The sequence below is a fragment of the Streptomyces sp. NRRL WC-3626 genome (assembly GCF_000718785.1).
Classification (GTDB): Bacteria; Actinomycetota; Actinomycetes; order Streptomycetales; family Streptomycetaceae; genus Streptomyces; species Streptomyces edwardsiae.
Window position 1 is genome coordinate 57,672 of record NZ_JOCA01000001.1, and the last position, 113,411, is coordinate 171,082.

Sequence of the window (113,411 nt, forward strand, 5' to 3'; positions counted from 1 at the left end):
GCGCCGCTCCGCCGCCGCGAGGGTGGCCGTCGCCGTGGCCGTGGGCGTGGGCGTGGGCAGGCCTACAGATCCGCGGCGACGTCCTCGCGGCCCGGTGGGGTCCCGGTGGTCTCCGCGGCGCGGCGGCGGGCGTCCTCGTCGGTGCGGGCGTCGTAGCTGACGAGTTTCGGGAGCGCGGCGGTGAGCAGGCCCACGGCGGCGACGCAGGCGAGACCGCCGCTCCAGATCGCGGGGCGGGCACCGGTCCAGCCGGCCATCGCGCCCGCGCGGACCTGGCCGAGCTGGGGGCCGACGCTGTAGGAGAGGACCTCGATACCGGCGAGCCGGCCGCGCAGCCGGTCGGGGATGGTCTGGTTCCAGATGGTGGAGCGGCCGAGTCCGCTCAGCATGTCCCCCGCGCCCGCCAGGCCGAGGAAGACCAGCACGAGCCAGATGTCCGACGCCCAGCCGGCCGCCGCCATGGCCAGTCCCCAGCCGGTGGCGCCGAACACCACGAACAGGCCGTGCCGCTGGGTACGCGAGACCCAGCCGCTGGTCAGGCTGAGCAGCAGCGAGCCGACGGCGCCCGCCGAGTACATCAGGCCCAGCGCCCAGTCGGCGTCGAGCTCGTCGGCGAGGAAGGGGAAGATCGTGTTGGGGAAGGCGAAGAACATGGCGGCGAGGTCCACCGCGTAGGTGCCCAGCAGCACCGGTCGGGACCAGGCGTACCGGGCGCCTTCGGCGATGCCGCGCAGCGACGGCTTCTCGGCGTGCTCGACGGGCGGTACGGGGGTGAGCCGGCGGCACATCAGGACCGAGCCGCAGAAGCAGACCACGGTGGTGGCGTACGCGGGGACGTTGCCGGCGTACGCGACGACGAGGCCGGCCAGCGCGGGTCCGCCGATGGCGCCCGCCTGCCAGCGCAGGGCGTTGAGGGCGGCCGCGGCGGCAAGCTGGTCGTGGGGGACGATGCGGGCCAGCAGTGAGTCCAGGGCGGGGCGCTGGAGCCCGGCGAGTGCCGCCACTCCGGCGGCGACCACGTACAGCGGCCACAGCATGGGGTGCGGCAGCAGCGCGTTCAGCAGCAGGACGACGGCGAGGAGTCCCAGTCCGGCCTCGGTGAGGACGATGACCTTGCGCCGGTCGACCGCGTCCGCGAGGGCACCGCCGTACAGGCCGAAGACCACGAGCGGCACGAGTTCCACGGCGCCCATCGCGCCGACCGCGAGGGGTGATCCGGTGAGTTCCTTGATCTGGAGCGGCAGCGCGATCAGCGCCATCACGCTGCCGAGGTAGGTGACCAGGCCCTGCACCCACAGGAGGCGGAAGTCGCGGGAGGAGCGCCAGGGGGTGAGGTCGGGCAGGACGGAGGCGAGCTTCTTCCTCATGGTTCAGCGACTCCCGGCCGCCGCGATGCCGGAGCCCGCCACCCTCGAGTGGTGGCGTCCGATGGGCAGGACGAGGGGTTCGCCGGATCCGGGGCACTCGACGACGCGGCTGTCCATCATGACGACCGTGGTGCCGCGGGTGCGGTGGAGGCCGGTGGTGTGGGTGGCCTTCAGGGCGGCGGCGACCGGGGCGTCGTCCTGCGCGGTCGAATTGCCGCGGGCGTCGGCACCGACGATCACCGTGATCCGCCCGGCCGCGAGGGTCGGGTCCAGGCCCTCGACGACGGCACGGCCGCCGTGGCCGAGCGTGAGGTCCTCGGTGGCGAGGGTGTGGGACGCGGTCACGGTGAGCCTCCGGCTCGGTCGGTGCGGACGATCGGACGAACAAGGCAGGGGGCGCCCGGGACGCCGGTGACGACGCCTACCGGGTAACGGGTGCCGGGCACCGCACCCACCGGGCAAGTTAGGTAAGGCTTGCCTCAATAGCGTAGGGAGTGGCGGCTCGCTGATCAATCGAGCCTTCTCGACAGCCCTTGTAGCGATCGGGACAGGGGGTCCTCCAGCTCTTCAGCGCGCCCGGAACCTGCCGGGGGTCATGCCGGTCGTACGGCGGAAGGCCGCCCCGAAGGCGCTGGCCGAGCGGTAGCCGACCGCGTCGGCCACCACGTCCACCTCGAAGCCGAGGGCCAGCAGCCGCACCGCGTGCTGGGCGCGCACCGAGGCGACCCAGCGGGCGAAGCTCGTGCCCGTCTCGTTCTGGAACGCCCGGGTGATCGTGCGGGCGCTGCACCCGAGGGCGGCCGCCCAGCCGGTCAGCGTGCGCTGGTCGGCGGGGTCGGCCCGTACGACGTCCACGATCGGCCGCAGCAGGGCGGAGGCGGGCAGCTGTACCAGCAGGGCCCGCGGGGAGGGACGCAGCACGTCGAGCACCATCGCCTCGGCGACGGCCCGGGAGTGCGGTGTCAGACCGGGCTCCCCGAGCCGTTCCAGGAGCAGCCGGAGCAGCGGGGTGATCTCCACGGCCACCGGCGCGTCGGGCAGTGCGGACCGGGTGCCGTGCCGGAAGAAGTGGGCGCGGTAGGAGGTTCCGGCGAGCGCGGAGGCGGAGTGCAGCTGTCCGGCCGGCATCCACAGTCCGAGGGTGGGCGTGACGCACCACACCTGGGAGCCGGTGACGGCGGTGGAGGTGCCGTACTCGTTCCAGAGGAGTTCGTGCCAGGCGTGCGCGTGCTCGTTCCACGTCGTGTCGGCGGCGACGACCTCCTCGTACCCCTGGATGACGAAGGGCACGTCCCCCTCACCCGCGGCGAGCGCCGGCAGGTCCCTGATGACACGCATGAGGTCAGGCTAACCGGGGCGGGAACAGGGGGGCCGCCGCCGGTGTTGGCCCGGGTGTCAGCAGTGAAAGGCGGAGCCGTGCACGGTGAGTACAAGGTTCCCGGCGGCAAGCTGGTCGTCGTGGACGTGGACGTGGAGGACGGCGCGCTGCGCCGGGTGCGCGTGGCGGGCGACTTCTTCCTCGAACCCGACGAGGCGCTGGACGCCGTGAACCGCGCCCTGGAGGGCGCGCCCGCCGACACCGACGCCACGGGTCTGGCCGCGCGGATCGACGCGGCCCTCCCCGAGGGGACCGTGATGTACGGGCTCACCTCGGAGGGTGTCGGCATCGCGGTGCGCCGCGCGCTCGCGCACGCCACCGACTGGACCGACTACGACTGGCAGCTGATCCACGAGGGCCCGCAGCCCCCCGCGCTGCACATGGCGCTGGACGAGGTGCTGACCACGGAGGTCGCCGGGGGGCGGCGTCCGCCGACGCTGCGGGTGTGGGAGTGGGGCGCCCCCGCGGTGATCATCGGCAGCTTCCAGTCGCTGCGCAACGAGGTGGACCCGGAGGGCGCCGGACGGCACGGCATCGAGGTGGTGCGCCGGATCTCCGGCGGCGGCGCGATGTTCGTGGAACCCGGCAACACCATCACGTACTCGCTGTCGGTGCCGGAGGCGCTGGTGCAGGGGCTGTCGTTCCAGGACAGCTACGCCTACCTCGACGACTGGGTGCTGGGCGCGCTGGGCGAGATGGGCATTCGGGCCTGGTACCAGCCGCTCAACGACATCGCCACCGACCAGGGCAAGATCGCGGGCGCGGCGCAGAAGCGGGTGGTGGGACCGGACGGCGGCCCCGGCGCGGTGCTGCACCATGTGACGATGGCGTACGACATCGACGCCGACAAGATGCTCGATGTGCTGCGTATCGGACGCGAGAAGCTGTCCGACAAGGGTACGAAGAGCGCGAAGAAGCGGGTGGACCCGCTGCGCCGGCAGACCGGCCTACCGCGCGAGGCGGTCATCGACCGGATGATCGACTCGTTCCGCGCCCGCTACGGTCTGACGGACGGCAAGGTGACGGACGAGGAGCTGGCGCTCGCGGAGGAGTTCGCCCGGACGAAGTTCACTTCACCCGAGTGGACCGCCCGCGTGCCCTGACACGCAAATCACCTCTTCACGGGGGTAATTGCGGCAAGACGGCGCCCCGGACGGTACGTCCGTGTCACCGCCTCCCTACGGAGCGAGTTGACCCTTCCCGCACCATGGGAACCCGTGTGACACTGGCGTCCCGTCCGCTGTGCGGACTTCCCTCCGCACCGTCCCCCACGAAGAGTGCGCCGTGCGTTCCTTTCCTCTGCCGATCGCTCTGACCGCTCGCCTGTCCCCGGTGGTCGTCCTGGCCGCGGCCGGCTGGGCACTGTCCTCGGGCCCGATGGCCACGTCGTCGGACGCCGCGGACGAGCCGACCGAGAAGACGAAGCCCCAGTCCGCCTCCGCGCCTTCGCGGACCCAGGCGGTGAAGACGTACACCGCGGCGCCCGCGCCCTGCGGCAGCATCGCCGAGAAGACCGTCAACTCCCTTGTGCCGAAGGCCAAGACGGCCGGCAAGGAGATCGACTCCACGGACTCGAAGCTGCGTCGCACCTGTTCCTGGAACGCGCTCAAGGGCTACGAGTACCGCTGGCTCGACGTGTCCTTCGAGGTGCTGGAGTCGGACGAGGCGGCGGAGCGGTCGTACCAGGGGCGGCTGGAGGACAAGAGCGGCGGGGGCGCGGTCCCGGGGCTCGGGAACGCGGGGTACTCGGTCGTGAACCTCACCACCGAGGACAAGCAGCAGACGCGCGAGGGCGTGGTGGTGGCCCGCGCCGCCAACGCGCTGGTGATCGTCACGTACAACGGCAGCGACTTCGAGTCGAAGAAGGCGCCGGGCGCGGACGAGATCAACAAGGGCGCCATCAAGGCCGCCAAGGAGGCGGTGGCGGCCCTGGAGAAGAACCGGAATTGATGGTTCCGTGACATCCGTCACAGGCTCCCGGCGATCTGTGCGGGTCGCTTAGTAGACACCACCCCGGCGACATAGGTGACTTGTCCGTCTTGCCGTGAATGCGGAACGGGGCGGGGCGAAGGGTGTGCGAGTGCGAAGCCGATGCCCGCCGCCTCGTCGCCGTACGAGGGTTTCTGACGGGCTGTCCGACGGGCCGCAGTGTCTGCCGTGGAAGGGTCGGCACGCTCTCCCGCCCGTCGCAAGCCCCTCACCGATCTACGAGGGCCGGTAGTACGAGGACCCTTTGCGCCCGGTACGGAGGCATCCCAAGAATGACCAGCCTCCGGACAGCAGGGTGAGGTCACGCATGGGAAAGCATCGTCATCAGCAGCGGTACCGGCGCACGGTCGTCACGGCGGTCGCCGTCGGGGTCATAGGCATCCCCTCGGTCGCCATGGCCTGTACGGACTGGCCCGGCGACGAACAGCGGCAGGACCACCGCACGGCGGCGGGGGCCGCCGGGGACCGGTGGGACGGCCCGGACTGGTACAGCAGGTGGAGCAGTCAGCAGCACGGTGAGCCGTCGGCCGTACCGTCGGACACGCCGGCCGCGAGCCCGTCGAAGCCCGGCACGGCGAAGGGCGAGGGCGCCAAGCCCTCCCACAAGCCGAAGCCACCCACGGCATCGGCCGCGAAGCCCACGACGGCGGCTCCGAAGCCGACCACGGCCGCGCCGAAACCGAAGCCGACGCCCACGACCGCGGCTCCGAAGCCCACCACGGCCGCGCCCAAGCCGACGCCCACGACGGCGGCTCCGAAGCCGACCACCGCCGCCCCCGGGCCCACGGCCACCGCTCCGGCCCCCTCCACAGCCGTCGCCCAGGTGGTGGAACTCGTCAACGCCGAGCGAGGCAAGGTGGGTTGCTCCCCGGTGAAGGTGAACTCCACCCTCACCAAGGCGGCCCAGGACCACAGCGAGGACATGGCGGCCACCGGCACCATGTCGCACTCCGGCTCCGACGGCTCCTCCCCCGGCGACCGCATCACCCGCGCCGGCTACGCCTGGAGCACCTACGGCGAGAACGTCGCCTACGGCTACTCCACCCCGGAGCAGGTGATGGACGGCTGGATGAACAGCCCCGGCCACAAGGCGAACATCCTGAACTGCGCGTTCAAGGAGATCGGCGTCGGCCTCGCCCAGCCCGGCGGCTACTGGACCCAGGACTTCGGCACCGCCCGCTAGGGCCTGTCTGACCATTCCCGTCCGCCGCGCCGCCGGCCCGCCATCAGCGCGACGTACACGGCGAGCGACGCCGCCAGGCCCACCGCCCAGCCGTAGTCCGCGAGGGGCTTCAGGAAGGGGATCAGCCCGTCCTTCGGGAAGGGCCCCTTTCCGGGGGCCGAGTGGGAGCCGCCCACCGCGAGCACGCCGCCGGTCAGGAAGGCGGCGACGGCGCGCAGGTTCCAGCCGGAGGTGTACCAGTAGCGCCCGCCGGGCGTGTACAGGGCGGGCAGGTCCAGGGCGGTGCGGCGGACGATCCAGTAGTCGGCGATGAGGATCCCGGCGACGGTGCCGAGCAGCCCGCCGACCAGCCCGAGCCAGGTGAAGATGTACAGCTCGGGTGTCTCGGTGAGCTTCCACGGCATGATCAGCACCCCGACGACACCCGTGACCAGGGCGCCGGTACGGAAGGTGATCAGCCGCGGGGCCAGGTTCGCCAGGTCGTACGCCGGTGACACCACGTTCGCCGCGATGTTCACCGAGATGGTGGCGATCAGCACGGTCACCAGGGCGAAGAGCAGTCCGAAGACGTTGTCGGTCTTACCGGCGAGTGCGACGGGGTCCCACACCGGGGCCCCGTACACCGCCTGGCTGCCGGACGTCACGAACACCGACAGCAGCGCGAACAGGGTCATGGTGGTGGGCAGTCCGAGGGTCTGGCCCCACACCTGGGCGCGCTGGCCCGCGCCGAAGCGGGTGAAGTCGGGGATGTTCAGGCTCAGCGTCGACCAGAACGCGATCATGCCCATCAGGGCCGGGAAGAACACCGGCCAGAAGTCGGCGCCCCAGCCGAGCCGCGAGGGCTGGTCGAGCAACGGGCCGAGTCCGCCCGCCTTGTTCGCGATCCAGACCAGCAGCACCAGCGCGCCCACGATGACGAACGGCGCGGCCCAGTTCTCGAAGCGGCGCAGGGTCTCCATCCCCCGGTAGATGATGGCCAGTTCGAGGATCCAGAAGAGTACGAAGCACACCCACAGCGTCCACGGCTGACCGCCGACCTCGGACGCCTTGGCCCAGCCGCCGAACAGCTTGCCGAGCAGGACGAAGATGCCCTGGCCGCCGATCCAGGTCTGGATGCCGAACCAGGCGCACGCCACCCCGGCCCTGATCAGCGCCGGCAGATTGGCGCCGCGCAGTCCGAAGGAGGCGCGGGCCAGCACCGGGAACGGGATGCCGTACTTGGGCCCCGCGTGACCGGTCAGCAGCATCGGCGCGAGCACGATGACGTTGGCGAGCGCGATGGTGAACACCGCCTGCTTCCAGTCCATGCCGAGCGCGACGAGCCCGGAGGCGAGCAGCCACGAGGGGATGTTGTGCGCCATCCCCACCCACAGGGCGGTGAAGTTGTACGTCGTCCAGCGGCGGCGTGCCAGTGGTACGGGCAGCAGGTCGTCGTTGACGAAGCGGCTGTCGGTGAGGACGGTGCCGGGCGGGAGTTCGACGCGTCCCGCCGGGTCGGGTATGGGCGGGTCGGAGGGCGTGGGCGGGACGGTCGCGGTCATGGGCGTGCCCCTTCGGCCGGGGTTACGGTTGGAGTGCCGGGATGATCTCCGCGCCGTACGCGTCGATCGTCGTCTCCTGCGCGTCGTGCATGTCGTACACGGCGAACTGGTCCACGCCCAGCTCCCGCAGTGCCCGCAGCTTCTCGATGTGCGCCTCGGGCGGGCCGAGCAGACAGAACCGGTCGACGATCTCGTCGGGGACGAAGTCCGTGGACGGGTTGCCGGCCCGCCCGTGGTGGCTGTAGTCGTAGCCGTGCCGGTCCTTGATGTACGAGGTCAGCGCCTCGGGGACGAGGTCCGAGTGCTCGCCGTAGCGGGCGACGAGGTCGGCGACATGGTTGCCGACCATTCCGCCGAACCAGCGGCACTGCTCACGGGCGTGCGCCAGGTCGTCGCCGACGTACGCGGGGGCGGCGACGCAGACGGTGACGGAGTCGGGGTCGCGTCCCGCCTCCACGGCCGCGGCGCGTACGGCCTTCACCATCACCCCGGTCAGATACGGGTCGGCGAGCTGGAGGATGAACCCGTCGGCCTTCCGCCCGGCGAGGGCGAGCGCCTTCGGCCCGTACGCGGCCATCCAGACGGGAAGCCGGCTGTCCCGTACCCAGGAGATCCGCATCAGCTGCCCGTCGACCTCGGCCTCACGCCCCTCGGCGAGGTCGCGGATCGCGTCGATGGCCTCGCCGAGCCGGGCCAGGGTGTTGGGCCTGCGTCCGGCGACGCGCATCGCGGAGTCGCCCCGGCCGATGCCGCAGACGGTGCGGTTGCCGTACATGTCGTTGAGGGTGGCGAAGGTGGAGGCGGTGACCTCCCAGGTGCGGGTGCCCGGGTTGGTGACCATCGGGCCGACCTTCAGTTTCGTGGTGCCGGCCAGGATCTGGCTGTAGATCACAAAGGGTTCCTGCCAGAGCACGGCGGAGTCGAAGGTCCAGCCGTGGGTGAAGCCGTTGCGCTCGGCGCGTTGCATGAGGCTGACGACCCGCGAGGCGGGCGGGTCGGTCTGCAGGACGAGTCCGAAGTCCATGCGCGACTCTCCTAGGTGAGGTACTGACAGGTGGACCGCGGGGTGTAGACACCGTGCCCGGCCCGCCCGGTGTACTCCCGGTCGGTGATGACGGGGACACCACGCGAGAGGACGGTCTCGACGCGTCCGGTGACCCGTCTGCCCTCGTACGCCGAGTAGTCGACGTTCATGTGGTGGGTGCCGGCGGACATGACCTGTTCGGCGGCCGGGTCGTAGACGACGACGTCGGCGTCCGCGCCGGGCGCGATGGTGCCCTTCTTCGGGTACAGGCCGAACATCCGGGCCGGGGTGGCGCAGGCGACCTCGATCCAGCGGCGGCGGGAGATGTGCCCGTCGACGACGGCCTGGTGGAGCAGGTCCATGCGGTTCTCGACGCCCGGGAGACCGTTGGGGATCTTGGAGAAGTCGCCCCGGCCGAGGTCCTTCTGGCCCGTGAAGCAGAACGGGCAGTGGTCGGTGGAGACCACTTGGAGGTCGTTGGTGCGCAGCCCCCGCCACAGCGCGGCCTGGTGCTCCTTCGGCCTGAGCGGGGTGCTGCACACGTACTTGGCGCCCTCGAAGTCCGGCTCGGCGAGGTTGTCGGTGGACAGGAACAGGTACTGCGGGCAGGTCTCGCCGAAGACGTTCAGGCCCTCGTCGCGGGCCCGGGTCAGCTCGGCGACCGCCTCCGTCGCGGAGACGTGCACGACGTACAGCGGGGCGCCGGCGACCTGGGCGAGCCGGATGGCACGGTGGGTGGCCTCGGCCTCCAGAAGGGCCTTGCGGACCTCGCCGTGGAAGCGGGGGTCGGTCTCGCCGCGGGCGAGGGCCTGTTCGACGAGCACGTCGATGGCGATGCCGTTCTCGGCGTGCATCATGATCAGCCCGCCGTTCTCGGCGGAACGCTGCATGGCGCGCAGGATCTGGCCGTCGTCGGAGTAGAAGACACCGGGGTAGGCCATGAACTGCTTGAAGGAGGTGACGCCTTCCTCCACCAGCAGGTCCATCTCCTTGAGCGTCTCCTGGTTCACGTCCGAGACGATCATGTGGAAGCCGTAGTCGATGGCGCAGGTGCCCTCGGCCTTGGCGTGCCAGGTGTCCAGTCCCTGGCGCAGGGACTGTCCGACGGTCTGTACGGCGAAGTCGACGACGGTCGTGGTGCCGCCCCAGGCGGCGGCCCGGGTGCCGGTCTCGAAGGTGTCGGAGGCGAAGGTGCCGCCGAACGGCAGCTCCATGTGGGTGTGGGCGTCGACCCCGCCCGGGATGACGTACTTGCCGGTGGCGTCGATGGTCCGGTCGGCGGTGAAGGCGTCGGCGGCCGGGGTGGCGGAGGCGGCGAGGGCGGCGATACGGCCGTCCTCGATCAGGACGTCGGCGTGGATCTCGTCGGAGGCGGTGATGACCAGGCCACCACGGATGACGGTACGGCTGCTCATGGTGCTCCCTCTCTACGAGCTTGATGAGCGCGGCGAGCCGGGTGCTGCGGCACGCTCCGCGGGGCGGGCCGGAGCGGCTGCTAGGACGGGCCGCGCAAGGCGCGTTCGAGGATCGCGGCGCCTTCCTCGGCCTCCGCGACGCTGAGGGACAGCGGCGGGGCGACGCGCAGGGCGCTGGTGTCGTGGCCGCCGCCCTTGCCGATGAGCAGGCCGCCCTCGCGGGCCGCTTCGAGGACGGCGGACGCGGCCGCCGGGTCGGCCTCGTCGGTGCCCGGCCTGGCGAGTTCGATACCGATCATCAGTCCGCGCCCGCGCACCTCGCGTACGGCGGGGACCTGGGCGGCGGCGGCCCGCAGCCGCTCGATGAGCAGGCCGCCGACCCGGCGGGCGTTGCCCTGGAGGTCGTGTTCCAGCAGGTAGTTGAGGTTGGCGAGGCCCGCAGCCATGGTGATCTGGGTGCCGCCGAACGTCGAAATGCTGTTGGCGTCCAGGCAGTTCATGACCTCGGCGCGGGCGACGACCCCGCCGATGGACATGCCGTTGCCGATGCCCTTGGCGAAGGTGAGCATGTCGGGCGGCCCGCTGCGGCTGTGCGCCTGCCAGCCCCAGAAGTGCTCGCCGGTGCGGCCCCAGCCGGTCTGCACCTCGTCGGCGATCCACAGGACGCCGTGTTCCCGCAGCACCTCGCGGAAGGCCGCGTACAGTCCGTCCGGCGGCGAGGTGAAGCCGCCGACGCCCTGGATCGGTTCGGCGATCAGCGCGGCGGGCGGGCGGGTGTGGCCGAGGAGGTCCTTCAGGTCGTCGACGCAGGCCGCGACGAAGTCGTAGTCGTCGAGCGCGGCGAACGGGCCCCGGGTGCGCACACCGCCGTGGACGTAGAGCGTCTGGAGCGGGGAGAGCGAGGTCGGGGACCAGCCGCGGTTGCCGGTGATGCCGACGGAGCTGAAGGAGCGGCCGTGGTAGCTGTTGCGCATCGCCAGGACCGTGTTGCTGCGCCGGTAGCTGGTGGCGAGCATCAGCGCGGTGTCGTTGGCCTCGGTGCCGGAGGTGGTGAAGAACACCCGGGCGTCCGGGATGCCGCTCAACTTCGCGATGCGCTCGGCGAGTTCCACCATCGGCCGGTTGAGGTAGAGGGTGGAGGAGTGGACGATCCGCCCGGCCTGTTCGCTCACCGCCTTGGTGACCTCGGGCAGGGCGTGGGCGGTCATCGTGGTGAGGATCCCGCCGAAGAAGTCCAGGTAGCGGTTGCCGTCGGAGTCCCAGACATGGCGGCCCTCGCCGTGGGTGATCTCCAGCGGCTTGTCGTAGTAGAGGGCGAGCCAGTCGGGGAGCACGGAGCGGTGGCGGCCCAGCAGGTCGTCGGTCACGGCCGCACCAGTCCCTCGTAGGCGTCGGGGCGGCGGTCGCGGTAGAACGCCCACTGCTGCCGCACCTCTTCGATGAGGCCGAAGTCCAGGTCGCGGACCACGAGTTCCTCCTTGCTGTCGCTGGCGACGTCGCCGACGAACTGACCGCGCGGGTCGACGAAGTACGAGGTGCCGTAGAAGTCGTTGTCGCCGTACTCCTCCTGGCCCACCCGGTTGATCGCCGCGATGAAGTACTCGTTGGCGACGGCCGCCGCCGGCTGTTCCAGCCGCCACAGGTGGGACGAGAGGCCGCGGTGGGTGGCGGACGGGTTGTACACCAACTGGGCGCCATTGATGCCGAGTTGGCGCCAGCCCTCGGGGAAGTGGCGGTCGTAGCAGATGTAGACGCCGACCTTGCCAACGGCGGTCTCGAAGACCGGCCAGCCGAGGTTGCCGGGCCGGAAGTAGAACTTCTCCCAGAAGCCCTCGACCTGGGGGATGTGATGCTTGCGGTACTTGCCGAGGACGGTGCCGTCGGCGTCGATCACGGCGGCGGTGTTGTAGTAGAAGCCGGACTGCTCGACCTCGAACACCGGTACGACGATCACCATGCCGGTCTCGCGGGCCAGCTCCCGCATCCGGCGGACGGTCGGCCCGTCGGGCACGGGCTCGGCCCAGCGGTAGTGCTCGGGGTCCTGGACCTGGCAGAAGTAGGGGGCGTTGAACACCTCCTGGAACCCGATGACCTTGGCGCCCCGGCGGGCCGCCTCCCGGGCGTGCTCCTCGTGTTTCGCCAGCATGGACTCGGTGTCACCGGTCCAGGTGGCCTGAACCAGAGCGGCGCGTACGACGTTGGCCATGAGCTGCTCCTTCGACACGACGTCAGAGCCTCTACGCCCGTAGAAACGGCCGTAGAGGGACGAACGTAAGCCTCCGGGGCGGACTTGCCAAGACCATCGCCGTGAACCCGCTGAAGCGAACGGCTTTCAGCACTCCGGTGGGTGAGCCCGCCGGACTCAGGCCGCGGCCCGCTCCGCCGGGGCCGCCTCCGCGCAGCGTCCCACGAGGTCGTCCATGGACAGGCCGAGCGCGCCGGCCAGCGCGGCGACCGTGAAGAAGGCGGGGGTCGGGGCCCGCCCCGTCTCGATCTTGCGGAGGGTCTCGGCGGAGATGCCGGCGTCCGCCGCGATCTCGGTCATGCTGCGGCCGCCGCGCGCCTCGCGCAGCAGTCTGCCGAGCCGCTCGCCGCGTTCGCGCTCTTCGGGGGTCAGGGGGGTGCGCACCATGGCACCCATTCTAATACCGGTATAGTAATTGGCATGGTGGAGCTGAAGACCGACACATCGATCGATGCCATGTACGAGGCGGGGCAGGTCGTCGCGAGCGCGCTGACGGCCGTGCGGGACGCCGCCGACGTGGGCGTTTCCCTGCTGGAGCTGGACGAGGTGGCGCGGGGCGTGCTGCGGGGGGCGGGCGCGACCTCGCCCTTCCTGAACTACCGGCCCTCGTTCGCGTCGACGCCGTTTCCGGCGGTGATCTGCGCCTCCGTGAACGACGCGATCGTGCACGGCATCCCGGACGGCTACCGGCTGCGCGACGGGGACCTGGTCTCCATCGACTGCGGTGCCCAACTGGGCGGCTGGGCCGGGGACTCGGCGATCAGTTTCATCGTGGGTACGCCGCATCCGGCCGACGTACGGCTGATCGAGACGGCCGAGCGGGCGCTCGCGGCGGGCATCGAGGCGGCCGTCGTCGGCAACCGCATCGGCGACATCGCGCACGCGATCGGCACGGTGTGCCGCAGCGGGGGCTACGGCATCATGGAGGACTTCGGCGGCCACGGCATCGGCCGCCGCATGCACGAGGACCCGGGCGTCCCGAACGAGGGCCGCCCCGGCCGGGGCATGCCGCTGCGCCACGGCATGTGCCTGGCGATCGAGCCCATGCTCATCTCGGGCGGCACGGACACCTACCACACGGCCCCGGACGGCTGGACCCTCCGCACCAACGACGCGACCCGGGCGGCCCACGTGGAACACACGGTGGCGATCACGGACTCAGGCCCCCGAATCCTCACGGCCCGCCCCTGACCAACACGCCGGGTCCCGACCCTCCCCAAGCAATCGCCCCGCCAGGGGCGTCGCCCCCACCCCACGCTTCCGCCGCCGCGGGCAGTCGTGCCGCTGGGGCGGCACGGGTGGGCGCGACGGCACCCCGCGAGCGCCGGGCCGCGCGAACACCCCCCGCCCAACGCTTCCGCCGCCGCGGGCAGTCGTGCCGCTGGGGCGGCACGGGTGGGCGCGACGGCACCCGGCAGGCGCCGGGCCGCGCGAACACCCCCCGCCCCACACCGACGCGCGGCGCCCCGCAAGCGCCGGACGCGCCCCTGCCGGAGCGAACCCGGCCCCCGGTGCCGAAGGGCCCCGGGGGCCCAGCCGCACAAGAAGGCGCGCCCCCCCAACCTGGACATGCCCGCCCAAAAAGTTCGTGTCATCGTGGGCATGAGCCCGCCCCCACCGGTTACCCGCCCCCGGCACGCCGACCCAGCGAAGGAACGGATGACGATGACGAGCGACTTCGTCGGCCCGGAGGGCGACCCCTTCGCAGAATTCCTCGCCCGATTCTTCGGCGGCCAACGCCCCCGCCAGATCGACATTGGCCGACTCCTCAGCCAGCCCGCCCGGGAACTGGTCCGCGGCGCCGCCCAGTACGCCGCCGAACACGGCAGCCGCGACCTCGACACCCAGCACCTCCTGCGCGCCGCCCTCTCCGCCGAACCCACCCGGAGCCTGCTCACCCGCTCCGGCGCGGACCCCGACTCCCTGGCGTCCCAGATCGACGACCGCTCCGGCCCCGTACAGCACGGCCCCGGCGAGGCCCCTCCCCCGACCTCGCTCTCCCTCACCCCGGCCGTCAAGCGCGCCCTGCTGGACGCGCACGAGATGGCCAGGGCGTCCGGCGCGGGCTACATCGGCCCCGAGCACGTGCTCACCGCCCTCGCCGCCAACCCCGACTCGGCCGCGGGACACATCCTCAACGCGGCCCGCTTCGCCCCCACCGGCCCCCCGGAGGCCCCCGAGTCGGCCCAGCAGACCCGCACCGAACGCCCCCGCCCCGCGACCAACACCCCCACCCTCGACAAGTACGGCCGCGACCTCACCGCGCTCGCCCGCGAGGGCCGTATCGACCCGGTGATCGGACGCGACGACGAGATCGAGCAGACCGTCGAGGTGCTCTCCCGGCGCGGCAAGAACAACCCCGTGCTGATCGGCGACGCCGGCGTCGGCAAGACCGCCGTCGTGGAGGGGCTCGCCCAGCGGATCGCGGAGGGCGACGTACCCGACATACTGCTCGGACGGCGCGTGATCGCCCTCGACCTGACGGCCGTGGTCGCCGGCACCCGCTACCGGGGCGACTTCGAGGAGCGGATGACCAACATCGTCGAGGAGATCCGCACCCATTCCGACCAGCTGATCATCTTCATCGACGAGCTGCACACCGTCGTCGGCGCCGGAGGCGGAGGCGAGGGCGGCTCGATGGACGCCGGCAACATCCTCAAGCCGGCCCTGGCCCGCGGCGAACTGCACATCGTGGGCGCGACCACCCTCGAGGAGTACCGCCGGATCGAGAAGGACGCCGCGCTGGCCCGCCGCTTCCAGCCGATCATGGTGCCGGAGCCGACACCCGCCGACGCGGTCGAGATCCTGCGCGGCCTGCGGGACCGCTACGAGGCGCACCACCAGGTCCGCTACACCGACGAGGCCCTGCTCGCGGCCGTGGAGCTGTCCGACCGCTATCTCAGCGACCGCCGCCTGCCGGACAAGGCCATCGACCTGATCGACCAGGCCGGCGCCCGGGTACGGCTGCGGGCCAGGACCAAGGGCACGGACGTACGGGCCCTGGAGCGCGAGGTCGAGCAGCTGACCTGCGACAAGGACCAGGCGGTCGCCGACGAGCAGTACGAGCAGGCCACCCAGCTGCGGGACCGCATCGTGGAGCTGAGGCAGCGGATCGCCCAGACCGGTGGCGAGGACGAGGTCGACGAGGGCCAGAGCCTGTGGGTGGACTCCGAGTCGATCGCCGAGGTGGTGGCCCGGCAGACGGGCATCCCCGTCAGCCGCCTCACCGAGGAGGAGAAGGACCGGCTGCTGGGCCTGGAGCAGCATCTGCACCAGCGTGTCGTCGGCCAGGACGAGGCCGTACGGGTCGTATCGGACGCCGTACTGCGCTCCCGCGCGGGGCTCGCCAGCCCCGACCGGCCGATCGGCAGCTTCCTGTTCCTCGGCCCGACGGGCGTCGGCAAGACGGAGCTGGCGCGGGCGCTCGCCGAGGTGCTGTTCGGCAGCGAGGACCGGATGGTGCGCCTCGACATGAGCGAGTACCAGGAGCGGCACACGGTCAGCCGGCTCGTCGGCGCCCCGCCCGGCTATGTGGGGCACGAGGAGGCCGGGCAGCTGACCGAGGTGGTGCGCCGGCATCCGTACTCGCTGCTGCTCCTCGACGAGGTGGAGAAGGCGCACCCGGACGTCTTCAACATCCTGCTCCAGGTCCTCGACGACGGCCGGCTGACCGACTCGCAAGGCCGGACGGTGGACTTCACCAACGCCGTGATCGTGATGACCAGCAACCTCGGCTCCGAGGCGATCACGCGGCGCGGCGCGACCCTGGGGTTCGCGTCCGGCGGCGCGGACGCGGACGAGGAGGCACGCCGGGAGCAGATCCTGCGGCCGCTGCGGGAGCACTTCCGGCCCGAGTTCCTGAACCGGATCGACGAGATCGTGGTGTTCCGCCAGCTGACCGCCGAGGAGCTGCGGCGGATCACCGACCTGCTGCTGGAGAGCACCCGGCGCGGCCTGAAGGGCCGGGGCATCGCGGTCGACTTCACCGACGCGGCCGTGGACTGGCTCGCCGAGCGCGGCCACCAGCCCGAGTACGGCGCCCGGCCGCTGCGCCGCACCATCCAGCGGGAGGTGGACAACCAGCTGTCCCGGCTGCTGCTGGACGGCCGCATCCAGGAGGGCGACCGGGTGACGGTGGACACGGAGAACGGGCGCCTGGCGTTCCTCACCCGGGAGACACCGGCGCCCGCGTCCGATTAGGGCCGGACGACCATCGCGGAGCCGCCGCCCCGGCGGACCTTCTCCGCCGCCGCGAGCCATCTTCCGTCCGGCAGCCGCTGGACGGCCGTGGCCGCGCCGATCTCCGGGTTCTCCCGGAACGAGTGCCCGATGGCCTCGAGGCGCTGCCGCAACTCGCTGTCGTACAGCCCGGGTTCGAGGTCGGTCTGCGCGGTGTTGCGCTGGCTGGCGCGCGGTGCGGCGATCGCGTCGACCAGGGGCAGTCCGCGGTCGAGGAACCCGGTGAGGGTCTGCAGGACGGTGGTGATGATGGTGGAGCCGCCGGGCGAGCCGAGCGCCACCACGGGCCGGTCGTGCCGGTCGAGCACGATCGTCGGTGCGATCGACGACCGGGGCCGCTTGCCGGGGCCGGGCAGGTTCGGGTCGTGCACGGCCGGGTTCGCGGGGGCGAAGGAGAAGTCGGTCAGCTCGTTGTTGAGCAGGAATCCGCGGCCGGGCACGGTGATGCCGCTGCCGCCGGTCTGCTCGATGGTGAGCGTGTAGGCGACGACGTTGCCCCACCGGTCGGCGGTGGTGAGATGGGTGGTGTTCTCCCCCTCGTACGTCGTCGGGGCGGCCTTGCCGTCCGTGGCGCAGGGGCGGGGGTGGCGCGGGTCACCGGGGGCGAGGGGGCTGGTCAGGACGGCGTCGTCCTGGATGAGGCACGCGCGCGAGTCGGCGAACCGCTGTGAGAGCAGTTCCCCCGTCGGTACGTCCTCGAAGGCGGGGTCGCCGACCCAGCGCCCCCGGTCCGCGAACGCGATCCGGCTGGCCTCGATGGAGCGGTGCAGGTACTGGACGTCGCTCGCCTTCGAGAGGCCGGTGCGCTCCAGGATGTTGAGGGCCTCGCCGACCGTGGTGCCGCCGGAGGAGGAGGGTGCGATGGAGTAGACGTCCAGGCCGCGGTACGAAGTCCTGGTGGGTGGTTGCGTCTTGGCGCGGTATGCGGCGAGATCACGCGCGGACAGTTCGCCGGGCCGGGCGGTCCAGCCGGAATCCGGGTCCACGGGTGGCCTGTTGACGGTCCGTACGATCTCCCGGCCGATGTCGCCCCGGTACACGGCGTCGACGCCCTCGCGGCGCAGCTCCTTGTAGGTGCGGGCCAGATCGGGGTTCTTGAAGGTGGAGCCCACGGCGGGGAGTTCGCCGCCCGGGAGGAACAGCTCGGCGGTGTCGGGGAAGTAGCGGAAGCGGGTCTCGTTGGCGGCGGTCTGCGCGCGGAAGGTCTCGTCGACGGTGAAGCCGTCGCGGGCGAGGCGTTCGGCGGGCTCGAGGACCGTCGCCAGGTCGCGCCTGCCCCAACTGTCGAGCGCGCGCTGCCAGGTGGCGGGGGTACCGGGGGTGCCGACGCCGAGTCCGCTGCTGACGGCCTCGGCGAACGGGAGCGGTGCGCCGTTCTCGAGGAAGAGTCCGGAGTCGGCGGTCAGCGGGGCCGTCTCGCGGCCGTCGATGGTGTGCACGGTGCGGGACCGGGCGTCGTAGTGGACGAAGTAGCCGCCTCCACCGACACCGGCCGAATACGGCTCGGTGACGCCGAGCGCGGCGGCCGTGGCGACGGCGGCGTCGACGGCGTTGCCGCCCTTTCGCAGCACCTCGATGCCAGCGGCGGACGCGTCGGCGTCGACGCTGGAGACCGCGCCGCCGTGGCCGACCGCCACGGGCACCTTCGGGGTGTACCGGGAGCGTTCGTCGTGCTGGGCGGGCGGGGCCGCGGCTCCCACCGACAGGACGGCGGCACCGACCGCCAGGACCGCGAGATTCCGTGCTACTGGGCGACGCATCCGCACCTCCGGTAAACGGCTGTCCGCGCAGCCTAGTTCGTCGCCCCGCCCGCGTCAGGGAGGCCGGAGGGTGTGCCGTACGGCCGTTCCGGGCGCCCTTCGCGGGCTGCCTCTCGAACACGGGTTTGCGGGGGACCGCTAGCATGCGCGCCCATGAGTGACGACGTGCGCAACATCGTTCTGGGCGTGGTGGCCGCCGGCATCAGTGCCGCGCTGGGCTGGATCGCCCGTACCTACCTGTGGAAGCGCAAGCTCCGCCGCAAGCAGACGTTCTTCGGGATGCCCGAGAACTCCGAGTCCCTGCTCGTCGTCAACCGCGATCCGGCGACGGCGGAACCGGCCGTGCACCGTTTCGACGTGTTCGCGCTGCTCGAGCTCTCCGCGCTGATCAAGGACTGCGGGGCGCACGCCCAGGTGGTCACCCAGGACGCGGCCCACCAGGGATTCGGCGAACGGACCGAGTTCTGTGTGGGCGGGCCGGGGTCGAACCGGCGGATGGTGGCCCATATGGCGGCCATGCTGCCGGGGGTGCGGGTCAACGTCGATCCGGAACCGGGCCCGGACCGGGGCGCCTTCCAGATAGGTCCCGAGCGCTACCGCATGGATCCGGGTGTCACCGAGTACGTCCTGCTGGCCCGGCTGACCGCCGGTGAACGGCGCGAGACCCGGCCGGTGTTCCTGTTCTGCGGCCAGCGGGCGATCACCAACCAGGCCGCGACCCGCTATCTCGCCCGCAACCACGAGCGGCTCGCCCGCAAGCACGGCTCGAACTCCTTCGTACTGCTGCTGAAGGTGATCAACTCGCAGGCCTACGGCCCCGATGTGGTCGAGCTGGTCGGGGATGTGACGAGGGCGGCGCAGACGCCGCTGCCGGCTCCGGCGGCGCGGGGCAGTCACCGGGCGGACTGACCCCGTTCAGCACCACCCGCCCGGCGCGCAGCTGACCTTCTCCTCACCGGCGGACGGCCCGTGGTCCGGGTCGCACCGCCGCGCGAGCAGTGATCTGCGGCTGCCGCCGGACGGGACTGGCCGATGTGATCCGCCGCCCCGTGGACTCGGAGCGGTGGGCCCCTCCCGGTGGCGGTGTCCCCGCTCCTGGAACGAGGTCCCCTCCCCCGCCGGGAAGAAGGGACCATCCTAGTCGAGGTCGGGGCGGGCACGTCTACGGGCGTCACCCCGGTCAGTGCTTGAGGATCTTGGACAGGAAGTCCTTGGCCCGGTCGCTGCTGGGGTTGCCGAAGAACTCGTCGGGTGCGCGGTCCTCGACGATCCGGCCGTCGGCCATGAAGACCACCCGGTGGGCGGCGGAGCGGGCGAAGCCCATCTCGTGCGTGACCACGATCATGGTCATGCCCTCCTCGGCCAGTTGCCGCATGACCTCCAGGACCTCGTTGATCATCTCCGGGTCCAGTGCGGAGGTCGGCTCGTCGAAGAGCATCGCCTTGGGCTCCATCGCCAGCGCCCGCGCGATCGCCACCCGCTGCTGCTGGCCGCCCGAGAGCTGCGCCGGGTACTTGTCGGCCTGGTCGGCGACGCCGACGCGGTCGAGGAGTTCCCGGGAGCGCCGGTCGGCGTCCTCCTTCTTGCGTCCGCGGACCTTGACCTGGCCCAGCGAGACGTTCTGCAGCACGGTCCGGTGCGCGAAGAGGTTGAACGACTGGAAGACCATGCCGACATCGGCGCGCAGCCGCGCCAGCGCCTTGCCCTCGTCCGGGAGCGGCTGTCCGTCGAGCAGGATCGTGCCGGACTGGACGGTCTCCAGGCGGTTGATCGCCCGGCACAGCGTCGACTTCCCCGACCCCGACGGGCCGATGACCACGACCACCTCGCCCCGGCCCACGGTGAGCCCGATGTCCTGGAGGACATGGAGGTCCCCGAAGTACTTGTTGACGTCACGCAGTTCGATCAGCGGTTCGCCGGCCATACCCACCCCTACTCGTTCTCGGCCGTGTGGTGGTCGCCGCAAGGTATCCAGGCAAGATCACCGCATTGGCGCGACACGCACTCTTCGGTCATTAGCCGTATTAACACCGAGCCGTGGGCCAGGACTTCACGCCGGCCGGGGCTTCACGCCTCCGCGACCTCCGCGTACAGCTGCGACAGTTCGGGCACTCCGTTGGCCGCCCATTCGTGTCCGGCGTCCACGACGTCGAACTCCCGGCCGGAGGTGAGCCGTACGACCGGCTGGCCGTCGGCCCGGATCTCCCACGCCGCCCCCGCGACGGTACGCACGATGACGGTGCCGAGGTACAGTCCCGCGTCGTTGCCCAGCCAGTTCGAGGTCTCCTCGTCGTCCCGCCAGCGTGGCACCAGCTGGTCCAGCGCCTCCAACGAGGCCTGGGAGTCGTCGAGTCGGACACCCTCCCGGTATGCCTGGGAGCGCAGGAGTTCGCACTCGGCGAGGAGTTCCGCGATGCCCTCGGGGTCGGGAACCCCCGCTTTCCGGCGCCGGTTGCCCAGGAAGGGGATGTTCATCCCACCAGCCTGTCATTCGTACCGCCATGTGCACCACAGGCGCGCAGGGTCGGCGGGCGGCTACACCTCGAGGTCGACGACGACCGGCGCGTGGTCGGAGGCGCCCTTGCCCTTGCGCTCCTCGCGGTCCACGTAGGAGTCCTTGACGGCCTTCGCGAAGGGCTCGTTGCCGTACACCAGGTCGATGCGCATGCCCCGGTTCTTGGGGAAGCAGAGCTGGCGGTAGTCCCAGTACGTGTACGGGTGGTCGTACTTGAGGGGGCGCGGGACGACGTCGGAGAGGCCGGACTCGCGCAGCGAGGCGAGGGCGGCGCGCTCGGCGGGCGTGACATGCGTGGCGCCCTCGAAGGCGGCCCGGTCGTAGACGTCGTCGTCGGCCGGCGCGATGTTGTAGTCCCCGAGGACCGCGAACGGGCGGCCGCCCGCGGCGTCACCGGCGACGGCGGCCTTCAGGGCCTCCAGCCACTGGAGCTTGTACGCGTAGTGCGGGTGGTCCACCTCGCGGCCGTTCGGCACGTACACCGACCAGACGCGCACGGATCCGCAGGTCGCGGCGACGGCGCGGGGCTCCACGGAGCCGTCGTAGCCGGGATCGCCCGGCAGGCCCTTGACGACGTCCGCGAGGCCGACGCGGGAGAGCACCGCCACGCCGTTCCACCGGCCGGTGGCGTGCACGGCCGACTCATAGCCCAGCTCGCGCAGCTGTTCGACCGGGAACTGCTCCTCGGCGACCTTGGCCTCCTGGAGGCACAGTACGTCCGTGCCGCTGCTCTCCAGCCAGGCCAGGAGCCTCGGCAGGCGGGCGGTGATCGAGTTCACGTTCCAGGTCGCGATGCGCATGTTCCCCAACCTACCCGGCACCTCTGACAACGCCCGCCCGCCGGCTCACAGCTCGGCGGAGCCGCCCGGTGCGAGCCGCAGGTGCTCGGCGCCGCCGAGGGTGCCGATCTGGCGGTCGTAGACCGGGCGGGCGAGGTCGGTGAGGAGGGCGTCGTGGATGTCGTAGGCGCGCCGCGGCTTCAGCTCGCGGACGTAGTCGATGACCTCGGAGATCTTGTTCCAGGGGGCCATGACGGGCAGCATCAGCGTCTCGACCGGCCGGTCGGGGACGGTGAGCGCGTCGCCGGGGTGGAAGAGCTTGCCGTCGTCGACGAGGTAGCCGACGTTGGTGACGCGCGGGATGTCCGGGTGGATCACCGCGTGGAGTTCGCCGTGGACCTGGACGTCGAAGCCGGCGGCGGTGAAGGTGTCGCCGTGGCCGACGGTGTGCACCCGGCCCGGGAAGGCCGCGGAGAGCTGTTCCGCGACCGACCTCAGGGTCCAGATCTCGGCGGCCGGGTTGGCCTCCAGGGCGGCCCGCAGCCGGTTCTCGTCGAAGTGGTCGGGGTGCTCGTGCGTGATCAGGACGGCGTCCGCGCCGAGGGCCGCGTCCTGTTCGCTGAACATCCCGGGGTCGAGGACGAGGACGCGGCCGTCCTTCTCGAGACGGACGCAGGCGTGCGACTTCTTCGTGAGCTTCATGCTTCCATCCTGCCTCGCACGCCTGTGCGCCCGCGCGGGACGCGGCCCGCTCCTCGTGCCCGGCCTACTCCTGGGGCGTGGTCTCCTCGCGGACGACCCGCTGGGCCACCCGGAACGCGGCGTTCGCCGCCGGGATGCCGCAGTAGACGGCGGCCTGGAGCAGCACCTCCTTGATCTCGTCCGGGGTGAGACCGTTGCGCAGCGCGGCCCGGGTGTGGAGGGCGAGGTCGTCCAGATGACCGCCGGCGACGAGGGCGGTGAGGGTGACACAGCTGCGGGTGCGCCGGTCGAGTCCGGGCCGGTCCCAGACCTCGCCCCAGGCGTAGCGGGTGACGAGCTCCTGGAAGTCGCCCGAGAAGTCGTCGGCCTCGGCCAGGATCCGGTCGACGTGCGCGTCCCCCAGCACCTCACGGCGGACCTTGAGCCCGGTGTCGTACGGGTCGGACGCGGTGTGTGTCCCCTGCGCCGGGACGGCCGGGGCGATCTCGGCGACGGGCGCGGGCTGCGGCGGGGCGGCGAGCACCGGCTGCACCATCGCGGCGGGCAGCGCGGTCTGGCCGGTGGCGGTGTCGTAGGCGGGCTGCCAGGCCGTCGAGAAGTGCCGTACCAGCAGGTCGGTGACGGCGGCCGGCTGCTCCACCGGCACCAGGTGGGAGGCTCCGGGTACGACGGCGAGCCGCGCGTCCGGGATCCCGGCGACCAGCGTACGGGCCTCGGCGGGGCCGGTGACCTGGTCCTCGGAGCCGACCAGCACCAGCGTCGGCACCCCGACGCTGCCGAGCCCGGCCCGCGCGTCGAACGAGGCCAGTGCCTCACAGGCGGCGATGTAGCAGCCGGGGTCGGTGGTACGCACCATCTGCACGGCCCACTCGGTGATCGCGGGCTGCGCGGCGGCGAAGCCGCCGGTGAACCAGCGCTCGGGCGCGGAGCGGGCGATGGGGTCGAGTCCGTTGGTCCGTACGACCACCCCGCGCCGGCGGAACTCGTCCGCCGTACCGAAGCGGGGCGAGGCGGCGAGCAGCGCCAATGACGCGAGGCGCTCGGGGTGACGCAGCGCCAGCTCGATCCCGACGGCACCCCCGAGCGCACACCCGGCATACCCGAACCGCTGTACGCCGAGCCCCTCGAGCGTGGCGAGCAGCCGCCCGGTCAGCTCGCCGACCGAGCCGGCGGGATGCGCGGGGGCGCCTCCGTGCCCCGGCAGATCGAACCGGAACACACGCCACTGTCTGGTCAGCTCGGGGACCTGCCGGTCCCACATGTGCCATGTGGTACCCAGTGAGGGACCCAGGATCAGCACCGGAGCGTCTTCCGGCCCGTCAAAGCGGTATTGCAGGGTGTTGGGTGGTGTCTCGCTCACGCCCCAGACCCTCTCACGTCTCACGGACGCTTCTATAACGCGGGGCGCGGGAAACCGGTCCGACCAGGTTGAAGACCTCGCGGGCGGCATATCGCTCGAGGCATCGGACGATCTCGCGTCGGGCCTTGCCCTCCTGGGCGCGGCGTTCGTAGTACGCCCGGGTGCGCGGGTCGTGGCGTAGCCGTTTCCAGCAGTCTGTGACTGGCCGTCACCGGACCACAAGAAGTGGCTGTTGATCATGTGAGTTTCGGCTTGATCGCTCGTTGGTTCCGTGGTGGCGAAGCGTGAGTCGCGGCCGTGGATCGTGTCGGATGAACTGTGGTCGCTGATCGAGCCGTTGCTGCCCGAGCCAGGTCCGAAGCCGGTGGAGGGCAGACCTCGGGGGCCGGACCGGCAGGCGCTGTGCGGGATCCTGTTCGTGCTGCGCACCGGCATCCAGTGGGAGTACCTGCCCCAGGAGCCGGGCTTCGGCTCGGGCATGACGTGCTGGCGGCACCTTGCCGCGTGGAACGAGGCCGGGGTGTGGGAGCAACTGCATCTGGTGCTGCTGCAGAAGCTGCGGGCCGCGAAGTAGCCGGACTGGTCGCGGGCGGTGATCGACTCCTCCCACGCAGGGCGGCCCGGCGGGGCCCAGATGTGGGCCCCGCCCGGTCGACCGCGCACGGCCGGGCAGCAAGCACCACGTCCTCACCGACGCCCAGGGCATTCCACTCGCGGTGTCGCTGACCGGCGAAGCCTTCCTCGGCCTCGCCTCCTGCCTCATCACCCACCGCCACGTCCAACGCCTTTGTCAGGACCTCTTGGCGCCGGTTCTCGTTCCGTTGGAATTCCTATTCCGCGGCGGGGGCCCGTTCGCCCCTCCCGCCCGGACCATGCCCGTCTGGTACGCGATGACGACGAGCTGTGCCCGGTCGCGGGCGTTGAGCTTCGTCATCGCGCGGTGGATGTGCGTCCGTGCCGTCAGCGGGCTGACCACCAGCAGCTCGGCGATCTCCGCGTTGGACCTGCCCTCGGCCGCCAGCGCCATCACTTGCCGTTCCCGTCCGGTGAGGTAGGCGAGCCGTTCCGGGGGCACCAGGTGGGTGCCGGGGGCCGGGGAGGTGAGGAAGCGGGTGATCAGGGTGCGGGTGGCGCCGGGGGAGAGCAGCGCCTCCCCGGAGGCCACCGTGCGGATGCCGGCCAGCAGGGCGTCCGCGGTGACGTCCTTGCCGAGGAAGCCGCTGGCCCCGGCTCTCAGCGCCTGGGCGACGTAGTCCTCGGTCTCGAAGGTGGTAAGGATCAGCACGCGGGTGGTCGCCAGCTCCGGATCGGCGCAGATCGCCGCGGTGCCGGACAGGCCGTCCGTCCCGGGCATGCGGATGTCCATGAGCAACACGTCCGGGTGGTGGGTACGGGCCAGCTCCAGCGCCTCCGCCCCGTCGGACGCCTCCCCGACGACCTCCATGTCCGGACAGGAGTTGATCAGGATGCGGAACGTGGCCCGCAGCAGGGCCTGGTCGTCCGCGAGCAGCACCTTCACGGTCATGGAGACTCTCCTTCGACGGCGGCGGCCGGTTGCAGCGGCAGCGCGGTGGTGACCTCGAAGCCACCCTCGGGGCGGGGGCCCGCGCACAGGTCGCCACCGATGGACTGGGCGCGCTCCCGCATGCCCCGCAGCCCGAAGCCGCCGGACGTCCCGTTGACGGCGGTGGCGGTGGCCGGACCGTCGTTGCTGACGGTGATGAGCAGCCGGGAGTCGGCGTAGGTGAAGCTGACGTGGGCGGCGCGTTCGAGGGCGTGCTTGGCGACGTTGGTGAGGGCTTCCTGCACGATCCGGTACGCGGTCAGGTCCACGCCCGGCGTCAGCGGGCGGCGCACGCCCTCCTGGTGGACGACGACTTCCAGGCCCGCCGTGCGGTAGGAGTCGATCAGCTCGGGAAGGCGGGCGAGCCCCGGCGCCGGTTCCAGGCCCTCGCCCTTGGGCCGGTCGTCCTGGCGCAGCAGGCCCAGGGTGGCCTTGAGCTCGCGCAGCGCCGAGGAGGTGGTGCCGGTGAGGTCGTCGAGGATCTTCCGGCTCTGCTCGGGGTCGCTGCGCGAGAGGTGGGCGGCGGTGCCGGCCTGGGCGTTGGCGAGGGCCAGGTGGTGGGCTACGACGTCGTGCAGCTCGCGGGCGATGCGCATGCGCTCCTCGGTGACCCGCAGCCGGGCCTCCTCCTCCCGGGTGCGTTCGGCGTGCTCGGCGCGGGCCTTGACCGCTTCCAGGTAGTCGCCGCGCAGCCGGGCCAGGCTGCCGCCGACGAGCGGCAGGGCCATCCAGAACACCGGGCCGACCACGGTCAGGACCGGGGAGAGGTCGCGCATGCCGTCGGAGAACAGGTTCACGGTCAGCAGGGCCACCGTGACGGCGAGCGCGTACAGGTGCACGGTCCGGCGGTCGCACAGGACGGCCAGCCAGTACATCGCGGCGAGCAGCGGGGCCAGCAGCATCGGGGTGAGCAGGTAGCCGCGCGCGATCGCGGCGATGGTGACCCCGGCGACCACGACCACGACCGTGCGGGTGTGGGTGCGGCACTTCAGCAGGACGAAGCAGGACAGGCCGAGCATGATCTCCAGCGACTTCCCCGTGTCCGGGCTGTTGACGCCGGGGAGGCTGAGCTGGGTGCCGAAGGAGGCGCAGCCGATGAGGGCCAGCACCACCATCACGTCCAGGAAGCGCGGGAAGCGCGACGCGTACTGCTCCACGCGCTCGGTGTAGCGCTCCAGGCTGCTGCTCATGGTCGGCTCTCTCGATGAGGGGACTGGCATCCATGGTGGACGATGCGAAGCCGCCCGGGTCGCTGGGACGACCTCGGGCGGCTCCTGCGCACCCGGTCAGGCGCGGGCGAGGTCCTTCTCGGCCGGTTCCGCCTCGGGCTCGGTCGGGCGGGTCAGCGCCTCGCCCTCCACATCGACCCGGGGCAGGATCCGGTCCAGCCACTTCGGCAGCCACCAGGCCCGCTCGCCGAGCAGGGCGAGGACGGCCGGGACGATCGCCATCCGGACCACGAAGGCGTCGAGCAGGACGGCCGAGGCGAGACCGAAGCCGATCATCTTGATCATGGCGTCGCTCTCCCCGATGAACCCGGAGAACACCGCGATCATGATCAGCGCGGCGGCCACGACGACCCGGGCGCTGTGCTGGAACCCGGAGGTCACGGCCTGGGCGGGCCGCTCGCCGTGGACGTACGCCTCGCGCATCCGCGAGACCAGGAAGACCTCGTAGTCCATGGCGAGGCCGAAGACGATGCCCACCAGGAAGATCGGCATCAGGCTCATGATGGGGCCGGTGGTCTCCACGCCCAGCAGGTCGGCGCCGTGGCCCTGCTGGAAGACCACGACCACCGCGCCGAGCGAGGCGAGCACCGAGAGCAGGAAGCCGGCGGCCGCCTTCAACGGGACCAGGATCGAGCGGAAGACCACCAGCAGCAGGATCACGGCGAGCCCGACCACCACGAGCAGGTACGGCACCAGCGCGGACTGCACCTTCTCGGAGATGTCGATGTTCATCGCGGTGGTGCCGGTGACCTCGAAGGTCGCCCCGGCCTCGGACTCGATGCCGGGCCGGTCGCCGCGGACGGTGTTGACCAGATCCTTGGTCTCCTGGTCGGTCGGCGCGGTGGTGGGGACGACGGAGAAGACGGCCGTGTCACCGGATTCGTTGAACTGGGCCGGGGACACCGACACCACGCCCTCGGTGCCGCCGATTCGCTCGGAGACGGTCTCGGCCGCGGCCTTCGGATCGTCGGCGTCCTTGGCGTCCACGACCACGGTCAGTGGTCCGTTGAAGCCGGGCCCGAAGCCCTCGGCGAGCGCATCGTAGGCCCGCCGCTGGGTGGTCTCCGTGGACTTGGCCTCGTCGCCGGGCATACCGAGCTGGAGGTCGGTCATCGGCAGCGCCAGGGCGCCGAGGCCGGCGACGGCGGCGAGCAGCACGGGCAGCGGGCGGCGCAGTACGAAACTCGCCCAGCGGGTGCCGCCGTTGACCTTGCGCGTCTCCCGCGGCGTACCGCCCGCTCGGCGGGCCTTGCGGTCCTTGCGGGTCAGTACGGCGTTGGGCCAGAAGCCGAGCACGGCCGGGACCAGGGTCAGCGCGATGAGGACGCCGACGACGACCGCGCCCGCCGCGCCCAGGCCCATCTCGGTGAGCATCGGGATGCCGACGACGGAGAGACCGGCGAGCGCGATGACGACGGTGAGCCCGGCGAAGACCACGGCGGAGCCCGCGGTGCCGGTGGCGAGGGCGACGGCCTCCTGGGGCGTCCGCCCCTTGGTGCGCTCCTCGCGGTAGCGGGAGACGATGAACAGGGCGTAGTCGATGCCGACGGCCAGGCCCAGCATGATCGCCAGGGTGCTGGTGGTGTCGGTCAAACCCAGCGGACCGGCCAGGGCCGTGATGGCGAACAGGCTGATGCCGACGCCGATGAGCGCGGTGAGCAGCGGGAGTCCGGCGGCGGCCAGTGAGCCGAAGGTGATCAGCAGGACGACGGCGGCGACGGAGATGCCGATCGCCTCGGCGGCGCCGCTGGGTCCGCCCGTGTCCTCCATGGCGTCGCCGCCCGCCTCGACGGTGAGCCCGGAGTCACGGGCGTGCTCGAGCGACTCGTCCAGGTGGCTGCGGCTGGCGTCGGTGAGTCCGGAGGCGTCGACCTCGTAGGTCACGGTCGTGTACGCGGTGGAGCCGTCCTCGCTGACCGCGCCGGACTCGTACGGGTCGACGGTGCTCGCGACCTGCGTGCCGTCCCCGAGTTCGGCTATCGCGGCCTCGACGGCCTTCTTGTTCTCGGTGGCGGTGACCTTCTCGCCGTTCGGCGAGACGAAGACGACGCGGGCGGTCGCGCCGTCGGCGGCGGCGCCGGGGAACCGCTCCTCCATCAGGTCGAAGGCTTCCTGCGATTCGATCCCCGGCATGGAGAAGGGTTCCTCCTCCGCCTCCGGCGCGGTCATGCCGGCGAGTCCTACGGCGGCCAGCACGGCGGCCCAGACAAGGGCGACGGTCCAGCGTCGCCTGAAGGCCAAGCGGCCCATTCGATACAGAAAAGCAGCCACGGGGAGGTCTCCACATCCGGGTTTCGAAGGTGCCTCCAGACTGCTGAAGAGGGGGGTGTCCTGTCGTCGTCCGGCTGCCGACACTGCGCGGTACTGAATCCGCAGTACTACGCCCTCCGCGGGTCCCACCCGGGGACGAGAGCGGGTCGGCCTCAGGTCGCGGGGTTGAGTTCCTCAACCCTGAGATCGGCACCGGCGGTCATCCCGCCGCAGCGTCCGGACGGCAAGGGTCGCGCGTCTCCGTCCGCCGGTGCCGCCTTCCCCCGTCTCTCTGTCCTTCCGGGAGTACACCCATGCCGGCGCGCGGCAGCGACCGCGTCGGGAACCACGGTGACGGGCACGACGTCCTGAGCCGGGACCGTGCCCGCCCGGAGATCTCCCGGGAGGGCACGGCGCTCAGCCGCAGGCGCTGCCGTGCAGGGTGCGGGTGCTCGGCGGGGAGGTGTTGCCGGTGTGGGTGGCCGGCCTGGACGCCGATGTACCGACGCCCCGGGTCCCGCCGCAGCCGGAGCCGGGGGCGGCCGTGCCGGCGGATGCGGCAGCCGTGCGGGAGGCCGTGGCCGGGGTGTTGTCGCTCCGGCCATGACCCAGCGCCGTGTCGCTCACGCGCGGGTCCACTTCTGGTTGGCCTGGCCGTTGCAGGTCCACAGCACCAGCGGGGTCCCGTTGGCGGTGCCAGCCCCGTTGGCGTCGAGGCACAGTCCGGAGCGGACGTTGCGGATCGAGCCGTCGGAGCCGACGGTCCACTTCTGGTTGTTCTGGCCGTTGCAGGGCCAGGTGATGACACGGGTGCCGTTCGTGGTGCCCTGGTTGTAGGCGTCCAGGCACTTGTCGCCGTAGACGCGGATCTCGCCGCCCGCCCATGTGGTCCACAGCTGGTTGGCGGCCGTGTGGCAGTCCCACAGCAGAGTCGCGGCGCCGGCGGCCGTGGAGGCGTTGTCCACGTCCACGCAGCGGCCGGAGGCGTTGCCCCGCAGGCGTGAGGTGGTGGCGGCCAGCGGGCTGCCGCCGCTCACCCGGTACGCGGCGACGCCGTGCGCGGGGACGCTCGCCGAGATCTGCCCGGACGTGCTCGACGTGCCGCCGGTCCACAGGTCGGTGAGGGTGAACGATCCTCCGCTCAGGCCGATCTGGGCGGCCGTCGTGGTGACCGTCGCCGCGCTCTCGCCCCGGTTGAACAGCCCCACCGCGACCGAACCGTCCGCCAGGGGCTTGGCGAACACCTCGATGGTGCCGTCGTCGCGCACCCTGCGTCCGCCCGCGCCCTGGGAGTCCTGGTTCACCGCCAGCAGGCGCGGGTTGCGCAGGATCGCGCTGACGTCGGCGGACATCGTGCGGATGTCGTTGCCGGCCATCAGCGGGGCACTCATCAGCGCCCACAGGGCGAAGTGGGAGCGGGACTCGGTCAGCGGCAGGCCGGGGCGGCCGACGACCAGCATGTCGGGGTCGTTCCAGTGCCCCGGGCCGGACTGTGCGGCCAGCGGCGCATTGACGTCCAGGACGTTGCCGACGCCCATCGGGTAGCTGTTGGTGTTGCCGTTCTGCCAGATGTCGAGCAGGTCCTCGGTCGTCCGCCACAGGTCGGCGACCTCGCCCCAGTTGTACGTGGACCCCGTGATGGCGTGGAAGCTGTTGGGGTTGATGCTGTAGACGATCGGCCGACCGGTGGCGCGCAGGGCATCACGCATCAGCTTGAACCGCGCGACCTGCTCGTCACGCGTGCCGCTCGAGGAACACCAGTCGTACTTGAGGTAGTCGACCCCCCATGTGGCGAACGTGGCGGCGTCCTGGACCTCGTGGCCCCTGCTGCCCGTGGCGCCCGGGTAAGTGCCCACGGTCTGCGCGCAGGTGCGCTCGCCCGGCACCTGGTAGATGCCGAACTTCAGGCCCTTGCTGTGGATGTAGTCCCCGAGGGCCTTCATCCCGCTCGGGAACTTCGTCGGGTTGGCCCGCAGGTTGCCCTGCGCGTCACGCTGCGGGTCGAACCAGCAGTCGTCGACCACCACGTACCGGTAGCCGGCGTCCCGCATGCCCGAGGACACCATCGCGTCGGCGGCCTGGCGGACCTGGGCCTCGGTGATTCCGCACCCGAAGCTGTTCCAGCTGTTCCACCCCAGCGGTGGGGTGAGCGCCGGACTGCCCGGCGCGGCCGTGGCGGTGGACTGCGCTGAGGCCGTCACGGACGCGGTCACCGTCAGCACGGCGGCCGTGAGGAGGCGGAACAGTCGTCCGCCTGATCGTCTGGGCACCCGGAACTCCTTCGGCAGGAAAGAGAGAGGAGAGGAGAAGTTCGAAATTTCGATTAGCGTTCGGAAACTTCAGATGCCCCACGGATACTAGAGAGGCGTCCGGTCATGTCAACACCTCCTGAAGGAACAGGATGTGTCGCGTGATCAGCAAGGGAGCAAGGCTGAGGCGCACCGACTCCGCACCAGCCGCTTCGAACATTTCGAAGCGGCGCACGACTTGTGCGAGAAGGGAGACTGCGGTCAGGACCACCACACCGGTGACGAGCAGGTGGAACAGGCCCTTCGCCACCAATCCTCGGAGGTGGGGGAAGTTGGAGGAAGTATCAGCGGCGAGCGCGCAGTATTCGTCGCCGCGCCCTCAGTAGGTGGCCAGGGAGATGGCGATGTAGTGCGCGGTGAAGGCTGCCACGGTCAGGGCGTGGAAGACCTCGTGGTAGCCGAACCAGCGGGGTGAGGGGTCGGGCCGCTGCAGGGCGTAGACGACCGCGCCCGCGCTGTAGAGGAGACCGCCGACAACGATCAGGACGACTACGGCTGCTCCGCCGGTGTGCAGGAAGTCGGGCAGGTAGCGCACCGGCGCCCACCCCAGGGCCAGGTAACACGGGGTGTACAGCCATCGCGGAGCTCCGACCCACAGGACCCGGAACACGATGCCGGCCAATGCCCCGGTCCATACGATCCACAGCAGCATGGAACGCTGTTCGGGCCGCAGGAGGAACACGGCCAGGGGGGTGCAGGTGCCGGCGATGATCAGGAAGATGTTGGCGTGGTCGAGTCGTCGTAGAAGAGCCTCGCCCAGTGGTCCCCAGGTGCCACGGTGGTAGACGGCGCTCGTTGCGAACAGCAACAAGGCGGTGACCGAATACACGGCGCAGGCCAGGACTGCCTGCGGAGTAGGGGCCAGGCAGACGAGTACGACGCCCGCGATCAGTGCGGCGGGGACCATTCCGGCATGGAGCCAGCCACGCAATTTGGGCTTGATCGGGTCGGCGAGGTCTGCCGCCCACTCCGCCAGGGCGGAGACCGAGTGAGCCTTCTCCCCTGCGTGTCCGCCTTGCGATCCGTCGGGTAGCCCGCCTTCACGGCGCTCTCCACGCGCTGAGGCGGCGTGACCGTATTCGACTTCAGCGGCATCACGGGACACTGCTTCTCGTTCTCCCTAGGGCGACTGGGCGTCACTGGCAGCAATGCGGTAATGCTAAAAGACCTCACTCCGGCAGGCATTCATGGGAGGTCGGTCCAGAACCCCAGAGCCTCGCCGGGGCCGGCCGACTCTCCACCGCGTGAACTCCGGTCCCGTTGACCCTCCCGCCGATCGGGCCTGCCGAAGCCGAGCAAAACGGCCGGCCATGGGAAAGATCAGGGCTTCCGAACGGACATCTCGCTCGCCTACGCGCAAGGATCGCCGATGCTTCCTGAGGTCCGCCCCCACGTATCCACCGCCCTCGCAGACCAGTTGTTGGAACACCAACTGCACCTGGCTCCGCATCTCGAGGCCGGCCGGCTCGATGTGGAGGGCGTCGCCGGCATCGCAGCCGTCGCAGCCGCCCATCCGATGGTTACGCGGCCACCGGCCATCTCCTCGGGCTGCTGGCAGCGCTGCCAGCCCCTACCGAGGCAGGAGAACGCTTCTGGTCGGACCTGTGGAGGTCGTCGGGCACCGCGTACCTGCTACCCGTCAACATGAAGGCTCAGGTGCTGCGTTCTCTACTGCTCCGAGCCGCGCGCGCAGAGGCACAGGGCATGGCGCCCGCACCGGACGACGCTCGAAGCAGGTCAGGAAGTTCGGCCGAGGTCACACCCGCCTCAACAGATCAGGGGCCGCGCAGCGATGGCTGCGCGGCCCCTGATCCTGTGCACGCCCTGCACGAGAGCGGGCGTTTCGCCCGGTGGGCGGCAAAGCCCACCGGGCGGCGCTCACCGGACGCAGTGTGCGTGATCCCTCGAGCGGCTCCGTGAGGTCAGGCCGGGGTGATGTTCTCGGCCTGCGGACCCTTCTGGCCCTGGGTGACGTCGAACGTCACGGCCTGGCCCTCCTGGAGCTCACGAAATCCCGTGGAGTTGATCGCGGAGTAGTGCGCGAAGACATCCGGGCCGCCGCCGTCCTGGGCGATGAAACCGAAACCCTTCTCCGCGTTGAACCACTTCACAGTTCCCGTTGCCATGTCTGATGCCTTCCAGTCGATGAACGCCTCCCACTCCATGTGGAAGGCCGAGGTGATCGCCCTGGTCCCTGCGGCACAGCACAGCAAAACGCCCACACCGAAGGCGTGGGCAAGGGGAGTTCCGAACCATGACAGCTGACGCAGACGCTACACGCCCACACGCCGCGTCACCACAGGAAACGATCACCCCGCACGGCAGACCATGCGTGCGGTACCCGCCGACGCGGACGGGCACGCTCATCTCACGCTGCTGCGGTCGGGTTCGCTGATTCGGTGGCGCGGTGGTATGGGGCGTTGAGGCGCTGGGCTTCCTCGAGCTGGTCTTCGAGGATGATGACGCGGCAGGCGGCCTCGATGGGGGTGCCGTGGTCGACGAGTTCCCGGGCACGGGCGGCGATGCGCAGCTGGTAGCGGGAGTAGCGGCGGTGTCCGCCCGCGGAGCGCAGCGGGGTGATGAGGCGGGCTTCGCCGATGGCGCGCAGGAAGCCCTGTGTGGTGCCGGGCATCTCGGCGGCCCGGCCCATGGTGTAGGCGGGGTAGTCGTCGTCATCGAGACGGCCGAACGTGTCGTCTGCTGTCATTGCACCTCTCTGTGGAACGCGTGGAGGGGCCCTGGCGCCGTACTGCCGCCAGGGCCCCGAAGGAACTGCTACACCATCTGCCGGCCCTGATACTGCACCGGCCCTGTGTTTCCGCAGACCCGACCGAGATGCTGTCGGGTGCGCGGGGATCGCGGTTGCTTGACCGGAGACCACCTCACTATCGATGTCCTGCGGTACCCGGGTCCAAGACTTCCGCCCGGGCGATCCTGATGGCGCTCGGCTCCTCCGTTCTTCCCTCTTGATCAACTACTCACTAACGGGAACTGCGTACTACTGGTACTGCGAACTGCTGGTGGCCTCGAACAGCGCCACTCTTCGGCAGCCAGCCCCGTCGCCCATCCTGCGTCTGCCCTGGCTTGGAACCCCACTGCCGAACCTCCCGATGCGCGCGCCCGCAGCCGGCGCCTTCACCGAGGTACTGCCACTGACTTCACTGCTGGGTACTGCGAACCTTCACTTACTGATACTGCGGTACTGCTCATGGCGGCCCCTCCTGCGGGCCACCCGGTCCGGTCGTCAGTCCCGTCGCCGTCCTCGACCACTCTGGCTTCGGAACTCCACCACCGCACCGTCATGCCAACTGCAACTGCACACTACTGCCCGACAGTTCATCTCTGCCGGGCCTCTCTTGATCTCGGCTACGACAGAAACCTTAACCACATCGCCGCCCCATGTCTACTCCAGCGAGTACAGATTTCCGCGCGCTGGAAGATGAGGCACTCTGCCTCGACCGGTCCCCATGGATGGCTCAAGCAGCCGCGAGGCTCTGGCCGGCGCTCACAGTGACCCACCACCGCGTGGCATGTCGGGTTGGGCGTGACGTCGCCGCCTGCGCCGCGGCTGCCGTCGGCGGCACCGGCCGACACTGCGTCCAGTGAGGACACCACCGACCGGCACGGATGTTTCCAGCCGTGACGCCCCCAGGTCGGCCGTTGACGAGCGCGGCAAAAGGCCCTGCGCCGCCTTCAACGATCCCGGGATGATCGAGCAGCTGGTGGCGAACCAGCACGGCCCCTGACTCGAGCAGTCCGCGGGCTGCGGAGACACGGAGGCTCACGGCAGCGGGTGCCGTCATTTGTCGGCTGTGGTCCTCCGCCTCTTTCAGGCAAGCACTGGGGCTCTGCGGGGTCAGGGATCAGGGTGACCCTGATGATCACGATGATTGCCCGGCGCCGCAGCCGACCGTGGCTCCTGACGCGGCGGACACTGTGGTCCTGGTCGTCTCCGAGCTCGTCACCAATGCCCTGCGCCACGGTGGGGCCGCTGCACACTGGAACCGACTGCGCACCCCGACACCGTCAGGTAGCCGTTCACGATCCCAGCCGGCCTGTGCCGCGCATGCGCACCCCTGACCTGAACGGCGGTACCGGGGCTTCGGCTGGCCCGTGGTCACCGGCCTCGCCCACGCCACGGCGCCCACCCGCCGGGCCTCCGGCGGCAAGATCGTGAGCGCCCTCCTTGCCCAGTAGCGTCACCCTCAAGCAGCCGGGTGGCCGACGAACATGCTCCGCCTCATACCGCAGCCCGACGAGTTGCTGGGGACGTTCCGCCCTGGTGGAGTCCGGCCAGAGCCACCAGAAGTCCCTGGCCGCGGCCACCGGTGGCGCTGCCGTCACCGGTCGGCCGACTGCCGAAGCGCTGTGGAGGCAGAGGGTGTCGGCTGTGCTGGGAGATTGCGCTCACTTGGGCGAGTTCGCCCGCCGTCTTCGACGCCCCCGTGAGGGAGGACGGGCCGCCCACGCGTCTGCGGTTCCATGTCGCCCGGCTCCTGCGGGGCAACGGTGACGGGAACCCGCCGCACGCGGTGTGGGCCCGACCGGCGTACCGGTCGGGCCCACACTGCTGGGTGTCGGCTCGTGTCTGTTGACCCGGTCAGGCCGTGACGGGGGTGCCGAGCATCGCGGAAGCGTGCTGCATCGTGCTGAGAATGCCCACGGGCGCTGCCTTGGGAACGGCGCGGCAGGTGAAGCCGAGCCGGGCCATGGCCCGCAGGACTTCGGCGGCGCTGAAGTCACGGCGGTCCTGGCGCGTGATGACCTGGCCGACCTGCTTGACGGGGTAGTGGCGGCGGCCGATGATCACCGATTCGCCGGTGACCGGTTCGGGCTTGATGCCCTTCATCGATTCCAGCACGCCGCCCTTGGTGAGCTCGAAGGGGAAGCGGGCGATGACGCAGCGCATGTGGCCTCACAAAGAGAAGGGAAGAACGGTCCGACCAGGGGCCAGGTGTTTCAGCGGGAGAGGGCGAGGACACCCAGGGCGCTGCCTTGCTCGTCGACCACCGGCAGGACACCCAGTCGACGGGTGCGCATCGCGTGCTCGGCTTCGGCCATCGTGGTCACGGGTGAGGGGAACGAACCGTGGTCGCCGAGGATGTCGCGCAGGCGGACACGGTCCGTGTAGTCGGAGCTGTCACGGACGGCGGCGAGTTCGGCGTGGGTGACCAGGCCGGTGCACTGGGCGTCCTGGTCGCAGACGACCAGCCGGACCGTGCGTGCGGCGGCCATGACGGCCAGCGCCACCTCGACGCTCATGTCGTCACAGACCTGCGGTCCGGCCGCGTCCATGACCTCCACCGCCGTCCTGTGCGCGGGGTCGGCGTCCGCCGGGCGGGACTCTGTCTGAACCAGCGTCAAAGGGTGCCTCCTGCAGAGATGGGCGGACTTCCTGATCACTAAAGGTCTAGGCCACCGCGCCGAAGCCGGACTGGCGTCCGGGGGTGCGCCTGGTCACCGAGGCGGGGCGGCGGCGACCTCGGGAGGTGGCGCTGCGCTTGGGGCGTTCGACCACCGGTGCGGTGATGACGACCGGGATGCCGGACGGTGCCTGGGCGCCGGTGATCCGGCTCAGGGCCTCGTCGCCCGAGCGGACCTGGGTGGTCTGCGGCCGGATTCCGGCGTCCGACATCAGACGGACCATGCCACGGCGCTGGTTCGGCGTGACCAGGGTGACGACGCTGCCGGACTCGCCGGCGCGGGCGGTACGGCCGCCGCGGTGGAGGTAGTCCTTGTGGCCGGTCGGCGGATCGACGTTGACGACCAGGTCAAGGTTGTCGACGTGGATTCCGCGCGCCGCGACGTTGGTCGCCACCAGCACGGTGACGTGCCCCGTCTTGAACTGCGCCAGCGTGCGGGTGCGCTGGGGCTGCGACTTGCCGCCGTGCAGCGCGGCGGCCCGCACCCCGCTGTTCAGCAGGTCCTGGGTCAGCCGGTCGACGGCGTGCTTGGTGTCCAGGAACATGATCACGCGGCCGTCGCGGGCGGCGATCTCGGTCGTGGCGGCGTGCTTGTCGGCGCCGTGGACGTGCAGGACGTGGTGCTCCATCGTCGTGACCGCACCGGCCGACGGGTCGACGGAGTGCACGACGGGGTCGGTGAGGTAGCGGCGTACCAGCAGGTCGACGTTGCGGTCCAGGGTGGCGGAGAACAGCATCCGCTGCCCCTCCGGGCGCACCTGGTCGAGCAGGGCGGTGACCTGGGGCATGAAGCCCATGTCGGCCATCTGGTCGGCCTCGTCCAGCACGGTGATGCCCACGTGGTTCAGCCGGCAGTCGCCGCGGTCGATGAGGTCCTTGAGCCGTCCCGGTGTCGCGACGACGACCTCGGCTCCGCCGCGCAGCGCGCCGGCCTGCCTGCCGACTGACATGCCGCCCACGACCGTGGCCAGCCGCAGCCGCACGGAGCGGGCGTACGGGGTCAGGGCGTCGGTCACCTGCTGTGCCAGCTCACGCGTCGGTACAAGGATCAGCCCCAGCGGCTGGCGGGGCTCAGCACGCTGCCCAGCGGTACGCGCGAGCAGGGCGAGGCCGAAGGCCAGGGTCTTGCCGGAACCGGTGCGGCCGCGGCCGAGGACGTCACGGCCCGCAAGGGAGTTCGGCAGCGTCGCTCCCTGAATCGGGAACGGCGCGGTCACACCCTGCCTGCCGAGTTCGGCCAGCAGCTGCTCGGGCATGTCGAGATCGGCGAAGCCCTCAACGGCGGGCAGCGCGGGGGTGATCGTCCTGGGCAGCGCGAACTCACCTTGCTCTGCGGCGGGCCGACGGCCGTAACCGCCGGAGCGCGCGGGCCCGCCGGTACGACGCGGTGCCCGCGAGCCATGGCCGCTGGCGCCCCCTCCGGCGTCGGAACGGCCGTCACGGGCGCGGGCGGGGCGGTCGTTCGTGTACGTGCGGTTCATGCGGAACCTTCCTCGATGTGGCACATATCAAGGAATTCCCGCCGCGATGAATGGCATGGAGAATTACAAGTATGGACCGGGAAAAAAGAAAGCAGATCTGGCCGGCGGAAACATCCGTGGGCACAGGTGCTGAAATGGGTGACGCGATGGGGACCTTGCGATCCGGGCGCCCGCTGCGAGGCAGCGCTTCAGGACGCGCCTGCGCCCTGGGGGAGGAACCGCTTGTGGTGGTACTGCGGGTTCCTCCGGGTCGTCCCACGGGTGAAAGCCGCTGCGGGATACGCGTGTAGCTGGGGCCCGCACCCCGAGGGATGCGGGCCCCAGCTACGGATTACGCGTGAGCGTCAGGCCGGAACGATGTTCTCGGCCGTCGGGCCCTTCTGGCCCTGCGCGATGTCGAAGTTCACCTTCTGGCCCTCGAGCAGCTCGCGGAAGCCCTGCGTGGCGATGTTCGAGTAGTGGGCGAACACGTCGGCGCCGCCACCGTCCTGCTCGATGAAGCCGAAGCCCTTTTCCGCATTGAACCACTTCACGGTACCAGCAGCCATGTCATCTCTCCTTTGGGGCAGTGCATCGGCGTCCGCACTGCGCGGACGCCGTGTCGCCGCGATGATTACCCCGCCCGGAAATGACCGGAAATACAAAGACCTCCCGCCCGGCAGAAGCCTGGCGGAGGCACTTGAAGTTTTGGGAACCACAACTGCAACTGAGATGGACAGTAGCACGCCGGAGCCGCCCGTGTGCGTTGGATAATTCCACTCCGCTCTTCGCGGCAAAAACTCCAGTTGCGTGGCCCTCCAAAAACTGACCTCTCGGGAACAGATATTGATGCACTCGGCGTTCAACGCCTCAGATCGGAGACCTCGCAGATCAGACTTGATCCCGAATCAGCCGCAGGCCCACTGGGGCGCCGCCGGAGCGGGCGGCGTTGGTGACCAGTTCGCCGACGATCAGCTCTGTGGGGAACACCGGATGTTCCAGCCCTCCAAGGGCTCCTGCAAGAGTTCTTCCAGACTGCGGCCACCGATTTCCGTTACCGGGCGGCCGCCTTCAGCGCCTCCAGCCGTGCCTTCCCGCACCACGGCCACTCCGCGGGCGTGGAACGGATCGTGCGCCAGTGCGCCGGTGGGGAAGGGCTGAACATCAACAGGCTCAGTTGCAGCTCGGCGGCTCCGCAAGACTCAGCGCCTTCGCTCAGGGGCAGCCTCGGACACACGGACACACGGACGCCGCGTCGGCTTCGGCGCCGCGCCGTCTCAAGGACAGGAGGGCCTCGCTGAGCATGTCCCGCTTCGCGGCGAAGCCGCCGAACGCGGACGCCAGGACGAGGCGGAAGCGGCACGCCAGAAGCGCATCCGCTGGGAAGCCGCCATGGAACAAGCCCGCATCCGGTACGCGGAGGCGTACCGCGTCAGGCACCTAGAAGCCCAGGAAGCGGCATGGCGCCACGCCACCCGAATGACCCCATGGGTAAGCGCGGTACGCACGCGAGTCGAGGACATGCCTCCGGGCCAGGCCAGAACCGACGCCGAGGAATGGATCAGCTGGGCAGCGGCCACCGTTGAGCGCCTCGACCCGTTGAACACACCGCCCCGGCTGCCCGACATTCCCAAGTCACACGCCGACGACCTGAAACCCTTCCTCGGGCACGGGAGCCCTCACGATCCCACCTACTCGCCCGCACCGCACATTGTGCGCTGGGACACCGAGCACGATGCCGGGATCCGGGATCCGCCGGGAGTTCGTGGATGGTCGAAGTACGCGTCAACCGGCCCGGAGACCGACCGCCAGCGTCAGTTCAAGGACCCGGTGCGGCGATGCGAGATCCGGAAACAGCTCCCGCAGCTGCGACATCCGGTACCGGACCGTCTGCGGATGGACGAACAAAGCCGCCGCCACCTCGTTCCGCCTGCCCTGGTGCAGCAGCCACGCCCGCAATGTCTCTTCCAGCCGGCGTGCGGTCGCGACAGGCAAGGTGCGCAACGGTGCGAGGGCTCGGGCACGCAGGTCTGCGAAAGCGTCCACGTCGGCGCTCAGCACCAGCTCGGGCAGGTGGTCCTCGGTGTCGCGAATATCAGAGGAGAGGGAGCGCACGCGTACGGCTCGTGCGTACGAGGCCGACGCACGAGTCCATGGCCGGGCCGGGCCGACCACTGCGGTGCGGTCGGTCAACTGCCGCAAGAGATGTGATCGGTCGGCATCGGGGACGAGCAGCACACCGGTGGCGTCCGGCAGATCGTCGAGGACGAGGGTGCTCGGGTCGAGCGCGCGGTAGGCAGGCCGGGCCTGGGCGGCGGGCAGCAGGACCGCCGTCAGCGAATCCGGAGGCTGCCATCCGGCCCGCTGAGCAGAGGCCAGCAGCACGTCCGGGCTCGCGCCGGCGAGGAGGTCGCGGGCCAGGTGTTCCAGGTGGCGCTCGTGGGCCCTGCCCCGGGCGGCCAGTTCGTCTGCGTGGCCCGCGGCGCTCGCGGCGGAGAGCTCGTCGATGTAGGCGAAGGTCAGCTCGGCGAACTTGGCGACCTCGGCGGCGGGCAGACCTGCGGACACGGCGCCCGCTGCCAGGCATCGCCAAGCCACGCGTGCGCCGACGCGGTAGGCGCTGAGCAGGGCGTCCATCGAACGGCCGTCGCGCACCTCGCCGCGGCCCAGCTCGTAGGCCGCGTCACCGCCGTCGCCGCCCGCGGCGTTCCCGCTCGCGAGGTCCAGGTAGTTCCCCAGGGCGGTGCGAACGGCTCGGCGGATGGTGCCGCCCATGCGGCCCGAAAGGGCGTTGGCGTAGGGAGGGACCTCGTCGATGATCGCCTGGACGACCTCGTCGGCGGTGGTCTTCAGTGCGGCCCGAAGTGCGGTGACCGTCGTCTCATCCAGGGCCAGTTCGCTGGCCCTCTGGGTTACACGATTCACGTTTTTATTCCCTGCGAACAATTCCACCTACCAGATTCACGTCCTACGGTCAGGACTTTACGCCCTGAGACGCAGCAAGCTGGACTCATGACGAGCGCAGCCCTCCGCAGCAGGGCGTGGAAACTGCTGGAGATGGTCACGACGCCGCTGCTTCCGTCGGACTACCTCGACCTGGTCAGCCCACTGCGTGCGGGCGCCGACCTGCGTGGGCGCATCGAGTCCGTGCGACCCGAGACGGCTGACGCCGCGACTGTCGTGATCAGGCCCGGACGGAGCTGGCGCGGCCACACAGCCGGTCAGTACGTGCGGATCGGGGTCGACGTCGACGGGGTGCGCCTGTGGCGTGCCTACTCCATCACCTCGCCGACAGACCGCCACGACGGCCGCGTCACGATCACCGTGAAGGCGATCCCGGACGGCAAGGTCAGCAACCACCTGGTCCGCAGGGCGAAACCGGGCACGCTGGTCCAGCTCGACCAGGCGACCGGTGACTTCGTGCTGCCGCAGGTCAAGCCCGACAAGGTGCTCTACCTGACGGCCGGCAGCGGCATCACGCCCGTGATGGGCATGCTGCGCGACGTCGAGTTCGACGACGTCGTCATGGTCCATTGCGCGCCACGGCCGCAAGACGTGATCTTCCGCAGCGAACTGCGCGATCTGGTCTCGGACAAGAAGCTGCGGCTCGCCGAGGTGCACACCGACACAGACGGCATGCTCGACATCGCCCGTCTCGGCGAACTCGTACCCGACTGGGCCGAGCGCGAGACCTGGGCCTGCGGGCCCGCGGGCCTGCTCGACGCCGCCGAAGAGCACTGGACCGAGCACGGCATCCCCGAGCGCCTGCACACCGAACGGTTCCGCCCCAGCGTCATCGTCGCCGGCGACGGCGGCGAGGTCACGTTCAGCGTCACCGGCAAGGCCGTCGACGCGGATGGCGCCACGCCGCTGCTGGACGTCGGCGAGGAGGCCGGCGTGCTCATGCCCTCCGGGTGCCGCATGGGCATCTGCTTCGGCTGCCTCACGCCGCTCAAGGCGGGCGCCGTCCGCGACCTGCGTACCGGCGACATCACCGAGGCCGAGCCGGGCGTCCTCATCCAGACCTGTGTGTCCGCCGCGGCGGGCCCCTGCGACATCGAACGGTAGGAGCACCTTGACCGCCATCGACCCCACCGCCCACCTGACCGCGGAGCAGATCGAGGAGCTCGGCCGCGAGTTGGACGCGATCCGCGACGAGGTGATCGCCGACCGCGGCGAGAAGGACGCCGCCTACATCCGCAAGGTCATCTCGGCGCAGCGCAAGCTCGAGCTGGTCAGCAGGGGCGTGCTGCTGTTCTCACTCTTCCCGCCCGCGTGGGTGATCGGCACCGCCGGTCTGTCCGTGGCGAAGATCATGGACAACATGGAGATCGGCCACAACGTCCTGCACGGCCAGTGGGACTGGATGCGAGACCCTAAGATTCACTCCACCACCTGGGAATGGGATCACGTCTCGCCGGCCGACCAGTGGAAGCACTCGCACAACGAGCTGCACCACACGTATACCAACGTGATCGGCAAGGACAACGACCTCGGCTACGGCATCATGCGCGTCGACGAGGACCAGAAGTGGCACCCGTTCCACCTTGGCCAGCCGCTGTGGAACTTCATCAACGCCTGCTTCTTCGAGTACGGCATCGCCGCGTACGACCTGGAGCTCGGCAAGAACCTGCACAAGCGCCGCCGCAAGAACCCGGAGTTCCGCGCGCGGGCCAAGGCAGTGGGCCGCAAGATCCGCAAGCAGGTGCTCAAGGACTACGTGATCCACCCGCTGCTGTCGGGCCCGTCGTTCCTTCCCACGCTCGCCGCCACGTTCACCGCCAACCTGGTCCGCAACATCTGGTCCCACTCGGTGATCATGTGCGGACACTTCCCCGAAGGCGTGCAGGTCTTCGAGCGCCGGTCGATCAAGGGCGAGACGCGCGGCCAGTGGTACCTGCGCCAGATGATGGGCTCGGCGAACATCAGCGGCAGCAGGGCCATGCACTTCATGACCGGCAACCTGTCGCATCAGATCGAGCACCACCTGTTCCCGGACCTGCCGAGCAACCGGTACGCCGAGGTCGCGGTGAAGGTGCGCGCGCTGTTCGAGAAGTACGAGCTGGAGTACGTCACCGGACCGCTGCCCAAACAGGTGTTCTCCGCGTGGCGCAAGGTCTTCCGGCTCTCGCTGCCGAACAAGAAGCCCGAGGTCAAGACGCCGGACCGTGAGCAGGAGCTCGTCGCCGCCTGATTGTTCAAGCGCCTGGCTCACGAACCCGAGTCAGGCGCCCTTGTCCGCAGGCTCCAGCATCGCCCCGCACTCGACGTGATGCGTCATCGCACGGGCTCAGTCGTCGAAGACGATGTCCTCGATGTCGTGGGTCCAGCGGACCTTGCTGTCGTTGACCTCGATGATGAGGTCGAGGCCGGTGCTGGTGTGCCCGGTGGAAAGGATGGTGAACGTGTCGGCCTTGCGACGCAGGAACACCACGAAACCGCCGAGGTCGGGGTCTCCGTCGTTCAGCAGCACGTACTCGCCGAGCCGCCGGTAGAACTTGGGCAGGATGACGTCCTTGCTGACCTCCGGAGGGCCCACGACCACCGTGGGCTTCTGAGTCTTGTCGAGCGGCCACAGACCCTCGCCGTCGGCCTGGGCCTTGTGCGCGGTCGCGGTCATGTCGTTGCGCAGGTCGGGGAAGAGGGACCGGTAGAAGGTCGGATAGACGAAGCCCTTGGCGAGCAGCTTGTGGTTGACGGTCTCGTGCAGCATGGCCGGCGTGAAGAAGACGTTGCCGTCGGCATCGGCGTCGGGTCCTGCTCCGGGCCCGGTGAAGGCGATGCAGCGGCCGAGCGGGTCACCGCCGCGGGTCAGGACGTATCCGCGGACGGCGGCGGGGTTGGTGGGGGCCTTGACCTTCCCGCTCGGAGTGCGCTGTACGGGGTCGAACCCGAGGAGGCGCAGCAGTTCGGCGGCCGCCCCTTCGGCCTGCGCCTTGGGCTGGTGAAGCACGCCCCCGCCGACGAAGGGGGGATCGAAGTGCGTCTCCAGGGCGTCGATGCCCTCCAGGCGCAGATTGGCTCCGCCGGGGCCGTGGATCTGAAGGGGAACCGGGCCGGGGATCGTGTCCCATACCGCCGGGTCGTCCGGGTAGAACCGGACCGTGTCCCCGTCGGGGCTCGTCCCCACGATCCGGAATTCGCCTTGGATGCGGGTGTACGGCATGAGGGGGCCTCCTCACGGACGCCTGGTAGCGGCCGGAAATGCGCGGACGGACGCCGCACGGCCACTCCTCACTATGCGCCCGCGGCGCCCGGGGGTCCTGTTGGCGGTTCAACGTCTGCGAAGGGAGACGTTGGTATCGGCCTCCACTGTGTCATCCACTGGTCCGGGTGGCGGCCCTGACGGTTGTTCATGAGCTCGGCGGACGCGCGGACATGGTGGGCTGTGTGGCCGAGGGCGGGGCAGCGGGCCAGGATCTCCTTGAGCTGCGGTGCCTGGTCGTCGGTGAGACGGTCGGCATGGCGGGTGAGCCAGTGATGCTGCTGGCCCCGGCCGGCGGGAACCGGGTGCCGCTGATCGCCCAGCTGGTGCAGGCCGACGAGGACACCGTCCGGGGCGTCATCCACCGGTTCAACGAGATCTGCCCGGCCTGCCTGGACCTTCGGTGGGCGGGAGGCCGTCCCCGCCTGCTCAGCACCGACGACGAGGACTTCGTCATCCAGGCGGCCACCGCCCGACCCGCCGGTCACCGCGCACACTGGTCAGCCCGCGGCGTCCAGCGACCCCTGCAAGCCGGCCACCGGTGCCCCGCCAACCGGCACACCACGTCGTCCCGGAAGAATGCGGAACTCGAATGCGGGACGGTCCCACGGCACAGCGGGCGGGTTCGCGAACGCGGTCCCGGTCCGCACCGCACCCACGCGGTGGTAGAAGTCCTCGGCGGGAACATGCGACACGACCTTGACACGTTCGAGCCCGGCGGAACGGGCCTCGGACTGCATATGCGCCACGAGCAGCCGTCCGATACCCCGCCCTTGCACGTCGTCGGCAACGAACAGCAGGTCGAGCTCCGGTGGAGCGAGGACGAGCGAGTAGAACCCGAGGACCCGGCCTCCATGCTCGTCGGCACCGACGGCCACAAAGACCCGGTGGGCCTCGATGTAATCAGAACCGACCCGGTAGCCCGCAACCGCGGCTCCGTACTTGCCCTCATAGGCGCCTGAGCCACGCACGAGCCGCGTGAGCCGTTTGGCATCCCGCGCGACGGCCCTCCGTATCGTGATCGGCCGACCGATCGGGGAAGTGCGTGAACTCATCGGGAGAGTATCTCGCACCGGGGAGTGCCTTCCTGCGGCGGGTCTGTCCTTCGCCTGGTACCGCGGTGCTGCGTCCTGCCCGGCCTGAGCCCGTTGGAACACGGAAAGGGCCTCGCCGCCGGGCACCTCCACATCTCCTGGTGCTTCGAGCATCCTTGGGATCGGGAGGCGATCCCAAGGGCTGTCCGGGGGCGGAGTGGGGGCCGGCCGGCCCGAGGTTGCGGCAGCCGTTCGTTCCCGCGGTCCCGGAAACGTAGGATCGTCGGGTCATCGCCGCGACGGGAGACAGGAAGCCGGTGTGAGTCCGGCACGGTCCCGCCACTGTGACCGGGGAGCGCTCCTCCGACATGCCACTGCGCGTCGCGCGGGAAGGCGGAGGGAACGCGGATCCGGGAGTCAGGACACTGGTCCGTCGCGGGCCCGATCCGAGGAGCGCGGACTCCAGGAGGCCTCACGTGTCCCTGTTCACCCCTGCCCGCATACGCGGGTTCCTTCGTGCCACGGCCGTTTCGGTCGTGCTGCTGACGGTCGGCTGCGGTTCGGCCGACACGGGCGGCGGCGACGCGAAGAGCACCGCCGCCGCCCCCGCCGGCTTCCCCGTCACCGTCGACAACTGCGGTGTGAGGACGACGTACGACAGGCCGCCGTCACGGGTGGTCACCATCCATCAGCACCCGGCCGAACTCCTGCTCGCTCTCGAGCTCGAGGACCGTATGGTCGGTACGGCCTTTCCCGACTCCGCCGTTCTGCCCGAGCTGCGCGAGAAGTACGAGGCGGTCCCCGAACTCGCCGAGCGGGAACCGTCGTTCGAGAAGATCCTGGACGCCGGGCCCGATCTCGTCTACGGCGGTTACGGCAGCGCCTTCGCCGAGACCGAGGGACGTTCCCGCGAGGCGTTCGCCGGCGCGGGCATCGACACCTACCTCAACCGTGAGTACTGCGGGAAGAAGCGGGTGACGATGAAGGACACGTACGACGAGATCCGCACCATCGGCAGGATCTTCGGCGTCCAGGAGCGCGCCGACCGGCTGGTCGACGACCTCGAGGGGCGTGTCGGGGCGGCCACCGGCAAGGTCGCGGGCGAGCCCGGGGTGTCCGTCTTCGTCTACGACAGCGGCGACAAGAGCGCCTTCACCGCGGGCGGCAAGAGCCTGGGCACCGAGCTGATCCGGCTGGCCGGCGGTGAGAACGTCTTCGCCGGCCTCGACGACGTCTTCGGCGACGTCTCCTGGGAGCAGGTCGTCGAGCGCAGGCCCGAGGTCATCGCCATCTACGACTACGCCGGTGCCGGAAGCGTCGAGGAGAAGAAGGAGTTCCTGCTCTCCCAGCCCGCGCTCGCCGACGTACCCGCCGTCAGGAACAAGCGGTTCGTCGTACTGCCGCTGACCGCCACCCTCGTCGGCATCCGCTCCGCCTACGCCGTCGAGGACCTGGCGCGCGGGCTGCACCCCGAGAGCTTCCGGTGAGCCCAGCCCCCGTCGTGCGGGCCGGCCGTACGCGGTCGGCCGCCACGCTGCTCGTCCTCACCGTCCTGCTGCTCGTCTCCGTCACGGCGGGGCTCGCGATCGGTTCCGTCCGGGTGCCGCCCGGCCAGGTGTGGGGCATCGTCACGCACGCGCTGGGAGCCGGCTGGCAGGAGCCGGACTGGTCGCGGGCGCGGGAGACCATCGTGCTGGACGTACGGGCGCCGCGGGTGCTGCTCGGCGCGGTCACCGGGGCCGGTCTGGCGGTGATCGGTACCGCGTTGCAGGCCCTGGTCCGCAATCCGCTCGCCGAGCCCTATCTGCTGGGCGTCTCCTCGGGGGCGTCCCTCGGCGCGGTCTCCGTGATCGTGTTCGGGGTCACCCTCTTCGGGCCGGTGTCGCTGTCGGTGGCCGCGTTCGTGGGCGCCCTGGGCGCGCTGCTGCTCGTGTACGCCACCGCCCGTACCGGCGGACGCATCACCTCGTCACGGCTCGTGCTGTCGGGGGTGGCGGTCGCCGCGGTGCTCACCGCCGTACTCGACCTGCTGCTGCTCACCACCGACCGGGGCAACGAGGCCCGCGCGGTCCTCGCCTGGACCCTCGGCGGCCTCGGCGGAGTCGCGTGGGGCATGCTGTGGCTGCCGGGCCTGGCGCTGCTGTTCGGCATCGGTGTGCTGACCGCGCAGGCCCGCAATCTCAATCTGCTGCTGGCCGGTGAGGAGGCGGCCACCACGATGGGGCTGGACGTGGCCCGGTTCCGCGCCCGGCTGTTCGTCGTGGTCTCCCTCGTCACGGGCGTGCTGGTCGCGGCGGCCGGACCGATCGGCTTCGTCGGCCTGATGATGCCGCACATCGTGCGCCTGTTCGTCGGCGGCGACCACCGCCGGGTCCTGCCGACGGCGGCACTCGGCGGCGCGGTGTTCCTCGTCTGGGCCGACATCGCCGCACGGACGGTCGCCGCGCCGACGGAGATACCCGTCGGCGTTCTCACGGCCCTGTGCGGCGGGCCGTTCTTCCTGTGGCTGATGCGCCGGGACGCCCGGCGCGGCACCGACCGAGGAGTGGCATGACCGCGACCGAACTGAGCGTCGAAGCGGTCACGCTCACCGCCGGGACCCGTCATCTGGTGCGCGAGGTCTCGCTGACCGCCCGCGCGGGCGAGACCATCGGGCTCGTGGGCCCCAACGGCAGTGGCAAGTCCAGCCTTCTGCGTGCCGTCTACCGCGTTCTGCGACCTGATGCCGGTCGGGTCCGGGTCGACGGGGGCGACGCCTGGGCGCTGCCGGTGCGGCAACTGGCCCGTACCGTGGCGGCGGTGGTGCAGGACTCGGCTGCCGACTTCGACCTCGCCGTGCGCGAGGTCGTCGCGATGGGCCGCACCCCCCACAAGCGGTTCCTCGCCGGTGACACCCCCGAGGACGGCGACATCGTCGACTCCGCGCTGCTGGCGGTCGACGCCGTGCAGCTGGCCGACCGCCCGTTCGACCGGCTCTCCGGCGGCGAGCGCCAGCGCGTCCTCATCGCGCGCGCCCTCGCCCAGCAGCCGGCCCTCCTCGTCCTCGACGAGCCCACGAACCATCTCGACATCCGGCATCAGCTGTCGGTGCTCGACACCCTGCGCCGGCTGCCCGCCACGGTGCTGCTCGCCCTGCACGACCTCAACCTGGCCGCCTACTACTGCGACCGCCTCTACGTCCTGCACGGCGGCGAGATCATGGCGTCGGGACCGCCCGCCGAGGTGCTGACGCCCCGCTTGCTGGCGGAGGTCTACGGGGTGGCGGCGGAGGTCGCCACCCATCCGCGTACGGGCGCCCCGCAGGTGACGTTCCTCCCGGACGGCTGAGGGATCCGCTCCCGGGGCTCACAGGTCGCCCGGGGCGTCCAGGCCGGTCAGGGCGCCGACGGGGTCGGGGTCGGGGGTGCCCCGGGGCCACCAGTCGTCGTGGCCGGGTTCGGACTCGTAGGCGTACCAGAGGTGGTCGCGGCCCAGGCGGAGCTGGACGTGGCCGCGGGGGTGGGTGAGGTGGTTGCGCCAGGGGCGGAAGGCGGGGAGGTCGGCGGCGAGGAGGAGGGGGCGGGCGCGGTCGAAGCGGCCGGCCGGCGGGTCCCAGGGTTCCTCCAGGACGGCCAGACCGGTCGGGCCGCCCTGGCGCCAGGCGGCGACCGCGCGGGCCAGCTCGGCGGGGGTACGGCCGGCTGCCCGGGCGAGGGAGGAGTACAGCGCGCGGGTGGCGGCGGTCAGGCCGGAGCCGGGGCGGGCGGCGGCGACGCGCACCGCGTCCTGCCACAGGGTGATCCCGCCGACCGGGTCGCGGCCGGTGGTGAGCAGGGCGTGGGCGCGGGCGGCGGCGTCGGTGGCGAGCTGGTCCAGCGCGAACGGGTCCGGCCCGCCCGGCGCGGCCGGGTACACGGGCGGCTGTTCGGGGTGCGGCGGCGGGGGCAGCGGGGGCGGGAGGGGGACGCGGCCGGGCCGGGTGAGGGCCTCGGTCGCCCGGATGCCGGGGAGGGGTTCGGGTTCGCGTTCCTGGGCGGCGCGGGCCGCGCGGGTGGCGCTGAGCCGGGACAACGCGTCGACGACCTGGCGTTCACCCCGGCCGCGCAGCAGGAGCAGTACGAACGGGTCGGCGTCGAGGAGCCGGGCCGTCTGGTAGCAGAGGGCGGCGGCGTGCTTGCAGGGGTGTCCGGAGTCGGGGCAGCTGCAGCGCGGGCCGAGGTCGCCGGGACCGGGCAGCAGCGGGACTCCGCAGTCGGCGAGGGACTGGGGCATCTCCTTGTCGAGCAGCGCCGCGATATGGCCGGGGCGGTCGGCGGCGGCGTCCAGGAACCGCTCCCAGTCGGTGTCCGCGAACGTCCGCAGCCGCAGCTGCACCCGGTACGGGCGCGGGCGGCTGCCCTGCACATACGCGAGCACGAGTCCCGGCGTGACGGTGATGGCGTCCACGTGCCCCTGCTCGGCGTACCCTCGTCCGCGCGCGAGCCGGGCGGTGTCCAGCGCGCCCTCCTCCAGCGCCGTGACCCAGGCGCCACCCCACCAGGTCTCGGCGAAACCCCGTCCGTCGGCGGGGCGGGGCGGCAGCGCCGGGAAGGTACGGCGCAGGTCGCCGTCGCGGGCGGGAACGGCCATGGATCGGGGGGTGGCGGACGCGGGAGGTGTGCTTTCGCGCGGGGTGCCGGATGGGCGGGGCGCGGCCGCGACGTACCGGGCGGGGGTGGACGGGACGTCGTGTGGACGCACCTCGTCTGCCGTCCCGGGGGCAGACTCCGGGCCGGGAGTGGCCGGACGGCGCGCGTGGCCGGGTGTTGCGGGGGCCGGGCCCGGGCCGGATGTGGCCGGACGGCCGCCGTGTGAGCGCACCTCGTCTGCCGTCCCGGGGGCAGACTCCCGGCCGGGTGTGGCCGGACGGCCGTCGTGTGAGCGCGCGTCGGCGGCGGTGTCCGGGGCCGGTTCGGGCAGACGGAAGGCGTCCGTGAGTGCTTCCCGTACCTCGCGGGCGCGGGCGTCGGCGGCCCGGTCGCCGCGGGTCGTGCGCGGCACTCGGGGGGACGGGGCGCGTCGCTCGGGGGGCTCGGCGTCCGGCGCGCGGTCGCCGGGTGCCGGGCGCTCCCGCAGTCCCTCCTCGCGGGCCGAACGCAACGCCTCCCGGGCGATGTCCCCCGGGCGCCGGGCGGTCGCGGTCTCGGGCGCCGGCTTCTCCGACGGCCCCTCGTCAGCGACCACCGCGTCGTCCGGAGCGAGGCTCGCCGGTACGGTGTCCTCCCGGTCCGGGTCGGCGGCGTCGGCACATGTCCCCGCGCCGCGCCGGTCCCGTACCGCCTGCCGCAGTGCCTCGCGGGCCACGTCGCCCGGGCGGGCGCCGGGGCCGGGGGCGGACGGCCGGTCCGTAGGGGGCGCGTGCTCGTCCGTGGCCGCCGGTTCGCCGGTCGTGCGGGCGCGGGCCGCGCGCAGGGCCTCGCGGGCCTCGTCGGAGGGGCGGGGGGTCATGCCGTCCTCCGCAGGGACACCAGGTCGGACAGATCGCGGTCGGACAGCTCGGTGAGGGCCGACTCCCCGGAGCCGAGGATCGCGTCGGCGAGGGCGCGCTTGGACTCCAGCATCTCGGCGATACGGTCCTCTACGGTGCCCTCGGTGACCAGCCGGTGGACCTGGACGGGCTGGGTCTGTCCGATGCGGTACGCGCGGTCGGTGGCCTGCTCCTCCACCGCCGGGTTCCACCAGCGGTCGAAGTGGACGACATGGCCCGCGCGGGTGAGGTTGAGGCCGGTGCCGGCGGCCTTGAGGGAGAGCACCAGGACGGGAGTGGCGCCGCTCTGGAAGCGGTCGACCATGCGCTCGCGCTCCGGCACCGGCGTACCCCCGTGGAGGAGCTCGACGGGGACGGCGCGCTCGGCGAGGTGGGCGGTGATCAGGCGGGCCATGCCGACGTACTGCGTGAAGACGAGGGCGGAGCCGTCCTCGGCGAGCACCGTGTCCAGGAGCTCGTCCAGCAGGGCGAGTTTGCCGGAACGGGCGGCGAGCCGGTCGCTTCCGGCGGCGCGCGGCCGCTCCTCCTTCAGGAAGAGCGCCGGGTGGTCGCAGATCTGCTTCAGGGAGGTCAGCAGCTTCAGGACCAGTCCGCGCCGGCCCATGCCCTGCGCGGCCTCGATGGCGTGCATCGACTCGCGCACCACCGCCTCGTAGAGCGCGGCCTGTTCGCGGGTGAGCGGGACGGGGTGGTCCGTCTCCGTCTTGGGCGGCAGTTCGGGGACGATGCCGGGGTCGGACTTCTTGCGCCGCAGCAGGAAGGGGCGGACCAGCCGGGCGAGCCGCTCGGCCGCCTCCTCGTCCTCGCCGGTCTCCACCGCGCGCGCGTGCCGGGCGCGGAAGGACTTCAGGGGGCCGAGGAGTCCGGGGGTCGTCCAGTCGAGGAGGGCCCACAGCTCGGAGAGGTTGTTCTCCACGGGGGTGCCGGTGAGCGCCACCCGCGCGGGGGCCGGGATCGTGCGCAGGGCCTTCGCGGTCGCGGAGTGGGGGTTCTTGACGTGCTGTGCCTCGTCGGCGACGACCATGCCCCAGGTCCGCGCGGCGAGGTCGGACGCGGTGGAGCGCATGGTGCCGTAGGTGGTGAGGACGAAGCCGCCGTCGAGACCGTCCAGGGTGCGGTCGGGGCCGTGGAAGCGGCGGACGGGGACACCGGGGGCGAACCGGGTGATCTCCCGCTGCCAGTTGCCGAGCAGCGAGGCGGGGCAGACCACCAGGGTCGGCTCGGGGCGGGCCCGTTTGAGATGCAGTGCGATGAGGGTGATGGTCTTGCCCAGACCCATGTCGTCGGCGAGGCAGCCGCCGAGGCCGAGGGAGGTCATGAGGTCGAGCCAGGCCAGGCCGCGCAGCTGGTAGTCGCGCAGCGTGGCGTCGAGACCGGGTGGCGGGCCGGCGGGCCGCACCCCGGTGGTGAGGCGGTCGCGGAGGACGGCGAGGGCGCCGGCCGGCACCGCCTCGACGGTCTCCCCGTCGACCTCCGCGTGGCCGGTGAGGGCGACGGAGAGCGCGTCGACCGGGTCGAGCAGCCCCAGGTCCCGCTTGCGGGCCTTGCGGACGAGGGCGGGGTCGACGAGCACCCACTGGTCGCGCAGCCGTACGACGGGACGGTGGGCCTCGGCCAGGGTGTCCATCTCGGCCTCGGTGAGCGGGTCGCCGCGCAGGGCGAGCTGCCAGCCGAATCGCAGCAGGTCCTCGCTCTCGAAGAAGCCGGTGCCGTCGGTGGCCGAGCCGGGAGCGGAGCGGACGACGGCCGTGGCGGTCAGGTCCTGGGCGAGGTCGCGGGGCCAGTGCACGGCGACCCCGGCCGCGGCGAGCCGGGTGGCCGCCACCCCGAGCAGGTCGTTCAGCTCGTCCTCGGTGAGTGCCAGGACGTCCGGTGCGTCCTGGTCGGAGAGCCGGTCCAGGGGCGGCCAGACACGGGCCGCGCGGCGCACCGCGAGGGCGGTGTCCACGCGCGCGCGGGGGCCGAAGGAGCTGTCGGCCTCGCCCGCCCACAGGGCGGCCGCGTCGGCCACCAGGGTGGGGTCGGCGAGGCTGTGCACCTGCACGATCGCGGCGCCGGCGCTCCGCGCGGCGCCCGCGTCCCCGCCGGCCCCCTCACTGTCGAAGAGGTCGTAGGCGGACAGGTCGAGGCGGAGCGAGATCCGTACGCCGGCGTCCATGCCGGCGGCGACCTCGGCGGCCCAGTCCTGCGCGCCGGGCAGCCGCTGCGGCTTCCGGGCGGCGAACGGCAGCCCCGAGGCGTACGGCGCGGCGGGGGTGCGGGGCAGGGTGTCGGCGACGGCGTCGAGGAAGGCGCGCACCAGCGCCTCGGGGCGGGGCAGCCTGAGGGGTCCGGGGCCGGGCAGCGGGACGGCGTGGCCCTCGTACGGCAGGGCGGCGGCGACCGCGCGCAGGTGCGCCGCGTCGTCGGGGTCGAGCGGGCCGGCCCGCCAGGCGTCGTGGCCGGTGGGGGTGAGGCCGGGCAGCAGGCGGCCGCGCGCGGTGAGCCGCAGGGCGTGCAGGGCGGCGGCGCCCCAGCAGGCGGTGGCGGGATGGGCCGCGGGGTCGTGCCGGGCGCGGACCAGCAGCGGGAGGGCCTCGTCGACGGGGAGGGTGAGCGCGGGGACCGTCCGGCGGCGCACCCCCGCGCCGTGCGGCCGGACGACGGTGAGGTCCGTGCGCGGCCCGGGGACGCCGTCCGGCGGTCCCTCGCCGTCGGGGGCGCCCTCGGGGTCGTAGAAGGCGATACGGCCCTCGCGCGGGAGGGGCGCCGGGAGGAAGACGGCCGCGAGCCGGACGGGAACGTCCGCACCGGCCGTCCCGCCCGTGCCGTCCGGCCCGGTGGTTTCCCGTTGGCTCATACGTCCTGTCACCTCCCGCCCGCGTGTCGTACCCAGTCGTCTTCGACTCTACGGGCGGGGTCTGACAATCGGCCCCGGCGGCCTGGGGGCGGGCCGGCTCAGGGCACCGTGCGGGAGACGACGTACACCCTCGGATAGCCCGGCTTGTCATGGTTGACGACGATGTCGTGCGTGGGCGCCGGGTCCTTCTGCTGGTGGACGAGGCCGGACCAGGTGCCGGGTCCGGCCAGCGTCCAGCCGGAGACGTCGCGGTCGCGCTCGCTGATGGTGATGTCGTCGCGCCTCAGTTCGCTCTGCTGCACGCCGAGGCTGGTGAGGAAGGCGCTCAGGCCCGCGTCGGTGGTCTCGAACTCGACGTAGAGGCGGCTGGTCTTCCAGTTGTTGGTCTCGTACGAGGCCACCCACCACGCGGGGTGCGGTACGGGTACCTGGTAGAGGCGGCGCTGCACCTTCGACGGCCAGCCCTCGGTGAGGCCGGTCGCGGAGTACTTGGCCTCCTTGTCCTTGCCGCTGGCCCGGCTCTGGTTCGCGGAGATCATCAGATACCCGGCCGGGACACCGATGAGCAGCACGATGATCAGCAGGGTGAGCGCCCTGCGGCGGATCATGTGCCGCCGGTCCTCGGCCGGGCGGGGCTCGCCCGGAAGGCCCGGCTGCCGGGGGGACTCGCCGCTCACAGCGACTCCGGGGTGCCGCGGCGGGCCTCCGCGAACCGTTCGTAGCGCTCGTAGCGCTCGACCCGGCGGCGCTTGGCGCGGCGGAAGCGGCGGGCGACCAGCCGGGCGAGGTCGGCGGCGCCGACCATGCCGGCCTCGGGGCCGAGCTGGGCCCGGACGATATGGGCCTCCGGGCGGTAGCCGCGGCCGGTGAGATGCCGTTTGAAGGCGTCCCGCGCGGGGCCGATCAGCAGGTCGTCGGCGGCGGAGACGCCACCGCCGATGACGAAGCAGGAGGGGTCGAGGGCGGCGGCGAGGTTGGCGATGCCGACGCCGAGCCACTGGCCGATGTCCTGGAGCAGCTCGATGCACATGGCGTCGCCCTCGCGGGCCAGCTCGGTGATCATCGGGCCGCTGATGTCGGCGATGTTGCCTTTGACGTGCTCGATGATGCCGTAGGCGACCGGTGAGTCGGCGGCGGCCAGCTCGCGTGCCTCGCGGACCAGCGCGTTGCCGGAGCTGTACTGCTCCCAGCAGCCGCGGTTGCCGCAGGGGCAGCGGTGGCCGCCCGGGACGACCTGCATATGGCCGAACTCGCCGGCCACCCCGTACTTGCCGCGCTTGACCTGCCCGTCCTCCAGGATCGCGCCGCCGATGCCGGTGCCGAGCGTGATCATGACGAGGTGGTCCTCGCCGCGCCCGGCACCGAAGCGCCACTCGGCCCAGGCGGCGGAATTGGCGTCGTTGTCCACGAGGACGGGGACGGCGAGACGGCCGGCGAGGCGGTCGCGGAGCGGCTCGTTGCGCCAGGACAGGTGGGGGGCGAACAGGACGCGGTTGCGGTCCGCGTCGACCCAGCCGGCCGCGCCGATGCCGACGGCGTGCACGTCGTGGCGGTCGGAGAGGTCCAGTACCAGTTCGACGATGGTGTCCTCGACGACTTTGGGGCTCTTGGACTTGTCCGGGGTCTCCGTGCGCAGCCGTTCCAGGATGTTGCCGTCGGCGTCGACGACGCCCGCCATCACCTTGGTGCCGCCGATGTCGATGCCGACCGTCGGGACGCGGGGCGCCGTCAGGTGGGAGCGGCGCTCCCGGGTTCCGACGGTTCTCAGGACCGGGGCGCGCCGGGAGCCGATGGGGGCGGTGAAGTCGCGGTAGGTGCTCATCGTGTGCGATTGTGCCGCACCGGTGCGGTGGTTGTGGTGCGGGGCAGGTGGGGGGTGGTGCGGATCATTGCCGGATGCGGGTGGGTTCGGGGTGTCGCGCAGTTCCCCGCGCCCCTGGGGTGGCGGCGGCGCGCTGTCCGGTGCGGGTGCGTGGGGGTTGACCGCGCAGTTCCCCGCGCCCCTCGGGCCGGTGCGGGTGGGTGGAGTTCCCCGCGCCCTGGGGGCGCGGGGAACTGCGCGACGGGGGTCTGGGGGCGGAGCCCCCGGGGTCGGGACGGGAAGGGGCGGCGGGGGCGAGGAAACGTCCGGACCCTGCCCCCGGATACAGGGGTTTCTCATATTGTCCGGACATTACGGCTTCAGGGACGTACCAAGAGTTGGAACTCGAAGGAATACCGCGTGGGCCGGTAGGTGTGGGTGCCGAATTCGACGGCCCGGCCCGTGTCGTCGAAGGTGACGCGTTGCATGGTGAGCAGGGGGGCGCCGGGTTCCTCGCCGAGGCGTGCGGCCTCGTCGGCCGTGGCCGCGCGGGCGCCGATCGTCTGGCGGGCGCTGTGCAGGGTGATCCCGGCGGCCCGCATCAGCCGGTACAGGCCGGTGGCCTCCAGCTGGGCGGTGTCGAGGTCGAGCAGGCCGGGCGGCAGGTAGTTGCACAGGTACGCCATCGGCTCGCCGTGGGTGAGCCGTAGTCGTTCGATCCGGTGCAGTTCGCTGTTCTCGGCCACCCCGAGCGCGGCCGCGACCTCGGCGGACGCGGTGACGACGGTGTTGACGAGGACCTGCGTGGCGGGACGCTGCCCGGCCGTCTCCAGGTCGTCGTAGAGGCTGCTGAGCTCCAGGGGACGCTTCACCTTGCTGTGCACCACCTGGGTGCCGACCCCGCGGCGGCGCACCAGCAGCCCCTTGTCGACCAGGGACTGGATGGCCTGACGGACGGTCGGCCGGGACAGACCGAGCCGCGCGGCGAGCTCGATCTCGTTGCCCAGCAGGGTGCCCGGGGTCAGCGCGCCGTGCTCGATGGCGGACTCCAGCTGTTGGGACAGCTGGTAGTACAACGGCACGGGGGAACCCCGGTCGACGCTCAGCTCCAGCTGTACGGTCGGGTCCACTTCTGGTTTCGGCACGCGCCGAGCGTAGCCCCGCGCGGTGTTGACGGGAAGTTGTGTCGTTCGATTGTCCGGACATACGGATTGACAGGGAGCGGCGCGGGCCCCACTTTGATTCCATGCGCATCGGGGTCATCGGTACGGGCCGTATCGGCACCATTCACGCCCACACACTCAGCAGGCACCGCGACGTCGGGTCCCTGATCGTCACGGACGTCGATCCGGCGCGGGCCCAGGCCCTGGCGCTGCGGCTCGGCGAGACGGCGGCACCCGGGGTGGACGAGATCTACACCTGGGGTGTGGACGCCGTGGTGATCACGGCGGCCACGTCCGCCCACGCCGATCTGATCGGCCGGGCGGCACGCGCGGGGCTGCCGGTGTTCTGCGAGAAGCCCATCGCCCTCGACCTCACGGGGACGTTACAGGCGATCACGGAGGTGGAGACGGCCGGGACCGTTCTGCAGATGGGGTTCCAGCGGCGCTTCGACGCCGGGTACAAGGGCGCGCGGGACGCGGTGCGCTCGGGCAGGCTGGGGCGGCTGCACACCGTACGGGCGATGAGCAGTGACGCGGAGCCGCCGCCGGCCGGGTACCTGGCGCAGTCCGGCGGGCTGTACCGGGACACCCTGATCCATGACTTCGACATCCTGCGCTGGGTGACCGGCCGGGAGATCACCGAGGTGTACGCGGCCGGGTCCGACGCCGGTCCGGCGATGTTCCGCGAGCTGGGCGACGTGGACACCGGCGCGGCGCTCCTCACCCTCGACGACGGCACGCTCGCCACGGTGACGGCGACCCGGCTGAACGGTGCCGGCTACGACGTCCGTATGGAGCTCGCCGGGGAGCGGGACCAGATCGTCGTGGGCCTGGACGACCGTACGCCGATCGCGTCCACCGAGCCGACCGGGCCGCCGGCCGCGGACAAGCCGTGGACGGGGTTCCTGGAGCGGTTCGGGCCCGCGTACGAGGCCGAACTGATCGAGTTCGTGGAGGTGGTGCGGGGCGAGCGGGCCAACCCGTGTGACGGGCGGGAGGCCCTTCAGGCGCTGCTGGTCGCGGAGGCCTGCGAGCTGTCCCGGCGGGAGCGCAGGCCGGTCCGGCCGACGGAACTGATGAGCGGGGCGACGGCGGCGTACACCTGAGATCAGTGGTCGCCGGGCTCCTCCAGGAGGCCCGCGTCGTGGGCGAGCAGGGCGATCTGGACGCGGTTGTTGAGATCGAGCTTGGCCAGGATGCGGGACACGTGGGTCTTGACGGTGGCGACGCTCATGTACAGCTCGGCCGCGATGTCGGCGTTGGCCAGGCCCCGGCCGACCGCGACGGCGACCTCGCGTTCGCGCTCGTTGAGGCCGGCGACGCGGGCACGCGCGCGGGAGCGGCGCGTGTCGGCGGAGGTGCCGGCCGCGTGCGCCATCAACTGCCGGGTGACCGTCGGCGACAGCACCGGGTCACCGGCCGCGACCCGGCGCACCGCGGCGACGATCTCGGCGGGCGGGGTGTCCTTGAGGACGAATCCGGCGGCCCCCGCGCGGAGCGCGCGCAGCACCTGCTCGTCTGCGTGGAAGGTGGTCAGCACCACGACCTGCGGGGCGTCCTCGCGCGAGCGCAGCGCCTCGGTGGCGGTGAGGCCGTCCACCGTCGGCATCCGGATGTCCATGAGGACGACGTCCGGGCGGGTGCGGTCGACGAGCGTCGCGACCTCACCGCCGTCGGCGGCCTCACCGACGATCTCGATGTCGTCCGCGCCGCCCAGCATGAAGGACAGCCCGGCCCGCACCAGCGGGTCGTCGTCGACGAGGAGCACTCTGATCGCAGTCATGGCCCGTACGTAATCACGGCCGGGCGGGACGGCGACAGACGGAACGGCCGATCCCGGTTCACCTCCACGGCAGCCGCGCCCGTACCTCGAACCCGCCGTCGGACGCGGGCCCGTGCTCCAGGGTCCCGCCCGCCAGGGTCGCGCGTTCGGTGAGCCCGATCAGGCCCTGTCCGGCACCGGGCACATGCGGTACGTCCCCCTCCGGGGCGGGGTTGCGCACGCTCACGGTGAGGCCCTGCCCCGGTCCGCCGGTGACCGACACGGTGACCTCGGTGCCCGGCGCGTGCTTACGGGCGTTGGTCAGACCCTCCTGGGCGATCCGGTAGGCCGTGCGGCCCACGGAGGCGGGGACACCGGCCGGGTCGGTGACGCACTGGTCCAGGGTGACCTTCATACCGGCCTGCCGGGACTCGGCGACCAGGGTGTCGAGCGCCGCGAGCGTCGGCTGCGGGCGGCCGGCCTCGTCGGACTCGCCGGCCCGCAGTACGCCGATGATCTCCCGCAGGTCCTGCAGCGCCTCGTGCGCGCTCTCCCGGATGACACCGGCCGCCCGCGCGACCTCCTCGCGCGGGGCGTCGGGCCGGAACTCGAGGGCGCCCGCGTGCACGCTCAACAGCGTCAGCCGGTGCGCGAGCACGTCGTGCATCTCCCGCGCGATGGCCTCCCGCGCGAGCCGCTGCGCCTGCTCGGCCCGCAGCCGCGCCTCGGTCTCGGCCCGCCGCGCCCGGTCCCGCAGGCTCAGCATCAGCTGCCGCTTGGACCGTACGAACATGCCCCAGCCGACGGTCGCGGCCGTCAGCACGACGAACAGGACGAGCACGGCGAGGTACGGCAGATCCGGGTCCGGGCGCCACCAGAAGTAGAGCGGCACCAGAACCGTCTGCGCGCCGCCCACCCAGGCCACGTACCGGAACGGCCGGTGCACGGCGAGCGTGAACAGGGCGATGATCGCCACGCCGCCGGAGGTCTCCGAGACGAAACTGACCGGCACCATCACGGCGGCCAGGGCGAACGGCCAGCGGCGGCGCAGCCAGACCGCGGCGCAGGACAGCGCGCCGAGCACCTGGTCGGTGACGGCCAGCGCGTGCGGGATGCTCTGGCTGTCGTTCAGCGTCTCGGCGCCCAGCAGGCCCAGCAGGACGGCGAACAGGAAGCAGGCGAAGTCGACGACCCAGTCGCGCACGGTGCGCCGGGGCCTGCGCCCGGAGCGGGTCGAGTCGGGGTCGAGTTCGTGGATGAGGGCGGACGGGAAGAACCATCGGCGCCCCGTGAACACCGGGGCGGTCTGTTCCGCCTTGTCACCAGTCACGGTCGACAAATCTACGCACGGGGCGGGCGCCGGGACCGCCTCGCGGCCGGGATCCCCTACCAAAGTCGGCGTACCGCAGACTTTCGGCGTGCGGCCCGCGCGGGAGCGCCCTCTTTCGTCGGGAGGGGCTCGCCCCGCGGCCGATGCGGGTGGGGGGTCCGCGGGGCGAGAGTCGGTGGCATGAAGCAACTGCTGGAGGTTCTGGGGTTCCTCGCCCTGGTGCAGGGGGTGGCGGGTCTGGTGACCGAGTTCACCGACTGGGACTGGGGGTTCGTGCAACGGCTCGGATTCCTCGACGGCTACGAGGTGTACGCGAGCATCGCCCTGCTGGTGCTGAGCGGTGCCCTGTTCGCCGCCGCGGAGAGCCGGAAGTCCGGCTGACCGCCGGCCCCCGGCGTCAGCAGGTGTGGTCGACCAGGTCGAACGACGCGTAGTGGTCGGCGGTGTAGTAGTCCTCCTGGTTCCGCTCACCGGTCACGATGCGGCGGGCGCCACGGGTGGGGGAACCGGGCGTGATCACCGTGTACTCGTGGTAGTAGCCGGCGGACCGGCCGGGGAGGATGCCCTCACGGTTCTGGAAGACGGTCCCGTCCTGTTCGAACGGGTAGGGGCCGCCCTGCTCGATCAGGTCGAGGGTGTCGTGCGCCTCGGCGGGCAGGTCGCCGTAGCAGACGTCGCCGACCGCGAGGACGGCCGACGCGGAGGCGACGGGGGTGACGGGGGCGGCGTGGGCCGTCGTCGCGGTGACGGTGCCGCCCAGGAGGAGGGTGGACAGGAGCGCGGCTGCGGCGCCGGTCCGGGCCGCGCGCGAAGAGATTCGTGGGGGGAATCGCATGGCCCCATGATGACGCGCGTAGACCATGGCATGTCAATGTCAAGCGTGGGGATGTTGCCGTCGGGTCCGGTGGGTGTCCCGTGACGGCGTCCGTCTCCTAGAGCTCGTACTCGCCGTACGTGGGGCGGCCCGCGAAGTCGTACGACTGGACGGAGACGCCCTTGCTCGTGGTCTCGCCGCCGGTGTGCCGGAAGGCGGTCGGCGTCGACCCCTCGGGGAACAGCCGGCGTCCGGCGCCGAGGACGACGGGGTACGTCAGCAGGTGGAGGGTGTCCACCAGGTCGAGCGCGAACAGGGACCGGGCGAGGTCGCCGCTGCCGTGCACCTGGAGTTCGCCGTCGGTGCGCTCCTTGAGGGCGGTGACCTCCTTGGCCAGGTTGCTGCCGATGACGGTGGTGTTGGCCCACGCGGGATTGTCGAGGGTGGTGGAGGCGACGTACTTCGGCAGTGTGTTGAGTTTGCCGGCGACGGGGTCGGCGGGGTCGGTCGCCTTCGGCCAGGACGCGGCGAAGATGTCGTACGTACGACGGCCGAGGAGGAAGGCGTCCACACGGGAGAACACCCCGTCCACGAACCGGCCGAAGTCGTCGTCGAGGTAGGGAACGCTCCAGCCTCCTTGGTCGAAACCGTCCCGGGTGTCCTCCTGGGGACCGCCGGGGCCTTGGTAGACGCCGTCGAGACTGACGAAGGTGAGGACCACGAGCTTGCCCATCGGGGGGCCTGCCTTTCGGTGTGCGGGGTGATGTGACGTCATGAGTTCAGACGCCGGCGGGGGCCGCAACTCATCGGTGGGCGTCAGGTCGACGTCCGTTCGCCGCCAGCGTGCGGGGCGGGCGGGCGCTGGGATGGGGACATGACGAACGTTGAGAAGAGCACCCTGTCCGGCAAGGTGGCGCTGGTGACCGGCGGCAGCCGCGGTATCGGCGCGGCGACGGCGCTGCGGCTCGCGCGGGAGGGCGCGGATGTCGCGGTGACCTATGTGAACGGCAAGGACGCGGCCGAGGAGGTCGTCCGCGCGGTGGAGGCGACGGGGCGCCGCGCGGTGGCCCTGCGGGCGGACTCCGGTGACGCGGAGGAGGCGGCGGGGGCGGTGGACGCCGCCGTACGGACGCTGGGCGGGCTCGATGTGCTGGTGAACAACGCGGGTGTGGGTGTGCTGGGGCCTCTGGAGTCGCTGTCCCCGGCAGATGTCGACCGGGTGCTCGCGGTGAATGTGCGCGGGGTGTTCCTGGCGTCGCGGGCGGCGGCCGCGCGGATGTCCGACGGGGGCCGGATCATCACGATCGGTACGTGCATGACACAGCGGGTGCCGGGGCCGGGCGGGACGCTGTACGCGATGAGCAAGTCGGCGCTGGTGGGGCTGACGAAGGCGCTGGCGCGGGAGCTGGGCGGGCGGGGGATCACGGCGAACATCGTGCATCCGGGGCCGATCGACACGGACATGAATCCCGCGGACGGGCCGTACGCGGCGGGACAGACGGCACTGACGGCGCTGGGGCGCTTCGGGACGGCGGAGGAGGTGGCGGAGACGGTCACCCACCTGGCGGGCGCGGCGTATGTGACGGGGGCGGAGGTCTCGGTGGACGGGGGGCACGCGGCGTGAGCGTGGCACGTCGGCGGTTCCGCCGCCCGAGCGGGCAGTGACCCCCGCAGCCCGCCTAGCTGCGGGCAGTCGTGCCGCTGGGGCGGCACGGGTGGGCGCAGCGGCACCCCCTCCAGCGGGGCGAGCGCACCCCCACCCCCGCCCAGCAACTGCCCGGGGTGACGGCTGAGCGGGGGGACATCGCGCGGCCCGGCGCTCACGGGGTGCCGTCGCGCCCACCCGTGCCGCCCTGCGGCACGACTGCCCGCGGACCGGCGGGAGCGGCGGACCGGCGGGGTGGGGGGCGTGGCCGGGGCTACTGGCTCGTCAACGTGCCGAAGAGGTGGAGGCGGGTGATTCCGCCGTCGGGGTGGATGTCCACGCGGGCGTGGGTGGCCACCGCCGGGGCCGGGAGGACGAAGCGGTGGTTCGTGTCGGGCTGCAGGCGAGTGAGCGGGAGGATGTCCCGCCACTCCGCCGCATCTCCGTCCTTCACCGACACCGACGCCCACCCCGCGCTGTTGCCCTTCAGGTACGCCGTGTCGATCTCCAGGGCGACGATGCGCGACCGCCCGGCCAGCCGGTACCGGATCCAGTCATGGCCCCGGTCCCGGCGCCGCCGGGTCTCCCACCCGTCGTCCATCTTCTGGGCACGGCCCGGCCGGATCGTGTTCACGGCCGGTGAGTAGAACCGGTCGGAGGCATCCTCCACCCGGCCCCCGTTCTCCAGGGCCACCACATCGAAGGTTCCGAGCGCCCTCAGCCAGGCCAGGTCCGGGACGACCTCGCCGTACACCCGCAACCGGGCGATACCCCCGTCCGGATACTGCCTCAGCCGCAGATGGGTGAAGCGCTCCTCGCACGTGACGGCGAAGCCGTTGGCCGCGTGGCCCCCGACCGCCGTGCGCGGAACGAGCGTCGTCCACTTCACCTCGTCCGAGAGCAGCTCCTCCGGGGACGGGACGGCGTCCACCGACGTGCCCTCGACGGAGACTGCCTGCGGGTGATTGCCACGGAAGTGCGCGGTGTCCACGACGATCCCCCGCACCACCCCGGCCGCACCGAGCCGGATCAGCGCCCAGTCGTGGTCCCCGTCCGCCGGCCACGGGTGCTCCGCGGACGCACCGCGCCGCCGCCGTGTCTCCCAGCCGTCCATGATCTTGCCCTTGTGGCCGAAGCGCCCGGGTTCGAACTCGGCGCGCTCCGGCAGCAGGAGGTTCTCGCGCTGGGCGAAGAACTCGTCGTCGGCGGCGACGACCCCGGCGCCGAGCCGCCGGTCGGCGAGGTCGGCAAGGCCGCTGAAGGGAAAGTCGGCGGTGCGGTAATCCGCGTACGGGTCACCGCCGTTGTAGGGGCGCGCGTCGCCGGTGAAGCTCTCGATCGCCGTCACGGTGATCCGGTCCTGCCTTTCGGGTGTCACGGGGAGCGGGTGAGAATTCGGCCCTTCGGTTCGGTGAACTCGCCGCCGTGGAAGACGCGTTCGCCGCGCAGCCAGGTGGACTTGACGACGCCGTACAGGGTCCGCCCCGCGTACGCCGTCACATGGTTGCGGTGCTGGAGGGCCGCCGGGTCGACGGTGAAGGCCGCGTCGGGGGCGAGGACGGCGAAGTCGGCGTCACGGCCGGGCGCGATGGCGCCCTTACGGTCGTCGAGTCCGGCGAGTCCGGCCGTGCGCGTCGCCATCCAGCGCACCACGTCCTCCAGGCCGTACCCCCGTCCGCGGGCCTCGGTCCAGACGGCCGGCAGGCTGAGCTGGAGGCCGGAGATGCCGCCCCAGGCGGTCGCGAAGTCACCCGTCTTGAGGTCGGCGGTGCACGGGGAGTGGTCGGTGACGACGCAGTCGATGGTGCCGTCCGCCAGCGCCTGCCAGAGGAGGTCCTGGTTGGCGGCCTCGCGGATCGGCGGGCAGCACTTGAACTCACAGGCGCCGTCCGGGACCTCCTCCGCGGTGAGGGTGAGGTAGTGGGGACAGGTCTCGGCCGTGACGCGTACGCCCTCCGCCCTGGCCGCCGCGATCAGGGGCAGCGCGTCGCAGGACGAGAGGTGCAGGACGTGCACGCGCGCCCCCAGTCGTCCCGCCCGGGCGACCAGGTGCGCGACGGCCGTGTCCTCGGCGTCGCGCGGCCGGGAGGCGAGGAAGTCGGCGTATTTGGGGCCGCCCTGCCGCGGGGCGGCGGCGAGACGGTGCGGGTCCTCGGCGTGCACGACGAGCAGCCCGTCGAAGGCGGCGATCTCCGCGAGGGACCGGGCCAGTTGCTCCTGGTCGAGCGGCGGGAACTCGTCCACGCCCGACGGTGACAGGAACGCCTTGAAGCCGAAGACGCCCGCCTCGTGCAGCGGACGCAGGTCCTTGACGTTGCCGGGCAGGGCTCCGCCCCAGAAGCCGACGTCGATATGCGCCTGGCCCGCGGCGACCCGCCGCTTGGTGTGCAGGTGGTCGACGGTGGTGGCGGGCGGGAGGGAGTTGAGCGGCATGTCGATCAGCGTGGTGATGCCGCCGGCCGCCGCCGCGCGGGTGGCGCTCCAGAAGCCCTCCCATTCGGTGCGGCCGGGGTCGTTGACGTGCACGTGGGTGTCGACCAGGCCGGGCAGCAGGACGTCGTCGCCGAGGTCCTCCAGGCGGGTCCCGTCGGGGACGGGGGCGTCGTACGGCAGTACGGCGGTGATGACGCCGTCGGCGACCGTGACGGACGCGGCGCGCGTTCCCCCGGGGGTGACGACGCGCGCCGAGCGCAGGACCAGTTCGGCCACCCGGAGCCTCCTGACTTCCGCAGGATGGAATTCAACGTTCTGTTGAAGGAGTCTTCACCGGCACTTCCGGCCCGTCAAGGGAGGGTTCCCCCGCGGCACGGATCGACGAACCCTCTGGACTGTTCCACAAAGCGGAATTATGATTCCGACAGGCAGAATCAAGCCACCCGCGACCGGGCGGCCGCCCACAACCGCCGGGTAGGCTTCTGCCCTCCCGCCAGGCCTCGAAAGGAACGCGCCGTGCCGACGTCCAGCGCCAGCACCACCGACTCCGCCCGTTCCGCCGCCGGCGGCGGTGTGCAGTCCCTCGAGCGGGCCTTCGATCTGCTGGAGCGGATGGCGGACGCGGGCGGCGAGGTCGGGCTGAGCGAGTTGTCCGCGAGCAGCGGGCTGCCGCTGCCGACCATCCACCGTCTGATGCGCACGCTCGTCTCCTGCGGCTATGTACGCCAGCAGCCCAACCGCCGCTACGCGCTGGGCCCCCGGCTGATCCGGCTCGGCGAGTCCGCCTCCCGGCTGCTCGGCACCTGGGCGCGGCCGTATCTGGCCCGCCTGGTGGAGGAGACCGGCGAGACGGCGAACATGGCGCTGCTCGACGGGGACGAGGTCGTGTACGTGGCGCAGGTGCCGTCGAAGCACTCCATGCGGATGTTCACCGAGGTCGGCCGGCGCGTCCTGCCGCACTCCACGGGCGTGGGCAAGGCCCTCCTCGCCGGTTTCCCGCCGGAGGAGGTACGGGCCCTGCTCGGCCGTACCGGCATGCCCGCCGCGACGGAGAAGACCATCACCACGCCGGACGGCTTCCTCGCCGCGCTGGAGGACGTACGCCGTCTCGGCTATGCGATGGACGACAACGAGCAGGAGATCGGCGTCCGTTGTCTCGCCGTGCCGGTGCCGGACTCCCCCACGGCGGCCGCGATCTCCATCTCGGGCCCGGCGGGGCGGGTCACGGAGTCGGCGAAAGAGCGGATCGTGCCGGTGCTCCAGCAGGTCGCGGTGGAACTCTCCGAGGCGCTCAGCACCGCCGCCGGCGGCTGAGAGGGGTGCGCGTCAGGCGCGTGGCGACGGGCCGAACAGGTCCACCGCCTCGCGCAGTTCACGGACGCCCTCCCCCAGCGCGCTCACCGAGCCGATCGCGCCCGCGACCAGCAGCAGCGAGCGCCGCAGCCGGGGGATGTCGGGATCGCCGCCGGCGGCCAGGCCGGCCAGCGCGGCCAGTTCCTCCTCGGCGATGCTCCGGTCCCGGAACTCCCCGGGATGGGCGGCGAGTTGACGGCGTAACCGGGACACGGCGGAACGCAGCTCCATGACCCTCGGGTCCACCTGACTGCCGGGCACACGCCTCTGCTCCACGCTGCGCAACACAGTCCTCCCCCTGGCACGTCGTGCCTCCCCAGCCGGTCGCGGTACCCGCCGACCGGTCGCGCCAGTAAACGCCACCCCGGCCCGGTTGCGCCAGTCCGCTGCGTCATCGAGTTGCACCACAGCGTGACATCCCGGCCCGGATCGCCCTTCGCCCGGGCCGGACCGCACACCCGCGACCGATGCGGTATGCAGGACGTATGACGACACATCACAGGGGCCGGGACCCCGGCGCCGAGGTCGCGGGACTGCTGCTCGCCGCGGGCGGCGGGCGGCGGCTCGGGGGCCGCCCGAAGGCACTGCTGACGCACCGGGGGCGGCCGCTGGTGGAACACGCGGTGGCCGTACTGCGCGCGGGCGGTTGTACGCGCGTGCACGTGGTGCTGGGCGCGCGGGCGGACGAGGTACGCGCCCGCGCGTCGCTGCCGGGCTGCGCCCTCGTGGACAACCCGGAGTGGGAGCAGGGCATGGGCACCTCACTGCGGGCCGGACTGCGGTCACTGGCCGGCACGGGCGCGCGGGCCGCGCTGGTCTCGCTGGTCGATCAGCCCGGGATCGGTGCGGAGGCGGTCGCGCGGGTGCTCGGCGCCTACGACTCCCCCGATGCGCTCGCCTCCGCCGCGTACGACGGCGTACGCGGCCATCCGGTCCTGTTCGGCTCCGCGCACTGGGCCGGGATCGCCGCGACCGCCACCGGCGACCGGGGGGCACGCGCTTATCTGAGGGAGCACGCGGAACGGCTCACGCTGGTCGAGTGCGGCGATGTGGCTCAGGCGTACGACATCGACACGGAGGCGGATCTGGCGCACCTTGAATGAGCGGCGGCGAGTGAGCGAGCACCGCACCGGCTCGAACCGGAGACTCCCGGCACCAGCAGAACATTGAACTTCCACCATGAGGAAACTAGCATCCACTGATCAGAAGCCCCCGATGCCCCCCACGCCCCGGCCGCACCCCGGCCCGCCCGGCACCCGGTGCCATGCCACGCCCCGCACGCCGAAGGAAGTGACAGCCGATGTCCGCACCAGCGCCGTCCCCGCTGGCCATCGTCGACGCCGAGCCCCTGCCCCGGCAGGAGGAGGTCCTCACCGAGCCGGCGCTGGCCTTCCTGGCCGCGCTGCACCAACGGTTCACGCCCCGGCGCGACGAGCTGCTCGCCCGCCGTACGGAGCGCCGTGAGGCGATCGCCCGTACGTCCACGCTCGACTTCCTGCCGGAGACGGCCGCCGTCCGCGCCGACGACTCCTGGCGGGTCGCACCGGCCCCGGATGCCCTGAACGACCGCCGGGTCGAGATCACCGGCCCCACCGACCGCAAGATGACGATCAACGCCCTCAACTCGGGCGCGAAGGTCTGGCTCGCGGACTTCGAGGACGCCTCGGCGCCCACCTGGGAGAACGTGGTGCTGGGTCAGCTCAATCTGATCGGCGCCTACACCCGGACCATCGACTTCACCGACCCGGGATCCGGCAAGTCGTACGCGCTGCGCCCGGACGCGGAGCTGGCGACGGTCGTCATGCGTCCGCGCGGCTGGCATCTGGACGAGCGGCACCTCACCGATCCGGACGGCACGCCGGTGCCCGGCGCGCTGGTCGACTTCGGCCTGTACTTCTTCCACAACGCCAAGCGGCTGATCGACCTCGGCAAGGGCCCGTACTTCTACCTCCCCAAGACGGAGTCGCACCTCGAAGCCCGGCTGTGGAACGAGGTGTTCGTCTTCGCGCAGGACTACGTCGGTATCCCGCGGGGCACGGTCCGCGCCACGGTCCTGATCGAGACGATCACGGCCGCGTACGAGATGGAGGAGATCCTCTACGAACTGCGCGACCACGCATCCGGGTTGAACGCCGGCCGCTGGGACTACCTCTTCTCCATCATCAAGAACTTCCGTGACGGCGGAGCCAGGTTCGTCCTCCCGGACCGCAACGCGGTGACGATGACCGCCCCGTTCATGCGCGCGTACACCGAACTCCTCGTCCGCACCTGCCACAAGCGGGGCGCGCACGCGATCGGCGGCATGGCGGCGTTCATCCCGTCCCGCCGGGACGCGGAGGTCAACAAGGTGGCGTTCGAGAAGGTCCGCGCCGACAAGGACCGTGAGGCGAACGACGGTTTCGACGGCTCCTGGGTCGCCCACCCCGACCTGGTCCCCATCGCCATGGAGTCCTTCGACCGGGTGCTCGGCGACCGGCCCCACCAGAAGGACCGCCTGCGCGAGGACGTGCGGGTGACGGCGGCCGACCTGATCGCGGTCGACTCGCTCGAAGCGAGGCCGACGTACGCGGGACTGGTCAACGCCGTCCAGGTGGGCATCCGTTACATCGAGGCGTGGCTGCACGGGACGGGGGCGGTCGCGATCTTCAATCTGATGGAGGACGCCGCCACCGCCGAGATCTCCCGCTCGCAGATCTGGCAGTGGATCAACGCGGAGGTCGTCCTCGACAACGGCGAGCAGGTCACCGCGGAGCTGGCCCGCAAGATCGCCGCCGAGGAGTTGGCGAGCATCCGCGCGGAGGCCGGCGAGGAGGCGTTCGCGGCCGGCGACTGGCAGCGGGCGCACGACCTGCTGCTCAAGGTGGCCCTCGACGCGGACTACGCCGACTTCCTCACCCTGCCGGCGTACGAGCAGCTCAGGGGCTGACGCCTACGGCTCCGAGCGGCCCAGGTGGACCGACCAGTCCTGGGCCGCCGCCGGTTTGCCGTGCAGGTCGGGAACGCTCTTCAGCCAGTCCGGCCGCCCCCGCCGCGTCCTCGCCGCCCGCCGGGCGTTCTCCTCGGCGAGCTGGTCCGCGCCGGGGAAGTCGGTGGGCAGCCACACCGCGGACGACCGCACACGCGCGTACAGATACGCCACATACGCCTCGCGGACCTCGTCGGGCGTGGCGAAGTGGGGGTCGTCCGCCAGCCAGTCGTCGGGAACCTCGGCGGTGATGGACCGCAGCAGCTCCTCGGTCACCTTCGGCGCGAGCTCGGCGTCGGCGGCCCGGACGTCGGGGCCGTACTGGCCGAGGGCGTGATGACGGAAGTCGTACGCCTTGCCCGGGTCGGAGCCCTCCCAGCGGTGGTGGAAGACGAGCGCGGCCCCGTGGTCGATGAGCCACAGCCGCGGAGGCGCGACACCCAGCGTCGGCCACACCACCAGGTTGGAGCTGTGGACGGTACGGTCCACGTTCACGGTGAGGGCGTCGAGCCAGACCACCCGCCCGGCCTCCACGGGGTCGACGGAGAAGTCCTGGGCGACCTCGGGGGTGAAGTCCCGCGCGCCCGGCAGATAGTCCATGCCGAGATTGATTCCGGCGCTGGCGGCGTGCAGTTCCCTGACCTCCTGGTGCGGCTCGCCGTCCGCGACCGCCGGGTCGAAGTCCACCAGCACCAGCTCGGGAAACCGCAGCCCCAGCGCCCGCGCCAGCTCCCCCACGATCACCTCGGCGACCAACGCCTTCCGCCCCTGCGCGGACCCGGTGAACTTGACGACGTAGGTCCCGAGATCGTCGGCCTCGAACACACCGGGCACGGAACCGCCGGAGCGCAGCGGAGTGATGTAGCGGGTGGCGGTCACCTCGGTCAGCATGTCCCGAACCCTACCCGCGGCCCTCCGTCAGCCGGCCGGCTGCCGCAGGAGCACGAGTTCACGGTTCATCTCCTTGAGGAACCGCATGATCACCGCGAGTTCGCCGGGGGTGAAGCGCCCGCGCGCCGTGTCGGTGCCGTGCGCCAGCGGCCGGAAGTACTCCCTGGCCAGGCTTCTGGACTGCTCCGCGTACTCCAGGTGCACCACCCGGCGGTCGTCGGCCGCCCGGACCCGCCGGATGTGACCGGCCCGCTCCAGGCGGTCGAGGCACGCGGTCACCGCTCCGGACGTGAGGTTGAGCTGCCTGCGGAGGCGGCCGGGGGTCATGGGCTCCCCCGGCGCGCCGCCATGCCCGTCGGCATCGGCATCGGCGTCCAGGATCGCGATCAGGGCCTGCATGTCCGTGGGGTGCAGACCCTGTGCGTGCGCGAACTCCTGGGCGATGCGGTTGAACTCGCTGTTCATCCGGCGCAGCTGAACGGCGAAGGACCACAACCCTGTCGGATCGTCCGCCGGAAGAGGGGAAGAGGGGGTACCGGGACCGCTCATACCTGACAGTATAAGGTCACTCAATGATTGAGATACTTAATCATTGACTTACCCCTTCGTCTCCGGGAACCCCTATGAAGAACGCACCCCGCCGGGCCCGATGGCTCGTCCCCCTCGCCCTGTTGATCGTCTGGCTGGGAGTGGGCGGCACACTCGGGCCGTACGCGGGCAAGCTGGGCGAAGTGGCCACCAACGACCAGGCCGCCTTCCTCCCGCGGACCGCCGAGTCCACCAAGGTGCTCGAGGCCCGCGAGGCGTTCGACCAGTCCGAGACCATGCCGGCCATCGTGGTCTGGACGACGGACGGCGACCGGGTCACCGGCGCGCAGCAGGCCGCCGCCTCGGACGCGGTCGGCGCCCTCGCGGATACCGCCGGCGTCGTCGGCCGCCCCTCACCGGCCCTGGTCTCCGACGACCGAAAGGCCATGCAGGCGGTCGTACAGCTCGAGCCCGACCTGGGCGACGAGCTGCCCGGGGTGCTGGACGAGGTGCTCGGGGCGGCGGACGGCGTGTCCGGCACCACGGCGCGGATCGCCGGGCCGGCGGCGTCCCAGGCGGACCTGTCGGACGCGTTCGCCGGCATCGACGGACTGCTGCTGGGCGTCGCGCTCGGCGCCGTGCTGCTGATCCTGCTCCTGGTCTACCGGAGCTTCCTGCTGCCCTTCCTGATCATCCTCGGCTCGGTCTTCGCCCTGGGTCTCGCCTGCGCCGTCGTCTACGCGCTGGCGGACCGGGGCGTGGTGCGGGTCGACGGCCAGGTGCAGGGCATCCTCTCGATCCTCGTGATCGGCGCGGCCACCGATTACGCCCTGCTGCTCGCGGCCCGTTTCCGCGAGGAACTCGCCGAGCGCGGTGACCGGTACGCGGCCGCGACGGCGGCCGTGCGCAGGTCCTTCGGCGCCATCACGGCGAGCGCCGCGACCGTCGCGCTCGGTCTGCTGGCCCTGCTCGCCAGCGACCTCACGAACAATCGTGCCCTCGGGCCGGTCGGCGCCATCGGCATCGTGTGCGCGGTCCTCTCGACCCTCACCTTCCTCCCGGCGGTGCTGGCCCTGGTGGGCCGGAGCGCGTACTGGCCGACCCGGCCGAAGGCGTCGGACGCGTCCGTGGAGGGGCACGCGGTGTGGCGCCGGGTCGCCGCGGCCGTGGACCGCCGGCCGCGCCGGGTGTGGCTGCTGACCGCGCTGGTCCTCGCCGTCTTCGCGGCCTTCTCCCCCTCCCTGTCCGCCAAGGGGGTGCCGCTCGACGAGATCTTCGTGAACGACGCGCCGTCGGTCGCCGCCCAGCGCACGCTCGGCGAGCACTTCCCCGGCGGGTCGGGGAACCCGGCCGTCGTCATCGCCGACGCCGATCGCGGCGCCGAGGTGACGGACGCGGCGAGGAGGACGGCGGGCGTGGACTCGGCCGGCGCCGTCTCCGCCTCGGGACGGCCGGGGGCCGGGGAGCCGCTGGTCGTCGACGGACGTGTCCGCATCGACGTCACCCTGGAGGACGCGGCGGACAGCGACGCCGCGAAGGAGACCGTCGAGCGGCTGCGCGAGAACCTGCACGCCGTCCCCGGGGCCGACGCGCTGGTCGGCGGATACACGGCGCAGCAGTACGACACCCAGCAGACCGCCGCCCACGACCGCACGCTGATCGTTCCGGTCGTGCTCGGCATCATCCTGCTGATCCTCGTGCTGCTGCTGCGTTCCGTGCTCGTGCCCGTGCTGCTCGTCGCGACCGTCGCGCTCAACTTCCTGGCCACCCTCGGGGTCTCGACCCTCGTCTTCGAGCATCTGCTCGGGTTCAGCGGTACGGACGCGTCGGTCCCGCTGTACGGATTCGTGTTCCTGGTGGCTCTCGGCGTCGACTACAACATCTTCCTGATGTCCCGGGTGCGTGAGGAGGCGCTCGCGCACGGCACCCGGCAGGGGGTGCTGCGCGGGCTGACCACGACGGGCGGAGTGATCACCTCGGCCGGTGTGGTGCTCGCCGCGACGTTCGCGGCGCTGATGGTGATCCCGCTGGCCTTCCTGGTGCAGATCGCGTTCATCGTGGCCTTCGGTGTCCTGCTCGACACGCTCGTGGTCCGCTCGCTGCTGGTTCCCGCGCTGGTGATCGACATCGGGCCCCGGGCGTGGTGGCCCGGCGCCCTGGCACGCGAAGGGGCACGGCGGGGCTGAGTCACCGGCCGGTCAGTGGATTGGGCAGCGGGCGGTAGCGGGCGTCCGCGCCGTCCGCCGCCGTCCAGCGGAGCAGCAGGTTCGTCTTGGCCGGGAGGGCCGGGGCGGACAGGAGGGCCGGGATCTCGGGGAGGTCGTGACGGGAGAGTTCGTCGCGGACGGCCGGCCACGGGTCGGCACCCGGGTGGTGGTGCGCCAGGGCGGCGGCGGTCTCCATGAGGTGGTTGACGAGCAGGCAGTAGACCAGCCGCTCCCAGCCGGCCTCCCTGGTGACCGCCGGGAGGAGTTTCACGCCTTCCGCGTCCCGGTAGAGGGCCCGGACGGGCAGGCCGGCGGGGTTCACCGCGATCAGGGTGTTCTGCAGGTGGGCCTCCAGGACGACGCCGTGCGCGTCGAAGGCCGTGAGGGCCGGGGGGATCACCGCCGACAGGTACGCCTGCCACCAGGCGGCCGGGTCGGCGGTGGTGGCCAGGGGGTTGCCGTCGAAGCCCTCCACCAGGGCGGCGGCCAGGTACGGGGTCGCGTCGGGCGGGAGGTGGTCGCGCAGGCCGTCCCGTACGACCACGGCCAGCTGTTCGTGGGCGAAGTCCGCGGTGCGGTACCCCCGGTCGCTCTGCCAGGCCGCGTCGAGCCCGGCGAAGGCGGCGCGGGCGGCCGTGTCCGTCGTACGGAGTCTCAGCAGGTCGTGGCGCCACAGCCGGCGGATGTCGTTGGTGATGCGGACGTCCAGGCTGAACTTCAGGAACAGGTCGCGTTCGGGTGCGTACACGGTGCGGACCGCCGCGGTGGGCCACACCGGGAAGGCGGTCGCGCCGAGCCGGATCAGGCGGCCGTCGGCGAAGGCGGGGGCGAGGTCGCGGGCCGCGAGGTCCAGTTGCCAGGGGTGGGCGGGCAGCAGACGGTAGCCGGGCGGGGCGCTGCCCAGGTCGTCCAGGGCCGAGGTGTCGCCCTCCTCCACCACCGTGTCCTCGCGCAGTCCCAGCAGCGTCAGCGGGAAGCGGGCGTGCGCCTCGGGCGCGTACGGCAGCCAGGCCGCCGCCGGGCCGCCGCCGCGCGCCTTGGGGGCGGGGTGGTGGGTGTGGCCGGTGACGAGGGCCTGCTCGGAAAGGAGATACGGGTCGTCGGGCGGCGTCGCCTCCGCACGGGCGGCGAGCAGCGTGGCCACCGCCTCGCGGCTGTCCAGCATCTCGGCGGGCAGTTCGTGATTGGACGCTCCGGTGTGCCGGCGCAGTTCCTCGGCGACGAGTTTGACCAGTTCCGGGTGGCCGAGGCGGTGCCAGGCGCCGTCCGTCAGGAGTTCCGGTTCGGCGGGGCGCCGGGTCCCGCGCACCCGCAGCAGCCGGTCCGTGCCGGGCAGGCGGTACGTCGGATGCGCCGCCGTCCCCGGTACGGGCCGCGCCACTTCGCGCAGCAGGCAGTTCAGCAGCGGCACCGCCGCGTAGGCGTCGGCCAGGCGGGCCGTGTCGTCGTACGTGGGCGGGGAGGTGAGGTCCACGCGTTCCTCTGGTTCCTTGCGGTCTGTCCGGGCGGAGACGATCAGTATGTCTGTCATCGTCCACCCGTACGTTCCACTCCCGAGGAGCCCGCCCGTGCACCGTCCCCCCACCGCCGAGGCGGAGATCGCCGACGAACTGGCCGTCGTACGGCCCGGTCTCGTGCCCCGGTACACCGGCGAACTGCCCGGCGCCCGCGCGGCCGTGCTCACGCGGCTGTGGCGCGGTCTCACGCATGAGCCGCTGCCGTGGATCGTCAGCCGGGAGGCCGGCTCCGACGGGCTCACCCTGCGGCTGGCGGACGGGCGTCGGCTGTACGGCCCGCGCGCGGATCCGTATGCGACCGGCGCGTACGTCACCGCCGTACGGCTGGACGAGACGGCGTACGACGATCCGGCGCGGCTGATGACGGAGCTCGCCGTACCGCACTCGGCGGTGTTCGCCGCCGAACTCGGCCACAGTGTCGCCTCGTTGGCGCTGTCCCGGGCGGGAAGTGCACCGACGCCGGAGTGGCCCGACCGGGACTGGGAGTGGGAGCGGCGGGTGGTGGACGGGCATCCGTTCCATCCCAACTGCCGTTCCCGGCCGGGCTTCTCGGTGGCGGAGCAGCTCGCGTACGGGCCCGAGCACGGGCCGGTGGTGGAGCTGGGGCTGCTGCCCGTACCGGAGGCCGAGTGTCTGGTGACGGGGGTGTGGCCCACGTGGCTGCGGGAGCCGGGGCGGCTGGTGGTCCCGGTGCATCCGTGGCAGACGGCGCATGTGCTGAAGCGGGCGGGTGAGCGGGGGCTCGCGGCGCATCCGCTGATGGCGCTGCGCACCCTCGCGCTGCCGGACGGGCCGCATGTGAAGACGGCGTTGAGCGCCCGGCTGACGTCCTCGGTGCGGGACATCTCGCTGGGCTCGGTGGGCGCGTCGGCGGTGCTGTCGGACTTCGGGGAGACGGTGGCGGCGCGGACGGACGGGCTGCTGCACATCACCCGCACGCTGGGCGCGGTGGCGGCCGGGTCGTCCGATCTGGCGGCGGTGCTGCGGGAGTCGCCCGAAGAGTACGCGGGGCCCGGGGAGCGGGTAGTGCCGGTGGGGGCGCTGGCGACAACCGAACTGCCGCGCTCGGCCCGCTGGTTGAGTGCCTTCACGCGGCTGGCGCTCACGGTCGGGCTGCGGTTGCTGGAGTGGGGGGTGGCGCTGGAGGCGCACGGCCAGAATCTGCTCGTGGTGCTGTCCCCGGAGGGGGATCCGGTGCGGCTGGTCTACCGTGATCTGGCCGATCTGCGGATCGCTCCCGCCCGTCTCGCCCGGCACGGCATCACGCTGCCCGGACACGTGCCGGCACGCATGGTGACGGACGACGAACGCACCCTTCGCCGCAAGCTGTTCGGGTCGCTGGTGGCCGGGGCGCTGGCCGGCACGGCGGGGTCGGGTCCGGCGCTGCGGGCGGCCCTGGAGGCCGCCGTACCGCAGCTGCCGCGCACCCCGGATCTCACCGCGCTGCTCGAGGAGCCGCTGCCCGCGAAGGCGCTGACGCTGATGCGGCTGTCGCCGCGGACAGCGGGGGACCAATGGGCCGAACTTCCCAATCCGCTCCACTTCGGCCCGATGTGACACGCCGTTTTGGAGCCCGGTGCTTCCGGTCAATAGGATCCGCCGATGATCAGAAAGAAACGGCCGGTGGCAGGCGCCTGTGCCCTGCTCGCCGCACTGACGGCCGGGCTCGCCTTCCCGGCCGGGGCGGCCGCCGGAGAACCCACGGGCCAGAGCGCGCCGAAGGTCAACCTCGTCCTCGATGTCAGCGGCTCGATGCGCGCCAAGGACATCGACGGCCAGTCCCGCATGGCGGCGGCGAAGCAGGCGTTCAACGAGGTGCTGGACGCGACGCCCGAGGAGGTCGAGCTGGGCATCCGCACCCTGGGCGCGAACTATCCCGGCGACGACCGCAAGGAGGGCTGCAAGGACACCGCGCAGCTCTACCCGGTCGGCCCGCTGGACCGCACCGAGGCGAAGACGGCGGTGGCCACCCTCGCCCCGACGGGCTGGACGCCGATCGGCCCGGCCCTGCTGAAGGCGGCCGACGATCTCGAGGGCGGCGACGGCTCCAAGCGGATCGTGCTGATCAGTGACGGGGAGGACACCTGCGCCCCGCTCGACCCGTGCGAGGTGGCCCGGGAGATCGCGGCCCGTGGCATCGGTCTGACCATCGACACACTGGGCCTGGTGCCGAACGCCAAGCTGAGCCGGCAGCTCAGCTGCATCGCCGAGGCGACGGGCGGCACGTACACGTCGGTCGAGCACCAGGACGAGCTCACGGACCGGGTGAACGAGCTGGTGGACCGCGCGGCCGAACCCGTGGTGACGCCGGTGGCCACGCAGGGCGCCGACTCCTGCGACAAGGCGCCCGCGCTCGAGTCCGGACTCTTCACCGACCGCGAGGAGTTCGGGCAGCAGCGCTGGTACCGCGTGGAACTGCCGGCCGGACAGGAGTTGCGTGCCTCGGTGAGCGTGGCGGCGGACCGGGCCGTACGCCCGGACTACGGTGTGCTGCTGCGGGCCGTCACCGTGCACGACCGGGAGATCGTACGCGGCGAGGCGACGGGCAACGGCCGCACCGATGTGCTCTCCACCGGGCTGCGCTATCCCAAGCCCGAGCGGGACGACGACGACAGTGACAAGCCGGCCGCCGAGGTCGTGTGCCTGGTGGTGACCAACTCCTTCTCGGCGGACGCCGGGGTGAAGACGACGCCCGGTCTTCCGCTGGAGCTGACGATCGACGTGGTGGACGGCCCCGACGGGTCGGGCGACGTGGCCTCCTTCGGTCTCGGCCGGGGCTGGTGGCTGCTCGGCGCACTGATCGTCACCGGCTTCGTGGCCGGTCTGCTCTGGGGCTGGCTGTCCCGCTGGCGGTTCGCTGTCTGGAGGACCAACTGATGCGCGCCCTACGTGTACTGAGCGCCGCCCTGCTAGCCCTCGGGCTGGCCGCGGCCCCCGCGGCCGCCGACTCCTCGCCCTCGCCGTCCGAATCCGGGGACACCGGGGCGCCCACCCGCGCCGGCACCTCGTTCCGTACGGCGACGGAGGTCGAGCAGGGGCAGACCGCCACCGCGCGCGCCTCCACGGGCGACTACCTGTACTGGTCGTTCCCGGCGGACGCCGGCCTGCGCCCCACCGTCCACGCGACGGTGAAGCTGCCGGAGAGCCACGCGGCCGAGACCTGGCAGATCGACGTGTACGACGGTCTGCGCCGCCGCCAGGCCTGCCAGTACGGCGCGCAGACCCGCACCGCCGGGGCGAACGCGCCCTCGGTGGAGCTGGACTGCGTGCTGCGCACGGTCCGTGCCTGGTCGGAGCCGTGGGCCAACGACCCGCTGCCGGGCACCTACTACGTCCGGCTGACCGCGCTGCGGCTGTCGACGGCCGACCTCGGCCAGGCGGTGGAGACCGAACTGCGGGTCGAGTCGAAGGACATGGGCGGCGCGGCGGCGGTGGACGGCGCGCTGTCCGAGCCGCTGATGCCGGGCATCGCCACCCGGGCCGGCAAGGACGAGGAGGAGGACCGGGCGGTCCTGGCCGGCCTCGAGCCCGAGGACGGCTGGACCTCCGGCTGGTGGTCCGACCGCTGGATATGGACGGCGGCGGGCGGCGTCCTGGCCGCCCTGGCGGGCGTCGCCGGCTACCGCCTGACGCGGGGGTCCGGGCGTCCGCCCGGGGCACCACCGCACGCGTGACACATACGCCGGAAGGCCCGCCGTCGTGCGGGCCTTCCGTCTTCTCGCCCTACGCCTCCCGCAGCGCCTTGGCGAGCGTGCCCTCGCCGGTCACCTCGACCCGGCCCGCGCGGACCGCGTCCGTCAGTGCCAGCTCGCCCCGGCCTATCGCCGTACAGGTGTCGGTGTCCAGGCAGAGCAGGGCGTCGGGCTCGCCGGGAGCGGGGCCGTCGCCGTACACGGGGCCTTCCTCGGTGCCGACGTGCAGATGGAATCTGCCCTCGTCCAGGCGGACTTCGACCAGTCCCTCGCCGTCCAGGGAGCGCAGCAGCGGCAGGGCGAACCAGTGGGCGCGCACCGCGTCCGTGGGGCGCCGCTCCCCCAGTTCCGCCTCGCCCCAGGTGCCGAGCGCCTGGAGGACGGGGAGCAACGCCGCGCCGCGCGGGGTGAGTTCGTAGACGTACGCCGCGCCGGGCGGGGGCAGTCGCCGTCGGGTGGTGAGGCCGTCGCGTTCCATGTCCTTGAGCCGGGAGGCCAGTACGTCCGTGCTGACGCCGGGCAGGTCCGCGTGCAGGTCGGTGTAGCGGCGCGGGCCTGCGAGCAGTTCGCGGACGATCAGCAGGGTCCAGCGGTCGCCGACGGCATCGAGCGCGCGGGCCGCGGAACAGTACTGGTCGTAGCTTCGGCGTGGTGACATGCGACGCAGTCTAGACATGTTGTTGGACTTTCCAAGCTTCCACTTGGTAAAACCAAGCAACACCACGTGAGGGGAAGCGGCGCATGGAGTTCCGGCAGTCGAGCAAGCTCAGCGAGGTCTGTTACGAGATCCGCGGTCCGGTCATCGAACACGCCAACGCGCTGGAGGAGGCGGGGCACAGCGTGCTGCGCCTGAACACCGGCAACCCGGCGCTGTTCGGTTTCGAGGCGCCCGAGGAGATCCTCCAGGACATGATCCGGATGCTCCCTCGGGCGCACGGCTACACCGACTCACGGGGCATACTCTCCGCCCGCCGCGCGGTGGCCCAGCGCTACCAGACCCTGGGCCTGGAGGTCGACGTCGACGACGTCTTCCTCGGCAACGGCGTCTCCGAGCTGGTGTCCATGGCCGTACAGGCCCTGCTGGAGGACGGTGACGAAGTCCTCATCCCCGCACCGGACTTCCCGCTGTGGACCGCGGTGACGAACCTCGCGGGCGGCAAGGCGGTGCACTACCTCTGCGACGAACAGGCCGACTGGTACCCGGACCTGGACGACATGGCCGCGAAGATCACGGACCGCACGAAGGCCGTGGTCGTCATCAACCCCAACAATCCCACCGGCGCGGTGTACCCGAAGGAGATCGTCGAGGGCATCCTCGACCTGGCCCGCCGCCACGGCCTGATGGTCCTCGCCGACGAGATCTACGACCAGATCCTCTACGACGACGCCGTGCACCACTCGGCCGCCGCCCTCGCCCCCGACCTGGTCGTCCTCACCTTCTGCGGACTGTCCAAGACGTACCGCGTGGCGGGTTTCCGCTCCGGCTGGCTGGTGGTCACCGGCCCCAAGCAGCACGCGCGGAACTACCTGGAGGGCCTGACGATGCTGGCCTCCATGCGGCTGTGCGCCAACGCGCCCGCGCAGTACGCCATCCAGGCCGCGCTCGGTGGCCGGCAGTCCATCCACGAGCTCACGGCGCCGGGCGGAAGGCTGCGCGAACAGCGGGACGTGGCCTGGCGGAAACTGAACGAGATCCCCGGCGTGAGCTGCGTCAAACCGAAGGGGGCGCTGTACGCGTTCGCGCGCATCGACCCCTCCGTGCACAAGATCCACGACGACGAGAAGTTCGTCCTGGACCTGCTGCTGAGGGAGAAGATCCAGGTGGTCCAGGGCACCGGCTTCAACTGGCCCTCCCCCGACCACTTCCGCATCCTCACCCTCCCCCACGCGGACGTCCTGGAGACGGCGATCGGCCGGATCGGGCGGTTCCTCGGCGGATACCGGCAGTAAGGAACCGGCCGCGCGGTGATCGCGTCGGATCAAGGTATGCAAGAAGAACGACAAGGATGTGCGGGCATCCTCCTGGCGGCCGTGGGAGCCGTCACGGCGGTGCTCGCCTGGGCGCCGAGGGCGCGGGTCAGTGTGCACGGCGGCTTCGAGGGCATGCACCGGGACCTGAGCGTCCTCTACGTCGATCTCCCGCTCATCGCCGCCGGCGGTGCGCTCGTCCCGCTCGCCGCCTGGCTGCTCGCCCTGCGCGCATCGCGCCGGCCATGGCTCGCGGCCGCGTTCGCCGTGGGCGCGCTCGGGCTCGGCGTCTGGGGGCTGCTCAGCTGGTGGACGCCGTACGAGCGGCCCGAGTTCATGGGGTAGGCCCGTCCGGACCCTACGCGGTGAGCGGCTCCGTGTCGGGGCGGCCCCGCGTCTGCGGACGGTGGCCGGGGGATGTCCGCGGTTGTCCGATCTCCTCGCCCAGTGCCGTCACCGCGCCCTCGAGCACATCCGGGCCGACGATGTTGATCAGCAGCAGACCGAGGGCGTACGACTTCTGCGTGTCCGTCATCTCGCTGGCGTCCAGCGACTCCACGGCGGTCGCGAGGTCCTGCTGCTCCTGCTCGGGCAGGTTCTGCAGCAGGGCCAGACAGAAGGCCGGCAGGGCGACACGGGCGCGTGCGTACCGCACTCCGCGCATGATGCGGGTGACCTGCTGGGAACGGTCCTTCGCACGGACCCGGTCGACGCCCCGGTCGGCCACGCCGAGCAGCATCGCGAGGATGAGGTTGGGGCCGACGCCGACCTCCTGGTCCCCGACGCGGACGTTGAACAGCGAGCTGCGGAACAGCGCCAGCGCGGCCAGCCCGGCGACGAGCACCTGGAGAGCCGCCGTCTGGTCGGCGGAGGTGGAGCCGAAGCGCCAGTCGAACGTGCGGATGAGCCACAGAACACCGCTGCTCGCCGCCGCGTTGAGCAGGACGTAGAACCACGCGCTGGCGACACCCAGCAGGGCCGACGGACGGTCGCGGTAGCGCGACATCAGTTCGGCCGTGCCCACCAGCGCTCCCAGCACGCCCGCCGCGACGAATCCCTGCATCCGGTGCCACCTCCCGCCCTGCCGTACCCGGCTGCTAGCGCGTTCCGTCCACGAATTCCCGGCCGCTCGGGGTGATTTCGACCGTCTCGTCCGCTTCGGCGGTGATGACCTCGACCAGCGACAGCCGCCGGAGGACCTCGACCGCCTCGGCGATCTGGAGTGTCGTCAGACCGAGTCCGACCCGCAGGTCACCCACCGCCGTGCGCGGCCTGCCGTACAGGGCCTGGATCACCAGCGTCGCGGCGGGGGGCAGGGCCTCCGTGGAGCGGCCGGGTCCGGCCGGCGAACCGCCGTGGGTGACCTGACGGTTCGTCGCGTTGAGGAACGTACTGAACGGATCCGCGGAACTCTCCCTGGACATCCCGGCCCTCCTCGTAGCGGTGCAACTACACGACCTCATCACCCTGTTGGGCGGCTTTCCACACAAACTGTCCCTGTTCGGGTACGGCCCCCTACTATACGAGGAGACGTGGATCACAGGGTCCTGTTCCGATCCGCGCGAACACGGGGGAGAGCGCGGATGGACATCCGGGACCGGGCGCCGGTCATCGGCCGCTGGACGATCGGCCCGCGGCTGGGGCGGGGCGGAATGGGCACCGTGTACAGCGCCGTGGACCGGGAGAGCGGTGAACGGTGCGCCGTGAAGGTCATGCGCGGGGACGCCGCGTCGCCTCCCGGCGGGGATCCGCGCGTGCTGCGGGAGCTGCGTACGGCCGAGGCGCTCGTCCACCCCCACATCGTGCGCACCCACGCCTGCGGGTACGCCGACGGACGGTACTTCCTGGTGATGGAGCTGTGCGAGGGCGGCAGCCTGGACGAGCGGGTGCGCCAGGGGGAACCGCCCGGTCCGGCCGCGGCCGTCGCCCTGTTCCTCGACGTGCTCGACGCACTGCAGCACGCCCATACGGCACCCCTGGAGGCCCTCGACGCCCAGGGCAGGCCGGTCCGGGTCACGGGCGTGGTCCACCGTGACATCAAGCCGCACAACCTGCTGCTCACCGGCGATCCCTCCCGCCCCCGGGTGAAGATCGCGGACTTCGGCCTGGCCAAGTCCTACGAACTGGCCGGGGCCAGCGGAGTGACCCGGACCGGCGCGTCCGCCGGGACACCCGCCTTCATGCCCCGCCAGCAGGTCGTCAACTTCAAGTACGTCCAGCCGGACGTGGACGTCTGGGCGGTGGCGGCGTCCCTGTACTTCGTCCTGAGCGGCGGCCGTACCCCGCGGGACTTCCCACCGGACCGCGACCCCTGGCTGACCGCCTGGCACAGCCGGCCCGTGCCGCTCGCCGAGCGGGCCCCGGACGTACCTCCGCGGCTGGCCCGCCTGGTCGACGAGGCCCTCACCGACACTCCGCGCATCCGCTTCCCCACGGCGGCCGCCCTCCGGTCGGCACTGGAAGCGGTGTAACGCGCCCCACTCCCTTCCCGGAAGGCCCTCACATGCCGACGCACAGTTCGCGTTCCTGGCCGTCGTCCGGACACCCCGCCCGGCAGGACGACAGCGCCTGGTCGGCCGGCACGACGGTGCTGGGCGAGTTCGTCGTCGAACGCCCCCTCGGTCAGGGCGGGTTCGGCGCGGTCGTCCTGGCGGTGAGCCGGCGCACCGGGGACCGGTACGCGGTGAAGCGGGTACACCGGGACGACCCGGTGGAACAGGGCCGGTTCCTCACCGAGGCGCAGCGCTGGATCGGACTGCCCCCGCATCCGCACATCACCCCCTGCCACTTCACCCGCACCGTCGGCTCCCAGCTGGCCGTGTTCAGCGAGTACGTCGCCGGGGGTTCGCTGGCGGACTGGATCGCGGACGGGCGGCTGTACGCCGGGACCGAGCGGGAACGCCTGCGCACCGTGCTGCGGATCGCCGTCGAGGCGGCCTGGGGTCTGGCGGCCGCCCATGCGCACGGTCTGCTCCATCTCGACACCAAGCCCGGCAACGTCCTGCTCACCGGGTCCGGTGCCGCGAGGATCACCGACTTCGGGCTGGCGACGGGCGGCGAGCGGGACGTCCAGGACGTCATCGGGCAGGAGTACGTCCTCGACTTCCTGACCCGGGAGGGCGACGGCATCGACGCGGAGACCAGCGAGGTGCTGAGGAACGTACTGCGGCAGACGCTCGCGGAGGCGCGGGCACAGGAGGCTCCGCCGCCGAGCGCGGTGGCGGAGGGCGTCACCCCCGGCTACGCCTCCCCGGAGCAGGCCGAGGGCCGTCCGCTGGGCCGGGCGGCCGACCTGTGGAGCTGGGCCGTGACCGTACTGGAGATGTTCACCGGCGGCCGCAGCTGGCCCTCGGGGACGCTCGCCGGGGCGGCTCTGGAGACGCACCTGGAGACGCTGCGGGACGGCACGCCGGGGCCGGTCGCCATGCCCGACGGGGTGGTCGCGCTGCTGCGGGCCTGCTTCCGCACGGATCCGCGCGAGCGTCCGGAGTCCCTCCAGGAGGCGGCGGACAGTCTGGTGCGGACCGCTGTCCGGGAGTGCGGCATCCCGCTGCCCGGCGACCCTCCGCCCTCGGCGCCGCGCCCCACCGTGAAGGGCGGCTTCGAGCGCCGGCTGCCCGGCGGGGCCGCCTGGCAGGATCCCCGGGAGCTCCTGGGCGCCGCCTACGAGGCCGCCGGCCGGGACCCCGGGGAGGCGGTGCGGTTCTGGCCGAGCGGCCACGGCAGCCGGGCCTCGCAGTCCATGGAGGACCTGCGGGCGCTCACCGAGGCGGTCGCGGTCCTCGACACGGTGCGGGACCCCGACGACTCGGTTCGGCTGCTGTGGGCACGTGTCGTCGCCGAGTCGGGCCGGGTCCGGCAGGGCCTGGGCGACCTGCCCGGAGCCGTCGAGGCGTACCGGGCGAGCGCCCGGGCGCTTCGGCGACCGGCGGGACCGGACCCGCAGCACGCACTCTCCCTGCGGCTCGCGGTCCTGCACTCGCTCGCCACCGTGCTGCGGCTGTCGGGTTCCCCCGGTGAGTCGGTCGCGATCTGCGACCAGGTCCTCGACGAGGCGGAGGCGGTGTCGGATCCGGTCGAGGCGGCCCTCATCCGGGGCACGGCCCTCGGGACGAAGGCCAACGCGGTCGACGACCCGCACGAACAGATCCCTCTCCTCGAACGGGCCATCGACGCCATGACCGTCGCCGGTGAGGACGAAGGGCTGGCCCTGGCGCTGGCCGGCCGGGCCGCGGCGCTGGAGAAGACGGGACGGACCGACGAGGCCGCCGCCGCATGGGAGCGGGCCGACGCGCTGATCGAGGGCGCCGCCGCTCCGGGCCGCACCGACCTCGACGCCGTACGGGCCGCGCTGCGCCTCAACCGGGCGGTGACCGCGAAGGGCACGCGGGACACCGCGGTCCACGCACGGGCGGCGGTCGCCCTGTACGAGCCCCTGGTGCACGAGCGGGGCCGGCACGATGTCGCCGGGGATCTGGGCCGGGCGCTGCTGCTGTCGGCCCTGGGCGACGAGCACGCCGGACGGCCGCAGCAGGCCCTCGCCGCGTACCGGTCGGCCCGCTCACTGCTGGAGGACGCCGTACTGCGCGACGGCCGGCTGGACTACGTCCGCTATCTGGCACAGGCCCATGACCACGAGTCGACCCTCGTACGGGCGCTGGAGGACCCGGCCGCCGCCGTCGCGCTCGCCCGGCGGGCCGTCGAGGTGTGGGACCGGCTCAGCGCCACGGACGGCCGCGACGCCTGGCTCGTCGACCGGGCCGAAGCCCGGCGCAAACTCGCCGACGCCCACATCGACGCGGGCGACGGGGCGGCCGCGGCACGGGAGTTCGACGAGGCCGAGCGCGTGCTCGGGTCGGCGTCCGCCGCAGGCTCGGGCGGCCGGCTGGTCTCGACGCTGATCCACACCGGGCGGGCCGTGCTGCTGCGCAGGTCGGGAGAGCCCGAGGCGGCATGCCGCGAAGTACAGCTCGCGCTCGACGCGCTGGGCACTCCGGCCGAACCGCAGGAGGAACAGGTCCAAGTGCGCTGTCTGCAGACCCTCAACGCCGCACTGGGCGACCTGGACCGGCACAAGGAGGCGCTGGCCGTCGCCGACCGGATCACCACGGCGGTGGAGTCCCTGTTCGAACGCGGCGAGGTCTCCCTGCGCGATGTCGTGGACGCCCGCCAGCGCCGCGTCAACGTACTGCTGCGGCTCGGGCATGTCACCGAGGCGCAGGTCCCCGCCCTCCAGGCGCTGCGGGAGTACCGGACTCTGATCGACGACGGGCGCACCGACCTGGTGGACGAGGCGGCGCGGCTGCGCGGAGCCCTGTCCGTGGCGCTGCATCGCTCCGGGGACCTGGACGGCGCGGTCCGCGAGATGGAGACGATGCGCCGCCACTTCGCCGAGCGGACCTCGTACCCATGGCAGCGCCTCCTTCCCCGGCAGACCGTGGACACGGCTGCCTCGTTCGGCACCGACCCTCACGCCATGCTGCTCGAGGGCCTGGACGTCCGGCTCGCCGACCTGGCGAAGGTACGGGACGTGAGGCCGCGGCACGTGGACCGGCTGCTCGCCGATCTGGCCCGCCGGCGCGAGGAGTTGATGTCGGGCACCCTGGCCTTCATCGAGCCGGACCAGGTGTCGCAGGCCCTGGAGGACCTGTGCGGCAGTCTCGTATGGCTGGCGGAGAGGTTCCCGCGGGACGAGGTGCACGAGGCGTGCGTGGAGACGGCGCTGGTCTCGGGCGCCACCGCGATGCGGTGTCTCCGTGACGGCGCCGCCGAGCGCGGGTTCCGGATGGCGGTGGCCCATGGGCGGGTCCTCGTGCTGGACCGGGGCCGGACCGGGCATCTGGAACGCTGGTGCGGCGCCCACCTGGCGCAGGCGTCCTGGCAGACCTTCCAGGGCGAGGAGGCCGCTGCCGAACGCACGGTCAGCGACATGGAAACCCACCTGATCACCCTGGCCCCGTCCCGGGCACCGGCCTGGTCCGCCCACGCCCGCCGGACGCTCACCACGTTCCGCCGGGGGTAGGGGCCGGCCCGGCGGGCTCACCGGCTTCTCCGGCCCGCGGCGGTGAACCGAGCATCCGCAGCGACGGGTTCCGGCGGCTGAGGGCCCGGCACGACGTACGGGTCCCGGTCGGCGGCACCAAGACCTTCCGGGTCCCCGAGGCCGGCGACGTCGTCCTGGACCGGGACACCTATCCGCTGCCCGGACGACCCGGTCCGGTCACGCTCGTCACGCCCTGGCCGCGGGCCTGTGCCAGCATCGTCAGCGCCGCGGACGAAGGGGTTTTGGCCTCCGCCGTGATCACGACGAGGGACTGATGCGGTTCCCGCGGTACGGGGAACGTCTGTTGCGTGACGGTCAGGTTCCCGACGACCGGGTGGGCCAGGTCGTAGACGTCGCGGCCGCAGGGCTCGACGGTGTGCTCGGCCCACAGGGACGCGAACTCGGGGCTGCGGATGGCCAGTTCGCCCACCAGTGCGGCGAGACGGGTGTCGTGGGGGTTGCGGGCCGTCAGGATGCGCAGGTTGCCGACCACGGCGTGGGCCTTGGCGGGCCAGTCACGGTAGAGGGCGCGGGTGTGCGCGTCCAGGAAGACCAGCCGGGACAGGTTGGGCCGGGTGTCCGGGTCGTCGGGCGAGGCCGCGTCCAGGTGTCCGGCGAGCAGGGCGTGCCCGGCTCCGTTCCAGGCGAGTACGTCGTTGCGGCGGCCCACGACGAGTGCGGGCACATCCTCCATGGCGGCCAGCAGCGTACGGAGATCGGCGGAGGCGTGTTCGTCGGGCGGTGGCGACGGCGCGGTCCGGCGGCTCGCCGTCGTCGACAGGACGGACAGGTGGTCCCGCTCGGCCGCGGTCAGCCGAAGAGCGGTCGCGATCGCGTCGAGGACCTCCGCCGAGGCGTTGAGCGACTGTCCCTGTTCGAGCCGCGTGTAGTAGCCGGCGCTGACCCCCGCGAGCATCGCGAGTTCCTCCCGGCGCAGACCGGGCACCCGGCGCCGTTCCCCGTACCGGGGCAGGCCGACGTCGTCCGGACTCAGCTGCGCCCGCCGCGCCATCAGGAACTCACCGAGCGGTGATCTGCGGTCCATGGCGGCCAGTATGCGCCCCGGCCCGGCCCGTCGCCTGTACCTGCCAGGGGTAGGCAGAAGCGGGTCTGGTCCCCTTCCCCCGGGGGGCTTCAGAGTCGATCACACGGAGCACTTCACAGCCCTCCCACTTGATCGAGGTAGCCGCATGCCCACCACCCCTGCCACGGAGTCCCAGGTCGTCACGATGAAGCTGGGGGACGTCGAGATCACCCGCGTCATCGAGTTCTCCGACATCTCGCCGATGACGACCGACGTGTTCTTCCCCGGTTCCAAGCCGGAGGAATGGCAGCGCCACGCCGCGCTGCTGGACCCGGACCACTGGGACGCCCGCACCGACCTGACGCGCGTCGCCACCCAGTCCTGGGCGCTGCGCAGCGAAGGCCGGGTCATCCTGATCGACACCGGTGCGGGCAATGGCAAGTACCGTCCGCTGCAGCCCATCTGGTCGTACCTGAACACGGGTTACCTGGACAACCTCGCCGCGGCGGGCATCATGCCGGAGGATGTCGACCTCGTCGTCAACACCCATCTGCACGACGACCACGTCGGCTGGAACACCCGGCTCGAGGGACGCGACTGGGTGCCCACGTTCCCCAACGCGACCTATCTGATGCCGCGCCCCGACGTCGAGTACTGGCGTCCGGAGAACCTCCCCCACACCCGGTTCGGCCGGGGGAACCAGAACGTGTACGAGGACAGCGTCGACCCGGTGCTCGACGCCGGACTGGTCAGGACGTGGGACGACTCCTACGTCATCGACGCCAACCTCCGGCTCGAGGCGGCGCCCGGGCACACTCCGGGTTCCTCGATCATCCACCTCCAGTCCGGAGGCGACCGCGCGGTCTTCGCCGGCGATCTGATGCACGGCGCGATCCAGGTCCACGAACCCCACCTGAACAGCTGCTTCGAGGAGGACGAGGACGCCGCCCGCGCCAGCCGGTCCCGGATGTACGCCTACGCCGCCGACCACAACGCCCTCGTCCTGCCCGCCCATCTGCCCGGACACGGCGCCTTCGAGATCCGCCGCGCAGGCTCCGGCTTCGAGATCGCCGCCTGGGCCCCCTTCTCCCGCACCTGACCCCTCAGGCACGTCGTCCGCGCGGGTCAGGCGGGCCCGGGGAGGTGACCGAGGTGCTCGATGACGCGCTCGCGCAGCAGGAGGTACTCCTCCCAGCGCCGAGGAAGAGGCCCGGGTGGCCGTTTGACGACGCGGGACGCGGTGACGGTCTGGCCGTCCCGGAACTGCTCGCGCGTGAGGTCGAGTTCCACACCGCTGGGCAACCGGTTCCACCAGTGGAATCCGTGCTGTTCCCCGCCGCGGTGGACCTCCCCGACCATGAGGTCGCCACCGAAGATGTCGTTCACTATCAGAGCGGTGATGTCACAGTGCCCCCACGCCGGGTTGTCGGGCTGCCAGCCGGCGCGGTCGAGGTCGTCCGGGGAACAGGTGTCAGCGGCCCAACCGGCCCGCAGGGCCTTTTCGACGACCAGCAGGTTCCACGGGATCACGCCGATCGCATCGCAGTCGCCACCGCCGTCGGCGGAGCGCCGGGGGGACGCCTTCTCGGCTGCCGGCCCGGACTCGGACCGCAGGTACCGGCGCAGAGCCTCCCGTCCTCCCGGAACGAAGGGCCGCCGGTCGGCGACCTCGCGCAGTTCGGCCTCGGTCAGCCAGCCCTGCCAGGCGATCTCGCCCGGGTCCGGGGTCAGGGGTTCCGTCACGACGGCCTCGTGCACCCCCAGCCACACGAGGCTGATCCCCTCCCGGCAAAGGAACTTGAACATGAAGCGCACGGGCACCCGAACGCCCAGCTCTTCGGCCAGTTCCCGGGCCGCGGCTTCCTCGTACGACTCACCCACGTTCACGGCGCCACCGACCATCACGTCGTAGGAGCCGGGGTACCGGGAACGCGTCCCGGACCGCCGCAGCACCAGGAACCGTCCTGCCCGGTCACGGCAGATCGTCGCCGCGATGCGATGTGGCCAGTGCCGACGCTCCGCCTCGCCTCGTTCGACGACTCCCAACACGCGGTCCTGCTCGTCCACATGCTCCACCAGTTCGCTCATCGAGGCACGATCTCAGTCCCCACTGACAGCGCGGCCCCGTCGTCCAGGGAGAGGCGACGCCGCGCCGCCCGCTCGGGGGCAGAATGGTGATGCGGGAGCTCGCCTTCATCGGGAAAGCGTCGGGAGAGACATGATGACCCATCCCCCCACGGAGCACTGCGGCTCCGCCGACGGTCCCGCGTGCGTCGAGGCCGCCTTCGCCCCCGCCCAGTGGGTCGCCTTCGCGCCGTATGTCTCCGGGTCTCGATGAGCCGGCCGCTCAGCGCCGCCCAGCGGCGGCTCGTCGAGGGTGCCGAGATCGGCAGCGGGCGACTGCGGGGTGGTACGCCGGCTCAGCTTGCCGCCTTGGTGAAGCGGGGGCTGGCGTTCCGGCATCCGCGGCCGCCGCACGATCATTTTCTGACCCCGGCGGGGCATCGGGCGCGGGAGGAGGGCGCGGCGCCCGAGCCGGTCCAGGTACCGGACACGGCCGGGGTGTTCGCCGCGCGGGTCGGGGGTGAGCGCTCTGCGGTGGGGTCGGGGCCCGCCCGGCTTCGGGAGGTGCGCGGTGCCTGGCAGGGGATGCTCGAATTGCGGCGGATGACCAATCCGGACGGGGCCACCGACCGGCCCTGCGGGTGGGAGCGTTCGCATCTCGTGCAGGCCGCCGCGCTCGCGCTGGAGGCGGCGGGGCACCGGCCGGCCGGTGAGGACGAGGACGGTTATCGCGTGCGGGAGACCCCGCAGCCCGAGGCCGTCGCCGTGTACGAGGCGGACGTCGACGCGCTGCGGGCCTGCGCGGCCACGCTGGAGGGGGCCGGGTGGCAGGTCGGGGAGTACACCGAGCCCAGGACGCGGGCGCGTTATCTGCTGGCCTCCCCGCGCCGGGTGTGAGGGGCATGCCAAGATCGGTGGGTCGGGCAACCATCTCTGCCGAGCAGGCGTGAAGGGGACAGCCACCGTGAGCGAGCCGTTTTCCGTGCGGGTGACCGTGCGCGGGTACGAGACCGATGTGCAGGGTCACCTCAACCAGGCCGTGTACCTCAACTACGCGGAGCACGCGCGCTGGTCGCTGCTCCAGGAGGCGGGGATCACCCAGTCGGGGCTCATCTCCCGGGGCCTGGGACCGGTCGCCCTGGAGACCACCATCCGTTACAGGCGTGAGCTGCTCGCCGGTGACGAGGCCGACGTGAGCTGCGCCTTCGTCTGGAGCGGCGGCAAGACCTTCACCATCGAGCAGACGATCACCAAGGCCGACGGCACCGTGGCGGCCGAGCTCACGGGCGTCGGCGGGCTGATGGACCTCGAACGGCGCAAGCTCGTGCCGAACCCCGAGGGCGTTTTCCGGGACCTGGCGAAAGCCCCGGGGCTGTTCGGGCTGTAGCCGGGCTTTCACGCTCTGAAAGTTTCCGCCGCCCGGTTCCCAAGTTTCCAGGCCATCCGCTCCTACAGTGGACCAGACCACCAGAGAGGAACGGAAGCTCTTTACAGGCCCGGAATCTACGTGCGTAACTAATGACGCGCGCACGTCAATCAGTACGTTCATCTGTACGGAACTGCCCAGGTGGCAGCGGCCGACGTCACCTCCTTCGCTCATCCCCACATGTGTCAGGAGGCAGCCCCATGTCCTTTCTCCCCCACCCCCGCAGACGAATCGTCACCGCGCTCGGCGCCCTCGGTGCCGCGCTCGCGCTGACGGCCACCGCGGCAGGCGGCGCGACCGCCGCGCCGGGGCCCGACCGGGACCGTGTCCACGTGGAACCCGGCGAGGCCTACATGGGTGTCGGCACCCTTGCGCACGGGGGTTCCGCTCCGGCCGACGCGCCCTCCCGTGGCGCGCTGGCCCCCACCGACGGAGTCCAGGGCATCGACGTGTCGCACTGGCAGGGCGCCATCAACTGGGGGTCGGTGCGTGGCGCCGGTGTCCAGTTCGCCTGGATCAAGGCGACCGAGGGCACCTCGTACAAGGACGACCGGTTCAACAGCAACTATCCCGCCGCGTACAACGCGGGTGTGATCCGTGGGGCGTACCACTTCGCCCTCCCGAACGCCTCCAACGGAGCGACCCAGGCGAACTACTTCGCCGGCAACGGGGGTGGCTGGTCGCGTGACAATCTCACCCTGCCGGGTGTGCTGGACATCGAGCACAACCCGTACGGGGCGATGTGCTACGGGCTGTCCACGACGCAGATGCGTACCTGGGTCAACGACTTCTACACCGCCTACAAGGCGCGTACCGGGCGGGATGTCGTGATCTACACGACGGCGAGCTGGTGGAACACCTGCACGGGCAACTGGACCGGCATGTCCGCCAAGAGTCCGCTGTGGGTGGCGCACTGGACGTCCGCGTCGGCGCCGACGATTCCCAGCGGGTTCCCCACCTGGACGGTGTGGCAGTACACCAGCACCGGGGCGGTGAGCGGGGTCGCGGGGAGTGTGGACCGGAACCAGTTCAACGGGTCCCGTGAGCGGTTGCTGGCGCTGGCGAACAACACCTGACGTCCGATCGGCCCGAGGGGAGCCGACGGGCCTTCGCCGTCGGCTCCCCTCCCCCACCCCGACTCCGTCCCCGAGGAGTGATCGTGCACCCCGAGAACCCCCTCCGGCGCCGGCTCCTGTTCGCCGGCGCGGCCGGACTGGCCGCCGTCACCGCCATGCCCGGGAGCGCGCACGCGCGCGGCGCTGAGGCCATAGAGCCCGACATCGACTCGACCGGGGCCTGGGGCGCCCGTTCCCCGCAGGGGAACATCGGCGTCCTTCAGTACCGGCCGAGCAGGATCGTGATCCACCACACGGTGAGTGCGAACACCGCGGATTTCTCGCGGGCCCAGGCGCACGCGCACGCCCACTGGGTGCAGGACCTGCACCTGGACGAGAACGGCTGGGTCGACACCGGGTACCACTTCCTGGTCAGCCGGGGCGGCTGGATCACCGAGGGGCGGCACGGGAGCCTTCAGGCGCTGACCGGCGGGCGGAGCTTCGTGCTCGGGGCGCACACGTCCGGGCAGAACGAGCAGGCGATCGGGATTGCCTGCGAGGGGGCGTATCACGCGGGGGCGGTGCCGCCGGGAGCTCAGTGGGATGTGCTGGTGGCCCTGTGCGCGTATGCGTGCGTCCGGTACGGCGTTTCTTCCTCGCAGATCTTCGGCCACAAGGACTACGGCTCCACGTTGTGTCCGGGGGTGTACCACGAGCTGCTGCCCCGGCTGCGGGAGGAGGTGGGGGCGGCGGTGTAGCGGGGCGGGGGGTGCAGTGGGCCGCGTTCGCGGGTGCCGCTGCGCCCACCCGTGCCGCCCCCGGCGGCACGACTGCCCGCAGCTGCGCCGGGCGAAGTTCTCGGGGTGATCAGGCCTGTGCCGCGATGCCCGCCAGTCGCCGGGCCTCCGTACGTGTGCGGCGGGCGATCTCGTCCTCGTCGGCTGTGAGCAGGGATCCGTTCTTCACGATCTGGTCGCCGTTGACGAAGGATGCCGTGATCGGGGCCGGGGCGCCGAGAACCAGCGCGGTCACCGGGTCGGCGATGGAGGCGTGGGCCAGGGTGTCCATACGCCACAGGACCAGGTCGGCGAGCTTGCCCGGCTCCAGGGAGCCGATCTCCGATGCGCGGCCCAGCACTTGGGCGCCGCCGTAGGTGCCCAGGCGGAGTGCCCGGCGGGCGTTCAGGGCGGTTTCGCGGTGAGGGCCGAGGCGGTTGACCAGCAGGGCGTTGCGGAGTTCGGTGTGGAGTTCGCCGGACTCGTTGGACGCCGTGCCGTCGACCCCGAGGCCCACCGGGACGCCCGCGGCGAGCATGTCCGGGACGCGGGCGATACCGGCGGCCAGCCGGGCGTTGGAGGACGGGCAGTGGGCAACTCCCGTTCCCGTACGGGCGAACGCGGCGATGTCGGAGTCGTTCATATGGACGCAGTGCGCCATCCACACGTCCTCGCCGAGCCAGCCGGTGGACTCGAAGTAGTCCGTCGGGCCCCTGCCGAACAGCTCGTGGCAGAACTTCTCCTCCTCCACGGTCTCCGAGCCGTGCGTGTGCAGGCGTACGCCGAGCCGTCGGGCCAACTCGGCTCCGTACCGCATAAGTTCGGTGGAGACGGAGAAGGGTGAGCAGGGCGCGACGGCGACCTGGGTCATGGCGTCGAAGGAGGCGTCGTGGTGCCGGCGTACCGTCTCCTCGGTGGCGGCGAGCGCGTCGTCGAGCGTCTCGACGGCGAAGTCGGGCGGCAGTCCCCCGTCCTTCTCCCCCCGGTCCATGGAGCCGCGGGCGAGGGTGAAGCGGATGCCCATGTCGCGGGCGGCGCCGATGATGGTCGCGGACAGGTCGCCGGTGCCACGCGGGAAGACGTAGTGGTGGTCCATGGTCGTGGTGACGCCGCCGCGGGCCATCATGGCGAGCGAGCCCCGGGCCGCCGCGTGGACCATCGGTTCGTCGATGCGCGCCCAGACCGGGTAGAGGGCGACGAGCCAGTCGAAGAGGTTGTGGTCGGTGGCCAGGCCCCGGGTGATCCACTGGTAGAAGTGGTGATGGGTGTTGACCAGGCCGGGGGTCACGAGATGCCCGGCCGCGTCGATCCGGCGTACGACGTTCTCCAGGCCGGCGGGAGCGGCACCCGCGCCGAGCGACTCGATGCGGTTGCCGGCGAGGACGACGTATCCGGAGGCGTACTCGGTGCCGTGCGCGTCGACGGTCGCGATCGCGCCGTTCTCGATGACGGTGCGCCGGTCTGCTGCCATGGTGCGTCCTTTTCGCGTACGTGGTGAGGAGAGGACGGGGCGAACCCCCGTGCGGTCAGAGGTTGGTGAGGTCCGCCGGTATGCGCGCCTCGCGTCCGTCCCGCAGGACCGTCGCCTCGATCAGGCCGTAGGGGCGGTCGGCGGCGACGTACACAGCCCCCTCGGCGGTGTCGTTGCTCAGCCCGAAGGGCTCCAGGTCGACCAGGAAGTGGTGGCTGTTGGGGAGGGAGAAGCGGACCTCGTCTATCTCGTCGCGGCGGTCGATGATCCGCGCGCCCATCTCGTACATCGTCTGCTGCAGGGACAGCGAGTAGGTCTCGGCGAAGGCCTGGAGGAGGTGCTTCCTGATCTGCGTGTAGGACTGCTCCCAGTCGGGCATCGGCCGGTCGTCGCCGGTCCAGTTGAACCGCCAGCGGCCGGAGACCGAGGTGGCGAGGACGCGGTCGCGGGTCTCCTCGAGGGTCGTGTACGCGTCCTTGACGTAGCCCCGGAACTCGGAGTCGGTGGAGTTGAGTACGGTCAGGTCCTTCAGGCCGGAGATCACCTCCCAGCGTTCGCCGTCGTAGGCGACCTGCGTCAGCCGGGTCTCCTGGCCCTTGCGGACGAAGGAGTGCCCGCCCTCGCCCGCCCCGTCGCCCGCCCCCTCGATCCGCTCCCACGCGTACTCCTCGACGCGGATGCGGGCCCAGTGGATGGGCTCCTGCGAGGTGACGAAGTGCCTGGCCAGGTGGATGCCGAACTGTTCGGCGGACTCGATGCCGTACTTCTTGGCGAACGCGTACACCGTGTTCTTCGTGGTGTCCGTCGGCAGCACATGGGCGTTGGAGCCGGAGTAGTGGACCTCGTCCATGTCGCCGGACAGGGCGACGGAGACGTTGAGGTCCTTGATGTGGTGGGTGGCGCCGTCCCGGGTGATCCTCACGACCCGGTTCTCGGCCTTGCCGTACTGGTTCTGTCCCAGGATGGTCGGCATGGAGCTAGCTCCCTCGGTAGACGGAGTAGCCGAACGGGTTGAGCAGCAGCGGTACGTGATAGTGCTCGCCCGGGACGACGGCGAACGTGACCGTCACCTCCGGGAAGAACACCGTGGCGCCGCTGTCCCGGTTCTCGGCGGATTCCTCGAAGTACGCCTCGACGGCGAAGTCGAGCCGTACGTGGGTGGCGGCCTCCGGCAGCGCCGGCAGGTCCTCGCACCGCCCGTCCGCGTCGGTCGCGGCGCCGCCGAGCGCCGTCCAGTCCGCGTGCCGGCCCGCGCGGGCGGCGAGGCGGACGGCGACGCCCGCCGCGGGGCGGCCGGCGCTGGTGTCCAGGATGTGCGTGGACACCGAGGCGGTGGTGTCGGTGCTCATGTCAGTCCTCTCCGCGTTCGCCCTCGGCCAGGCGGGCCAGCCGGATGCGGTTGATCTTCCCCAGTTCGGTGCGGACGATCTCGCGTTCCCGTTCCGGCGTGTTACCGAGGCGTTTTCTGACGGCGTCGCGCAGTTGCCCGGCGGTCCGGCCGGTGGCGCAGATGAGGAACACATGGCCGAACCGCTCCTGGTAGGCCAGGTTCAGTTCGAGCATCTCGGCCCTGAGTCCGTCCGGCGCGGCCGCCATGCCGCTCTGCTCCCGCGCGGAGACCGGGTCCCCCGGTTCGGGGCGGCCGATCGGCGGGTGTCCGGCCATGGCCTCGTCCAGGTCGGCCGCGGTCAGGCCGGCCGTGGCGGCGTCACCGGCGGCGAACAGGTCGTCGGCGGTGGCGTACGGGCGGGCGGCCAGCACGCGGCGGGCCCACGCGGTGGAGGCGCAGGCCTGGTGGAGTGCGGCGAGGGCCGCGTGTTCCTCCAGCGCGTTGAAGCGGGCCAGGCCCGCCGGGGTGGGGGTCGACGACACGTGAGCCTCCGTGGCCGCGTGCTGAAACAGGCGTGCCGACAGTGAACGCCGACGCGGGCAGCGCGTCAACAGTTTGTTGAAAATCCGGGGCTCAGGTGCCCTTCTCGCGGTTCAGGTAGTTGTAGACGGTGAAGCGGCTGACTCCGAGCGCGCCCGCCACCGTCTCCACGCCGTGCCGTACGGCGAAGGCGCCGCGCGCCTCCAGACCGCGCACGATCTCCTGCTTGGCCTTGCGGTCCAGGTCCGCGAGCGGCCTTCCCCGCGCGCGTTCCAGTGCCGCGAGGATGTGGTCGAGGGAGTCCGCGAGCTGCGGCAGTCGTACGGCGACGACGCCGGCGCCCTGCCAGGAGAGCACGACGTCGTCGCCGCCGGCCTCGTCGGGCGGGATCATCTCGCCGCCCATGGCGTCGACCAGCGGTCTCACCGCCGCGATGAACGCCTCGCTCACCGGTCGCCCTCCTCTACGACATTGACCTGGAGGGAGATCCGGGTGGCGCCGGCCGTCAGCGCCCCGCGCAGCACCGCGTCCACGGCGTCGAGGACCGCCTCCGCCCCGCCCTCCGCGGTGTTGCCGAACGGCCCGACATCGACGGCGTCCAGCTCGGCCCCTTCGACGACCTCCCGCGCCACCACCGCGTGCGCGGGCGCCTCGTCGAGGTCGAAGGGCTCGGTCGTGAACTCCACCCGCAATCGCACTGCGCCCCCACATGGCATCGACTCCGGCCTGCGCGTCACATCGGCCGCCGGCCCAGGTCGGCACGACCTTAACGGACTCCCCCCGCGGCGGTCCCGGAGCGGGACGGGCCGGGCGCCGGCCCGGTCGGGCGGGGTGTCGCCGAGGCGGCCGCGAGAAGCGGCGGGACCGCGGCTGGACAACCCGCCCAGCGCAGACGCATCTGCCAGGCGATTCACATCATTGTCCAGCAGATGCGAGGCCCATCGGGTACTTCACTTGGCATCTACGGCAGTATGATCGGCGACACGGGTGGAGCGGGGGCCATGGGTCCACGTGGTCGCCGAAGAACCGTGGACGTGTCCGTTCAGGACGGTGAGGGAGTGGACCCGAGATGACCCGAACCACGCGCCGGTACGGCCGGATACTCCAGGTGACCGGGGCGGGCGTCGCCGCGCTGCTGGCCCTGAGCGCCTGTTCGTCCTCCGGCCCGGACTCCGGCGGCGAGTCTGCCGCCTCGGCGCGGGCGGGGGTGTCCGGGACGGTGAACGTGTTCGCCGCCGCCTCGCTGACGGAGAGCTTCACCGAGCTGGGCAGGCAGTTCGAGAAGGAGCACCCCGGCACGGAGGTCGTCTTCAACTTCGGCGGCAGTGACTCGCTCGCCGCCGGGATCACCAGCGGCGCCCCCGCCGATGTGTTCGCCTCGGCCAGCCCCAGGACGATGAAGACCGTCACGGACGCCGGGGCGGCGGAGGGAACCCCGGTCACGTTCGTCCGCAACGGGCTGGAGATCGCCACCCTCCCCGGCAACCCGGACCGGATCGCCTCCCTGAAGGACCTCACCGGTGACGGTCTGAAGGTCGTGCTGTGCGACAGGACGGTGCCGTGCGGCGCCGCCGCCGAGAAGGCGCTGACCGCGGCCGGTCTCGAGCTCACCCCGGTCTCCTACGAGGAGGACGTCAAGTCCGCCCTCAACAAGGTGGTCCTCAAGGAGGCCGACGCCGCCGTCGTGTACAGGACGGATGTGAGGGCGGCCGGTGACAAGGTGGAGGGCGTGGAGTTCCCCGAAGCCGCCGAGGCGGTCAACGACTATCCGATCACCCTGCTCAAGGACGCCCCCAACGCCGGTGCCGGCAAGGCGTTCATCGAGCTGGTGCGGTCCGCCGAGGGCCGGAAGGCGCTGACCGGAGCCGGGTTCACCGCGCCGTGAGGGCCCCGCGCGGATCCGGTACGGCGACCGGCGGGGCGCCGCTCCCGCTGCTCGTGCCCGCCCTGATCGGTCTGGCCTTCCTGGTGCTCCCGCTGGTCGCGCTGCTGCTGCGGGCGCCCTGGTCGAGCATGCCCGGTCTGCTGACCGGCACCGAGGTGTGGCAGGCGCTGCGGCTGTCGCTGATCTGCGCCACGGCCGCGACCGTGGTGAGCATGGTGATCGGCGTGCCGCTGGCCTGGCTGCTGGCCCGGGTCGAGTTCCCGGGCCGTGGGCTCGTACGGGCCCTGGTGACACTGCCGTTGGTGCTGCCGCCGGTGGTGGGCGGTGTCGCCCTGCTGATGGCGCTGGGCCGCAACGGGGTCGTGGGGCAGTGGCTGGACTCCTGGTTCGGGATCACGCTGCCGTTCACCACCACCGGCGTGATCATCGCCGAGGCGTTCGTGGCGATGCCGTTCCTCGTCATCAGCGTCGAGGGCACGCTGCGCGCCGCCGACCCCCGCTACGAGGAGGCGGCCACCACGCTCGGCGCCTCCCGTTTCACCGCGTTCCGCCGGGTGACGCTGCCGCTGATCGCGCCCGGCATCGCGGCCGGTGCCGTACTGGCGTGGGCGCGGGCGCTCGGCGAGTTCGGCGCGACGATCACCTTCGCGGGGAACTTCCCGGGCCGCACCCAGACCATGCCCCTGGCCGTGTACCTCGCCCTGCAGAACGACCCGGAGGCGGCCATCGCGCTCAGCCTGGTGCTGCTGGCCGTGTCCATCGCCGTACTCGCCGGACTGCGCGACCGCTGGATGACCGCCTCATGACCGACGTCACCAAGGCATCCACCCCCGAAGTCCCCTCCGGCGAAGGGCTCGACGCGCGGCTCGTCGTCGAGCGCGGGGCCTTCCGTCTCGATGTGCCGCTGGCCGCCGCACCCGGGGACGTGGTCGCGCTGCTCGGACCCAACGGCGCCGGCAAGACCACCGCCCTGCGGGCCCTCGCCGGTCTCGTCCCGCTGTCGGACGGCGGCCGTCTGCGGCTCGACGGAAGGGAGTTGGACCGTACGCCGCCGGAGTCGCGGCCGGTCGGGGTGGTCTTCCAGGACTATCTGCTCTTCCCGCACCTCTCCGCGCTGGACAACGTCGCGTTCGGGCCCCGCTGCCGGGGCACGGGCAAGGCGGAGGCACGCGCGCAGGCCGCCATCTGGCTGGAGCGGATGGGGCTGTCCGAGCACGCCGGCGCCAAGCCGCGGCGGCTCTCCGGCGGCCAGGCCCAGCGGGTCGCGCTCGCCCGCGCCCTGGCCACCCACCCCCGGCTGCTGCTCCTCGACGAGCCCCTCGCCGCCCTCGACGCCCGCACCCGTCTCGATGTCCGCGCCCAACTCCGGCGCCATCTGGCGGACTTCGAGGCCGTCGCCGTACTCGTCACACACGATCCGCTCGACGCCATGGTGCTCGCCGACCACCTGGTCGTCATCGAGGAGGGCCGCGTCGTCCAGGAGGGCACGCCCGGCCATGTCGCCCGTCACCCCCGCACCGACTACATCGCCCATCTGGTCGGCCTCAACCTCTACCGGGGCCGGGCAAAGGGGCACACGGTACGGCTCGACGACGGGGCGGTGATCACGACGGCGGAGGAGCTGACCGGGCCCGCGTTCGTCGCCTTCCCGCCCAGCGCGGTCACCCTCCACCGGGACCGCCCCACGGGCTCCAGTGCCCGGAATCTCTGGCGCTGCGAGGTCGCCGGCATGGAGACGCACGGCGACCGGATACGCGCCGCCCTCACCGGCGAACTGCCGCTGGCCGCCGATCTGACCACGGTCGCCGCCGCGGAACTCGACCTGCACGCCGGTGCGACGGTCTGGGCCACGGTCAAGGCCACCCAGACCCGCGCCTACCACGACTGAGAACGGGCAGGTCACGCCGGGCGGCGGGAGGAGGCGCCGTACGGGCGGGGCCGGACTCGTGGTCGTCCCTCACCCACCGCGTCGCGCGGACCGGCCTCGCCCGGCCCCCTTGACAGTCCGAGACGGTGGCGGCAGTCTTCCATCAAACAGAAAGTAATTTCCACTATGCGGAATTACAGGAAGGCCGTCCCCGATGGGATTCGCAGACCAGCGGTTCGACGTCAATCTGTCGATCCTCTTCACCGAACTCCCGCTCCTGGAGCGCCCGGCGGCCGCCGCCGCGGCCGGTTTCACCGCGGTCGAGCTGTGGTGGCCCTGGGTCGACTCCCCCACTCCCGGACGATCTCGGCTCGACGCGCTGCACAGGGCGATCGAGGACGCGGGCGTACACCTCACCGGCCTGAACTTCTACGCCGGACGGCTCCCCGGACCCGACCGGGGCGCCCTGTCCGTCCCCGGTGAGGAGTCGGAGCGGTTCCGCGCCAACATCGACGTGGCCGTCGGTTTCGCCCACTCCCTCGGCTGTACGGCGCTGAACGCGCTGTACGGCAACCGGGTCGACGGCGTGGACCCGGCCGAGCAGGACGCGCTCGCGCTGGAGAACCTCGTCCTCGCCGCCCGCGCCGCCGACCGGATCGGCGCGATGCTGCTGATCGAGGCGCTGAACGCGCCCGAGTCGCCGCGGTACCCGCTGGTGTCGGCGCCCGCCGCCGTGGATGTCGTGGACCGGGTGAACGCGGCCACGGGACTGGGCAACGCCCGTTTCCTGATGGACCTCTACCACCTGGCGAGGAACGGCGAGGACCTGCCGGCGGTGATCGACCGGTACGCCGGAAGGACCGGCCATGTGCAGATCGCCGACAGCCCCGGCCGCGGCGCCCCCGGCACCGGTTCGCTCCCGCTGGAGGACCTCCTGGACCGGCTGCGCAAGGCCGGATACGACGGCTGGGTCGGCCTGGAGTACAAGACCGGCGACCGCCCCGGCACGGAGGCCTTCGACTGGCTCCCCCGCTGACCAGAACCCCCGTACCGAGAGGCACCCCGACATGAGCAACCTTCCCACGGTCGCCTGGATAGGTCTCGGCGTCATGGGCTCCCCGATGTCCGAGAACCTGATCAGGGCGGGCTACCACGTCACCGGCCACACCCTGGAGCGGGAGAAGCTGGACCGGCTGGCCGGTGCCGGCGGCACCGTGGCCGGCTCGGTCGCCGAGGCCGTACGGAACGCCGATGTGATCATCACGATGGTTCCGGCGTCGCCGCAGGTCGAGGCGATCGCGTACGGCCCCGGCGGCATCCTGGAGAACGCCCGGCCCGGGGCCCTGCTGATCGACATGTCCTCGATCACGCCACAGACCTCGGTCGATCTGGCCGCCGCCGCGAAGGACAAGGGCATCCGGGTGCTGGACGCCCCCGTGTCGGGCGGTGAGGCCGGGGCCGTCGAGGCGGTGCTGTCCATCATGGTGGGCGGCGGGCAGGCCGACTTCGAGGAGGCGAAGCCGCTCTTCGCGGCGCTCGGCAGGACGGTCGTGCGGTGCGGCCCGCACGGCTCGGGGCAGACCGTGAAGGCCGCCAATCAGCTGATCGTCGCCGTCAACATCCAGGCGTGCGCGGAGGCCGTGGTCTTCCTGGAGAAGTCCGGCGTGGACCTCACGGCGGCGCTCGAGGTCCTGAACGGCGGACTGGCCGGCTCGACGGTGCTGACCCGGAAGAAGGACAACTTCCTGAACCGGGACTTCACGCCGGGCTTCCGGATCGATCTGCACCACAAGGACATGGGCATCGTCACCGACGCCGCCCGCGCCGTGGGCGCCGCCCTGCCCGTCGGTGCCGTGGTCGCCCAGCTGGTGGCGAGCCTGCGCGCGCGGGGCGACGGCAGGCTGGACCACTCCGCGCTGCTGAGGGCGGTCGAGCGGCTGTCCGGCACGCACCTCGCATAGACCTCCGGGCGGCGCCGGCGCCGACATCCGTCCTGTCGCGCCCAAGGCACCGGCGCCGCCCGGAACCGCCCCGACGGGGCACGGCGACTCGCGTACGGCCACGGCCGTGGGCGCGGGGCGAGGGCGCCGCGGCGGTACGCGCGCCAGTGCGGTGGCGAAGGCGGCGGGACTCCCGCCCCGGCCTGAGAAGGGGGTCCCGCCGCCGCCGCGGTCCCGAGCCCCGCCCGGGCGGTCCCGCATCCGGGGTGCGGATCCGGCCGGGGCGCAGCAGCCTGGGGGCATGGCACATCCCACGGAGCATCCGCACATCGTGGTGCACTCCCCGGCTCTCGACGGCTCCCGGCGGGTCACCTCGGACGACGACACCCTGGGCATCGCGACGCACGTCGACGACGTGGCCGAGATCCTGCGGCTGGCCGACCTGTACGTCACCGATGTCGAGGGGACGGACCTGATCGACTGGCAGGGCGGCGGTCCCGACGACTGGCCGGGCCTCTCGGAACACCACGAGACGACATGAGCGCCGCTACGGCATCGGCCGTACAGCGGCTACGTCACCCTCAAATGAACCTCTGAAGGCGGCCGGAAACGCTTCGGCCCCCGTCGCCCGCGGGCACACTCCTGGCAACGCGGGGCCCGCCGGCACGGGGGCGGCGGGCCCCGCTTCAGGGGGTGACACGCCATGAACGACAGCGGAGGGGTCCGGGGGACGCCGCACGAGCTCGCCCTGCTGGCCGGCGGTGCGCGCGCCGCGGTCACGGTGGCCGTGGTCGCGCTGCATCTGCGGGGCGCCGTCGAGGCGGGCGCGCCGGGCACGATACGGGCGGTCGACTCCGAGGCGGGACGGGCACTGCCCCCGCTGCCGCCGCCGGGGGTCTCGCTGGACGTGGCCGCCGAGGTGGCCGTGGGGCGGGTGGACGCCCTCACGGGCGAGGTGCGCGCGCTGTACCTGGAGAGCGCCGTCTACCAGTGCCTCGACGAGCCGTCCGAGATACGGGAGTTGCTGCGGCACCCGGACGTCCGCTGGGCGCTGGCGGAGGTGCGGGTCGGGCTGGCGGAGGCGGGGATGCTGCGGGCCGCCCTGCTCGGGCCGAACAGGGCGGCCCGCCGGCGGATAGGCATCCTGCGGAAGGCGTTCCCGCTGCCGTCGAGCCGGCACGGCCTGACGGACGAACGGAAGCTGATCGCCGTCGCCCTGCACGGCAAGCCCGCCCTGAGCGCGCTCGTGCCGCGCTTCGCCCTGCGGGCGGGCCTGACCGAACGGGTCAGGCTCAGGGACAAGGGCCTGCGCCACTCCGCCGGAGGCGGTACCTACGGCAGCGGCGGGTCTCCCCTGAGCTGTGGGGGCGGGGGCGGCTGCGGCGGCGGGGGCGGCGACTGAGGGCGCGCGGGGCCGCCCCCGCGCGGGTCAGGGCTTCAGCGTCCTGATCGACGTGGGGGCGTGCCACGGTTCGGTCGCGGTCTCCTCGAACTCGACGACGTCACCGATGTCGTTGGTGGTCGACATGGCGATGTTGGTGACGCGTTCCAGGATCGCCTCGACGACGACCGGCACCCGGTACTCGGCCGCGAGTTTCCCGGCCTGTTCCAGGGCGGAACCCAGTTCGTCCGGGTCGGTCACCCGGATCGCCTTGCAGCCGAGCCCTTCGGCGACCTTGACGTGGTCGACGCCGTAGACGCCCAGCTCCGGGGTGTTGACGTTCTCGAACCCGAGGCTGACCTGGAAGTCGATGCCGAAGGCCCGCTGTGCCTGCCGGATCAGGCCCAAGTAGGCGTTGTTGACCAGGACATGGACGTAGGGGATCTTGTGCTGGGCTCCGACGGCCAGTTCCTCGATCATGAACTGGAAGTCGTAGTCGCCGGACAGGGCGACGACCGGTGTCGCGGGGTCGGCCTTCGCCACGCCGAGCGCGGCGGGGACGGTCCAGCCGAGGGGGCCGGCCTGGCCGCAGTTGATCCAGTGCCGGGGCCGGTGGACGTGCAGCAGCTGCGCGCCGGCGATCTGTGAGAGGCCGATGGTGGAGACGTATCGCGTCTCGGGGCCGAAGGCCCTGTTCATCTCCTGGTAGACCCGCTGCGGTTTGATCGGGGTGTCGTCGAAGTGGGTACGGCGCTGGAGTGCGGCGCGCTTCTCCTGGGTGGCGGCGGCCCATGGGGAACGGTCGGGCAGCCGGCCCTCGGCCCTCAGTTCCCCGGCCACCTCGACGAAGAGTTCCAGCGCGGCGCGCGCGTCGGAGGTGATGCCGTAGTCGGGGGCGAAGATCCGGCCGATCTGGGTGGGTTCGATGTCGATGTGGACGAACGTCCGTCCGGCCGTGTAGACATCGAGGCGTCCGGTGTGGCGGTTGGCCCAGCGGTTGCCGATGCCGAGGACGAAGTCGGACTCCAGGAAGGTCGCGTTGCCGTAGCGGTGGGAGGTCTGCAGGCCGACCATGCCGGCGTTGAGTTCGTGGTCGTCGGGGATCGCTCCCCAGCCCATGAGGGTCGGCACGACCGGGGTGCCGGTCAACTCGGCGAACCGGACGAGCGTTTCGGCGGCGTCGGCGTTGATGACACCGCCGCCGGCGACGATCAGCGGGCGCTCGGCGGCGTTCAGCATGCCGAGCGCCTTCTCGATCTGCGCGCGGGAGGCCGCGGGCCGGTAGACCGGGAGCGGTGCGTAGGTGTCCGGGTCGAACTCGATCTCCGTCAGCTGTACGTCGACCGGCAGATCGATCAGCACGGGGCCGGGCCGGCCGGAGCGCATGAGGTGGAAGGCCTGCTGGAAGGCGCCGGGTACCTGCGCGGCCTCCAGCACGGTCATGGCCATCTTGGTGACCGGCCGCGCGATGGCGGCGATGTCGACGGCCTGGAAGTCCTCCTTGTGGATCACCCCGGTCGGGGCCTGTCCTGTGATGCAGAGGATCGGGATCGAGTCCCCGATGGCGGAGTACAGGCCGGTGATCATGTCGGTGCCGGCCGGTCCCGACGTGCCGACGCAGACGCCGATGTTGCCGGGCCGGGTGCGGGTGTAGCCCTCGGCCATGTGGGAGGCGCCCTCCACATGGCGGGCGAGGGTGTGGGTGATGCCGCCGGACGCCTTGAGGGCCGCGTAGAAGGGGTTGATCGCCGCGCCCGGGACACCGAACGCGTCGGTGACGCCCTCACGCCTGAGGATTTCGACTGCCGCGCGGGCAGCGGTCATACGAGCCATGGAGTCTCCTGATCCGACTGTCGGATTCGCGCTCCCGTCGCGCCCTGCGGCGAGCAGATTCCGTATTACGGAAAATAATTTCTACTATCTGGAATGAATGTATGAGGGGTGGCTGAGCCCGTCAAGAGAGGGGCAAGTGCCGGACACGCGGCGGGCCGGTGGAGGACGATGGCCGAATCTCGAGAACCCGGGAGTGGGTCATGGCCGAGAGCGTGCCGGTGCGCTGCCCCGCCTGTAGGCGCTCGCACCGCTACACGGCACCGTCGTATCCCTGCGCGTGCGGTGCGCCCGTCACGGCGCCGCTGGATCTGGACGGGGTGCCGGACCTCGTCGGGCACCGCGCCTGGGACGAGGAGTGGATCACTGTGCGCTGCGGACAGTGCGGGCTGCCCGGCCAGTGGCCGCGACCCGAACTGGGGTGCGCGTGCGGGACGGTGCTGCGGATCCCGGTGACCGGCCCGCCGCCCCTCCCGGGGAAGCCCGCGGTCCGCGCCACGACGGACCCGGTCACGGCCGCCGTACGGCATCTGCGCCGGCTCGGCCACGAGGACGTCCGCCGCACCGGGCGGCACTCCCCGTCCGGGACCGGTCTGGTCGGCCGCGGGATCCTCGCCCAGGTCGACCCGTCGGCACGCCCGACGACCGCGCGGGACGTGGAGTGCCTGTGGCTGGCGGCGATGACGGAATCCGCGGGGTGCCTGTACTTCTCCGTCGCCGGTTACGACGGCGAGGCCCGCGCCCGCGCCGACACCCTGGACGTGCCGCTGTTCCTGCTCGACCCCGCCGGCCGCGCGCGTGCGGTGAACGGTCCCGCCGACAGGGCCTGAAATCCCGGCGACGGGCCCGCCGCCGGCACCCGATACTCGGCGGATGCGCATCCGTCCCGCCACCTCCGGCGAACTGCCCGTCCTCCAGGACATCGAGCGGGCCGCCGGCGCCCCGTTCCGCGACGTCGGCATGCCGGACATCGCCGACGACGAACCACCCGCCCTGAACATGCTGGAGCGCTATCGCGAGGCGGGCCGCTGCTGGGTCGCGGCCCTCGGCGACCGGCCCGTCGCCTATCTGATCGCCGAACCCGTCGACGACGCGCTCCACGTGGAGCAGGTCTCCGTCCATCCGCTCGCCGCCCGCCGGGGCGTGGGACGCGCCCTGCTCGCCCACGCCGCCGCCCACGCCCGCGAACACGGCCTGAAGGCGCTCACGTTGACCACGTTCGCCGACGTCCCGTGGAACGCCCCGTACTACACCCGCCTCGGCTTCCGCGCCCTGACCGAGCCCGAACTCACCCCGGGCCTGCGCCGGATCCGCGCCGAGGAGGCCGGCCACGGCCTCGACCGGTGGCCGCGCGTGTGCATGCGCGCGGACGTTCCACGGACCGGCGCCTAGGGGGTCGCGTACCGCTCCCGCAGTTCCACCTTGCGTACCTTTCCGGACACCGTCATGGGGAAGGTCTCGAGGAGCTGGAGGCGGCTCGGGATCTTGTAGTGGGCGAGGCGGTCCGTGCAGAAGGCGCGCAGTTCCTCCAGGGTGAGCGGGTCGACCGGGTCGCGCGGGATGACGCAGGCGAGCACCTCCTCGCCGTACCGCTCGTGCGCGACGCCGACGACCTGGACGTCCGCGATCTTCGGGTGGGCGTGGAGGAACTCCTCGATCTCGCGCGGGTAGATGTTCTCCCCGCCCCGGATGATCATGTCCTTGATACGGCCGACGATCTCCACATAGCCGTCCTCGCGCATCACCGCGAGGTCCCCGGTGTGCATCCAGCGGCCGGCGTCGACGGCCTCGGCGGTCCTCTCGGGCTCGTTCCAGTAGCCGAGCATCACGCTGTAGCCGCGGGTGCACAGCTCCCCCGCGCTGCCCCGCGGCCGGGTCACACCGGTCGCCGGGTCGACGACCTTGACCTCGATGTGCGGCAGTACCCGGCCGACGGTGCCGGTGCGGTGTTCCAGGTCGTCGTCCATGCGGGTCTGCAGCGAGACCGGGGAGGTCTCGGTCATGCCGTAGCAGATGGAGACCTGCTCCATGTGCATCTCGGCGACCACCCGCTTCATCACCTCCACCGGGCAGGGCGAGCCCGCCATGATGCCGGTGCGCAGCGAGGTGAGGTCGTACGAGGCGAAGTCGGGCAGGTTGAGTTCGGCGATGAACATGGTGGGCACGCCGTAGAGCGAGGTGCAGCGCTCCCGCCGGACGGCGTCGAGGGTGGCCTTCGGCTCGAAGGAGGGGGCGGGGATGACGATGCAGGCGCCGTGGGAGGTGGCGCCCAGATTGCCCATGACCATGCCGAAGCAGTGGTAGAACGGCACCGGCAGGCAGACCCGGTCCTGCTCGGTGTAGCCGACCGTACGGCCCACCCAGTAACCGTTGTTGAGGATGTTGTGGTGGGAGAGCGTGGCGCCCTTCGGGAAGCCCGTGGTGCCGGAGGTGTACTGGATGTTGACCGGGTCGTCGCAGCTGAGCCCGGCCGCGATCTCGTCGGGCCGCTCCGGCGGTACGGCGGACGCGGCGGCGGTGAGCGCGTCCCAGGACGGGTCGCCGATGTAGACGGTCTCCCGCAAGTCGGGGCAGGAGCCGCGCACCTGGTCCACGAGCGCCCGGTAGTCGGTGCCCTTGTGGGCGAGCGAGGACACCAGCAGCGCGATCCCGGACTGCTTGAGCACGTACTCCAACTCATGCGCCCGGTAGGCGGGGTTGATGTTCACCATGATGACGCCGATACGGGCGGTGGCGTACTGCACGAGGACCCACTCGGGGCAGTTGACCGCCCAGATGCCCACCCGGTCGCCGGTCCCGATGCCGTTCGCCAGCAGTCCGCGCGCCACCTCGTCGACGGCGGCGCCGAACTCGGCGTACGTCCAGCGCCGGCCGGACGGCACGTCGACCAGGGCCTCCCGGTCGGGCCACGCGGCGATCGCCCGGCCGAGGTTGGCGCCGATGGTGTCGCCGAGCAGCGGGGTCCCGCTCGTCCCGTGCGTGTAGGAGCGTTCGGTCACCGGAAGTCCTCCTCGCGGTACTCGGCGGTGGAGCCGGCCGCCGTGGCCTCGCGCAGTTCGATACGGCGGATCTTCCCGGAGACCGTCTTGGGCAGTTCCCCGAACTCCAGCCGGCGCAGCCGCTTGTAGGGGGCGAGGGCCTCGCGGGAGTGCTCGAAGAGGACCTTCGCGGTGTCCGGTCCGGGCTCCCAGCCCTCCGCGAGCACGATGTACGCCTTCGGCACGGCCAGCCGCAGCGGGTCCGGGGCCGGCACCACCGCCGCCTCGGCGACCGCCTCGTGCTCCAGCAGCACGCTCTCCAGCTCGAAGGGGCTGATCTTGTAGTCGCTGGCCTTGAAGACGTCGTCCGCGCGGCCGACGTAGGTGATGTACCCGTCGTCGTCGCGCGAGCCGATGTCACCGGTCCGGTAGTAGCCGCCGGCCATCGCCTCCGCCGTACGGTCCGGGTCTCCGTGGTAGCCGGTCATCAGGCCCACCGGGCGGGCGGAGAGATCGAGGGCGATCTCGCCCTCGGCGGCGCCGGGCGCGCCGGAGACGGGGTCGAGGAGTTCCATGCGGTAGCCGGGGCTGGGACGGCCCATGGAGCCGGTCTTGAGGACCTGGCCGGGGCTGTTGGAGACCTGGACGGCGGTCTCCGTCTGGCCGAAGCCGTCCCGGATGGTCACGCCCCAGGCGCGCCGGACCTGCTCGATGACCTCGGGGTTGAGCGGCTCGCCCGCGGCGACGACCTCGCGGGGCGGGGTGCGCAGCAGGCTGAGGTCGGCCTGGATGAGCATGCGCCACACGGTCGGCGGGGCGCAGAAGGTGGTGACGCCGGCCCTGTCCATCTCCGCCATCAGCCGGGGCGCGTCGAAGCGGGTGTAGTTGTGCAGGAAGACGGTCGCCTCCGCGTTCCACGGGGCGAACAGGTTGGACCAGGCGTGCTTGGCCCAGCCGGGCGAGGAGATGTTGAGGTGCACGTCGCCGGGACGCAGGCCGATCCAGTACATGGTCGCCAGATGCCCGATCGGGTACGAGGTGTGGGTGTGCTCGACCAGCTTGGGGCGGGCGGTGGTGCCGGAGGTGAAGTACAGCATCAGGGGGTCGTCGGAGAGGGTGGGCCCGTCGGGCGCGAAGCGCTCGGCGGCGCCGTACGTGCCGGCGTACGGCAGCCAGCTCCCGCCCGGTGCCTCCCCCACGGCGACGCGGGTGTAGTCGCCGGGCACCTCGTCGAACTTCGCGGTGTCCGCCGTGCGGGCGATCACATGGCGGACGCGGCCCCGCTCGACACGGTCGCGCAGATCGGCGGGGCCGAGCAGCGGCGTGGCCGGGATGACCACGGCCCGCAGCTTCATCGCGGCCAGGGCGGTCTCCCACAGCTCGGCCTGGTTGCCGAGCATGACCAGCACCCGGTCCTCGGCGCGCACGCCCCGCTCGCGCAGCCAGTTGGCGACCTGGTCGGAGCGGCGGGACAGCGCGGCGAAGGACAGCCGGGTCTCCTCGCCGTCCTCCTCGACCAGGTGCAGGGCGGTGCGGTCGTTGCCGTCCGCGATCGCGTCGAACCAGTCGAGCGCCCAGTTGAACCGCTCGGGCCGGGGCCAGGCGAATTCCCGGTAGGCGGTCGCGTAGTCCTCGCGGTGTTCCAGCAGAAAGTCCCGGGCCCCGCGGAACGCCTCCGTGGCCGTCGTCATGTCTCCTCCTCCTGCCGGACCATTGCCGGGCGGCTCGTCCCCATCGTGTAATCCGTGATGCGTGTCTCACTACCCCCGAACGGGGGTGTGCGCTCGCGCGGGGACCGTGGTGAAGGGGTGAACGGATGACAGCCGACCCGATGAGTGCGGGCGACGCGGTGGAGATCCGCGGCGCGCTGCTGCGGCTGCGGCACGCGACCGGGCTGCCGGTGGCCTTCGGCGGACTGGTGGAGCCGGGCCGGCGGCACGTGCGCATCAGCGAGCTGAGCGGCACCGCGACGCCGGCGCTGAGCGCGCTCGCGGTGTCCTCCGGCTTCGGTCTGGGCGGCAGGGCGGTGGCGCTCGCCCGGCCGTGCGCGGTGACGGACTACTCCGTCTCCCGGCAGATCAGCCACGAGTACGACGTCCCGGTCGCCGCCGAGGGCCTGCGCGCCGTCGTCGCCGTACCAGTGGTCGTACGGCGTCGGGTGCGAGCCGTGCTGTACGGCGCCCTGCGCGCGGCCCAGCCGCTGGGGGACCGCACGCTCGGCGCGGCGGTCCAGGCCGCGCGGGACGTGGAGCAGGCGCTGGTGGCGCGGGAGGAGGCGGCGGCGCTGATGGCGGCGGCCGTCCGGCCGGAACCGGGTCCGCCGGCCGGGCCGCCCGCCGGGCGCCCTTCCGGGGCGGCGTGGGAGCAGGTGCGGGAGGCGCACGCGGCGCTGCGGGCGCTGGCGCCGCGGATCGCGGACTCCGCGCTGCGGGCCGAGCTGCTCCAGGCGTGCGCCCTGCTCACCACGGACACCTCCCGGGCCCCGGCCGTACGGCTCGCGCCCCGGGAGGTGGACGTGCTCGCGTGTGTGGCGGCGGGGGCGACGAACGGGGTGGCGGCGGAGCGGCTGGGGGTGACGGCGGAGACCGTCAAGGCGTATCTGCGGTCGGCGATGCGGAAGCTGGGGGTGCGCACCCGGGGGCAGGCCGTGGTCGCCGCCCGCCGGGCGGGGTGGTTGCCGTAGGTTTGGACCGTATTCCCGGAGCGGGTATTACCTCCGGTACATCGTGGATTTCCCCGTCGCAGGACCGGCTGTAATTTGCCTCACTACACGGTCCGTCCGGAATTGAGGAGCCGGTTGCCTAATATTGGCCAGGACACGCCACACGGAGGGGAGCGGTGACCGTGCGACGGGACTTCAAGGAGCCTGCCAGGAGCCGCCCCGACCTGGTCATAGGCCGGGACGAGCTGTACTCCGAGGCGCGGGAACAGCTCGCCCGCGGCGGCAGCGTGCTCCTGCACGGACCCGCCGGAATAGGAAAATCGACCGTGCTGCGGGCACTTGCGGAGGAAAACGCGGGTGCGGCGGGGACGGTGTTGCGCTGCTCGGCGACGGAGTCCGAATCCCATCTTCCGTTCCTGGCGCTGGCCGATCTGTTCGGTCTGGTCCTCGACAAGGTCTCCGCCCGGCTGCCCGCCGCGCAGCGCACCGCCCTGGAGTCGGCGCTCACCGGACGCGGTGAGTCCACCCTCCAGCGGGACGGTCTCGCGCTGCGCCTCGCGGTGCTCTCCACGCTGCGTGCGCTGGCCGCCGAGGGACCGCTCCTCGTCGTCGCCGACGATCTGCAGTGGCTGGACCCGGCCAGCGCCGAACTCCTCGGTTTCGCCGCGCGGCGGCTCGGCGACAGCCCGGTGCGGATGCTGTGCGCGGTGCGCACGGACGGCGAGGAGGAGTACGGCCGTCATCTGCGCGCCTGCCCGCCGGACACGCTCCCGGTGCGGCTCGGCCCGTTCTCCCGGACCCAGGTGTCCGCGCTGCTCGACCACCGGGGCTACACCGCGCTGTCCCGCTCCACGGCGCGCGACATCCACCGCACCAGCGGCGGCAACCCGCTGTTCGCCCTCGAGCTGGGCCGCGCCCTCGCGGAGAGCCCCACCCGGCCCCGGCCGGGCGAGCCGCTGCCGGTGCCGACCTCGCTGCGGGCCCTGGTGCTGAGCCGTCTGGAGATGCTGTCGGACGAGGCGCGCCGCACCCTGCTGGTGGCCAGCGCGGGCGCCCGCCCCACCCTGGCGCTGCTGCACGCGGCCGGGCGGGACAACGCCGAGGCGGAGACGGCGCAGGCCGCCGCGCTGGGGCTGCTGGCGACCGACCACGAGGAGCCGGCGCTGCGGTTCGCGCACCCGCTGATATCGGCCGCCCTGTACGCGGAGGCCCCGGCACGGGACCGGCGGGCGGTGCACACGGCGCTGTCCACGGCGGCCTCCGACCCCATCGAGCGGGCCCGGCATCTGGCGCTGGCCGCGACCGGGCCCGACCCGGAGGTGGCGGCCCGGCTCGCCGAGGCCGCGGCCCTGGCCCGGGACCGGGGGGCACCCTCGGTCGCCGCGTCGCTGGGGCTGCTCGCCGCCCGGCACACCCCGGCGGACGGCGAGCCGGGCCCCGACGAGCGGCGGCTGCAGGCCGCCGAGGACGCGATCACGGCCGGCGAGGTGGATCTGGCGCGGGACATAGCGCGCGAGGTGCTGACCCGGGCGACGGTGCCGGCGGAGCGGGTGCGGGCGTGGATGGTCGTCATCGAGGCGGCCGGGCAGGCGCTCGGCGAGGTCGACGCGGTGTTCCCGCAGGTGCTGGCCGACGCCGGTGACGACCCCCGGCTGCTGGCGCTGGTCCACTACCAGCTGGCCTGGCGCGAGGTGGTGGTCGACGGCGACTTCGCCAAGTCCCGCCAGGAGGCGGCGCACGCGGCGGAGCTGGCCGCCCGGGGCGGGGACCGGCGCACCGAACTGATGGCGCTGGCCTTCCAGTCGTCCACCGAGACCCTGATGGGCCACCCGGACGCCCCCGCGACGATCCAGCGGGCGCTCGAGGAGCCGCAGGACCCCGATGTGGCCAGCCATCACAACGGCGCCGCGATGGCGAAGTTCCGCTGGCTGCTGATGAGCGACCAGCTGCCGGAGGCGCGTACGGCCATCACCGCGCTGCTGCGCGAGGCGAGACGGCGCGGCATGGTGGAGAGCGAGGTGCACTTCTCGCGGCTGCTCGCCGACACCGAACTGCGTTACGGGCACTGCGGCCGCGCCCTGGACCTGGCCAGGGAAAGCCTGCGGCTGGCGCGGGACTCCGGGATCGGCGAGAGCGCCTCCGCCATGCTGGCCTCGGTCGCGGAGGCGTCCGGCGGGGACGTGGAGCGCGGGCTGACGCTGGCCCGTGAGGCGGCGGACCACGCCGAGGTGGACGGCGACCAGTTGTATCTCTCCCTCGCCCTGGCCGCCCTGGGCTACGCCCAGTTGGTGGCGGGGGACGCGCAGGGCGCGGTCCGTTCACTGCGCCGGGTGCGGGAGCTGGAGCACGGCATGGGCATCAGCGATCCGGCGCGGGGCCGCTGGCAGGGCGACCTCGCCGAGGCGCTGGTGCGGATCGGGGAGCCGGGCGAGGCGCAGGAACTCATCGACGTCACCCGCGTACACGCGCTGCGTCTGAACCGGGCGAGTGTTCTCGCGGCGCTCGACCGCGCGGAAGCGCTGGTGCGCTCCGCGCGGGGTGAACACCAGGCCGCGCTCACGCAGTTGGCGTCGGCGCAGGAGCGGCTCGCCGCGCTGGGGTACGGCCTGGAGGAGGCGCGGGCCGCCTTCGCGCTGGCCCGGCTGCGCGGGCGGGGCCCGGCGCCGGCGGCGTACGACGAGGCCGCCCGGCTGTTCCGGCGCTGCCGTGCGCTGCCGTGGCTGCGGCAGGTGGAGCGGGCGGTGGCGGCGGGTCCGGCGGAGCCGGAGACCGTGCCCGCCGCGGCGCCGGGCGCCCTGGACGGACTGGCCGCGATGGAACGGCAGGTCGCCGCGCTGGTGATGGAGGGGGCCACCAACCGGGAGATCGCCGGGCGGCTGTTCATCAGCGTCAAGACCGTCGAGGCGACCCTCACCCGGGTCTACCGCAAGCTGGGCATCCGCTCCCGGGTCGACATCGTCCGCCTGGCGGCGGCCGCCCGCCGCACCAAGTAGGGGCTGCCAGGCGGCAGTCGGATCCGGGCCCGGGGGCGGCCGGTTCGGGCCGCGGGGTGGCCCGGCGGATGCGGGCCGTGCGACGGCGGGGGCGGATCTCGATCTGTCGGGCGGCCGACGCGTTTCGGACGTCGGGACGGCCGCCGGATCCCGCGCGCCGGGGCGATCGAGGGTTTTCCCTGTCCAACTGCCCTTAGGGGGTTCCCTCATTGGGGTGGTCGCGCCCGCGGTCGTAGCTTAACGGCGTGCCGCCCGCCGGGCACACGGGGGCCTGTCCCGAGGCCCTTGTGCTCGACCCCCCACCCCGTGCGACCCCCCACCGGCCGTCCCAGAGGAGACCCATGTCCGGGTTCACCCGCGCCAAGAAGGCCGCCGCCGTCGTCGCGGCGACCGCTGCCGCCGCCGCGACCGTGCTGATCGCCGCCCCCGCCGCCACGGCCGCCCCGCAGCCGATCGTCGGCGGTACGACGACCACGACGTCGGCGTACCCGTTCATGATGCAGATCACCGACGCCTCGCAGAACCAGTTCTGCGGCGGCACCCTGGTCTCCCCGACCAAGGTGGTCACGGCCGCGCACTGCATGGTGGGTGAGACCACGAGCAGTGTGCGTGTGGTCGGCGGGCGCACCTATCTCAACGGCACCAACGGCACGGTCGCCAGGGTCAGCCGGATATGGATCCACCCCGACTACAGAAGCGTCACGCGGGGCGACGACGTGGCCGTGCTGACCCTGTCGACGTCGATGCCGTACGGCACGGCG

102 protein-coding genes, 4 pseudogenes and 1 riboswitch (1 of these 107 only partly in view) are annotated in these 113,411 nt (G+C 72.0%); of the genes and pseudogenes, 46 read left to right on the plus strand and 60 right to left on the minus strand.

What is annotated here, in order from left to right; genetic code table 11:
* Positions 1-62: 62 nt before the first annotated feature.
* From IF28_RS0100240 to IF28_RS0100250, 3 genes are all read right to left on the minus strand, one after another.
* Positions 63-1,367, minus strand: coding sequence for an MFS transporter (locus tag IF28_RS0100240; RefSeq protein WP_030211924.1), 1,305 nt, complete (start codon positions 1,365-1,367; stop codon positions 63-65).
* A gap of 3 nt (positions 1,368-1,370) precedes the next feature.
* Positions 1,371-1,712 carry a hypothetical protein gene (locus tag IF28_RS0100245; RefSeq protein WP_030211926.1) on the minus strand — a complete coding sequence of 114 codons (342 nt, stop codon included), beginning with the start codon at positions 1,710-1,712 and terminating at the stop codon, positions 1,371-1,373.
* A gap of 222 nt (positions 1,713-1,934) precedes the next feature.
* Entirely contained in the window at positions 1,935-2,705 is a 771-nt protein-coding gene (locus tag IF28_RS0100250) for a helix-turn-helix transcriptional regulator (RefSeq protein WP_030211929.1), read from the minus strand.
* 78 nt (positions 2,706-2,783) lie between these two features.
* Between IF28_RS0100250 and IF28_RS0100255 the strand changes: the two genes are divergently transcribed.
* The 3 genes from IF28_RS0100255 (at position 2,784) to IF28_RS0100265 (ending at position 5,917) form a co-directional block, all read left to right on the plus strand.
* Positions 2,784-3,848, plus strand: a complete 1,065-nt coding sequence (locus IF28_RS0100255) for a lipoate--protein ligase family protein (protein WP_030211932.1) — start codon at positions 2,784-2,786, stop codon at positions 3,846-3,848.
* Positions 3,849-4,029: 181 nt separating this feature from the next.
* Positions 4,030-4,695 (plus strand): hypothetical protein, encoded by a 666-nt coding sequence (locus IF28_RS0100260; protein WP_030211935.1) that lies wholly within the window; start codon positions 4,030-4,032, stop codon positions 4,693-4,695.
* A 346-nt stretch (positions 4,696-5,041) separates the two neighbouring features.
* The gene (locus IF28_RS0100265) at positions 5,042-5,917 is read left to right on the plus strand and encodes a CAP domain-containing protein (RefSeq protein ID WP_030211938.1); all 876 of its coding nucleotides are present in this window, start codon (positions 5,042-5,044) and stop codon (positions 5,915-5,917) included.
* Here the strand turns inward: IF28_RS0100265 and IF28_RS0100270 are convergent.
* The 6 genes from IF28_RS0100270 to IF28_RS0100295 all read right to left on the minus strand — a co-directional run bounded on the left by IF28_RS0100270 (position 5,914) and on the right by IF28_RS0100295 (position 12,529).
* Entirely contained in the window at positions 5,914-7,458 is a 1,545-nt protein-coding gene (locus tag IF28_RS0100270) for an NCS1 family nucleobase:cation symporter-1 (protein WP_030211946.1), read from the minus strand. The genes IF28_RS0100265 and IF28_RS0100270 overlap by 4 nt on opposite strands.
* 22 nt (positions 7,459-7,480) lie before the next feature.
* Positions 7,481-8,482, minus strand: coding sequence for a TIGR03842 family LLM class F420-dependent oxidoreductase (locus tag IF28_RS0100275; RefSeq protein ID WP_030211947.1), 1,002 nt, complete (start codon positions 8,480-8,482; stop codon positions 7,481-7,483).
* An 11-nt stretch (positions 8,483-8,493) separates the two neighbouring features.
* Positions 8,494-9,897 carry a dihydropyrimidinase gene (gene hydA / locus IF28_RS0100280; RefSeq protein ID WP_030211950.1) on the minus strand — a complete coding sequence of 468 codons (1,404 nt, stop codon included), beginning with the start codon at positions 9,895-9,897 and terminating at the stop codon, positions 8,494-8,496.
* 80 nt (positions 9,898-9,977) lie between these two features.
* Complete coding sequence (locus IF28_RS0100285) at positions 9,978-11,264, minus strand: aspartate aminotransferase family protein (protein ID WP_030211953.1); 1,287 nt, start codon at positions 11,262-11,264, stop codon at positions 9,978-9,980.
* Positions 11,261-12,103, minus strand: a complete 843-nt coding sequence (locus IF28_RS0100290; RefSeq protein ID WP_030211956.1) for a nitrilase-related carbon-nitrogen hydrolase — start codon at positions 12,101-12,103, stop codon at positions 11,261-11,263. Before IF28_RS0100290 ends, IF28_RS0100285 begins: the two co-directional genes overlap by 4 nt.
* A 156-nt stretch (positions 12,104-12,259) precedes the next feature.
* Complete coding sequence (locus IF28_RS0100295; RefSeq protein ID WP_030211962.1) at positions 12,260-12,529, minus strand: helix-turn-helix domain-containing protein; 270 nt, start codon at positions 12,527-12,529, stop codon at positions 12,260-12,262.
* Between the two features lie 33 nt (positions 12,530-12,562).
* Here IF28_RS0100295 and map point away from each other — a divergent pair, with 33 nt between their 5' ends.
* Together map and IF28_RS0100305 are read left to right on the plus strand one after the other, a co-directional pair.
* Positions 12,563-13,333, plus strand: a complete 771-nt coding sequence (map, locus tag IF28_RS0100300) for a type I methionyl aminopeptidase (protein WP_030211964.1) — start codon at positions 12,563-12,565, stop codon at positions 13,331-13,333.
* A 474-nt stretch (positions 13,334-13,807) separates the two neighbouring features.
* Positions 13,808-16,342: an ATP-dependent Clp protease ATP-binding subunit gene (locus IF28_RS0100305; RefSeq protein WP_030211965.1), complete on the plus strand. Its 2,535-nt coding sequence runs from the start codon at positions 13,808-13,810 to the stop codon at positions 16,340-16,342.
* Here IF28_RS0100305 and ggt read toward each other — a convergent pair.
* Positions 16,339-18,141 (minus strand): gamma-glutamyltransferase, encoded by a 1,803-nt coding sequence (gene ggt, locus IF28_RS0100310; RefSeq protein ID WP_030211967.1) that lies wholly within the window; start codon positions 18,139-18,141, stop codon positions 16,339-16,341. The genes IF28_RS0100305 and ggt overlap by 4 nt on opposite strands.
* Before the next feature lie 153 nt (positions 18,142-18,294).
* On the opposite strand from ggt, the gene IF28_RS0100315 reads away from it, so the two are divergent.
* The gene (locus IF28_RS0100315; protein WP_030211970.1) at positions 18,295-19,050 is read left to right on the plus strand and encodes a hypothetical protein; all 756 of its coding nucleotides are present in this window, start codon (positions 18,295-18,297) and stop codon (positions 19,048-19,050) included.
* Between the two features lie 271 nt (positions 19,051-19,321).
* Here the strand turns inward: IF28_RS0100315 and IF28_RS0100320 are convergent, their stop codons facing one another.
* The 5 genes from IF28_RS0100320 to pcaC all read right to left on the minus strand — a co-directional run bounded on the left by IF28_RS0100320 (position 19,322) and on the right by pcaC (position 23,497).
* The gene (locus IF28_RS0100320) at positions 19,322-20,065 is read right to left on the minus strand and encodes an amino acid ABC transporter ATP-binding protein (RefSeq protein ID WP_030211973.1); all 744 of its coding nucleotides are present in this window, start codon (positions 20,063-20,065) and stop codon (positions 19,322-19,324) included.
* 143 nt (positions 20,066-20,208) lie between these two features.
* Positions 20,209-20,616: a DUF6278 family protein gene (locus IF28_RS0100325; RefSeq protein ID WP_030211978.1), complete on the minus strand. Its 408-nt coding sequence runs from the start codon at positions 20,614-20,616 to the stop codon at positions 20,209-20,211.
* Between the two features lie 60 nt (positions 20,617-20,676).
* Positions 20,677-21,456 (minus strand): exodeoxyribonuclease III, encoded by a 780-nt coding sequence (locus tag IF28_RS0100330; protein WP_030211981.1) that lies wholly within the window; start codon positions 21,454-21,456, stop codon positions 20,677-20,679.
* Positions 21,457-21,501: 45 nt separating this feature from the next.
* Positions 21,502-22,137: an MBL fold metallo-hydrolase gene (locus IF28_RS0100335; RefSeq protein WP_030211984.1), complete on the minus strand. Its 636-nt coding sequence runs from the start codon at positions 22,135-22,137 to the stop codon at positions 21,502-21,504.
* 64 nt (positions 22,138-22,201) lie between these two features.
* The gene (gene pcaC / locus IF28_RS0100340) at positions 22,202-23,497 is read right to left on the minus strand and encodes a 4-carboxymuconolactone decarboxylase (protein ID WP_030211987.1); all 1,296 of its coding nucleotides are present in this window, start codon (positions 23,495-23,497) and stop codon (positions 22,202-22,204) included.
* Between the two features lie 274 nt (positions 23,498-23,771).
* On the opposite strand from pcaC, the pseudogene IF28_RS38440 reads away from it, so the two are divergent.
* Positions 23,772-24,228: pseudogene (locus IF28_RS38440) on the plus strand (IS5 family transposase); the annotation flags it as partial.
* Between the two features lie 59 nt (positions 24,229-24,287).
* Here IF28_RS38440 and IF28_RS0100350 read toward each other — a convergent pair.
* The 9 genes from IF28_RS0100350 to IF28_RS0100390 all read right to left on the minus strand — a co-directional run bounded on the left by IF28_RS0100350 (position 24,288) and on the right by IF28_RS0100390 (position 33,556).
* Positions 24,288-25,022, minus strand: a complete 735-nt coding sequence (locus IF28_RS0100350; protein WP_030211989.1) for a response regulator transcription factor — start codon at positions 25,020-25,022, stop codon at positions 24,288-24,290.
* Positions 25,019-26,251, minus strand: a complete 1,233-nt coding sequence (locus IF28_RS0100355) for a sensor histidine kinase (protein WP_030211992.1) — start codon at positions 26,249-26,251, stop codon at positions 25,019-25,021. Before IF28_RS0100355 ends, IF28_RS0100350 begins: the two co-directional genes overlap by 4 nt.
* A 96-nt stretch (positions 26,252-26,347) precedes the next feature.
* On the minus strand, positions 26,348-28,561 hold the full coding sequence (locus tag IF28_RS0100360; protein WP_030211994.1) for an MMPL family transporter: 2,214 nt from the start codon (positions 28,559-28,561) through the stop codon (positions 26,348-26,350).
* A 396-nt stretch (positions 28,562-28,957) separates the two neighbouring features.
* Positions 28,958-29,167: a hypothetical protein gene (locus IF28_RS0100365; RefSeq protein ID WP_158713629.1), complete on the minus strand. Its 210-nt coding sequence runs from the start codon at positions 29,165-29,167 to the stop codon at positions 28,958-28,960.
* Positions 29,164-30,810 carry a glycoside hydrolase family 27 protein gene (locus IF28_RS0100370; protein ID WP_030212000.1) on the minus strand — a complete coding sequence of 549 codons (1,647 nt, stop codon included), beginning with the start codon at positions 30,808-30,810 and terminating at the stop codon, positions 29,164-29,166. Before IF28_RS0100370 ends, IF28_RS0100365 begins: the two co-directional genes overlap by 4 nt.
* A gap of 103 nt (positions 30,811-30,913) precedes the next feature.
* Positions 30,914-31,099, minus strand: a complete 186-nt coding sequence (locus tag IF28_RS0100375; RefSeq protein WP_030212002.1) for a hypothetical protein — start codon at positions 31,097-31,099, stop codon at positions 30,914-30,916.
* A 69-nt stretch (positions 31,100-31,168) separates the two neighbouring features.
* Positions 31,169-31,825: a PAQR family membrane homeostasis protein TrhA gene (gene trhA / locus IF28_RS0100380; protein WP_234324833.1), complete on the minus strand. Its 657-nt coding sequence runs from the start codon at positions 31,823-31,825 to the stop codon at positions 31,169-31,171.
* A gap of 946 nt (positions 31,826-32,771) precedes the next feature.
* The gene (locus IF28_RS0100385; RefSeq protein WP_030212004.1) at positions 32,772-32,975 is read right to left on the minus strand and encodes a cold-shock protein; all 204 of its coding nucleotides are present in this window, start codon (positions 32,973-32,975) and stop codon (positions 32,772-32,774) included.
* Between the two features lie 242 nt (positions 32,976-33,217).
* Positions 33,218-33,556, minus strand: a complete 339-nt coding sequence (locus IF28_RS0100390; RefSeq protein WP_030212005.1) for a MerR family transcriptional regulator — start codon at positions 33,554-33,556, stop codon at positions 33,218-33,220.
* Positions 33,557-34,689: 1,133 nt separating this feature from the next.
* Here IF28_RS0100390 and IF28_RS39610 point away from each other — a divergent pair.
* A pseudogene (locus IF28_RS39610) lies at positions 34,690-35,046 on the plus strand (ATP-binding protein).
* Positions 35,047-35,449: 403 nt separating this feature from the next.
* Here IF28_RS39610 and IF28_RS0100400 read toward each other — a convergent pair.
* The 5 genes from IF28_RS0100400 to IF28_RS0100425 form a co-directional block, all read right to left on the minus strand.
* A complete protein-coding gene (locus tag IF28_RS0100400) occupies positions 35,450-35,758 on the minus strand; it encodes an SCO5918 family protein (RefSeq protein WP_030212007.1) in 309 nt (102 codons plus the stop codon).
* 50 nt (positions 35,759-35,808) lie between these two features.
* A complete protein-coding gene (locus IF28_RS0100405; protein ID WP_030212009.1) occupies positions 35,809-36,213 on the minus strand; it encodes a CBS domain-containing protein in 405 nt (134 codons plus the stop codon).
* A gap of 46 nt (positions 36,214-36,259) precedes the next feature.
* Positions 36,260-37,753, minus strand: a complete 1,494-nt coding sequence (locus tag IF28_RS0100410; protein WP_030212012.1) for a DEAD/DEAH box helicase — start codon at positions 37,751-37,753, stop codon at positions 36,260-36,262.
* A 344-nt stretch (positions 37,754-38,097) separates the two neighbouring features.
* Positions 38,098-38,301 carry a cold-shock protein gene (locus tag IF28_RS0100415; protein WP_030212013.1) on the minus strand — a complete coding sequence of 68 codons (204 nt, stop codon included), beginning with the start codon at positions 38,299-38,301 and terminating at the stop codon, positions 38,098-38,100.
* A 1,216-nt stretch (positions 38,302-39,517) separates the two neighbouring features.
* Complete coding sequence (locus IF28_RS0100425) at positions 39,518-40,657, minus strand: PucR family transcriptional regulator (RefSeq protein WP_030212018.1); 1,140 nt, start codon at positions 40,655-40,657, stop codon at positions 39,518-39,520.
* Positions 40,658-40,744: 87 nt separating this feature from the next.
* Here IF28_RS0100425 and IF28_RS0100430 point away from each other — a divergent pair, with 87 nt between their 5' ends.
* A complete protein-coding gene (locus IF28_RS0100430; protein ID WP_030212020.1) occupies positions 40,745-41,800 on the plus strand; it encodes a ferredoxin reductase in 1,056 nt (351 codons plus the stop codon).
* 7 nt (positions 41,801-41,807) lie between these two features.
* Entirely contained in the window at positions 41,808-42,926 is a 1,119-nt protein-coding gene (locus tag IF28_RS0100435) for a fatty acid desaturase family protein (RefSeq protein ID WP_030212022.1), read from the plus strand.
* A gap of 96 nt (positions 42,927-43,022) precedes the next feature.
* Here the strand turns inward: IF28_RS0100435 and IF28_RS0100440 are convergent, their stop codons facing one another.
* Positions 43,023-43,898, minus strand: a complete 876-nt coding sequence (locus IF28_RS0100440) for a hypothetical protein (RefSeq protein WP_030212023.1) — start codon at positions 43,896-43,898, stop codon at positions 43,023-43,025.
* Between the two features lie 311 nt (positions 43,899-44,209).
* Between IF28_RS0100440 and IF28_RS37330 the strand changes: the two are divergent.
* Positions 44,210-44,416 (plus strand): annotated as a pseudogene (locus IF28_RS37330) (helix-turn-helix domain-containing protein); the annotation flags it as partial.
* A 21-nt stretch (positions 44,417-44,437) separates the two neighbouring features.
* Here the strand turns inward: IF28_RS37330 and IF28_RS37335 are convergent.
* Positions 44,438-44,992, minus strand: a complete 555-nt coding sequence (locus tag IF28_RS37335; RefSeq protein ID WP_234324834.1) for a GNAT family N-acetyltransferase — start codon at positions 44,990-44,992, stop codon at positions 44,438-44,440.
* Positions 44,993-45,277: 285 nt separating this feature from the next.
* Positions 45,278-45,399, plus strand: a riboswitch (cobalamin riboswitch).
* A gap of 54 nt (positions 45,400-45,453) precedes the next feature.
* Here IF28_RS37335 and IF28_RS0100450 point away from each other — a divergent pair.
* The 3 genes from IF28_RS0100450 to IF28_RS0100460 are packed head-to-tail and all read left to right on the plus strand — an operon-like array spanning position 45,454 to position 48,298.
* Positions 45,454-46,458, plus strand: coding sequence for an ABC transporter substrate-binding protein (locus IF28_RS0100450; RefSeq protein WP_199808945.1), 1,005 nt, complete (start codon positions 45,454-45,456; stop codon positions 46,456-46,458).
* Positions 46,455-47,525: a FecCD family ABC transporter permease gene (locus tag IF28_RS0100455; RefSeq protein ID WP_030212030.1), complete on the plus strand. Its 1,071-nt coding sequence runs from the start codon at positions 46,455-46,457 to the stop codon at positions 47,523-47,525. The genes IF28_RS0100450 and IF28_RS0100455 overlap by 4 nt, the downstream gene beginning before the upstream one ends.
* The gene (locus IF28_RS0100460; protein WP_030212033.1) at positions 47,522-48,298 is read left to right on the plus strand and encodes an ABC transporter ATP-binding protein; all 777 of its coding nucleotides are present in this window, start codon (positions 47,522-47,524) and stop codon (positions 48,296-48,298) included. Before IF28_RS0100455 ends, IF28_RS0100460 begins: the two co-directional genes overlap by 4 nt.
* 18 nt (positions 48,299-48,316) lie before the next feature.
* Here the strand turns inward: IF28_RS0100460 and IF28_RS0100465 are convergent, their stop codons facing one another.
* The 5 genes from IF28_RS0100465 to IF28_RS0100485 all read right to left on the minus strand — a co-directional run bounded on the left by IF28_RS0100465 (position 48,317) and on the right by IF28_RS0100485 (position 56,247).
* On the minus strand, positions 48,317-50,437 hold the full coding sequence (locus tag IF28_RS0100465; protein ID WP_030212037.1) for an SWIM zinc finger family protein: 2,121 nt from the start codon (positions 50,435-50,437) through the stop codon (positions 48,317-48,319).
* Positions 50,434-53,316 (minus strand): DEAD/DEAH box helicase, encoded by a 2,883-nt coding sequence (locus tag IF28_RS0100470; protein ID WP_030212038.1) that lies wholly within the window; start codon positions 53,314-53,316, stop codon positions 50,434-50,436. Before IF28_RS0100470 ends, IF28_RS0100465 begins: the two co-directional genes overlap by 4 nt.
* Before the next feature lie 98 nt (positions 53,317-53,414).
* A complete protein-coding gene (locus IF28_RS0100475; protein ID WP_030212040.1) occupies positions 53,415-53,993 on the minus strand; it encodes a hypothetical protein in 579 nt (192 codons plus the stop codon).
* Positions 53,990-55,138: an ROK family glucokinase gene (locus IF28_RS0100480; protein ID WP_030212052.1), complete on the minus strand. Its 1,149-nt coding sequence runs from the start codon at positions 55,136-55,138 to the stop codon at positions 53,990-53,992. Before IF28_RS0100480 ends, IF28_RS0100475 begins: the two co-directional genes overlap by 4 nt.
* A 359-nt stretch (positions 55,139-55,497) precedes the next feature.
* Positions 55,498-56,247: a GntR family transcriptional regulator gene (locus tag IF28_RS0100485; protein WP_030212055.1), complete on the minus strand. Its 750-nt coding sequence runs from the start codon at positions 56,245-56,247 to the stop codon at positions 55,498-55,500.
* A 116-nt stretch (positions 56,248-56,363) separates the two neighbouring features.
* On the opposite strand from IF28_RS0100485, the gene IF28_RS0100490 reads away from it, so the two are divergent.
* Positions 56,364-57,386 (plus strand): Gfo/Idh/MocA family oxidoreductase, encoded by a 1,023-nt coding sequence (locus tag IF28_RS0100490; RefSeq protein ID WP_030212059.1) that lies wholly within the window; start codon positions 56,364-56,366, stop codon positions 57,384-57,386.
* A 2-nt stretch (positions 57,387-57,388) separates the two neighbouring features.
* On the opposite strand, the gene IF28_RS0100495 is transcribed toward IF28_RS0100490, so the two are convergent.
* Both IF28_RS0100495 and IF28_RS0100500 read right to left on the minus strand, forming a co-directional pair.
* Positions 57,389-58,063, minus strand: coding sequence for a response regulator (locus IF28_RS0100495; RefSeq protein WP_030212060.1), 675 nt, complete (start codon positions 58,061-58,063; stop codon positions 57,389-57,391).
* 58 nt (positions 58,064-58,121) lie between these two features.
* Complete coding sequence (locus tag IF28_RS0100500; protein WP_037892348.1) at positions 58,122-59,372, minus strand: sensor histidine kinase; 1,251 nt, start codon at positions 59,370-59,372, stop codon at positions 58,122-58,124.
* Between the two features lie 180 nt (positions 59,373-59,552).
* On the opposite strand from IF28_RS0100500, the gene IF28_RS0100505 reads away from it, so the two are divergent.
* Positions 59,553-59,753 (plus strand): hypothetical protein, encoded by a 201-nt coding sequence (locus tag IF28_RS0100505; RefSeq protein WP_030212066.1) that lies wholly within the window; start codon positions 59,553-59,555, stop codon positions 59,751-59,753.
* A gap of 16 nt (positions 59,754-59,769) precedes the next feature.
* On the opposite strand, the gene IF28_RS0100510 is transcribed toward IF28_RS0100505, so the two are convergent.
* Positions 59,770-60,207 carry a ribonuclease domain-containing protein gene (locus IF28_RS0100510; protein ID WP_030212070.1) on the minus strand — a complete coding sequence of 146 codons (438 nt, stop codon included), beginning with the start codon at positions 60,205-60,207 and terminating at the stop codon, positions 59,770-59,772.
* A gap of 97 nt (positions 60,208-60,304) precedes the next feature.
* Positions 60,305-60,919 (minus strand): dihydrofolate reductase family protein, encoded by a 615-nt coding sequence (locus tag IF28_RS0100515; protein WP_030212073.1) that lies wholly within the window; start codon positions 60,917-60,919, stop codon positions 60,305-60,307.
* 141 nt (positions 60,920-61,060) lie between these two features.
* Here IF28_RS0100515 and IF28_RS0100520 point away from each other — a divergent pair, with 141 nt between their 5' ends.
* Positions 61,061-61,810, plus strand: a complete 750-nt coding sequence (locus IF28_RS0100520) for an SDR family oxidoreductase (protein WP_030212076.1) — start codon at positions 61,061-61,063, stop codon at positions 61,808-61,810.
* Positions 61,811-62,105: 295 nt separating this feature from the next.
* Here the strand turns inward: IF28_RS0100520 and alc are convergent, their stop codons facing one another.
* Both alc and allB read right to left on the minus strand, forming a co-directional pair.
* Positions 62,106-63,179, minus strand: coding sequence for an allantoicase (gene alc / locus IF28_RS0100525; RefSeq protein ID WP_051713585.1), 1,074 nt, complete (start codon positions 63,177-63,179; stop codon positions 62,106-62,108).
* 26 nt (positions 63,180-63,205) lie between these two features.
* Positions 63,206-64,540 (minus strand): allantoinase AllB, encoded by a 1,335-nt coding sequence (gene allB / locus IF28_RS0100530; protein ID WP_030212081.1) that lies wholly within the window; start codon positions 64,538-64,540, stop codon positions 63,206-63,208.
* Positions 64,541-64,780: 240 nt separating this feature from the next.
* Between allB and IF28_RS0100535 the strand changes: the two genes are divergently transcribed.
* Complete coding sequence (locus tag IF28_RS0100535; RefSeq protein WP_030212082.1) at positions 64,781-65,578, plus strand: IclR family transcriptional regulator; 798 nt, start codon at positions 64,781-64,783, stop codon at positions 65,576-65,578.
* A 12-nt stretch (positions 65,579-65,590) separates the two neighbouring features.
* Here the strand turns inward: IF28_RS0100535 and IF28_RS0100540 are convergent, their stop codons facing one another.
* Positions 65,591-65,905, minus strand: a complete 315-nt coding sequence (locus tag IF28_RS0100540) for a DUF5955 family protein (RefSeq protein ID WP_078620788.1) — start codon at positions 65,903-65,905, stop codon at positions 65,591-65,593.
* A 197-nt stretch (positions 65,906-66,102) separates the two neighbouring features.
* On the opposite strand from IF28_RS0100540, the gene IF28_RS0100545 reads away from it, so the two are divergent.
* Positions 66,103-66,720, plus strand: coding sequence for a nucleotidyltransferase family protein (locus tag IF28_RS0100545; RefSeq protein ID WP_030212084.1), 618 nt, complete (start codon positions 66,103-66,105; stop codon positions 66,718-66,720).
* A 197-nt stretch (positions 66,721-66,917) separates the two neighbouring features.
* Positions 66,918-68,543, plus strand: a complete 1,626-nt coding sequence (gene aceB / locus IF28_RS0100550; protein ID WP_030212085.1) for a malate synthase A — start codon at positions 66,918-66,920, stop codon at positions 68,541-68,543.
* 3 nt (positions 68,544-68,546) lie between these two features.
* On the opposite strand, the gene IF28_RS0100555 is transcribed toward aceB, so the two are convergent.
* Together IF28_RS0100555 and IF28_RS0100560 are read right to left on the minus strand one after the other, a co-directional pair.
* Positions 68,547-69,473: a HipA family kinase gene (locus IF28_RS0100555; protein ID WP_030212088.1), complete on the minus strand. Its 927-nt coding sequence runs from the start codon at positions 69,471-69,473 to the stop codon at positions 68,547-68,549.
* A gap of 27 nt (positions 69,474-69,500) precedes the next feature.
* The gene (locus tag IF28_RS0100560) at positions 69,501-70,022 is read right to left on the minus strand and encodes a MarR family winged helix-turn-helix transcriptional regulator (protein WP_051713555.1); all 522 of its coding nucleotides are present in this window, start codon (positions 70,020-70,022) and stop codon (positions 69,501-69,503) included.
* 74 nt (positions 70,023-70,096) lie between these two features.
* Here IF28_RS0100560 and IF28_RS0100565 point away from each other — a divergent pair, with 74 nt between their 5' ends.
* The gene (locus IF28_RS0100565; RefSeq protein WP_030212095.1) at positions 70,097-72,187 is read left to right on the plus strand and encodes an MMPL family transporter; all 2,091 of its coding nucleotides are present in this window, start codon (positions 70,097-70,099) and stop codon (positions 72,185-72,187) included.
* 1 nt (position 72,188) lies between these two features.
* Here the strand turns inward: IF28_RS0100565 and IF28_RS0100570 are convergent, their stop codons facing one another.
* Positions 72,189-73,739 (minus strand): IucA/IucC family protein, encoded by a 1,551-nt coding sequence (locus IF28_RS0100570; RefSeq protein WP_078620789.1) that lies wholly within the window; start codon positions 73,737-73,739, stop codon positions 72,189-72,191.
* 37 nt (positions 73,740-73,776) lie between these two features.
* Here IF28_RS0100570 and IF28_RS0100575 point away from each other — a divergent pair, with 37 nt between their 5' ends.
* From IF28_RS0100575 to IF28_RS0100585, 3 genes are read left to right on the plus strand one after another with little or no spacing between them, the layout of a single operon-like run.
* On the plus strand, positions 73,777-75,282 hold the full coding sequence (locus tag IF28_RS0100575) for an IucA/IucC family protein (protein ID WP_030212100.1): 1,506 nt from the start codon (positions 73,777-73,779) through the stop codon (positions 75,280-75,282).
* A 45-nt stretch (positions 75,283-75,327) separates the two neighbouring features.
* Positions 75,328-76,602 (plus strand): VWA domain-containing protein, encoded by a 1,275-nt coding sequence (locus IF28_RS0100580; RefSeq protein WP_030212102.1) that lies wholly within the window; start codon positions 75,328-75,330, stop codon positions 76,600-76,602.
* Positions 76,602-77,399 (plus strand): hypothetical protein, encoded by a 798-nt coding sequence (locus IF28_RS0100585; protein WP_030212105.1) that lies wholly within the window; start codon positions 76,602-76,604, stop codon positions 77,397-77,399. Before IF28_RS0100580 ends, IF28_RS0100585 begins: the two co-directional genes overlap by 1 nt.
* Before the next feature lie 49 nt (positions 77,400-77,448).
* On the opposite strand, the gene IF28_RS0100590 is transcribed toward IF28_RS0100585, so the two are convergent.
* Positions 77,449-78,075, minus strand: a complete 627-nt coding sequence (locus IF28_RS0100590) for a winged helix-turn-helix transcriptional regulator (RefSeq protein ID WP_030212108.1) — start codon at positions 78,073-78,075, stop codon at positions 77,449-77,451.
* A gap of 83 nt (positions 78,076-78,158) precedes the next feature.
* Between IF28_RS0100590 and IF28_RS0100595 the strand changes: the two genes are divergently transcribed.
* Both IF28_RS0100595 and IF28_RS0100600 read left to right on the plus strand, forming a co-directional pair.
* Positions 78,159-79,367 carry a pyridoxal phosphate-dependent aminotransferase gene (locus IF28_RS0100595; protein ID WP_030212111.1) on the plus strand — a complete coding sequence of 403 codons (1,209 nt, stop codon included), beginning with the start codon at positions 78,159-78,161 and terminating at the stop codon, positions 79,365-79,367.
* Between the two features lie 36 nt (positions 79,368-79,403).
* On the plus strand, positions 79,404-79,730 hold the full coding sequence (locus tag IF28_RS0100600) for a hypothetical protein (RefSeq protein WP_030212114.1): 327 nt from the start codon (positions 79,404-79,406) through the stop codon (positions 79,728-79,730).
* 13 nt (positions 79,731-79,743) lie between these two features.
* On the opposite strand, the gene IF28_RS0100605 is transcribed toward IF28_RS0100600, so the two are convergent.
* Complete coding sequence (locus tag IF28_RS0100605) at positions 79,744-80,448, minus strand: hypothetical protein (protein ID WP_063829288.1); 705 nt, start codon at positions 80,446-80,448, stop codon at positions 79,744-79,746.
* A 34-nt stretch (positions 80,449-80,482) separates the two neighbouring features.
* The gene (locus tag IF28_RS0100610) at positions 80,483-80,809 is read right to left on the minus strand and encodes a hypothetical protein (protein WP_030212121.1); all 327 of its coding nucleotides are present in this window, start codon (positions 80,807-80,809) and stop codon (positions 80,483-80,485) included.
* 159 nt (positions 80,810-80,968) lie between these two features.
* Here IF28_RS0100610 and IF28_RS0100615 point away from each other — a divergent pair, with 159 nt between their 5' ends.
* The 3 genes and pseudogenes from IF28_RS0100615 to IF28_RS39630 form a co-directional block, all read left to right on the plus strand.
* A complete protein-coding gene (locus IF28_RS0100615) occupies positions 80,969-81,856 on the plus strand; it encodes a serine/threonine-protein kinase (RefSeq protein WP_051713556.1) in 888 nt (295 codons plus the stop codon).
* 32 nt (positions 81,857-81,888) lie between these two features.
* The gene (locus IF28_RS39625; protein ID WP_030212127.1) at positions 81,889-85,407 is read left to right on the plus strand and encodes a protein kinase domain-containing protein; all 3,519 of its coding nucleotides are present in this window, start codon (positions 81,889-81,891) and stop codon (positions 85,405-85,407) included.
* Between the two features lie 77 nt (positions 85,408-85,484).
* Positions 85,485-85,568: pseudogene (locus tag IF28_RS39630) on the plus strand (hypothetical protein); the annotation flags it as partial.
* A gap of 8 nt (positions 85,569-85,576) precedes the next feature.
* On the opposite strand, the gene IF28_RS0100625 reads toward IF28_RS39630, so the two are convergent.
* The gene (locus IF28_RS0100625) at positions 85,577-86,473 is read right to left on the minus strand and encodes a helix-turn-helix domain-containing protein (RefSeq protein WP_030212130.1); all 897 of its coding nucleotides are present in this window, start codon (positions 86,471-86,473) and stop codon (positions 85,577-85,579) included.
* A gap of 145 nt (positions 86,474-86,618) precedes the next feature.
* On the opposite strand from IF28_RS0100625, the gene IF28_RS0100630 reads away from it, so the two are divergent.
* Complete coding sequence (locus IF28_RS0100630) at positions 86,619-87,551, plus strand: MBL fold metallo-hydrolase (protein ID WP_030212133.1); 933 nt, start codon at positions 86,619-86,621, stop codon at positions 87,549-87,551.
* A gap of 26 nt (positions 87,552-87,577) precedes the next feature.
* Here the strand turns inward: IF28_RS0100630 and IF28_RS40325 are convergent, their stop codons facing one another.
* Positions 87,578-88,540 (minus strand): NUDIX hydrolase, encoded by a 963-nt coding sequence (locus tag IF28_RS40325; RefSeq protein WP_420713768.1) that lies wholly within the window; start codon positions 88,538-88,540, stop codon positions 87,578-87,580.
* A gap of 246 nt (positions 88,541-88,786) precedes the next feature.
* Here IF28_RS40325 and IF28_RS0100650 point away from each other — a divergent pair, with 246 nt between their 5' ends.
* The 4 genes from IF28_RS0100650 to IF28_RS0100665 all read left to right on the plus strand — a co-directional run bounded on the left by IF28_RS0100650 (position 88,787) and on the right by IF28_RS0100665 (position 91,755).
* Positions 88,787-89,413 (plus strand): hypothetical protein, encoded by a 627-nt coding sequence (locus tag IF28_RS0100650; RefSeq protein WP_030212137.1) that lies wholly within the window; start codon positions 88,787-88,789, stop codon positions 89,411-89,413.
* A gap of 67 nt (positions 89,414-89,480) precedes the next feature.
* The gene (locus tag IF28_RS0100655) at positions 89,481-89,903 is read left to right on the plus strand and encodes an acyl-CoA thioesterase (RefSeq protein WP_030212139.1); all 423 of its coding nucleotides are present in this window, start codon (positions 89,481-89,483) and stop codon (positions 89,901-89,903) included.
* Positions 89,904-90,142: 239 nt separating this feature from the next.
* Positions 90,143-91,018 (plus strand): lysozyme, encoded by an 876-nt coding sequence (locus IF28_RS0100660; RefSeq protein WP_030212142.1) that lies wholly within the window; start codon positions 90,143-90,145, stop codon positions 91,016-91,018.
* 83 nt (positions 91,019-91,101) lie between these two features.
* Positions 91,102-91,755, plus strand: a complete 654-nt coding sequence (locus IF28_RS0100665; protein ID WP_030212144.1) for a peptidoglycan recognition family protein — start codon at positions 91,102-91,104, stop codon at positions 91,753-91,755.
* Positions 91,756-91,864: 109 nt separating this feature from the next.
* On the opposite strand, the gene IF28_RS0100670 is transcribed toward IF28_RS0100665, so the two are convergent.
* The 6 genes from IF28_RS0100670 to IF28_RS0100695 all read right to left on the minus strand — a co-directional run bounded on the left by IF28_RS0100670 (position 91,865) and on the right by IF28_RS0100695 (position 95,812).
* Positions 91,865-93,244: an 8-oxoguanine deaminase gene (locus tag IF28_RS0100670; protein ID WP_030212147.1), complete on the minus strand. Its 1,380-nt coding sequence runs from the start codon at positions 93,242-93,244 to the stop codon at positions 91,865-91,867.
* A 55-nt stretch (positions 93,245-93,299) separates the two neighbouring features.
* On the minus strand, positions 93,300-94,217 hold the full coding sequence (pucL, locus tag IF28_RS0100675; protein WP_030212150.1) for a factor-independent urate hydroxylase: 918 nt from the start codon (positions 94,215-94,217) through the stop codon (positions 93,300-93,302).
* A 4-nt stretch (positions 94,218-94,221) separates the two neighbouring features.
* A complete protein-coding gene (gene uraH, locus IF28_RS0100680) occupies positions 94,222-94,593 on the minus strand; it encodes a hydroxyisourate hydrolase (protein WP_030212153.1) in 372 nt (123 codons plus the stop codon).
* Position 94,594: 1 nt separating this feature from the next.
* Positions 94,595-95,116 carry a 2-oxo-4-hydroxy-4-carboxy-5-ureidoimidazoline decarboxylase gene (uraD, locus tag IF28_RS0100685; protein ID WP_030212155.1) on the minus strand — a complete coding sequence of 174 codons (522 nt, stop codon included), beginning with the start codon at positions 95,114-95,116 and terminating at the stop codon, positions 94,595-94,597.
* A 91-nt stretch (positions 95,117-95,207) separates the two neighbouring features.
* Complete coding sequence (locus IF28_RS0100690) at positions 95,208-95,519, minus strand: helix-turn-helix domain-containing protein (RefSeq protein WP_051713586.1); 312 nt, start codon at positions 95,517-95,519, stop codon at positions 95,208-95,210.
* A gap of 41 nt (positions 95,520-95,560) precedes the next feature.
* On the minus strand, positions 95,561-95,812 hold the full coding sequence (locus IF28_RS0100695) for a hypothetical protein (protein ID WP_030212159.1): 252 nt from the start codon (positions 95,810-95,812) through the stop codon (positions 95,561-95,563).
* 371 nt (positions 95,813-96,183) lie between these two features.
* Between IF28_RS0100695 and modA the strand changes: the two genes are divergently transcribed.
* From modA to IF28_RS0100730, 7 genes are all read left to right on the plus strand, one after another.
* Positions 96,184-96,999, plus strand: a complete 816-nt coding sequence (gene modA, locus IF28_RS0100700; RefSeq protein ID WP_030212161.1) for a molybdate ABC transporter substrate-binding protein — start codon at positions 96,184-96,186, stop codon at positions 96,997-96,999.
* Positions 96,996-97,805: a molybdate ABC transporter permease subunit gene (gene modB, locus IF28_RS0100705; protein ID WP_030212163.1), complete on the plus strand. Its 810-nt coding sequence runs from the start codon at positions 96,996-96,998 to the stop codon at positions 97,803-97,805. Before modA ends, modB begins: the two co-directional genes overlap by 4 nt.
* Positions 97,802-98,887 carry an ABC transporter ATP-binding protein gene (locus tag IF28_RS0100710; RefSeq protein WP_030212165.1) on the plus strand — a complete coding sequence of 362 codons (1,086 nt, stop codon included), beginning with the start codon at positions 97,802-97,804 and terminating at the stop codon, positions 98,885-98,887. Before modB ends, IF28_RS0100710 begins: the two co-directional genes overlap by 4 nt.
* Positions 98,888-99,080: 193 nt before the next feature.
* Positions 99,081-99,902 (plus strand): TIM barrel protein, encoded by an 822-nt coding sequence (locus tag IF28_RS0100715; protein ID WP_030212168.1) that lies wholly within the window; start codon positions 99,081-99,083, stop codon positions 99,900-99,902.
* A 31-nt stretch (positions 99,903-99,933) separates the two neighbouring features.
* A complete protein-coding gene (locus tag IF28_RS0100720; RefSeq protein ID WP_030212170.1) occupies positions 99,934-100,827 on the plus strand; it encodes a 2-hydroxy-3-oxopropionate reductase in 894 nt (297 codons plus the stop codon).
* Positions 100,828-101,107: 280 nt separating this feature from the next.
* Positions 101,108-101,347 carry a hypothetical protein gene (locus IF28_RS0100725; RefSeq protein WP_030212172.1) on the plus strand — a complete coding sequence of 80 codons (240 nt, stop codon included), beginning with the start codon at positions 101,108-101,110 and terminating at the stop codon, positions 101,345-101,347.
* 162 nt (positions 101,348-101,509) lie between these two features.
* The gene (locus tag IF28_RS0100730) at positions 101,510-102,208 is read left to right on the plus strand and encodes a hypothetical protein (RefSeq protein ID WP_030212174.1); all 699 of its coding nucleotides are present in this window, start codon (positions 101,510-101,512) and stop codon (positions 102,206-102,208) included.
* Positions 102,209-102,235: 27 nt separating this feature from the next.
* On the opposite strand, the gene gcl is transcribed toward IF28_RS0100730, so the two are convergent.
* Positions 102,236-104,020, minus strand: coding sequence for a glyoxylate carboligase (gene gcl, locus IF28_RS0100735; RefSeq protein WP_030212177.1), 1,785 nt, complete (start codon positions 104,018-104,020; stop codon positions 102,236-102,238).
* 200 nt (positions 104,021-104,220) lie between these two features.
* Here gcl and IF28_RS0100740 point away from each other — a divergent pair, with 200 nt between their 5' ends.
* Complete coding sequence (locus IF28_RS0100740; RefSeq protein ID WP_030212180.1) at positions 104,221-104,847, plus strand: hypothetical protein; 627 nt, start codon at positions 104,221-104,223, stop codon at positions 104,845-104,847.
* A gap of 43 nt (positions 104,848-104,890) precedes the next feature.
* Positions 104,891-105,409, plus strand: a complete 519-nt coding sequence (locus IF28_RS0100745) for a GNAT family N-acetyltransferase (RefSeq protein WP_030212183.1) — start codon at positions 104,891-104,893, stop codon at positions 105,407-105,409.
* Here the strand turns inward: IF28_RS0100745 and IF28_RS0100750 are convergent.
* Together IF28_RS0100750 and IF28_RS0100755 are read right to left on the minus strand one after the other, a co-directional pair.
* Positions 105,406-107,016 (minus strand): AMP-binding protein, encoded by a 1,611-nt coding sequence (locus IF28_RS0100750; RefSeq protein ID WP_030212186.1) that lies wholly within the window; start codon positions 107,014-107,016, stop codon positions 105,406-105,408. The two genes, IF28_RS0100745 and IF28_RS0100750, sit on opposite strands and share 4 nt — an antisense overlap.
* Positions 107,013-108,686 carry an AMP-binding protein gene (locus tag IF28_RS0100755; protein ID WP_030212189.1) on the minus strand — a complete coding sequence of 558 codons (1,674 nt, stop codon included), beginning with the start codon at positions 108,684-108,686 and terminating at the stop codon, positions 107,013-107,015. The genes IF28_RS0100750 and IF28_RS0100755 overlap by 4 nt, the downstream gene beginning before the upstream one ends.
* Before the next feature lie 125 nt (positions 108,687-108,811).
* Between IF28_RS0100755 and IF28_RS0100760 the strand changes: the two genes are divergently transcribed.
* The 3 genes from IF28_RS0100760 to IF28_RS0100770 all read left to right on the plus strand — a co-directional run.
* Positions 108,812-109,678: a helix-turn-helix transcriptional regulator gene (locus IF28_RS0100760; protein WP_030212194.1), complete on the plus strand. Its 867-nt coding sequence runs from the start codon at positions 108,812-108,814 to the stop codon at positions 109,676-109,678.
* A gap of 155 nt (positions 109,679-109,833) precedes the next feature.
* Positions 109,834-112,650 carry an ATP-binding protein gene (locus IF28_RS0100765; RefSeq protein WP_030212196.1) on the plus strand — a complete coding sequence of 939 codons (2,817 nt, stop codon included), beginning with the start codon at positions 109,834-109,836 and terminating at the stop codon, positions 112,648-112,650.
* 341 nt (positions 112,651-112,991) lie between these two features.
* Positions 112,992-113,411 carry the 5' portion of a S1 family peptidase gene (locus IF28_RS0100770; protein ID WP_030212197.1) on the plus strand. It continues 372 nt past the right edge of the window, so 420 of the gene's 792 nt are visible here — the first part of the coding sequence; it begins with the start codon at positions 112,992-112,994; its stop codon lies beyond the right edge, outside the window.

Bases quoted from the DNA above. Each gene is read 5' to 3' on its own strand.
- IF28_RS0100240 (WP_030211924.1), bottom strand. From the start codon at position 1,367: ATGAGGAAGAAGCTCGCCTCCGTCCTGCCCGACCTCACCCCCTGGCGC.
- IF28_RS0100250 (WP_030211929.1), bottom strand. From the start codon at position 2,705: ATGCGTGTCATCAGGGACCTGCCGGCGCTCGCCGCGGGTGAGGGGGAC.
- IF28_RS0100265 (WP_030211938.1), top strand. From the start codon at position 5,042: ATGGGAAAGCATCGTCATCAGCAGCGGTACCGGCGCACGGTCGTCACG.
- IF28_RS0100270 (WP_030211946.1), bottom strand. From the start codon at position 7,458: ATGACCGCGACCGTCCCGCCCACGCCCTCCGACCCGCCCATACCCGAC.
- IF28_RS0100275 (WP_030211947.1), bottom strand. From the start codon at position 8,482: ATGGACTTCGGACTCGTCCTGCAGACCGACCCGCCCGCCTCGCGGGTC.
- hydA (WP_030211950.1), bottom strand. From the start codon at position 9,897: ATGAGCAGCCGTACCGTCATCCGTGGTGGCCTGGTCATCACCGCCTCC.
- IF28_RS0100290 (WP_030211956.1), bottom strand. From the start codon at position 12,103: ATGGCCAACGTCGTACGCGCCGCTCTGGTTCAGGCCACCTGGACCGGT.
- IF28_RS0100295 (WP_030211962.1), bottom strand. From the start codon at position 12,529: ATGGTGCGCACCCCCCTGACCCCCGAAGAGCGCGAACGCGGCGAGCGG.
- map (WP_030211964.1), top strand. From the start codon at position 12,563: ATGGTGGAGCTGAAGACCGACACATCGATCGATGCCATGTACGAGGCG.
- IF28_RS0100305 (WP_030211965.1), top strand. From the start codon at position 13,808: ATGACGAGCGACTTCGTCGGCCCGGAGGGCGACCCCTTCGCAGAATTC.
- ggt (WP_030211967.1), bottom strand. From the start codon at position 18,141: ATGCGTCGCCCAGTAGCACGGAATCTCGCGGTCCTGGCGGTCGGTGCC.
- IF28_RS0100315 (WP_030211970.1), top strand. From the start codon at position 18,295: ATGAGTGACGACGTGCGCAACATCGTTCTGGGCGTGGTGGCCGCCGGC.
- IF28_RS0100320 (WP_030211973.1), bottom strand. From the start codon at position 20,065: ATGGCCGGCGAACCGCTGATCGAACTGCGTGACGTCAACAAGTACTTC.
- IF28_RS0100325 (WP_030211978.1), bottom strand. From the start codon at position 20,616: ATGAACATCCCCTTCCTGGGCAACCGGCGCCGGAAAGCGGGGGTTCCC.
- IF28_RS0100330 (WP_030211981.1), bottom strand. From the start codon at position 21,456: ATGCGCATCGCGACCTGGAACGTGAACTCGATCACCGCCCGCCTGCCG.
- IF28_RS0100335 (WP_030211984.1), bottom strand. From the start codon at position 22,137: ATGAAGCTCACGAAGAAGTCGCACGCCTGCGTCCGTCTCGAGAAGGAC.
- IF28_RS0100350 (WP_030211989.1), bottom strand. From the start codon at position 25,022: ATGACCGTGAAGGTGCTGCTCGCGGACGACCAGGCCCTGCTGCGGGCC.
- IF28_RS0100355 (WP_030211992.1), bottom strand. From the start codon at position 26,251: ATGAGCAGCAGCCTGGAGCGCTACACCGAGCGCGTGGAGCAGTACGCG.
- IF28_RS0100385 (WP_030212004.1), bottom strand. From the start codon at position 32,975: ATGGCAACGGGAACTGTGAAGTGGTTCAACGCGGAGAAGGGTTTCGGT.
- IF28_RS0100390 (WP_030212005.1), bottom strand. From the start codon at position 33,556: ATGACAGCAGACGACACGTTCGGCCGTCTCGATGACGACGACTACCCC.
- IF28_RS0100400 (WP_030212007.1), bottom strand. From the start codon at position 35,758: ATGCGCTGCGTCATCGCCCGCTTCCCCTTCGAGCTCACCAAGGGCGGC.
- IF28_RS0100410 (WP_030212012.1), bottom strand. From the start codon at position 37,753: ATGAACCGCACGTACACGAACGACCGCCCCGCCCGCGCCCGTGACGGC.
- IF28_RS0100415 (WP_030212013.1), bottom strand. From the start codon at position 38,301: ATGGCTGCTGGTACCGTGAAGTGGTTCAATGCGGAAAAGGGCTTCGGC.
- IF28_RS0100430 (WP_030212020.1), top strand. From the start codon at position 40,745: ATGACGAGCGCAGCCCTCCGCAGCAGGGCGTGGAAACTGCTGGAGATG.
- IF28_RS0100440 (WP_030212023.1), bottom strand. From the start codon at position 43,898: ATGCCGTACACCCGCATCCAAGGCGAATTCCGGATCGTGGGGACGAGC.
- IF28_RS37335 (WP_234324834.1), bottom strand. From the start codon at position 44,992: ATGAGTTCACGCACTTCCCCGATCGGTCGGCCGATCACGATACGGAGG.
- IF28_RS0100460 (WP_030212033.1), top strand. From the start codon at position 47,522: ATGACCGCGACCGAACTGAGCGTCGAAGCGGTCACGCTCACCGCCGGG.
- IF28_RS0100465 (WP_030212037.1), bottom strand. From the start codon at position 50,437: ATGACCCCCCGCCCCTCCGACGAGGCCCGCGAGGCCCTGCGCGCGGCC.
- IF28_RS0100470 (WP_030212038.1), bottom strand. From the start codon at position 53,316: ATGAGCCAACGGGAAACCACCGGGCCGGACGGCACGGGCGGGACGGCC.
- IF28_RS0100480 (WP_030212052.1), bottom strand. From the start codon at position 55,138: ATGAGCACCTACCGCGACTTCACCGCCCCCATCGGCTCCCGGCGCGCC.
- IF28_RS0100490 (WP_030212059.1), top strand. From the start codon at position 56,364: ATGCGCATCGGGGTCATCGGTACGGGCCGTATCGGCACCATTCACGCC.
- IF28_RS0100495 (WP_030212060.1), bottom strand. From the start codon at position 58,063: ATGACTGCGATCAGAGTGCTCCTCGTCGACGACGACCCGCTGGTGCGG.
- IF28_RS0100505 (WP_030212066.1), top strand. From the start codon at position 59,553: ATGAAGCAACTGCTGGAGGTTCTGGGGTTCCTCGCCCTGGTGCAGGGG.
- IF28_RS0100510 (WP_030212070.1), bottom strand. From the start codon at position 60,207: ATGCGATTCCCCCCACGAATCTCTTCGCGCGCGGCCCGGACCGGCGCC.
- IF28_RS0100515 (WP_030212073.1), bottom strand. From the start codon at position 60,919: ATGGGCAAGCTCGTGGTCCTCACCTTCGTCAGTCTCGACGGCGTCTAC.
- IF28_RS0100520 (WP_030212076.1), top strand. From the start codon at position 61,061: ATGACGAACGTTGAGAAGAGCACCCTGTCCGGCAAGGTGGCGCTGGTG.
- IF28_RS0100545 (WP_030212084.1), top strand. From the start codon at position 66,103: ATGACGACACATCACAGGGGCCGGGACCCCGGCGCCGAGGTCGCGGGA.
- aceB (WP_030212085.1), top strand. From the start codon at position 66,918: ATGTCCGCACCAGCGCCGTCCCCGCTGGCCATCGTCGACGCCGAGCCC.
- IF28_RS0100555 (WP_030212088.1), bottom strand. From the start codon at position 69,473: ATGCTGACCGAGGTGACCGCCACCCGCTACATCACTCCGCTGCGCTCC.
- IF28_RS0100560 (WP_051713555.1), bottom strand. From the start codon at position 70,022: ATGAGCGGTCCCGGTACCCCCTCTTCCCCTCTTCCGGCGGACGATCCG.
- IF28_RS0100565 (WP_030212095.1), top strand. From the start codon at position 70,097: ATGAAGAACGCACCCCGCCGGGCCCGATGGCTCGTCCCCCTCGCCCTG.
- IF28_RS0100570 (WP_078620789.1), bottom strand. From the start codon at position 73,739: ATGACAGACATACTGATCGTCTCCGCCCGGACAGACCGCAAGGAACCA.
- IF28_RS0100580 (WP_030212102.1), top strand. From the start codon at position 75,328: ATGATCAGAAAGAAACGGCCGGTGGCAGGCGCCTGTGCCCTGCTCGCC.
- IF28_RS0100585 (WP_030212105.1), top strand. From the start codon at position 76,602: ATGCGCGCCCTACGTGTACTGAGCGCCGCCCTGCTAGCCCTCGGGCTG.
- IF28_RS0100590 (WP_030212108.1), bottom strand. From the start codon at position 78,075: ATGTCACCACGCCGAAGCTACGACCAGTACTGTTCCGCGGCCCGCGCG.
- IF28_RS0100595 (WP_030212111.1), top strand. From the start codon at position 78,159: ATGGAGTTCCGGCAGTCGAGCAAGCTCAGCGAGGTCTGTTACGAGATC.
- IF28_RS0100600 (WP_030212114.1), top strand. From the start codon at position 79,404: ATGCAAGAAGAACGACAAGGATGTGCGGGCATCCTCCTGGCGGCCGTG.
- IF28_RS0100605 (WP_063829288.1), bottom strand. From the start codon at position 80,448: ATGCAGGGATTCGTCGCGGCGGGCGTGCTGGGAGCGCTGGTGGGCACG.
- IF28_RS0100610 (WP_030212121.1), bottom strand. From the start codon at position 80,809: ATGTCCAGGGAGAGTTCCGCGGATCCGTTCAGTACGTTCCTCAACGCG.
- IF28_RS0100615 (WP_051713556.1), top strand. From the start codon at position 80,969: ATGGACATCCGGGACCGGGCGCCGGTCATCGGCCGCTGGACGATCGGC.
- IF28_RS39625 (WP_030212127.1), top strand. From the start codon at position 81,889: ATGCCGACGCACAGTTCGCGTTCCTGGCCGTCGTCCGGACACCCCGCC.
- IF28_RS0100625 (WP_030212130.1), bottom strand. From the start codon at position 86,473: ATGGACCGCAGATCACCGCTCGGTGAGTTCCTGATGGCGCGGCGGGCG.
- IF28_RS0100630 (WP_030212133.1), top strand. From the start codon at position 86,619: ATGCCCACCACCCCTGCCACGGAGTCCCAGGTCGTCACGATGAAGCTG.
- IF28_RS40325 (WP_420713768.1), bottom strand. From the start codon at position 88,540: ATGAGCGAACTGGTGGAGCATGTGGACGAGCAGGACCGCGTGTTGGGA.
- IF28_RS0100650 (WP_030212137.1), top strand. From the start codon at position 88,787: ATGAGCCGGCCGCTCAGCGCCGCCCAGCGGCGGCTCGTCGAGGGTGCC.
- IF28_RS0100660 (WP_030212142.1), top strand. From the start codon at position 90,143: ATGTCCTTTCTCCCCCACCCCCGCAGACGAATCGTCACCGCGCTCGGC.
- IF28_RS0100670 (WP_030212147.1), bottom strand. From the start codon at position 93,244: ATGGCAGCAGACCGGCGCACCGTCATCGAGAACGGCGCGATCGCGACC.
- pucL (WP_030212150.1), bottom strand. From the start codon at position 94,217: ATGCCGACCATCCTGGGACAGAACCAGTACGGCAAGGCCGAGAACCGG.
- uraH (WP_030212153.1), bottom strand. From the start codon at position 94,593: ATGAGCACCGACACCACCGCCTCGGTGTCCACGCACATCCTGGACACC.
- IF28_RS0100690 (WP_051713586.1), bottom strand. From the start codon at position 95,519: ATGGGCGGCGAGATGATCCCGCCCGACGAGGCCGGCGGCGACGACGTC.
- modA (WP_030212161.1), top strand. From the start codon at position 96,184: ATGACCCGAACCACGCGCCGGTACGGCCGGATACTCCAGGTGACCGGG.
- IF28_RS0100710 (WP_030212165.1), top strand. From the start codon at position 97,802: ATGACCGACGTCACCAAGGCATCCACCCCCGAAGTCCCCTCCGGCGAA.
- IF28_RS0100715 (WP_030212168.1), top strand. From the start codon at position 99,081: ATGGGATTCGCAGACCAGCGGTTCGACGTCAATCTGTCGATCCTCTTC.
- IF28_RS0100720 (WP_030212170.1), top strand. From the start codon at position 99,934: ATGAGCAACCTTCCCACGGTCGCCTGGATAGGTCTCGGCGTCATGGGC.
- IF28_RS0100725 (WP_030212172.1), top strand. From the start codon at position 101,108: ATGGCACATCCCACGGAGCATCCGCACATCGTGGTGCACTCCCCGGCT.
- IF28_RS0100730 (WP_030212174.1), top strand. From the start codon at position 101,510: ATGAACGACAGCGGAGGGGTCCGGGGGACGCCGCACGAGCTCGCCCTG.
- gcl (WP_030212177.1), bottom strand. From the start codon at position 104,020: ATGGCTCGTATGACCGCTGCCCGCGCGGCAGTCGAAATCCTCAGGCGT.
- IF28_RS0100740 (WP_030212180.1), top strand. From the start codon at position 104,221: ATGGCCGAGAGCGTGCCGGTGCGCTGCCCCGCCTGTAGGCGCTCGCAC.
- IF28_RS0100745 (WP_030212183.1), top strand. From the start codon at position 104,891: ATGCGCATCCGTCCCGCCACCTCCGGCGAACTGCCCGTCCTCCAGGAC.
- IF28_RS0100755 (WP_030212189.1), bottom strand. From the start codon at position 108,686: ATGACGACGGCCACGGAGGCGTTCCGCGGGGCCCGGGACTTTCTGCTG.
- IF28_RS0100760 (WP_030212194.1), top strand. From the start codon at position 108,812: ATGACAGCCGACCCGATGAGTGCGGGCGACGCGGTGGAGATCCGCGGC.